We start from the raw sequence: 112,761 nt of genomic DNA, 5'->3' as shown, positions 1-112,761 counted from the left end.
GCGGCAATCGGAATGCGGCAGCCGGCCATCAAGCCGGCAAATTCATCAAGTCAGGAGGCGGACGGAAGCGTCCGCATATCACCATGGCACGGCAAGAAGCCAACGAGCAGTTTCAGGTCACCTCGTTTCTGGATGGCGCCAACGCTGCCTATATCGAGCAGCTCTACGCGCGGTACGAAGAGGATCCGGCATCGGTCGACGACCAGTGGCGTGCCTTCTTCAAGGCGCTGGAGGAGGATCCCAGCGATGTGAAGAGGGCGGCCAAGGGGGCTTCCTGGCGCAAGAAGAACTGGCCGCTTCAGGCAAGCGGCGATCTGGTGTCGGCTCTCGATGGCGACTGGGGCATCGTCGAGAAGGTGATCGAGACCAAAGTCAAAGCCAAGGCCGAAGCTCAGGGCAAGCCTGCCGACAGCACCGAGGTCCTGCAGGCGACGCGCGATTCCGTGCGCGCCATCATGATGATCCGCGCCTACCGCATGCGCGGCCACCTGCACGCCAAGCTCGACCCGCTCGGCATTGCCGCACCCGTCGACGACTATCGCGAGCTGTCGGCGGAGAATTACGGCTTCACTGCCGCCGATTACGACCGCAAGATCTTCATCGACAACGTGCTCGGCCTGGAATACGCGACCATCCGCGAGATGATCGAAATCCTCGAGCGCACCTATTGCTCGACGCTCGGCGTCGAATTCATGCATATCTCCAATCCTGAAGAGAAGGCCTGGATCCAGGAGCGCATCGAGGGACCGGACAAGGGTGTCGCCTTCACGCCGGAAGGCAAGAAGGCGATCCTTGCCAAGCTCGTCGAAGCCGAAGGCTACGAGCAGTTCCTCGACGTCAAGTTCAAGGGCACGAAGCGTTTCGGCCTCGACGGCGGCGAATCGCTGATCCCGGCGCTGGAACAGATTCTCAAGCGCGGCGGCCATCTCGGCCTCAAGGAAGCCGTGTTCGGCATGGCCCATCGCGGCCGTCTGAACGTGCTCTCCCAGGTCATGGGCAAGCCGCACCGGGCGATCTTCCACGAGTTCAAGGGCGGCTCGGCCGCTCCCGACGAGGTCGAGGGCTCGGGCGACGTCAAGTATCATCTCGGTGCCTCCTCCGACCGCGAATTCGACGGCAACAAGATCCACGTTTCGCTGACGGCGAATCCCTCGCATCTCGAAATCGTCGATCCCGTCGTCATGGGCAAGGCCCGCGCCAAGCAGGATATGAACGCCACCGTCTGGGACGGCGATATCATCCCGCTTTCCGAACGCGCCAAGGTTCTACCGCTGCTGATCCATGGCGATGCGGCTTTTGCCGGCCAGGGTGTCATTGCCGAAATCCTCGGCCTTTCCGGTCTGCGCGGCCACCGCGTCGCCGGCACCATGCATGTGATCATCAATAACCAGATCGGGTTCACCACGAACCCGGCCTTCTCGCGCTCGTCGCCCTATCCGTCCGACGTCGCCAAGATGATCGAGGCGCCGATCCTGCACGTCAACGGCGACGATCCGGAAGCGGTCGTTTATGGCGCCAAGATCGCCACCGAATTCCGCATGAAGTTCCACAAGCCTGTTGTGCTCGACCTGTTCTGCTACCGCCGCTACGGCCACAATGAAGGCGACGAACCGTCCTTCACGCAGCCGAAGATGTACAAGGTGATCCGCGCCCACAAGACCGTGCTGCAGCTCTATGCGGCCCGGCTCGTCGCCGAAGGACTGCTCACCGACGGCGAAGTCGAGAAGATGAAGGCCGATTGGCGCGCCCATCTCGAACAGGAGTTCGAGGCCGGCCAGCACTACAAGCCGAACAAGGCCGACTGGCTGGATGGCGAGTGGTCGGGCCTGCGCACGGCCGACAATGCCGACGAGCAGCGCCGCGGCAAGACCGCCGTGCCGATGAAGACGCTGAAGGATATCGGCCGCAAGCTCTCGGAGATCCCGGCGGGCTTCAATGCGCACCGGACAATCCAGCGCTTCATGGAAAACCGCGCCAACATGATCGCCACCGGCGAGGGTATCGACTGGGCGATGGCCGAAGCGCTCTCCTTCGGTGCGCTCTGCGTCGAAGGCAGCAAGATCCGCCTGTCCGGCCAGGATTGCGAACGCGGTACCTTCTCGCAGCGCCACTCGGTTCTCTATGATCAGGAAACCGAAGAGCGCTACATCCCGCTCGCCAATCTTTCGCCGACGCAGGGGCGCTACGAAGTCATCAATTCGATGCTTTCGGAAGAGGCCGTGCTCGGTTTCGAATACGGCTATTCGCTCGCCCGTCCGAATGCGCTGACGCTCTGGGAAGCGCAGTTCGGCGATTTCGCCAACGGCGCGCAGGTGGTTTTCGACCAGTTCATCTCGTCGGGCGAACGCAAGTGGCTGCGCATGTCGGGCCTCGTCTGCCTGCTGCCGCACGGCTATGAAGGTCAGGGTCCGGAACATTCCTCGGCCCGCCTCGAGCGTTTCCTGCAGCTTTGCGCGGAAGACAACATGCAGGTCGCCAACGTCACGACGCCGGCGAACTACTTCCACATCCTGCGCCGGCAGGTGAAGCGCGACTTCCGCAAGCCGCTGATCCTGATGACGCCGAAGTCGCTGCTGCGCCACAAGCGGGCGGTCTCCACGCTTGCCGAAATGGCCGGTGAATCCGCCTTCCATCGCCTGCTCTGGGACGATGCCGAGGTGATCAAGGACGGCCCGATCAAGCTGCAGAAGGACAACAAGATCCGCCGCGTCGTCATGTGCTCCGGCAAGGTCTATTACGATCTTCTCGAAGAGCGTGAAAAGCGCGGCATCGACGACATCTATCTCTTACGCGTCGAGCAGCTCTATCCGTTCCCGGCAAAGGCGCTCATCAACGAGCTGTCGCGCTTCCGCAATGCCGAGATGGTCTGGTGCCAGGAAGAGCCGAAGAACATGGGCGCCTGGTCGTTCATCGACCCCTTCCTCGAATGGGTGCTCGCCCATATCGATGCGAAATACCAGCGCGTCCGTTATACCGGCCGTCCGGCCGCCGCCTCGCCGGCGACGGGTCTGATGTCCAAGCATCTGTCGCAGCTCGCCGCATTCCTCGAGGATGCATTGGGCGGTTAAAACACGGGGGGGGGGCGCAATGGCTTATTTCTTTCTGAGACTACAGCCGCCGCGCCCCACTTTCCCGCATGACGGGACCGGGGAGGAAATGGCGGCGATGAAACGCCATGTCGAATACTGGCATCGGCACGCCCTTGCGGGATCGGCGATCATCGTCGGCCCCGTCTTCGAGGGTGAAGGCGCCTGGGGCATGGCGATCGTCGAGGTCGAGGATCAGGCGGCGGCGCAGGTTCTTGCCGACGGCGATCCGATCATCGCTTCCAGTTTCGGTTTCCGCTTCGATATCCTGCCGATGCCCTCGATCATCTCGCGGCCGCCCGCCGTCTGAAACGCATTAACGAAAACACACGAAATCAGGATCTGAACAATGGCCACAGAAATCCGCGTTCCAACTCTCGGTGAATCCGTCAGCGAGGCAACCGTCGGCACCTGGTTCAAGAAGGTCGGCGACGCCATCAAGGCCGACGAGCCGATTCTCGAGCTTGAAACCGACAAGGTGACCATCGAAGTTCCAGCACCCGCCTCCGGCACGCTGTCGGAAATCGTCGTCGCCGCCGGCGAGACCGTCGGCCTCGGCGCGCTGCTCGGTCAGATCGCCGAAGGCGCAGCTGCCGCTGCCGCGCCGGCTGCTGCCGCACCGGCCGCCGCACCTGCCCAGCCAGCCCCGGCTGCTGCTGCCCAGCCAGCGCCAGTTGCCGCTGCTGCGTCGTCGTCATCAAGCGCTTCCGTCTCCACCATGCCGCCGGCACCGGCGGCTTCGAAGATGCTTGCCGAAAACAATCTTTCCGCCGACCAGCTCGACGGTAGTGGCAAGCGCGGCCAGGTGCTGAAGGGCGACGTCATCGCCGCCGTCGCCAAGGGCATTTCCGCTCCGGCGGCCGCACCCGCAGCAACGCCTGCCGCCGCGCGTGGCCCGTCGACGGTCGAGGATGCCTCGCGCGAAGAGCGCGTGAAGATGACGCGCCTGCGCCAGACGATCGCCAAGCGCCTCAAGGATGCGCAGAACACCGCCGCCATGCTGACCACCTACAACGAGGTCGACATGAAGGCGGTCATGGACCTGCGCAACAAGTACAAGGACATTTTCGAGAAGAAGCACGGCGTCAAGCTCGGCTTCATGGGCTTCTTCACCAAGGCGGTGACGCATGCGCTGAAGGAATTGCCGGCCGTCAACGCTGAAATCGACGGCACCGACGTCATCTACAAGAACTACTGCCATGTCGGCATGGCCGTCGGCACGGACAAGGGCCTCGTCGTTCCTGTCATCCGCGACGCCGACCAGATGTCGATCGCCGAAATCGAGAAGGAACTCGGCCGTCTTGCCAAGGCAGCCCGTGATGGCTCGCTCTCCATGGCCGACATGCAGGGCGGCACCTTCACCATCACCAATGGCGGCGTCTACGGTTCGCTGATGTCTTCGCCGATCCTCAACGCACCGCAGTCCGGCATTCTCGGCATGCACAAGATCCAGGAACGGCCGGTGGCGATCGGCGGTCAGGTGGTCATCCGTCCGATGATGTATCTGGCGCTGTCCTACGATCACCGCATCGTCGACGGCAAGGAAGCGGTCACCTTCCTCGTGCGCGTCAAGGAAAGCCTGGAAGATCCGGAACGTCTGGTTCTCGATCTCTGAGGGAGCGCTTTCGATGCGGAACCGGATCATGCGAGCGGCGCGCCTTCTTCTTTGCGCTGCCGCCGCGCATATTCCGGTCTCCGCATCGGCTGCCGGCTGGGACATCAGCAAGGCAAGCAGCAATTTCGAGCTGGTGGCGCTGGGCGATGCCGAACTCTCCGGCCGGTCGATCGGTGCGATCCATATGGGCAATGTCGAGCTGACATCGGGGCGCATCGTTGCGGCCGATCCGCTGGCCCAGCCCGATCGTCCGGCGCTCGCAAGAACGGTTGCGCCGGGCGACTATCCGGTGACGCTCTACCAGGCCTTCGGGCGCATCGCCGCCGCCAGCATGCGGTTTGCCGAGGGCAGGCCGGATCATTGGGAGCTTGCGGTCCTGCCCGGGCAGGACACGGCGACGCTGAAGGACGGCGAGATCTTCGGCTATCCCGTCGATGCCGGCCTCGGCTGCTACATGGATGCCGATACGCTTGATCTGATCGGGGAGCGTGAAGGGCAGGTACAGGCACAGAAACCGGATGCCGACGTCAATTATTACGATGACGTGCTGGCGTCGGACCTCGATGCCAACAAGGGCATCTATGCACTGCACCGGCCGGTTGCCGGCAGACGAGGCAATGTCGCCGTGTTCTGGAGCGGCTGGGGCGACGGTTTCTACCCGGTTTTCTGGGGGCTCGACAAGGACGGCCGCGCGCTGGTGCTGCTGACGGATTTCAGCGTTGTCGAAAACGCCGACGGGCGGAAGGAGCCGAAGCTGCAATGAGCGGAAGGATCGGGATCATGGCGGGACGGAAAGGTGTGGCTGCGGTCGCAGCTGCCGCGTTTTTTGCCGTTCCGGCATCCACGTTCGGCGCCGCATGCAAGCAGGAACAAGCCGTTTACGTCGATCGCGACGGTGCCTATGAATTGCGCTTCGCACCGCTGAATTCTCCATCGGCCGCCGCCAGCAACCAGTTCAAGGTCAGCGCGCTCAAGACACCTGTCGTGATGGAAGGTTATGTCATGCCATCGGAAGATCCGGTGCGCGCCATCGGCATCCTGATGTTCAACTGCCCCGAGGGCGATGCGACCGGCGCCGATCTCGATGCCTGCACGGTCTGGCAGGGCGCCGTCTACGGCATGGATGCAAAGGGTGAGATGGACAATCTGCAGCCCGAAGGTGCTGCGGCGGCCGAAAAGCTCGTGCTCCCCGGCCTTGGTCCCGCCATCCGCGAATCCAGTGCCTGGGGCGAGGGCAAGGCTTCGGTAGCGCCTTGGGACGTACTGACATTCGAGGAGTGTGCGACATGAGCGATGCACCTGTTGTTCTCATCACCGGCGGAAGCCGGGGTATCGGCGCCGCGGCCTCAAGGCTCGCCGCGCGCCAGGGCTGGCGTGTTGCGGTGAATTATGCCGCCAACCGCGAAGCCGCGGATGCGGTCGTGGCTTCGATCACAGAAGGCGGCGGCGAGGCCGTGGCGATCCAGGGTGACGTCGGCAAGGCTGCGGATATCGTCTCGATGTTTACGGCGGTCGACCGGCATTTCGGCCGGCTTGACGGGCTCGTCAACAATGCCGGCATCGTCGACTATCCGCAGCGCATCGATGAGATGTCGGCGGAGCGAATCGAACGCATGCTGCGCGTTAATGTGACCGGCTCCATCCTCTGCGCCGCCGAGGCCATACGCCGGATGTCGAGCCGGCATGGCGGGCAGGGCGGGGCGATCGTCAATATCTCGTCGATGGCGGCGATCCTCGGTTCGGCGACGCAGTATGTCGATTATGCCGCTTCGAAGGCGGCGATCGACACCTTCACTGTCGGCTTGGCGCGTGAAGTCGCTGCCGAGGGCATCCGCGTGAATGCGATAAGGCCCGGCATCATCGAGACCGACCTCCATGCTTCGGGCGGGCTGCCTGACCGGGCACGCGAGATGGCGCCGGCGGTTCCGATGCAGCGTGCGGGCACGCCCGAGGAGGTGGCGGATGCGATCCTCTATCTTCTGTCACCTTCGGCTTCCTATATAACCGGCGCGATCCTCAATGTGAGCGGCGGCCGCTAGAACGACAGGGCGAAAAACAGCATGCAATATATTCTCGAATTCCTCGGCCTGATGGCCGTCTTTTCGATCTTCATCGTCGTGCCAGGCGCCGATTTTGCCGTTATCCTGCGCCAGAGCATCGTGCATGGGCGACGCGCCGCCATCATGACCGGGCTCGGCATGGGCTTCTCCCTGCTCTTCCACATCAGTTACACTATCCTCGGCCTCGGCCTGATCGTGTCCAAATCACTGATGCTGTTTGCTGTCATCAAATGGGCAGGCGTCGCCTATCTGGTCTATCTCGGCATCAAGTCGTTCCGCGAACCGGGTTTCAAGGTGAGGGATATCGAGGTGACGGCGGAAGACCGCAAGCCGGTCTCGATGCTGAAATGCCTGGGCATGGGCTTCATCACCAATGCGCTGAACCCGAAGCCGGTGCTGTTCTTCCTGTCGCTGTTTTCGACGCTCGTCCATCACGACACGCCGGCGCTGATCCAGTTCTCCTATGGCATCGGCATGGCGACGGCGCTGGTCGCCTGGTTTGCCGGCGTCTCCTATTTCTTCACGGTCAAGGCGATCCGTGACCGCTTCATTGCCAGCGGCAAATGGTTCAACCGCATCACCGGAGCGGCACTTGTCGGCTTCGGCTTCCGCCTCGCTTTGTCGCGCGCGGCCGATTAAACGAAAAATCCAAAGGGAAAGAAGCAATGTCCTACGATGTGATCATTATCGGAACCGGCCCGGGCGGCTATGTCTGCGCCGTCAAGGCGGCCCAGCTCGGCCTCAAGGTCGCCGTCGTCGAAAAGCGGGCGACCTATGGCGGCACCTGCCTGAACGTCGGCTGCATCCCGTCGAAGGCGCTGTTGCATGCCTCCGAAATGTTCCATCAGGCCGGCCACGGAATGAGCGCGCTCGGTATCGATATTCCGGCGCCGACGCTCAACCTCGGCAATATGATGGCCCACAAGGATGCGACGGTGAAGTCGAATGTCGACGGCGTCGCCTTCCTCTTCAAGAAGAACAAGATCGATACCTTTCAGGGCATCGGCAAGGTCGTCTCGGCCGGCAAGGTTTCCGTCACCGCCGACGACGGCAAGGTGCAGGAGATCGAAGGCAAGAACATCGTCATCGCCACCGGCTCCGACGTCGCCGGCATTCCTGGCGTGCAGGTCGAGATCGATGAAAAGACCATCATCTCGTCGACCGGCGGCATTGCGCTGGAGAAGGTGCCGGAAACGCTGATCGTCGTCGGCGGCGGCGTTATCGGTCTCGAGCTCGGTTCCGTCTGGTCGCGCCTCGGCGCCAATGTCACCGTCGTCGAATATCTCGACACCATCCTTGGTGGTATGGACGGCGAAGTCTCCAAGCAATTCCAGCGCATGCTCGCCAAGCAGGGCATCGATTTCAATCTCAGCGCCAAGGTCACCGGCGTCGAAAAGGGCGACAAGGGCGCCAAGGTCACTTTCGAGCCGGTCAAGGGCGGCGACAAGGTGACGCTCGAGGCCGAAGTCGTGCTGATCGCCACCGGCCGCAAGCCCTATACATCGGGTCTCGGCCTCGAAGAGGCCGGTGTTACGCTCGACAATCGCGGCCGCGTCGAGATCGACGGTCACTTCAAGACCAATGTTGCCGGCATTTATGCGATCGGCGATGTGGTCAAGGGTCCGATGCTGGCGCACAAGGCGGAGGACGAAGGCGTGGCGCTTGCCGAAATCCTTGCCGGGCAGCATGGCCATGTGAATTACGAGGTCATTCCGAGCGTCGTCTACACCCAGCCGGAAATCGCTTCCGTCGGCAAGACCGAGGAAGAACTCAAGGCGGCTGATATCGCCTACAAGGTTGGCAAGTTCCCGTTCACGGCGAACGGCCGGGCGCGTGCGATGCTGGCGACGGACGGCTTCGTCAAGATCCTTGCCGACAAGGAAACCGACCGCGTGCTCGGCGGCCATATCGTTGGCTTCGGCGCCGGCGAGATGATCCACGAGATCGCCGTGCTGATGGAGTTCGGCGGTTCGTCAGAAGATCTCGGCCGTACCTGCCACGCGCATCCCACAATGTCGGAAGCGGTGAAAGAGGCTGCGCTCGCAACCTTCTTCAAGCCGATCCATATGTAATCTTACATATTCGTAACAAAGCATACAGCCGCTTGCCGAAAGGCAGGCGGCTGTTTTAGTTGTTGCCTATCGTTGAGTTCAGCATCCGTGAAGGTCCAGAAATGCAGCAGCCGTCCATCGTGAGTTACAGCCTGAGCCAGCGTTTTCTTCACTGGGCCGTGGCGCTGCTGATCTTCTTCAACCTGCTGTTTCCCGATGGCATGAATATCTGGCATCGGCTGATGCGCAGAGGCCAGGTACCGACGCCGGAGCAGATTTCGTCGGCGAATATCCATGCCTATGTCGGCATCGCCATCCTGATGCTTGCCGTCCTCAGGCTCGGGCTGCGTTTTACCAAGGGCGTCCCGGACGAGGTCGCACAGGAGCCGGCGATCTTCCGTCTTGCAGCGAGGCTTGCCCATGCCGGCCTCTACATCCTGATCTTCGCGATGCCGCTTTCGGGCATCGCCGCCTACTATTTCGGTATCGATCCCGCCGGTTCGTTCCACGCGGGTATCCTGAAGATCATTCTCTGGGCGCTGATCGCGGCGCATGTCGCCGGCGCCCTCGTCCATCAGTTCTATTGGAAAAGCAATGTTCTGCGCCGCATGACGCTCGGCTGACCGACGGCGGGTTCAGTTCACCGCGGTGACGGTGAAGCCCTGCTGGCGTAGCAGTTCGATGACGCCGTCCTTGCCAGGCAGATGCAGGGCGCCGACGGCCATGAAGACGTTGCCGCCGTCGAGGATGGGGGCGGCGCGTTCGGCCATTACCTTGTTGCGGTCGAGGATGACACGCTGCTCGAAGGCGGCATAATCGTTATTTTCGCCCTCTTCTTCAGGCGTCACCGTTTTCAGCATCGGCATGGTCATGCCAATGTCACCGGAGAGGTAGAGGTCGGTCATCGTCTCGACGACATCGCTCATCTTGTCGCCGAGTTCCAGCGTCTCGATCAGCGACTTCAGATGGAATTCGACCGGCAGATCGGCCATGGCCTGGATCTGTTCGGCAAGGGTTTCCAGCCCCTTGACCTGCTTACCCTGAGCAACGGCATCGGTGGCGATCTTCTGGTCGAGGAACTGCACGCCCTTTGCCTTGCGGGCGATTTCGCAGGCCGGCAGGGCGACGGCGCTCGAGATCATCCAGGGCCGCATGCGGGAAACGGCGCTGAGCGGGATACCGCGCTGCTTGAGGCCGGTCTCGAGGCGCTTGTAGTCCTCGGGAGAAAGCAGCTTGTCGATCGTCGTGCCGTCGGTGAACATCGTCAGTTCCGGCTTTGCGAGCAGGGCGGCGGTCGCCTTCCGCTCATCGAGGATCTCGTCGGATTCGATGATGATCGTGTCGGCAGCGTCATGGGCTGCCTGGGCGCGCGGCGGCAGGGCGAGCACGCGCGGATCGGTGACATGCATGCTGCCGAGCAGCCACGAAGGTGCAAGTCCCGGCTTCTCGACCTTCCAGAAGATGCCCTTGCCGTTCGGCGTGGCGTCGGCTTCCTTCAGCGCCTCGGCATAGCGGGCAGGGTCGTTCTGCTGCAACTCGACCATCAGGTTGCGGCCAGTGCAGGCCACATCTTCGGCCGCCGCCGGCCTTGCAGTCAGGAAGGCGACAAAGAGGGCCGCAAGAAGCAGCATATGAAAGGCTGCGATCAGCCAGAGCAACAGATTGGCCGGCACTGCGAGGTAAGACGTCCGGCGGCCGATTGATGTCGTCATGATGGGTGTTCCGATCACATGCCTTGTGCGTTTCATGGTCTACGCCCGGCTTGCGCATATTCCTTTAAGAGAATGCGTTAACGAAAGTTAAAGTGCATCACATCAAATCGGATTCATGACGATGCACTTTAAATCAACGCATCGTGCTTCCAAAAATCAATTCCGATTTCCGGGCCGATGCGCTAGGCGCGCGGATGCGCCCGATCATACACCTCGAGCAGCCGTGACGCATCGACTCCGGTATAGACCTGCGTTGTGGAAAGGCTGGCATGGCCGAGCAATTCCTGAATGGTGCGCAGATCGCCGCCGCCGGCAAGCAGGTGGGTGGCGAAGGAATGGCGCAGGGCATGCGGTGTCGCCGTTTCCGGCAGACCGAAGGCGCTGCGCATCTTCTGCATGGTGCGCTGGATGATTGCCGCCTGCAGCTTGCCGCCGCGGGCGCCGCGAAACAGCGGTTCACCGCTTTCGAGATAGTATGGGCAGAGCGCGCGGTATTTCTCGACCGCGTCGAAAACCACAGACAGCAACGGCACCAGCCGCGTCTTGTTGCCCTTGCCGGTGATGCGCAGCACCGTTGCGCCCTTCTGCAGGTCGGCGGGAGCAAGATCAAGCGCTTCGGAGATGCGCAGGCCGCAGCCGTAGAGCAGCGTCATGACAGCCGCATCGCGCGCCGCAATCCAGGGTTCGTCATGCAGTTGGGCGTCGTCGCTGACGACGGTGATCGCCTGCGTGTCCGACAGCGGCTTGGGCAGCGATTTCGGTTGTTTCGGCGAGCGCACTGCGCCGGCGCCGGCGGCGTTGACCAGGCCCTTCTTTTCGAGATGGCGCAGCAGCGAACGGAGACCGGCGAGATTGCGGCCGAGCGAGCGGGCGCCGGAGCCCTGCTTGCGCCGGGCCGCCAGGAAGGCGCGGAAATCGGCGGGGCGCAACTCCTTGATGTCGCGGAGCGTCACCGGGCCGGCGAGATGGCCGGTCAGGAAGGTCAGGAACTGGCGGGTGTCGCGCTCGTAAGCGTCGAGCGTATGCTCGGAAAGACGGCGCTCACGGGCGAGATTTTCAAGCCATGCGGCACGCTCCGCCATCAGGCGCGGATCGGCGATAACAAGCAGTTCGTTCACATTGCTGGCCTTGATTTTGCCTTCAAGTCCGCCAATTTGGAGCAGGAACAGTTATGGAATTGCTAATGCCGGCCAAGCCTTTGTCATCCTTCGATCATATTGTACTGCGATAGCTTTTACCCCATAGACAGGATCTTTCATGGCACGGCGCGATTCCATGACGGCTTTCGGACAGCTCGCGGAAGCGATCGCTCTCGTTTCACAGGGAAAGCCCGGTCATATCGTCGATACGCTGATTGCCGAACGCGGCCAGAGGATCGTGAAAAATCCACTCTGGCCGCTCATGCGGCCATTCCTCTACACGCTGCTGCGTTACAACAAGGCGCTCGAATTCGCCAATGCGGTTGCCAAGATGCCGGGTTTCCAGTCGTTCGAATATCTGAGTGATGTGCTGAAGCTCGACATCGGCATCACCAATGGCGAACGCATCCCTGATACCGGCGGCTTCATCCTCGTCAGTAACCATCCCACAGGCATCGCCGATGGCGTTGCCGTGTTCGATCTGTTGAAAGCGCGCCGGCCGGACATGATGTTCTTTGCCAATCGCGATGCCATCCGCGTCAATCCGCGCTTTGCCGAGATGATCATTCCTGTCGAATGGCGGGAGGAGCATAAGAGCAAGCTGAAGGCGCGCGAAACGCTGCAACTGACCAACCATGCGGTGAAGGAAGGCAAGGCGACAGTGCTCTTTCCCTCAGGCCGCATTGCCTACTGGGCGAACGGCCGGCTGAACGAACGGCCGTGGAAGACCTCGGCCGTCGGGCTGGCGCGCAAATACAATCTGCCGATCCTTCCGGTGCATGTGACGGCGCGCAATTCGGGGCTGTTCTACTGGCTGGCGAAATGGTCGACGGAGCTTCGCGACATGACCGTGTTCCACGAACTGTTGAACAAACGCGGCGACCGCTTCGATTTCGTGATCGGCAATCTTATTCCCGCCGAACAGCTAGACGGCGACCTCAACGAGGTGACGAAGGCGCTGGAGAAACATACGGTGCAGGATATGGCTGGGGATGGCGACGCGACCTTCGTCCCGGTCGGCCTGCCGGCGGCGATGTACCGCGAGGTTCCGGTTCCTGCAATCTAGAACCCCGGCATTGCCATGACAATCAATATCCGCACGTTCCGCGATCGGTTGCCGCAGGAGATCGCAGATCTCGAAAGCGAGGCCCGGCAAGAAGGCTATCGCCATATCGCCCGTCTTATCGACGAATGGTCGACCGGCGACAACAGGTTCCGGCGTGACGGCGAAAGGCTGCTTGGCGCCTATGCCGGGGAGGTGCTCGCCGGCATCGGCGGCATGACCGTCGAAACGGCCATGTCAGGGGCGCTGCGGATGCGGCGTTTCTACATCAGTCCCGCAATGCGCGGGCGCGGCATCGGCCGGATGCTTGCCATGGCTCTGCTTGATCATGCGTCGTCCTTCTGTACCGTCGTCACCGTTCATGCGGGAAACGATGGTGCGGCAAGGTTCTGGGAGTCGCTCGGGTTTCAGCCTCACGGACGAGATGGACATAGCCATCTGCTCGCGCTGCAGCACCATAACGGTGGTCCAGCGGCTTCGGATTTGCGCCAGTGTGTTACGCCCCGATCTCCTTGAGGCGGATGGCCTGGCGCGCCAGCAGCCGCTCGACATCGGCAATATCCAGTGTCGAGAGCTTGGCGCCCGGCTTGCGCAGGGTGGCCGACTTGATCACGCCGCGCTTGGCAAGCACATATTTGCGCGAGGCAAGGCCAATGCCCTGCTGCTGTTCGTAGCGGGCGAGCGGCAGATAGGCGTCGAAGATCGCATGGGCGCGATCGGGATTTCCGGCTGCATAGGCCTCGACGACGCCAACCATCATCTCCGGATAACAAAAGCCGGTCATTGCGCCATCGGCGCCGCGGCCCATCTCTTCGGGCAGGAAAAGCCCGCCATTGCCGCAGAGGATGGAGATACGCCGCATGGCGCCCTTGTCGCTGGCGGCGCGAAGCGCGGTGATTTTCGATAGACCCGGCCAATCCTCGTGCTTGAGCATGACACAATTCGGCACCTCGTTGACGATGCGCTCGATGACCTTAGGCGCGATGGTCACATTGGTGGTGAGCGGATAATCCTGCAGCACGAAGGGCGTATCGCCCAGGGTCTCGCCAACCGACTGGTAGAAGGCGAAGGCCTGATCGTCAGTCTTGACGGTCCAGGGCGGCGCAACCATGACACCGGCCGCCCCCTCGCCCATAACGGCTTCGGCAAGTTCGCTCATCGGCGCAAGCCCTGGCGCCGAAAGGCCGACAACGACGGGGAGGCGCCCGTCGAGGCGCTTCAGCACCCGTTGGACGACTGTCCGCGATTCCTCGGCGGTCAGCTTCGGGGCCTCGCCGAGCTGGCCAAGCACCGTCAGGCCGGTGACGCCGGCGCCCTCGTAGAAATCGACCATGCTGTCGATACTGGCGAGATCGAGCGCGCCGTCATCGGTGAAGGGGGTTACGGCGATCACATAGACGCCCTTGGCATCTTCGGTCAGTCTGGCCATTCGTACTCTCCAATTCAGCGGCCGAAGAACAGCGCCTCGGCATTTCGAACAAAAATCTTTTCGGCAATCGTGGGATCGTCAATGGCGGCCCGTATGGTCTCGATCAGATCGGCGTCATCGGGCATACCGTCCCACAATTCGGTGTGCGGCCAATCGCTGCCCCAGAGCAGCCTTTCCGCATGGCTGGCGGCAAGGGCGCGGCCGACCTCGGCGAAACCTTGGTCATTCATGTCCTTCGTCAAACGGTAGGGCGCGGTGACTTTGACGAAGGCCTCGGCTCTGTCCATCAGTCTTTTCAGGGCATCGACATGCAACGATCTCGTCTCTCTGGCAAGTGGAATGAAGCCGAGATGGTCGATGACGAGGGGCAGGCGGATGCCGGACAGCGTTGCCGCAATATCGGGAAGTTGTTCGGGATTGATCTGCAATTGCAGCGACCAGCCGAGAGGGGCAATGCTTTCCGCCAGTGTCTTGGCGGCGGCGAGCGGGAGGCCACCCTTGTTGCGCGTATTGATCCGCACGCCGCGCACGCCGAGCCGATCCAGACGCTCCATCTCGGTCGCCGTGGTGTCAGGATCGATGACGACGATGCCGCGCAGACGATCTGGATAGGCGGCAAGCGCCTCCAGCAGCACCCTATTGTCGAAGCCATAGACGCTTGGTTGCACCAATACGCCCCTGGCGATGCCAAGACTGCCGGAGAATTCGATCCAGTCGGCAATCGTCGCGATGTCAGGTGTGTAGCTGCGTGGAGTGTTGAGCGGAGCGCCGGCGCGAAAGACGTGGAAATGCGTATCGACCGTGCCTTGCGGCAGCGCCGGCTGCGGCAGCCGCGTCAGCTGCCGGCGGGGCAGGCAAAGCGGCGCCTCCCGATCAGCGGCACTCATCGCGCGTCGAGCTCCTCGCTTTGCAGGAAGTCAAAGTCGGCGCCTTCGTCAGCCTGGAGCACGCGCTCCTGATAGAGCTTGGCATAGCCGCGCGCCGGGGCCGGGGAGGGCCGGTTGACGACATCAAGCATGCGGCGATCGAATTCCGCCTGCTCGATGTCGAGGTCGATGCGCCGGCCCTCGACGTCGAGGCGAATGCGATCGCCGGTGCGAACGATCGCCAGAGGACCGCCATCAGCCGCCTCGGGCGCGATATGGAGGATGATCGTGCCGAAGGCCGTGCCGCTCATGCGGGCGTCGGAAATCCGCACCATGTCCTTCACGCCCTGCCGCGCCAGCTTGCGGGGGATGGGTAGATAGCCGGCTTCCGGCATGCCGGGCGCACCTTTCGGCCCGGCATTGCGCAGAACCAGAACGTCGTCGGGATGGACGTCGAGATCGTCGCTGTCGATGCGCAGCGTCATATCCTCGACGGAATCGAAGACCACAGCGCGTCCGATATGCTGGAGCAGATCCTTGGAGGCAGCGGATTGCTTGATGACGGCGCCGCGCGGCGCAAGATTGCCGTGCAGGACGGCGATCGTTCCGATCGGCTTCAACGGTTTCTCGACGGTGCGGATGATGGTCTGGCCCGGCCCATCGATGACAGCGTCGATGATTTCGCCGATCGTTCTGCCGTGGACCGTCGGGGCGCTGCCGTCGATTTCATGGCGCACCGCCTTCAACAGAGCCGGGACGCCGCCCGCCTCGTGGAATTGCTCCATATAGTGCTGGCCGGAGGGCTGCAGGTCGACGAGCAGGGGAATGCTCCGGCCCAGCCGGTCGAGCTCGGCCATGTCGAGGCGCAGGCCGAGGCGGCCGGTAATTGCGGCAAGATGGACGACGGCATTGGTCGAGCCGCCCATCGCCTGCAGCGCGACGAGGCCGTTGCGTATTGCCTGCGGCGTCAGGATATCGCGCACCGTCGGTGCAGCCTCATCCATGGCGAGACGCGCGGCGACACGGCCGGTCTCCTCGGCAAGGCGGACTCGTTCGGATTCGACGGCCGGTGCCGAAGCCGCGCGGGGAAGGCAGAGACCCATGACTTCGGTGAGGTTCGCCATGGTGCTCGCCGTGCCCATCACCGTGCAGGTACCGATCGAGCTGGCCAGCTTGTTGTTGACGTCGGCGATCTCGGCCTCGTCGATCTCTCCGGCGCGGAAGCGCCCCCAGAAACGGCGGCAATCCGTGCAGGCGCCAAGCCGTTCGCCCTTGTGGTGGCCGACGGCCATCGGGCCGGTCGGCAGGAAGATCGCCGGTATCTCGCTGCTGGCGGCCGCCATGATCTGGGCCGGCAGGGTCTTGTCGCAGCCGCCGATCAGGACGACGGCATCCATCGGCTGGGCGCGGATCATCTCTTCCGTTTCCATCGCCATCAGATTGCGCAGATACATCGAGGTCGGCGAGGCAAAGCTCTCGTGGATCGAGATTGTCGGAAACACCATGGGCATCGCACCGGTCAGCATGACGCCGCGCTTGGTTGCCTCGATGAGTTGCGGCACATTGCCGTGACAGGGATTGAAATCACTGTAGGTGTTGGCGATGCCGACGATCGGACGGTCGAGCGCATCGTCCGAATAGCCCATGGCCTTGATGAATGCCTTGCGCAGAAAAAGGGAGAATCCCTGATCGCCGTAACTCGTCAGCTTGCGACGAAGACCGTTCGACAAAGCTGTTCCTCCCTCGCCAAATTGATCCATGGCCGTGGTGTCAGCGTAGAGGGATACGGATGATTGTCAATAAATAAGATGGCGTCACTGTATCGTATTTTCGGATTTCTTCGGTGATCACCATAAATTACAATGGGAATCAGCGAAATTAGCAATTTTGTTCGACAATCAAACGATTGGCTTTTGCGATGAAGATGGATAGATTATTGATAAAATGAGACTAGATGCAGAGGAAGCGCAATGACGGGAACGAGACGACGGCGTATCGGCATTATCGGTGCCGGCTGGGTCAGCGCCTACCATCTGCCTGCATGGATGCGGCAATCGGCAAGAGCCGAGGTCGTGGCGATTGCCGACCCGTCGCCGAGCGCCGTCGAAGCGCGGCTTGCCGCCTTCGATATCGCGCGCCACTATGCGAGCGCGCAGGCGATGCTGGATGCCGAGCAGCTCGATGCCGTGGATATCTGCGCGCCACGGGGGTTCCATGCCGAACTGGTGCGGCTGGCGGCGGAAAAAGGCCTCGATATCATCTGTCAGAAGCCGCTCGCACCCTCCTACGGCGAGGCGGTCGACCTGCTGGCAGGTCTTTCCGGCAGGGGCAGGTTGATGATCCATGAGAACTGGCGGTTCCGCGCTTATTATCGGCGGCTGAAGGTGTGGCTCGACGAGGGACTTGCCGGCGAGATCCGCCAGGTGCAGTTCGAATTCCTGTCCAGCGGCATGATCGCGGATGCGGAAGGAAAAAGGCCGGCGCTGGTGCGCCAGCCCTTTTTCCGGACGCAGGAGCGATTGCTGGTTATGGAAGTCATGATCCATCATCTCGACACGCTGAGATATCTTCTGGGCGAGATGGAGGTGGTGAGTGCGCGGCTTGAGAGGAGCAATCGCGATATCGTCGCGGAGGATGTCGCAAGCGTCGTCCTGTGCCGGACGAGCGACGGTGTTCTCGTCACCATCAACGCCAATCTCGCCGTGCATGGCGCGCCGCCGGCGCCGCGTGATCACTTACGCATCTTCGGAACACGCGGCACGCTCGAACTTAATGGCAATCTGCTCTCGGCTGAGGGTGCGCGGCAATGCCGGGAGAACTTCGATCCCGACGAGACCTACCAGGGCGCCTATGACGCGACCATTGCGCATTTCCTCGACAGCCTCGATGGAAAGGTGGCGATGGAGACATCGCCGGGCGATAACATCAAGACGCTTGCTCTGGTCGAGGATATCTATCGCTTGAGCCGGTTCGACCCGGAACGCAATCCACTGTAACATGGCTCGCCGTTAGAGCGCCGCGCGTCCAGGACGCTCTATCACTTTAGATTGGCGCATAATCCCTTTCCGAAAATCGAATCCGGTTTTCGGGGTTATGCTTCAGAGGAGATGACATTGCAGACGCTCAACGAAAGCCGCGAAGACGGCATCGAGCATGATGATCTAAGCATTGCCCGCGCGCTGGAGGAGGACATCATTTTCGGGCGGCTGGCGCCTGGAACCCGCCTGACCGAAGACACGCTCCTTGCCCGCTTTCACGTCACGCGCCATTTCGCCCGGCAGGCGATCGTGCAGCTCGAGACGATGGGTATCGTGGTTCGCGAGCGCAACAAGGGCGCGACCGTCCGCTCGCTGACGGCCCGCCAGGTCCAGGAAATCTACGACGTTCGGGAACTGCTGCAACGGCAGGCAGCGCTGTGGATAAAGCTGCCGGCGCCCGAGGCGTTGATCGAGGAACTGCTGGCGCTGCACGAGGAGCATGGCCGCCACATCGAATCCGGCTATCTCAGGGGTGTGCACGAGGCCAACGATAAATTCCACCTGACGCTCTTCGGCGCCTGCGGCAATTCGCATCTGGTGCAATCGATCGAGCTCTATATGCGGCTCAGCCTGCCGGTGCGGGCCAATTCGATGTCGAGCAAGGAATCGCTGCGCATCTCGCACGAACATCACCGGCTGATGATCGAGATGCTGCGCGGTGGGGATAACTGGGTTCTCGCCCAGCTCTGCGTCGACCATCTGCAGCCGAGCAAGAAACGCTATCTCGCCTATGTCAGTGACAACTGACGCGAACCGGCCGCTTGAAAGGGCGCGCAATCTTTCGATTGCGCTCCCTTCGCCTACCGGCTCACCAATCGAGGCGCAGGAGAGACACGCCTTGACGCGGTAGGGAGACTTTGAGGGCGATCTTGCCGTCGTCGACCTTGACCGACGCCTCGCCGTCGATCTCGGCGAGTTTTCCCGAGGCTTCCAGCCTGGCATGGTCTTCGCCGGCCGGATTCTGCGGCTTGCCCATCGCCTTCCAGACGCCGAAGGCGTTGGAATGCTCCTCGTCCATCCTGAAATGCTTGAGCGAGGCGGACTTGTCGCCCCAGCCGTCGAGATTGACCGTGATGTCGGCGGACGGCCCGGCTTCGTCATCGTCGTGGTAGTGCCAGAGGAGAATGGAAACACCCTTGTCGTCGCGGGTCGCCACGACGTTGACATCGGGCTTGCCGCGCACGCCACGGCTCATGATATCCTCGATATCGCGGCGATAATCGCTTTCCGATTCCAGCCATTCGCCGCCGAGCTTGCCGAGCATGCGGAAGCCGTTGAGAACAGCCTTGTCGACGCCGTTGGTGGCAAGATCGCGGAAGCCGTCGAAATAGGGCTGGTCGTCGAAGAGGAAAGCCCAGGTCACCGCGCCTTCGATATGGATGTTGGCGCGTCTCGCCAGTTCGTAAGTGCGAATCATGCTCTCGACGACATAGACGCCGTAGAGTGGGCCGTTGCGATAACCGTTCTGCGGATGGACGCGTGCAGAGCAGGCCGCACAGCCTTCCGGATCGGATTCGCCGATCACCACGGGCAGGTGTCGGAGTTCCGGAAACTCGTTGATGATGGCAAGGTTCGTCTCGATGTCGCGGAGCTGCTTGTGCAGGCCCATCCGGACGTGGCCCTCGTAGATCACCGGATTGCCCTTGGCATGGAAGGCGAGGAAATCGATCGGCGACTTATTGTCGACCGCGTGCTTGAGGAAGGCACGCAGGAAAGTCTGGGCCTTTTCGTTGGCAAAGGCGCCGCAGGTGTGCGGACCGCCGACACGGGCATTCGGCAAGGCACGCTTCAGGGCCTTGGCGCTGACATCATACATTTCGCAGAATTGCGGTATGGTGCCGGTCCAGTAGTGACCGTCCGGCTCGTTCCACACTTCCCATGGCCAGCTTGAAACGACGGCCTCGCCATATCTTTCGGCCAGATGGCGCGCCCATGCTTCGATCAGGTCAGCCCATTTCTTCAGATCCGTCGGCGGCGCCGTCCAACCGGTGGTGATCGTTGCGTATTTGTCGGCCGGCTCCCATTGGTGGCGATAGGGACCGTCGAAATCGGAGAGCGCCTCAGGCGTGAAACCGATCTGGATCAGCGGAATGTTGCCGGCTTCCACATAGGTGTCGAAGATCTTGTCGATGATCGTCCAATCATAGACCGGATTACCGTTCGCATCCTCGGTATAGGCATTGGTCGAACCCCATTTGAGCGCAGGCAGGCCGTCGCCGCTGGTCAGAAGATTGTGCGCACGGATGCGGGGTGGCTCGGGGCTCAGCTCGGTGAGTTCCTTGAGCAGCTTCCTGCCGTGCGGGGAGTAGGTGTAGTTCGGCTCGTCGTAACCGAACCAGTTCCACAAGGGTTCGTATTTGCCGGTTGGCCGGTTGGCGTGAACGGAGATTGTCACGTCATAGGGGCTGCTCATCCTGGTGTCCTCTTGAACGGTCATGCCAAAGCCTCCTCCCGAAAGCAGCCGACCTGTCTGGTGATGAAGTGCGGCCTCTTGGGAGGGCGCCGCGCTCGCTGCAAAAGCTAAGCCAAACGCTCACTTTGTCAATAATATAAAAAATCAGATCGGCGCCGTTCGCCAAAAATGCCTGTAAATGCGCTATTTTTTATGACATACAAAATTATCAGTTGCCGTTTCTCAAAAAATTGTCGATAACTGTGGCGTGAGTTCGCCCGCCGTCGAGGAGTGCATGTGTCCCTGCGGCACGCGCAGGCAGGGGTTCGCTGGACGCCATCGTCAATCGATTACGGGAAGCGCTCGCCGCGGCGAGTTGAGGAGGAGGAACATCCGATGAAGTTCCGTAAATATGCAGCCATTGCCTTATTGTCGCTAATGGCCCTTCCGGCATTTGCGCAGGATTTCATTGCCGGCATACCGCGCAATGAAACGCTGATCATCCAGGGTACGCCGCAGCAGAATGCCGACTGGTTCAACCTCTGGGCTCCGGGCGGCGGGGCGGCTGCAAATCTCAACGGCCTGCAGCAGCTGACCACCGATACGCTATGGTTCATCAATCCCGAAGGCGGCAAGGATGCCTGGCAGAATGCGCTGGCCAGCGAACCGCCGAGCTACAACGCCGATTTCACCGAGATGACGGTGAAGCTGCGCAAGGGCATCTTCTGGAGTGATGGCATCGAATTCACCAGCGACGACGTGGTCTATACCGTGCAGACGCAGATCGACCATCCCGGCATGGCCTGGAGCGCGCCCTTCACCGTCAATGTCGCGAGTATCGAAAATCCGGATCCACAGACGGTCGTCTTCCATCTAAAGAAGGCGAACTCGCGCTTCCATACGCTTTTCACCGTGCGCTGGAATGCCGCCTGGATCATGCCGAAACACGTCTTCGAGAAGGCCGCAGATCCGCTGTCCTTCAACAACAACCCGCCGGTTTCACTCGGGCCCTACCAGCTGCAGAGTTATGACAAGGGCGGCAACTGGACGATCTGGAAGCTGCGCGACGACTGGCAGCGCACGTCGATCGGCCTGGCTGCAGCACAGCCGCCCGAGGTCAAGTACGTCGTCTATCGCACCGCCGGCAATCCGGAGGCCCGCGTCATCGAGCAACGCAACCACAATCTCGACGTCATCAACGACATGGCGCCCGAGGGCATGTTCTCGATCATGCGTGACAGCAAGAGCACGGCCTCCTGGCTGAAGGGCTTCCCTTTCGCGCATCCGGACCCGACGCTGCCTTCCGTTCTCTTCAATACGAAGAAGGCGCCCTTCGACAATAAGGACGTGCGCTGGGCTCTCGCTCTGCTGATCGACATCCGTGAAGTGGCGCTTGGCTCCTATCGCGGCGCGGCCAATATCGCCGCCCTTGCCACGCCGCCGACGGGTTCTGCCCCGGACGATTATTACGCACCGATGCAGGACTGGCTGACGAACTTCGAGCTCGACACCGGGTCCCGCAAGATCAAGCCTTACGATCCCAACATCTCGTCGCAGATCGCCAATATGGTGCGCAGCCAATGGGCCGATCAGATCCCGACCGATCCGGCCAAGCTGCAGCGAACCTTCGGCTTCGGCTGGTGGAAGAAGGACGTTGAGGCTGCGACCGAGCTGCTGCAGAAGGCAGGCTTCAAGAAGAGCGGCCGCCAGTGGATGAAGCCTGACGGCACGCCCTTTACGATCCGCCTGCAGGTGGAAGGCGATGCCATCCCGACGCTTGCCCGCGCCGGCACGGTGATCGCCCAGCAATGGACGCAAGCCGGCATCGCCACCAAGGTCGATGTCGCCGGCCCGACCAATGGCCAGCGCCTCAGCACCGGCGATTTCGAGACGGCGATCTACTGGAGCATCGAGACCTGGGGCGGTCATCCCGATCTCTCCTTCTTCCTCGACAGCTATCATTCGGAGTTCATCAAGCCGGTCGGGCAGATCCAGCCGCCGCGCAATCTGCAGCGCTGGCAGGATCCGCGTCTCGACCAGCTCATCGAGCGCAATCGGTCGATCGCCTTCGATTCGCCCGATGTCGCCAAACTCGGCCAAGACTTTCTGAAGCTTGCCGTCGAGGAAATGCCGATGATCCCGCTGATGGCCTACAACAAGTTCGCGCCGCTCGATACGACCTACTGGACCAACTATCCAAGCGCGGACAATCCGTATTCGGCCTCGGGTCCGAACTGGTCGAACATCCGCTACATGGTGGTCGGTCTGAAGGCCAATCCGGACGCGCCGAAGCCTTGATCGAGGCAATATCGAGGGAGCAGCCGGCCGCCGGCTGTTCCCGTTCTGCTATTGAAAGGTCGATGTCATGAACGGCTTTCTGATCTATGCGGCAAAACGCTTTCTGCAATTTCTCTTCGTGGTCTTCACCGGCATCACGCTGGCCTTCCTGATCGCGCATTTTTCGCCGGTCGATCCGATCGAGCAGACCGTGTCGCTGTTGACGAGCTTTGGCTCCACCGATCCGCAGGCCGTCGAGATCCTCCGCGAATCGCTGCGTGAACTCTACGGCACCGGTGGCCCGCTACTGGAGCAGTATTTCACCTTCTGGGGCCGCGTCCTGACCGGCGATTTCGGCCCATCGCTTTCCTCTTTCCCGACCCCTGTCATGACCGTTATCGGCCGGGCGCTGCCCTGGACGGTCGGGCTTCTGACGCTCGCAACGATCATCTCCTGGATCATCGGCAATTTTCTCGGCGCCCTTGCCGGTTATTTCCACAGCAGCAAGCTGCTGAAGGTCGCCGGTATCGTCATCATGGCGCTGCAGCCGATCCCGACCTACATCATCGGCCTCAGCCTGGTGATCCTCTTCGGTTTCATCTGGCCGATCCTGCCGATCAGCGACGGCGCGCAGGTCAATCTCGCGCCTGCCTTCAACTTGGCCTTCATCAGCTCGGTGATCGAGCACGGCATCCTGCCGGCCCTGACCCTCGTGCTTGTCGGCATCGGCGGCTGGTTCATCTCCATGCGCTCGCTGGTTTCCAACATCGTCACCGACGATCACGTCGTCTATGCCGAACTTGGTGGCGTGCGCTCGCGCAGCATCTTTTCGCAATATGTGGCGCGCAACGCCATGCTGCCGCAGGTCACCGGCCTGGCACTCAGTCTCGGCAATGTCTTTGGCGGCGCCGTCATCGTCGAGTTCGTCTTCAACTATCCCGGGATCGGCAAGCTTCTGATTTCCGGCATTTATTCCGGCGATTACAGCCTCGTGCTCGGTGTCACCACAATCGCCATCATCGCGGTTGCCGCCGCGGTCTTCGTGATCGACATCACCTATCCGCTGATCGATCCACGTGTGAAACTGGGGTAATCCGTGATGTTCAAAGTCCTCAGAGACCTGCTGCGCTACAACAAGGAGTTCCTGCTCGGTACCATCCTGATCTCTATCATCCTGGCGCTGATCGCGGCATCGTTCTTCTCGCCCTATGACGAGAATGCCATCTATGTCGTCGCGCCCGACATGCCGCCTTCGGCCGAATTCTGGCTCGGCACCACCTCGCGTGGCCAGGAGGTTTTCTGGCAGATCGCCGCCTCGATGCGCAATACGCTGTTCTTCGGCATCATCGTCGCCTTCGTCAGCCGCATCATCGCCATCGCCGTCGGACTGATCTCCGGCTATATCGGTGGGCGAACCGACCAGATCATCATGGCGGTCAACGATACGCTCGGCGCCCTGCCGAATATTCCGATCCTGCTGCTTCTGGTCTTCGTGCTTCGCGACCAGATGACGTGGTTCATGCTGGCGATCACCGCGGCGCTGCTCGGATGGACGCATGACAGCCGCCTGATCCGTTCCGTCGCCCTGTCTCTCCGCCACCGGGAATTTACCCGGCACGCGGTCTTCTCGGGCATGCGGACACGACAGATCCTCATCCGCGAGCATCTGCCCTATGTCATGCCGATCGTCTTCTTCACGACCATGAACAATCTGATCTGGGCGATCGGCCTCGAGGTGACGCTCTCGGTGCTTGGATTTTCCGACATCAACCGGCCGACGATCGGCGGCATGATCTACTGGGCCAATGCGCATTCCGCGATGGTATCGGGCGTATGGTGGTGGGTCGCCTTTCCGATGCTCTTCGTCGTCATCCTGTTCCTTGGCCTGTTCATGCTCGCCATGTCGGTGAACGAATATATCGACCCGCGCTCGCGCCTGGCCCGCATGGGAGCTTGAGGAGATGCAGAACCTGATGAGGACGCAGCCTTTGACCCTTGCCGAAAACGCCAAGGATGCACTGACGATCGACGGGCTTAAATGTTATTACGTCAATGATTATTTCGGCGTGCGGCGGGAGATCCGCGCAGTCGACGATATCAGCCTGACCATCCGCAGGAACGAGATCTACGGCATTGCCGGCGAATCCTCGAGCGGCAAGACATCGCTGATCAAGACGCTTGCCGGCGCCATCCGCCCGCCGATGCGCGTCGTCGGCGGAACGGTGAAATTCAATTTTGCCGACGGGCCGATCGATGTCTATGCTGAACCGAGCAAGATGAAGGCGGCACGCTGGCGCCACCTTTCCTACATCATGCAAGGCTCGATGAACGTGCTGAACCCGGTCAGAAGGGTCAAACACGCCTTCACCGATTTCGCTTCCCGCCACATGAACCTCGATCCAGATGCCTTCCGCGCCCGCGTCGAGGCGCATCTTGCCCGCCTGCATCTCGATCCGCATGTGCTCGAGGCCTTTCCGCACCAGCTTTCGGGCGGCATGCGCCAGCGCCTGACGATCGCTCTCGCCACTGTCTGCGAGCCGGAATTCATCATCGCCGACGAGCCGACGACTGCGCTTGACGTGCTCGTCCAGCAGGACGTGCTGGCGCTGATCAAGGAAGTGCAGATGCGCCTGCAGTCCTCGGTCATCTTCGTGACCCACGACATGTCGGTGCATGCGGCCATCACCGACCGGCTGGCCATCATGTATGCGGGACGGCTGGCGGAAGAGGGGCCGACGCAGGCGATCTTCGACAATCCCCAGCATCCCTACACCGTTCACCTGATCGGCAGCCTGCCACGCATCGGTGATGTCTCGACGCGAAAGAGCCTCAGGGGCAAGCCGCCGGCACTCTCGGATCCGCCTTCGGGATGCCGGTTCCATCCGCGCTGTCCGATCGCGATCGACAAATGCGCACGTGAGGTGCCGGCCATGCTGCCGAGCGCGACCGGAGGGCGGGTCGCGTGCTTCCGTGCCGGGGAGTACCAGATTCAATGAGCAGCCATTTCCTTCTCGAACTCGACCACGTCACCAAGCTCTTTCCGATCGGCGGTTTCTTCTCGCGCGAAAAGATGAAAGCGGTCGACGATGTCAGCTTTGCCCTCGCCGCCGACAAGCCCGAGATCTTCACGATCGTCGGCGAATCCGGCTCCGGCAAGTCGACACTGGCAAAGATGATTCTCGGTAACGAAAAGGTCGATCGGGGCAGCATCCGCTTCGACGGCGCCGATGTGAAGGCGGTGCGTTCCCGTAGGGATCGTGAGGCTTTCATGGCCAAGGTTCAGCCGGTCTTTCAAAATCCGTTCGAGGCCTTCAATCCGCTGACCCGGATCGACGAGTATCTGCTGGCCACCGCCCATCGCTTCAAGGGCGCGAAGAGCCGGGCCGAGAAAGAGGCGCTTGCCGACGTTGCCCTTCAACGTGTCGGCCTGTCGATGGCGGAGATAAAAGGTCGTTTCTCGCATGAGCTTTCAGGCGGCCAATTGCAGCGCATCGCCGTCGCCCGCGCCCTGATCCCTGAGCCGAAGCTGATCGTGGCGGACGAGCCGGTCTCGATGGTCGACGCATCGCTGCGGATGTCGATCGTCAATCTCTTTCGGGATCTGCGCGACGCGCTCAACGTTTCGATCGTCTACATCACCCATGATCTTGCGACCGCCTATTATATTTCCGACCGCGTGGTGATCATGCGCAAGGGCGTGGTGGTGGAGAGCGGAGATGCCAGGGATGTGCTGGAACATCCGAAACACGCCTATTCGATCGCGTTGAAGAACGCCGTCCTGCCGCCCAATCCTCGCGAGGCGTCGGCGATCATTCGCCTGCGGCAGCGCAATGGCAAGGCAAATGAAGCCTATTCCGGCGATGGCGACCGCCTTGCCAGGTGAAGCTCAATTTCTGAGCTTCACTCTTTAAATCACCGCGGCGACTCGCAGTACGTGGCTCCGTCTTTGCGGTTCCAATTCCATCGATTTGCGGGCATGGTCTCGCGCGATGAGCACAGATTCGTCCGATCTCTTTGGCGCGCTTTTCGAGGCACCGCCCGCGAACCGAACGGTTCCGGTGCTGGTGCCGATGCCGGCGCCCAAACCCTATTCCTATTCGGTGCCGGATGGCATGGCGGTCGAGCCCGGCTCGGTCGTGCAGGTGCCGCTCGGGCCGCGGCAGGTGATCGGCGTCGTCTGGGACGGCGGCGAAGACGGCGTCGATCCGAAGAAGCTTCGGCCGATCAGCCATGTCTTCGACTGCCCGCCGCTTTCCAGGGAGATGCGGGATTTCATCGATTGGGTGGCGACCTATACGCTCTCGCCGCCTGGGCTCGTTGCTCGCATGGCGCTGAGGGCGCCGAACGCCTTCGAGCCGGAACCGATGGTGGAGGGGTTGAAGCTCGTCGGCGGCGAACCGGAACGGATGACGCCGGCGCGCGCCCGGGTGCTCGATACCGCCTCCGACGGCTTTTCCTGGACACGCAGCGGTCTTGCCCATGCGGCGGGCGTCTCGACGAGCGTCGTCGACGGACTGATCACGCTCGGCATTTTTGAGGCGATATTCCTGCCGCCGCCGCCGGTTGTGGCGATGCCCGATCCGGATTTTGCCGCCGCACGTCTCGAAGGGCCGCAGAAGGAGGCAGCCGAAGAGATCGTTACCGACGTCCGCAAGGGCGAATTTTCGGTGTCGCTGATCGACGGGGTGACCGGCTCCGGCAAGACCGAGGTTTATTTCGAGGCGATTGCCGAGACGCTGAAACGTGGCAAGCAGGTGCTGATCCTGCTGCCGGAGATCGCGCTGACGGCCAGTTTCATGGAGCGCTTCCAGGACCGCTTCGGGGCAAAGCCGGCCGAATGGCATTCCGATCTTGCGCCGCGCATGCGCGAAAAGGTCTGGCGCCAGGCGGTGACCGGCGAAGTGCGGGTGGTGGCGGGCGCGCGCTCGGCACTCTTCCTGCCCTTCGAGGATCTCGGCCTGATCATCGTCGACGAGGAGCACGATCCCGCTTACAAGCAGGAGGATCGCGTCTTTTACAATGCTCGCGATATGGCTGTGGTGCGCGGCCGAATCGGCGATTTCCCCGTCATCCTGGTGTCGGCGACGCCGTCGGTCGAAAGCCAGGTCAACGGGCAGAGCGGACGCTACAGCACCGTCCACCTGCCGACGCGTTTCGGCGATGCGGCGATGCCGGACCTGCATCTGGTCGATATGCGCAGGCATGCGCCGGAGCGTGGCGGCTTCCTGTCGCCGGTGCTGATCCGGGCGATCGGCAAGACGGTGGAGAAGCGCGAACAGGCGTTGCTCTTTCTCAACCGACGCGGTTATGCGCCGTTGACGCTTTGCCGGGTCTGCGGCCATCGGTTCCAATGCCCGCAATGTTCGAGCTGGCTGGTGGAGCATCGTTTCCGCAAGCAGCTGCAATGCCACCAATGCGGCCATGCCGAGCGCACGCCGGAAGCCTGCCCGGAATGCGGCACGCTCGACCATCTCGTTGCCTGCGGGCCAGGAGTCGAGCGCATCGCCGAAGAGGTGGAACGGCATTTCCCGGAGGCGCGAACGATCGTTCTCTCCTCGGATATTATGGGTGGGGTGAAGCGGCTGCGGCTGGAGCTGGAAGCGATCGCCAAGGGCGAGGCGGATATCGTCATCGGCACCCAGCTTGTCGCCAAGGGGCATAATTTTCCGCTGATGACGCTGGTCGGCATCGTCGATGCCGATCTCGGCCTTGCCAATGGCGACCCCCGCGCGGCCGAGCGCACCTTCCAGCTTTTGTCGCAGGTGACCGGCCGGGCCGGGCGCACCGGCCTCAAGAGCCATGGGCTGCTGCAGACCTATCAGCCGCAGCATCCTGTCATGCAGGCGATCGTATCAGGTGATTCCGACGCCTTCTACGAGCGCGAGATCAGCGAACGCGAACGCGCCGTGCTGCCGCCCTTCGGCAGGCTTGCGTCGATCATCGTTTCTGCCGAAACCCGCCATGATGCTGAAAACCATGCGCGCGGCATGCGCAACGCCGCACCGCAGGTGTCGGGTATCTCGGTGCTCGGCCCGGCCGAAGCGCCGCTCGCGCTGGTACGCGGCCGTCATCGCTTCCGCCTCCTGGTGCACGGCCGGCGGAACTCGGACATGCAGGGGTTCCTGCGGGCGATGCTGTCGCAGTCACCCAAGGAGCGCGGATCGGTGCAGGTGCAGCTGGATATCGATCCGCAGAGTTTTCTCTAGACGCCATTTCCTCCTTTTTCGGCCCATGCCATAAAACACTGATTCATCCGGGTGATTTGGGGCTGACGCATGGAGTTTTATTTTCCGACCGAGCTTGGCGAGCAGCTTGCTTTTTGCTCTGCCGCTTTCACGGCGCTTGCCGGCTTCATCATGATGTTCGCGCCGGGGCAGACTTTCCGTCTTCTCGGTCTGCAGGCGCAGGAGGGGCGGCCGGAAGGTTTCGGCGAGGGACGCTCGATGGGCGGTTTCTATCTCGGTTTCGGCCTGTCGGCGATCCTGCTCGCCCAGGACTGGATCTACATGGCGCTCGGCGCCTCTTTCGCGATGGCTGCCTTTGCCCGTATCATCTCGATCCTGTCCGATAAGGGGAGTAATCTCGTCAACTATTTACTCCTGGTTGTGCAGATTGCTTTGGCCGCGCTACCGCTGCTCTACGTTTTCGGCTTCATCCAGACGTGACTCTCTCTGCCGGCAGACGGCATTTCTGGCCTCCTTCCAGGCCATTGCGCAATTTTGCGAACAGAAAATCATATGAAAGGCATATTCGGGCGTTACGCGTGTTGCGAGTCCGTACATCCTATGTTAGACGGACCCCGAATTTCGGAAGAAGCAAGAGGCTTCTCTTGTGATTTCTGGGGGAAATCAAAACGAATTCAAGATCATAGGTTCGGCGCCCGCCGAGAGCCGGATTTTGGGTTGAAATCAGGGAAATTTGTGCCAGTGGCAGACACGTCCCAGCTTACTTCTGGTGTTGCCGAGCGCTATGCCTCGTCGCTTTTCGAACTGGCGCTCGAGCAGGGCGCCGTCGACAGCGTAACCGCCGATCTTGACCATTTCCAGACGATGCTGGATGAGAGCGCCGACCTGAAGCGCTTCGTCGCAAGCCCGGTTTTCTCCGCCGAAGACCAGTTGAAGGCGATCGTCGCCATCAGCGAGAAGGCCGGCATCAGCGGTTTCTTCGCCAATTTCCTGAAGGTCGTGGCGCGCAACCGCCGCCTGTTCGCCCTGCCGGGCATGATCAAGGCCTTCCGCATCATCGCCGCGAAACATCGCGGTGAAATTTCCGCCGAGGTCACCTCGGCGCATGCGCTTTCGAAAGCGCAGGAAACCGAATTGAAGGTGGCACTCAAGAGCGTTACCGGCAAAGACGTGACGATTGCCGTCACGGTTGATCCGTCAATTCTTGGTGGTCTGATCGTGAAGGTCGGGTCCCGTCAGATTGATACGTCTCTTCGTACCAAACTCTCTACCCTTAAGCTCGCATTGAAAGAGGTTGGCTGATGGATATCCGCGCCGCGGAAATTTCCGCAATTCTCAAAGACCAGATCAAAAATTTCGGCAAAGAGGCAGAAGTCTCGGAAGTCGGCCAGGTTCTCTCCGTCGGTGACGGTATCGCTCGTGTCTATGGTCTGGACAATGTCCAGGCCGGTGAAATGGTCGAGTTCCCGGGCGGCATCCGTGGCATGGCGCTGAACCTCGAATCCGACAATGTCGGCGTCGTCATCTTCGGCGCTGACCGTGACATCAAGGAAGGCGACACCGTCAAGCGGACCGGCGCCATCGTCGACGTTCCGGTCGGACCTGAATTGCTCGGCCGCGTCGTCGACGCGCTCGGCAATCCGATCGACGGCAAAGGCCCGATCAATGCGACGCGCCGCTCGCGCGTCGACATCAAGGCTCCCGGCATCATCCCCCGCAAGTCGGTTCATGAACCGATGTCGACTGGCCTTAAGGCCATCGATGCGCTGATCCCGGTCGGCCGCGGCCAGCGCGAACTCGTCATCGGCGACCGCCAGACCGGCAAGACCGCGATCCTTCTCGATGCCTTCCTCAACCAGAAGGCCATTCACGACAACGGTCCGGAAGGTGAGAAGCTTTACTGCGTCTACGTCGCCATCGGCCAGAAGCGTTCGACTGTCGCGCAGTTCGTCAAGGTGCTCGAAGAGCGCGGCGCTCTGAAATATTCGATCATCGTTGCCGCCACCGCTTCCGATCCGGCGCCGATGCAGTTCCTGGCTCCGTTTGCCGGCTGCACCATGGGCGAATATTTCCGTGATAACGGCATGCATGCGCTGATCGGTTACGACGATCTGTCCAAGCAGGCCGTATCCTACCGTCAGATGTCGCTGCTGCTGCGCCGCCCGCCGGGTCGCGAAGCCTATCCGGGCGACGTTTTCTACCTGCATTCGCGCCTGCTCGAGCGCGCTGCGAAGATGAATGACGACATGGGCGCCGGTTCGCTGACCGCTCTGCCGGTTATCGAGACGCAGGGCAACGACGTTTCGGCCTTCATTCCGACCAATGTGATTTCGATCACCGACGGCCAGATCTTCCTTGAAACGGATCTGTTCTATCAGGGTATCCGTCCTGCCGTGAACGTTGGTCTGTCGGTTTCCCGCGTTGGATCGTCGGCGCAGATCAAGGCGATGAAACAGGTTGCCGGCTCGATCAAGGGCGAACTCGCGCAGTATCGCGAAATGGCTGCCTTCGCCCAGTTCGGTTCGGACCTCGACGCTGCGACGCAGCGCCTGCTGAACCGTGGCGCACGCCTGACCGAACTCTTGAAGCAGTCGCAGTTCTCGCCGCTGAAGACGGAGGAACAGGTCGCGGTGATCTTCGCGGGCGTCAACGGCTATCTCGACAAGCTGCCGGTTGCTTCGGTCGGCAAGTTCGAGCAGGGTCTCCTCTCATATCTGCGTTCGGAGGGCACCGCCATCCTCGACGCGATCCGCACGGAAAAGGCAATCAGCGATGATACCAGGGGCAAGCTTACCGCTGCTCTCGATAGCTTCGCAAAGTCTTTCTCGTAATCGGGCCCTAAGTTAGGACGGATCACGGATGCCTTCACTTAAGGATCTGAAAAACCGGATCGCCTCCGTCAAGGCGACGCAGAAGATCACCAAGGCGATGAAAATGGTCGCCGCGGCGAAGCTTCGGCGTGCGCAGGAGGCGGCCGAGGCCGCCCGGCCTTATTCGCAGCGCATGGGTGCGGTTCTGGCGAACATCGCCAAGGCCGTCACCGATGCGGATGGCGCGCCGACGCTGATGACCGGTACAGGCAGGGACCAGGTTCACCTGCTGGTGGTCTGCACAGCCGAACGCGGTCTTTGCGGTGGCTTCAATTCGCAAATCGCACGCTTTGCGCGCGAGCATGTCCGCAAGCTGCTTGCCGAGGGCAAGACGGTGAAGATCTTTACCGTCGGCAAGAAGGGTTATGACATCCTTCGCCGCGAATATGCTTCTCTGATCATCGAGCGCAAGGAATTGCGCGACGTCAAGCGAATCGGTTTCGAGAATGCGGACCAGATCGGCAAGCGCGTCATCCAGATGTACGAGGCCGGTGAATTTGACGTCTGCACGCTGTTCTATTCCGAATTCAAGTCGGTGATCAGCCAGATTCCAACAGCGCAGCAGCTCATCCCGGCTTCGACGGGCGGAGTACAGAGCGAAGATGCCGCGCATGCAGGCGCCGTCTACGAATATGAGCCGGATCCGGCATCGATCCTCGAAGATCTGATCCCGCGCAATATCTCGGTCCAGGTCTTCCGTGCGCTCCTCGAGAACGTTGCCGGCGAGATGGGTGCGAAGATGAGCGCGATGGATAATGCGACGCGTAACGCCGGTGAGATGATCAACAAGCTGACGCTGAGCTACAACCGCCAGCGTCAGGCGCAGATCACCAAGGAACTCATTGAAATCATTTCGGGCGCGGAAGCGCTCTGAGGCTAGGAAAAGAGGGTCAGAAAATGGCTGAGGCAGCTACCCCCAAGACAGGCTCTGTCGGCAGAGTCACACAGGTTATCGGCGCCGTCGTCGACGTTGCTTTCGAAGGCGAACTGCCGAAGATCCTGAACGCGCTGGAAACCAGCAACAACGGCAATCGCCTCGTTCTCGAAATTGCGCAGCACCTTGGCGAAAACGTCGTTCGTACCATCGCGATGGACTCGACCGACGGTCTCGTGCGCGGCCAGGAAGTCACCGACACGGGCTCTCCGATCATGGTTCCCGTCGGCAATGAGACGCTCGGCCGCATCATGAACGTCATCGGTGAGCCGGTCGACGAAGCAGGTCCGCTGGTTACCGCCCACAAGCGCTCCATCCACCAGGATGCGCCGACCTATGTCGAGCAGTCGACGGAGGCGCAGATCCTCGTCACCGGCATCAAGGTCGTCGACCTTCTCGCCCCCTATGCACGCGGCGGCAAGATCGGCCTCTTCGGTGGCGCCGGCGTCGGCAAGACCGTCTTGATCATGGAACTGATCAACAACGTCGCCAAGGCGCATGGTGGTTACTCGGTTTTTGCGGGCGTCGGTGAACGCACCCGCGAAGGCAACGACCTTTACCATGAAATGATCGAATCGAACGTCAACAAGCACGGTGGTGGCGAAGGCTCGAAGGCTGCGCTGGTTTACGGCCAGATGAACGAGCCGCCGGGTGCGCGCGCGCGCGTTGCTCTGACCGGCCTGACGGTCGCTGAACACTTCCGTGACCAGGGCCAGGACGTGTTGTTCTTCGTCGACAACATCTTCCGCTTCACGCAGGCAGGTTCCGAAGTGTCGGCTCTGCTCGGCCGCATCCCGTCGGCCGTCGGCTATCAGCCGACGCTCGCAACCGACATGGGCCAGATGCAGGAGCGCATCACGACGACAACCACCGGCTCGATCACCTCGGTCCAGGCCATTTACGTTCCGGCCGACGACTTGACTGACCCGGCGCCGGCAACTTCGTTCGCTCACTTGGACGCAACGACGGTTCTGTCGCGCTCGATCGCTGAAAAGGGTATCTACCCGGCCGTCGATCCGCTCGACTCCACGTCGCGCATGCTCGACCCGTTGGTCGTCGGCGAAGAGCATTACGAAGTCGCCCGTAAGGTCCAGTCGACGCTGCAGCGTTACAAGGCCCTCCAGGACATCATTGCGATCCTTGGCATGGATGAACTGTCCGAAGAAGACAAGGTTGCCGTCGCCCGCGCCCGCAAGATCGAGCGCTTCCTGTCGCAGCCGTTCTTCGTCGCCGAAGTTTTCACCGGATCGCCGGGCAAACTGGTTGCTCTTGAAGACACGATCAAGGGCTTCAAGGGCCTCGTCAACGGCGAATATGATCACTTGCCGGAGGCCGCCTTCTACATGGTCGGCTCTATGGACGAAGCTGTCGAGAAGGCCAAGAAGCTCGTAGCTGCTTGATGAGCGACGCGCTAGACGAAATATTCTGCTGCGACTCTCTGAGGGGGGTCGTGGCGGATCTTCCGGAACCAGCTGCTCCCACCGTCTATCGCGCCGATAATGGCGTGCTGATGATGGTGGTAGGTCTTGTCCAGAGCGAGGAAGGCCTCGGTTATCTCGATCAAGCGATACTGCACTGCCCGTTCTGCGGGACAAAATTGCAAGATGCAAAAGCCATAGCCGAGAAGGTAAGTCACTGATGGCTGACAATTTCAACTTTGAGCTCGTTTCACCGGAGCGCCTGCTGCTGTCGGAGATGGTGACTGAGGTCGTCATTCCTGCGACCGAAGGCGAAATGACGGTCATGGCAAACCATGCTCCGACGATGACGACGATCAAGCCTGGTGTCGTAAGCGTGCGATTCGCCTCCGGTAAGAAACAGGACTATGTGGTGTTCGGCGGTTTTGCTGATATCCTGCCGACCGGCTGTACATTGCTTGCTGAATCTGCAGTTCCGGTCGAAGAACTCCAAAAGGACGAGCTGACCCGCCGCATCGAGGCCGCCCGTAGGGAACTCGAACATGCCGAGTTGCACGAGCATAAGTCGAAGCTCGAGCACTTCATCATGGAAATGACGCATCTGAGCGGTATCGTTCAACAGGACTGATCGCAATCGACTATGACGATGAAAGGCGGCTGTAACAGCCGCCTTTTTTGTGTCCGTTCCATCTCTTAGGGGGCGGAAGACAGCGCCACTGGTGGCTTGAAATGAACAAGCGGTGGATATCGCCGCTTTTGCAACGCGCAAAGTTCATCTCAGAAGCCTGTACCGCCGCGCAGCTCGATGACGACCGTCCTGAGCAGTATCTTCAGGTCGAGCAGCAGGCTGAAATTCCTGACATAATAGATATCGCAAGCGATGCGGGCGCGGGCTTGCAGCGATCGCGCCGTCGGGCCCCGCCAACCGCGTGTCTGCGCAAGACCGGTGATGCCGGGGCGCATGATGTGGCGTTGATGGTAGTCCGGCACCAGTTCTTCGTAGAGCTTGCCGGCTGCCCGCATGTTGATGGCGTGGCAGCGCGGGCCGACCAGCGACATCTCGCCCCTGAGGACGTTGAAAAGCTGCGGCAGCTCGTCGATATTGGTCTTGCGGAGCACCGCGCCGATGCTTGTCACCCGGCTGTCGCCCTTGACGGTCTGTTGAACGCCGCTCGGATCACAAGCTTCGGCGCGCATCGACCGGAACTTGAAGACCGTGATCTTCCGGCCGTTCAGCCCCCAGCGGATCTGGCGGAAAAACACCGGACCGCCATCGTCGAGTTTGATGAAAAGAGCGATGGCCAGAAAAAGCGGCGCCAGCACGAGGAGGGCGCTGACTGAGGCGACGATGTCGATCAACCGCTTCATGGCCAGCCGCAACGCCATTTTTCTTTCTACAGGGGAAAAGCTATCCGGCTGGCGAATGTTGGAGTTCGCTATAACCAGGGTCTTGGTTTTGTCCTGACGCTGAGACGGATCGAAGCGTGAATTCGTCTTCGAAGTAAAAGCATTCATTACGCAAGGTCCACAAGTTTAGATGCGATACTGAACAGCAGTGAGACAGATACATGGTCACGTATCGTTTGTCATCGGTATAAATATGAATTTGATAACCCTAAAGACGCCAAAAATGGGAGTATTTCGCGTTAACCTTAATGCCTGTAGTTGCACTTATGGGGAATTTATACTTTGAAAGGAGTAGCCCGATTGGGTAGGCGAGATGTCAGCCGGTTGCCGAAATCGATCGCCGGTTTTTCCAGCAGGAAGTAGCTGAGGCTCGCGACCAGAAGGATGAGCGCCGCCGCCAGCCCACAAGATTGCAGCCAGCCGGCGACGACATTTTCCGAGGAAAAGCCAAACGAGCCCGGGTCGAGTCTCTGGATCAATATCAGGATGATCTCCTGCCAGATATAGATGCCGAAGGAGATCTTTGCGATGTAGCGGACAGGAGCGTTGTCGAACAGCCTGCCCAGGAGTTGCGAATGGCTGAGCGAAACGAGCGCCGTTGCGACCGCCAGCGGAAAGACCGGAAAACCGTAGGGGATTTCGAGCCAGCCGTAAGCCTCGTCGGAGCCGCCGGGCGATATGACGAGGCGGTAGCCGGCAACCGCGATCGCCAGGAGCGATACAACATCGAACCAGGAGGCGCGCCTTGTTGGGAGCATGACCTCGACGCTCGCGGCAAGCGCGCCGAGCGCGAAGACGGCAAAGAAGCCGATCGGATTATATCTCGGCATCCACTCCTTCGCGCCGCCCTGCAGGCCGTACTGCCAGCCGCGTCCGATGTCGTCGAGCGGAAATAAGGCCAGAATCAGCACATGGGCGAGAAGTACGGCTGCGATGACGCAAAGCCAGGCGAAGCGGGCAAGCAACGGGCGCCGCCTCAGGAGGGGCAAACGAAATAGCAGGAGAAAGCAGATCGGCAGGAGCACATAGCTGGTGACCTCGAAGGCAATCGACCAGAGCGGCCCGTCGGCTTCGACAGGAAACAAGGTACGCCAATGCCACTGGCTCATGAACAGCAGCCCGGAGACGTAGCGGAGCACAAGCTCCGGCGTCAGCGGCAGGGCAAGCAGCGTCAGGCTGAGAGCGAAGCCGATGGTGGCGGCGAACCAGAAGCCCGGAGCGATGCGCGCCGCCCTGCGGATCGCGTAATGGCGGAGGCTCGGCATGGCGCTACCGGCGTCGAGCGCGCGCCAGAAGGGATGGGCAAGAAGAAAGCCGCTGAGCACGAAGAAGATGGCGACGCCGAAATTGCCGAAGCGGAGGATATGTGCGGTCGGTCCGAGTTCGTCAGGGATTCTGCGCATATCCAGCCGCAGCGCGAAGTGGTGGGCGAGCACCAGCAGACAGGCCGTCGCGCGCAGAAAGTCCGCTCCGGCCAGTCTCTCCTGTTGTCGCATCCTGCCTCTCCACCTTGCCCAGAGCATCATGCCGAAAAGTGTGAGCGGCTTTCGAAGGACATCATGTTCCACTTCTTTGATGTAGATACGGATTCAGCTCTTAGGCCGGATCGGCCCAAGATCTGAATCCGTGTCTGCTATTTTGCAGTGGAAAGCCGCGACGGGCAAGGCAGGGGTGGGCTCAGTCGAGAAGTTCGTTGGTATAATAGGTGGAAAAGTCCGGCTTCTCCTTGAGTGCGGCGCCATTCGCATCGACCAGAATGCCACTCTCCATCAGGAATCCGCCGAGGGCCTCGGCCTTTGCCGGGTCGAGCGCACCAATCACGCCGGCCTCGGATTTCAGGAAGTGCCCCTCGATCAATGCCTTTTGAGAAGCCTTTACCAGTTCCGTGTTCATCAGTGCGCCGTTGCTTCCAGAGATCAGCAGCTCGCAGGCTTCGTCGGGATGGTCGACGGAGTAGGCATAACCCTTTCGTGTCGCTTGGATGAAGGCGCGAGCGTGTTCCCGACTTGCGGAGAGATAGGCGTCGCTGGAGACGATGACCGTCGTCTGCTCGTCGGGAATGCCATAATCGGAATAGTGGAAGCGGCCGATCTTCCGGTTTTCCAGTTCGGCGGCGATGCCTTCCCAGGTGTAGATCTCCAGCGTGAAATCGATCGAGCCATTGTCCAGCGCCTCGTAGGCGGAGGTGCCGAGAGTGACGGTCTTGACGTCGCCCTTGCCGCCGTCATTGCGGATCATCGCGGAGATCAGCGCGCTCTCCCAGGTGCCGCCAAAGCCGCCATAGGTCTTGCCGTCGAGGTCTTTCGGGCTCTTGATGTCGTCGCGTCCGCCCTTGAAGATCAGGCGTGCGGTTTCTGTCTGGACGACGCCGTAGACCATCTTCACGTCACCGCCGCCAGCGCGCTGCGTGAGGGTCTCGATCTCGCTGCTGATGCCGAAATCGGCGACGCCGTTGGACACCAGCGTTCCGGCGCTGGTGTCGGTGAAGGGAAGAATCTCGACATCGAGCCCGGCATCGGCATAGAAGCCCTTCGCCTTGGCGACATAGATGCCGATATGGTTGGTGTTGGGTGTCCAGTCGAGCGCGATGCGAACCTTTGCGGGCGCCGATTGGGCGAGGGCGGTACGGCCGGCGAGGCTTGCCGCGATGGCGGCGAAGATCGTCTGGCGACGGGTGAGAAGCAGCATGGTGACCTCCTCAGGTCTCTAGAGCATGATGCCGAAAAGTGTGAGCGGTTTTCGGACGACATCATGCTCTAACTCTTTAAATCAGAACAGGATTCAGATTTGAGGCCGACCGGCCTAAAATCATCCTGTTCTAGCGGATGAAGCAGGGTTTGCAGGATTTCGGTTTCGATCGCCTGGGCCGCCGGCGAGCCGAGATCGGCAATGCTTCTCGGGCGGGGCAGGGGAACGCGGAATTCGCGGATGATACGCGCCGGACGGGCCGAAAGCACGTAGATCCGGTCGGAGAGGAACACGGCCTCGCGAACATCGTGGGTGATCAGCAGCGCCGTCCAACGGTGTTCGGTCCACATGCCCTGCAGCCATTCCTGGATCTGCGTGCGCGTCAGCGCGTCCAGCGCGCCGAAAGGCTCGTCGAGCAGCAGCATGTCCTGGGTCTGGACGACGGTGCGCAGCAGCGCGGCGCGCTGGCGCATGCCGCCTGACAGTTCGGAGGGATAATGGTGTTCGAAGCCGGCAAGGCCGAAGCTCTCGAACAGCGGCGCGACGGCGGCGCGGGCCGCGCGGCGGCTCATGCCTTTCACCTCGAGACCGAGTGCCGCATTGTCGATGATCCGGCGCCAGGGCATCAGCGCATCGCGTTGCGGCATGAAGGCGAAGGAATGCGGCGCCTGTTCCAGCGGCACGCCCTTAAAAAGCATGGTGCCGGCATCGGGGCGCAGTGCCTGGGTCAGCAGTCGCAGCACCGTCGATTTTCCGGAGCCGGAGGGGCCGACGATCGAAACGAACTCGCCGTCTGCGACGGCGAGCGAAATATCGCCCAGCACCTTCATGCCGTCGAAGGACTTCGAGATACTGTGCAGTTCAACCATTGCATCGCTCATCGGCGCCGCTCCGCGGTTGGCTGCCAGGGCATGACGAGGCGCTGGATCAATAGCGTCGCTCCGAAGAGGCAGAGTGTCAGAACGGCGCTGATGACGACGGCGGCGAGCACGAGATCGGGACGGAAATTGTTCTTGGCGTTGAGGATATAGATGCCGAGGCCGCGGGCGGCGCCGGCATATTCGGCAAAGATCGCGCCGACGACGGCGTAGGTGATCGAGATTCTGAGGCCGGCGAAGAAATAGGGCAACGAGGAGGGAAGCCGTGCCAGGCGGAAAATGCGCCAGCGGCTCGCCTTCATCGAATTCAGCAATTCGGCGATGTCGCGGTCGGTCGATTCATAGCCCTGCAGCAAGGCGACGAGCAGCGGGAAGAAGGTGACGAGCGCCACCAGCAGGATCTTCGGCAACAGGCCGAAGCCGAACCAGAGGACGACGAGGGGCGCGATCGCCACCAGCGGCAGGGTCTGGCTGGCGATGAAGATCGGCAGCAATGCCCGGCGCATAAAGGGCACGAAATCCATGAGGATCGAGGCGGCGAAGGCGAAGGCCAGCGACAGCGCGAAACCTCCGAGTGTCGCGCCGAGCGTCGGCCAGGTGTTTGATATCAGCGCCTCGCGGTTCAGCCAGCCCTGGATGACGATGCGCGAAGGCGCCGGCAGGATGGAAGGTTTGATACCGGAAAGATCGACATAGAGTTCCCATGCCGCCAAAAAGACGCAGCCGGCCAGCAAGGCGGGTATGCCCCGGTAGAGAGCGGCGCGGAGCGCGGCAAGGCGCGAAGCCGATGGTTGTGGCAGTGTCATCAGCGTTCGATTTCAGGCTTTCGTCGGGCTATTGGCAGACGCCGTGATGTCGAGGGTAACATGTCCCTCGGGGTCGCCGAAGCGATAGAAGGCCTCACGAATGGTTGCGAAGACGGCACCGGCATCGCCAGAAAGCCTGGTGCAGAAATTCTTGGCACGGTCGAAGGTGCCGGAGCGCTTCAGGAAGTCGATGCAGCCATAAATCTCGTCCATATGGGTACCGGTTCCCATGACGTAGAGCGAGAATTGCGCAGCGGTCGGCTGGCCGGTCTCGGTGGTGGTTTCAACGGCGGCAAGTGCGGCTGTTATACGCTCGGCAAGCGGCTCCGCCTGACCGAGGGAAGGATTGACGCCGCAGATGACGTCGTCGGGCTCGCCGGGGCAGCCACGTGAAACGGCGGCGGACAGGACGCAATGCTCGCCGGTCTTCGCAGCGGCAACGAATAGATCGTGCATGGGGGCGAAGAGAATGTCAGGCGGGCCGACCAGCAGCGTGGAGATGTCATCGGTCTCGATGCGCAGCCGGTCGCGATAGGGGTCGAGCGCCTTGACGGCATCAAGAATGATGCCGACGAAATTGCCGGACATCGGATAGAGTGACACCTGTGCGCCTGAGAACATCTGAACCTCGCTCCGCTGGCATTACCCAGATCAGCTTTGAAGGGTCCAGAGGCTTGCACCTCACATCTCAGCCCCGGCGATACGGAGCTCCCCTGTTATTTGCGCGGAAACTATCACCGGGGTTTCCTCCCCGCAACAGCAAAATTGCGAACCCGTCCGCGCGGTCGGGATGAGCCTGATGTGACGGGAAACACCCGGACGGAGGTCCTGTCCGGGTGTTCCCAATGGTTCCGTACCTGCCGGGAACGGAACCGGAGCTTTCTGCCTCAGGCGGCTAGCGCGTAACCCCGAAAATCGGAATCGATTTTCGGAAAGGATTATGCGCAGATTCAAAGTGATAGAGCGTCCTTAGCGCGTCTGAAAAGACGCGCGGCGCTCTATGTCGGTATAGGGACGATCGCTGCGGGCAGCGACGAGCGCCTGCGTCCACCATTCCAGCCTCGTCATCATCCGATCGAGCAAACGCATTGCCTCGGCGGGATTGTCGAGCCGCCCGTCTGTGTCGAAGCGGTTCCAAGGTGCGGCAAAGCTGACCGAATCGCGGATCGTCACGGCGTGGAGTTCGGCAAAGACGAGCCGCAGCTGTTCGACGGCGCGCAGGCCGCCAGATATGCCGCCATAGGAAACGAAGGCGACCGGCTTGCCCTGCCAGGGCTCGAAGAAGAAATCGATGATCGACTTCAACGAGGCGGTGAAGCTGTGATTGTATTCCGGCGTGACGATGATGAAGGCGTCGGCCATGCCAAGCCGTCCGGCGAGCCTGTCGATTTCGGGGTGCGTCATGTCACGGTTGGCCGGCAGCGCGAAATCCAGCGGGTCGATGATGTCGATATCAAATTGCGGGAAGCGGACGAGCTCCTGCGTCAGCCATTTGACCACCCGGTCGCAGATGCGGCCCTCTCTCCTGCTCCCATAGATGACAGCCAGCCTGGTGGGTGTTTTCACGCGTCGCTCCTTGTTGCGATTGGACTTTACGATTGCAGGAGCTAAGGTTATAAAACCTCAACTAATATTGAGGTCAAGAGGTGATGGATACAATTCCCGCGGCGCCGCTCGGCAAGCTCCTGACGGTCGGTGAAGTGGCAGAGCGCAGCGGCCTGGCCGTCTCGGCGCTGCATTTTTACGAGACCAAGGGGCTGATCTCGAGCATCCGCTCCCGCGGCAACCAGCGGCGCTATGGCCGCGATGTGCTGCGCCGGCTCGGCATCATCAAGGTGGCGCAGCGTGTCGGCATTCCGCTTTCGGAAATCCAGGCGGCGTTCGAGTCCCTGCCGCAGGGACGCACGCCGACCGTCGCCGACTGGCAGACGCTGTCGGCGCGCTGGAAGGATGATCTCGACGCGCGAATCAGGCGGCTTAGCCTGCTGCGCGACCGTCTGACAGGTTGCATCGGCTGCGGCTGCCTGTCGATCGAAAGCTGTCCGTTGCGCAATCCCTGCGACCGGCTCGGCAGGGAGGGGCCAGGCGCGCGGCTTCTGGAGACCGAAAACTAAAAGGCTGGAACTTCTTGGGAAGAGCAGTTTCCGGGGTGAGACCAAGTCTCTCCCGGGAAAGATCGATGCGCGCCTTTCTTTCGGTCGGCGTGCTCATATGTTAAGGGCGAGTGACGCAACCGGCGGCACTGTCCGCGAGGAGGACGGCTTCGTGTTTCATCCCAGACTGTTCGAAAATCGCAATGTGGTCGTGACCGGCGCCGGTCGCGGCATCGGCCTTGAAGTGGCCCGGCAGTTCCTGGACTGCGGCGCGAAAGTAATCGTCCATACCGGGCGCAAGCCGGGACGCGACCTCCCGGATTTCCTGCTGACGGCTGAATCTGAAAGACGGGCGCTGCTGCTGCATGCCGATTTCTCCGCAGTTGGTGGGGCAGCGCAATTTGCTGAAGATGCTCTCGCCTTCTTCGACAGGGTCGATGTGCTCGTCAACAATGCCGGTACCATGCTTGGCCGTTTTCCCGCTGCCACGCTCACCGACGCAGAATATGAGGCGGTCGTGCGGCTCAACCAGACATCGGTGGTGGCGCTGACACGCGCGCTGCTGCCGGCATTGAAGGCGGCTGAAGGCGCTGCCATCGTCAACACGGTTTCGATTTCGGCGCTGACCGGCGGCAGCCCCGGCTCCTCGATCTATTCGGCTTCGAAAGCCTTCGTTGCGACCTATTCCAAGGCGCTTGCCCGTGAGCTTGCACCGGACGGAATCCGCGTCAATTGCGTGTCACCGGGAACGATCGAGACGGAATTCCATGAGCGCTATTCCTCCCGCGAAAAGCTGGAACAGACGAGAAAATCCATCCCCCTGCAGCGGCTCGGCACGGCGGAGGACTGCGCTCCCGCCTATCTGTTCCTGGCGGCTCCCTCGCTCTCGGGCTACATCACCGGACAGGTGATCGAGATCAACGGCGGTCAGCTTATCTGCTGATTTGTTTGGACCTTTTTTGGCATTTCATCACTTTTGACCAATTCGCTTGTGCGAATATGCTATTGTGCTGATCTACCTCATCGCCTCCCTTCCGAGATAATACCGAATGCCGTTGCCCAAACCCGAGCCGGGGATGACCGGCCAGGAATTGCACAAACTCGCTGGAAAAGCCCACGAAGCGAGCGATCTGCTGAAAGCGCTAGCGCACCAGACCCGACTTCTGATCCTCTGCATACTGGCGAACGAGGAGCGGACGGTGAGTGAAATCGAGAACATCCTCGGCATACAGCAGGCAATGGTCTCGCAGCAGCTGGCGCGTTTAAGGCTCGAAGGCCTGGTCCATACGCGCCGTCAGGGCAGGCTGGTCTATTACAGCATCGGCAATGTCAGCGTGCTTGCTTTCCTCGAATCGCTGTTCGATCTTTTTCCGGCTGCAGAAAACAGTTAGCGATCGCCCTTGCGGAGCACGGCTGCTGCGTCAAAGATGAACTGACCCGGATGATGTCATGCCGGATCGGGAGACCGGATGATCGACAAGCTGGAATTCTTCATCGCCCTTGCCAATGAAAAGCATTTTGGCCGCGCCGCGGAGGAGTGCGGGATCTCGCAGCCGACGCTTTCGGCTGCCATCCGGCAGCTCGAGGATCAGCTTGGCGTCATGCTGGTGCAGCGCGGTTCGCGGTTCCAGGGGCTGACGCCGGAAGGGCAGCGCGTGCTCGAATGGGCGCGACGCATCGTCGGCGATGCCCGCACCATGCGCGAAGAGATGCGCGCCGCGCGCCGCGGCCTTTCCGGCCACATCCGCCTCGCCGCTATTCCGACCGCGCTCGCCATGCTTTCGCGCATTACCACGCCTTTTCAGGAGCGGCATCCCGGCGTGACCTTTTCGATCGTCTCGCGGAATTCGCTGCAGGTGCTGAGCATGCTCGAAAACCTCGAAATCGATGCCGGCATCACCTATCTCGAAAACGAGCCGCTCGGCCGCGTCACGACCGTTCCCCTCTATGCCGAGCGCTATAATCTGATCACGGCTGCAGGCAGTCCGCTATCCGATCGCGACGACGTGACCTGGCGGGAGATCGGCGATCTTCGGCTTTGTCTATTGACTGCCGACATGCAGAACCGTCGGATCATCAACCGCCACTTGACGGAAGCGGGCGCCACAGCGCATCCGACGCTCGAATCCAACTCGATGATCGTGCTGTTCTCGCATGTCAGGACTGGACGCTGGGCGAGCATCATGCCGCGCAACGTGGCCAAATCCTTTGGATTTCCAGTGGAAATCCGCATGATCCCGATCGTCGAGCCGGAGGCGCATCATCTGGTCGGCCTTGTTGCGCCTTATCGCGAGCCCTTTACGCCGCTTGTATCGGCCTTGCTGCACGAGGCGAGGGTGCTCGTGCAAGACGAAGAACTCTGATAGAAAAAACCTATCAAGCAACGAGATAGCTTTATTGATCACCGGCTGCTTCCCTGAAATGGTAGTTGCGGAATAGCACTCGGCCGGGGGAGGCCCGCTATTCCACAACGAGCAAGCCGCCGGGAGGGCTGCCTTATGACCATTCATATCGCCGAAGGCGATATTGCAGCGCGCACCCGAGCCATCGTCGCCGATCTTCGATTTCTCGAAGGGCCGCTGCTTCCCATTCTGCACGAGGTTCAGCAGGAATTCGGCTATGTGCCGCAGGAAGCCATGCCCGTCATCGCGGAGGAATTGAACCTCTCGCGGGCCGAGGTGCATGGCGTGGTGACCTTCTATCACGATTATCGCGACCATCCCGCCGGCCGGCACGTGCTGAAGCTCTGTCGCGCCGAAGCCTGTCAGTCGATGGGTGGCGATGCGCTGGCCGAACGCGTCAAGGCGCTGCTCGGCATTGATTTTCATCAGACGACGCTCGATGGCGGCGTGACGCTGGAGCCGGTCTACTGTCTCGGGCTCTGCGCCTGCGCGCCGGCGGTGATGCTTGACGGCGAGCTCTATGGCCGGGTCGACGATCAGACGGCGGCGGAACTCGTCGCGGAGGTACGTCGATGACGGTGAGGATATATGTTCCGCGCGATGCCGCAGCGCTGGCGCTCGGGGCCGAAAAGGTGGCAAAGGCGATTGCCCAGGAGATCGCCGCCCGCGGCTTCGATGCCGAGATCGTGCGCAACGGCTCGCGCGGAATGTTCTGGCTGGAGCCGCTGGTCGAGATCGAGGTAGCCGGAAAGCGCATCGGCTATGGACCCTTGAAGTCCAAGGATGTGGCTGATCTGTTCGATGCCGGGATGATTGATGGAGGCGAGCATCGACTCTGTCTCGGGGAGGTTGAAGACCTCCCGTTCCTCAAGGAGCAAACTCGCCTGACCTTCGCCCGCTGCGGCGTCACCGATCCGCTTTCGCTGGCGGATTACGAGGCGCATGGCGGTCTTGCCGGCCTTCGCCGCGCCGTTTCGATGACATCAGCCGAAATCGTCAAGGAAGTCACCGATTCCGGCCTGCGCGGACGCGGCGGCGCCGGCTTTCCCACAGGCATCAAGTGGAAGACCGTTCTCGATGCCGCCGGTGAACGCAAATATATCGTCTGCAATGCCGATGAGGGCGACAGCGGCACTTTTGCCGACCGGATGATCATGGAGGGCGATCCCTTCGTGTTGATCGAGGGCATGGCGATATCAGGGCTGGCGACCGGGGCGACCAAGGGTTTCGTCTATACGCGTTCGGAATATCCGCATGCGATCGCTGTCATGACCGAGGCCGTCGGCCTCGCGCGCCAGGCCGGTATCCTCGGACCATCGGTGCTCGGATCCGGCCGCGCCTTCGATATCGAGGTGCGCACCGGCGCCGGCGCCTATGTCTGCGGCGAGGAGACGGCGCTGCTGAACAGCCTCGAGGGCAAGCGCGGCATCGTGCGCGCCAAGCCGCCGCTGCCGGCGCATAAGGGGCTGTTTAATTGTCCGACCGTCATCAACAACGTGATCTCGCTGGCTTCGGTGCCCGTCATCATGGAAAAGGGTGCGGCCTTCTACCGCGATTTCGGCATGGGCCGCTCACGCGGCACCATCCCGCTGCAGATTGCGGGCAATGTCAGATATGGCGGCCTCTTTGAGACGGCCTTTGGTCTTTCGCTCGGAGATATCGTCGACAAGATCGGTGGCGGTACAGTGACGGGACGGCCGGTCAAAGCCGTGCAGGTCGGCGGACCGCTCGGCGCCTATTTTCCGCGGGCGCTGTTCGACACGCCGTTCGATTACGAATCCTTCGCCGCCAAGGACGGGCTTATCGGCCATGCCGGCATCGTCGTCTTCGACGACACGGCCGATATGCTGAAGCAGGCGCGTTTCGCGATGGAATTCTGCGCCGTCGAAAGCTGCGGCAAGTGCACGCCCTGCCGCATCGGCTCGACGCGCGGCGTCGAGACGGCCGACAAGATCGCCCGCGGTATCGAGCCGGAGAAGAACCGGGTGCTGCTTGCCGATCTCTGCAACACGATGAAGTTCGGCTCGCTCTGTGCGCTGGGTGGTTTCACGCCCTATCCCGTCATGAGCGCCATGACGCATTTCCCGGAGGATTTTTCGCCGGCACCTCTGGTGGAGGCGGCGGAATGACGAGTTTTTCATGGAACGCCTGCGCTGACGTCACCATCTCAAGCAAGGAGACCAGTCATGTCTCTCATCCATGAAATCGACTACGGCACCCCGGCTTCGAAATCCGAGGCCATGGTGACGCTCACCATCGACGGACAGCAGATCAGCGTGCCGGAGGGCACCTCCATCATGCGCGCCTCGATGGAGGCCGGCATCAAGGTGCCGAAGCTCTGTGCCACCGATATGGTCGACGCTTTCGGCTCCTGCCGGCTCTGCCTCGTCGAGATCGAGGGTCGCAACGGCACACCCTCCTCCTGCACGACGCCGGTGGCGGCAAACATGGTGGTGCACACGCAGACGGGGCGGCTGAAGGATATCCGCCGCGGCGTGATGGAACTCTATATTTCCGACCATCCGCTCGACTGTCTCACCTGCGCGGCCAACGGCGATTGCGAATTGCAGGACATGGCGGGCGCCGTCGGCCTGCGCGATGTGCGCTACGGCTATGAGGGCGACAACCACGTCAAGGCGCGCAGCAATGGCGACGTCAATCTGAAATGGATGCCGAAGGACGAATCCAATCCCTACTTCACCTATGATCCCTCCAAGTGCATCGTCTGTTCGCGCTGTGTGCGCGCCTGCGAGGAAGTGCAGGGCACCTTCGCGCTGACGATCGAGGGCCGTGGCTTCGGCTCACGCGTTTCGCCCGGCATGCACGAGCATTTCATCGATTCCGAATGCGTGTCCTGCGGCGCCTGCGTCCAGGCCTGCCCGACGGCGACGCTGACGGAGAAATCGGTGATCCAGATCGGCCAGCCGGAGCATTCAGCCGTGACCACCTGCGCCTATTGCGGCGTCGGCTGTTCTTTCAAGGCGGAGATGCGCGGCGAGGAACTGGTGCGCATGGTGCCGTGGAAGGACGGTCAGGCCAATCGCGGCCATTCCTGCGTCAAGGGCCGCTTCGCCTATGGCTATTCCACCCACAAGGACCGCATCCTCAATCCGATGATCCGCGAAAAGGTCAGCGATCCCTGGCGGGAAGTCAGCTGGGACGTAGCCTTCGCGCATGTGGCGATGGAGTTCCGCCGTATCCAGTATCAATACGGCCGCGAGGCGATTGGCGGCATCACCTCGTCGCGCTGCACCAATGAGGAAACTTATCTGGTGCAGAAGCTGATCCGCGCCGGCTTCGGCAACAACAATGTCGATACCTGCGCCCGCGTCTGCCATTCGCCGACCGGCTACGGCCTCGGCCAGACGTTCGGCACGTCGGCGGGCACGCAGGATTTCGACAGCGTCGAGCATTCGGATGTCGTCGTCGTCATTGGCGCCAACCCGACCGACGGGCATCCGGTGTTCGGCTCGCGGCTGAAGAAGCGGCTGCGCCAAGGCGCCAAGCTCATCGTCATCGATCCGCGCCGCACCGATATCGTCCGCTCGCCGCATATCGAGGCCTCGTATCACCTGCCGCTGAAGCCCGGCACCAATGTCGCGGTCATGACGGCGCTGGCGCATGTGATCGTCACCGAAGGCCTCTTTGACGAGGCGTTCATCCGCGAGCGCTGCGACTGGTCGGAGTTCGAGGATTGGGCGGCCTTTGTCGCCGAACCGCAGCACAGTCCCGAGCAGACCGAGATCTTCACCGGCGTGCCGGCGGCGGATCTGCGCGGCGCGGCAAGACTCTATGCCAAGGGCGGCAATGGTGCGATCTACTACGGCCTCGGCGTCACCGAACACAGCCAGGGCTCGACCACGGTCATCGCGATCGCCAACCTGGCGATGGCGACCGGCAATATCGGCCGTCCCGGCGTCGGCGTGAACCCGCTGCGCGGCCAGAACAATGTGCAGGGCTCCTGCGACATGGGTTCCTTCCCGCACGAACTGCCAGGCTACCGGCACATTTCCGACGATGCGACGCGTGACATCTTCGAAAAGCTCTGGGGCGTGAAGCTCAACAACGAGCCGGGCCTGCGTATTCCGAACATGCTGGATGCGGCAGTCGACGGCTCCTTCAAGGGCATTTACATCCAGGGCGAAGACATCCTGCAGTCCGATCCCGATACCAAACATGTCGCGGCGGGGCTTGCGGCGATGGAATGCGTCGTCGTGCAGGATCTGTTCCTCAACGAGACCGCCAACTACGCCCATGTCTTCCTGCCGGGCTCCACCTTCCTCGAGAAGGACGGCACCTTCACCAATGCGGAGCGCCGCATCAACCGCGTGCGCAAGGTGATGTCGCCGCGCAACGGCTATGGCGACTGGGAAGTGACGCAGAAGCTTGCCCAGGCGATGGGGCTCGACTGGCATTATACCCATCCGTCGGAGATCATGGACGAGATCGCTGCGACGACGCCGAGTTTCGCGATGGTCTCCTACGACTATCTCGATAAAATGGGCTCGGTGCAGTGGCCCTGCAACGAGAAGAACCCGCTCGGCTCACCGATCATGCATGTCAATGGCTTCGTGCGCGGCAAGGGCAAGTTCATCCGCACCGAATATGTAGCGACCGACGAGCGTACCGGTCCGCGCTTCCCGCTGCTGCTGACAACCGGCCGCATCCTCAGCCAGTACAATGTCGGGGCGCAGACGCGGCGGACCGAGAATGTCATCTGGCACGCGGAAGACCGGCTGGAAATCCATCCACACGATGCCGAGCAGCGCGGCGTTCGCGATGGCGACTGGGTGAAACTCGGCAGCCGCTCCGGCGACACGACGCTCAGGGCGCTGATCACCGATCGCGTCGCGCCGGGTGTCGTTTATACGACCTTTCATCATCCCAATACGCAGGCGAACGTCATCACCACCGATTTCTCCGACTGGGCGACGAACTGCCCGGAATACAAGGTGACGGCGGTGCAGGTCTCGCCCTCCAACGGGCCGAGTGAATGGCAGCTGGAATATGACGAGCAGGCGCGGCAATCACGCCGCATCGCCGGCAAGCTCGAGGCAGCGGAGTGACGATGCGGGAGCGGCTCGGTAAGCAGGAACGCGCATCATGACCTTCACCGTCACCGCCCGTGCTCTCGAAACCGCCCGCCGCAACGGCATTATGCACACGAGCTCTCGCATCGTGCCGGAAGAGGTGCCGATCGCCTTTTCATACGGCGGCAGTTCGCATGCGGTGATGATGGCAACGCCTGCGGATCTCGAGGATTTCGCCGTCGGATTCAGTCTGACCGAAGGGATCATCGCCGGGCCGGCGGAGATATCGGGCGTCGAGGTTATCGAGGGTGAGCAGGGGATCGATGTGCAGGTGAGCCTGATCGATGACATCGCTGATCGGCTGCGGGCACGGCGCCGCAGCATGGCGGGGCCGGTCGGCTGCGGGCTCTGCGGCATCGAATCGATCGAACAGGCGGTACGGCCGGTGCCTGATGTTTCGACATCCCCGCTGGTGCTGTCGCATGCGAATATCGTCCGCGCCGTTTCGCTTCTGAACGAGGCCCAGCCGCTGCATCGCGAAACACGGGCGGTGCACGGCGCCGGGTTCTATCTTCCCGACAGAGGGCTGATTGCCGTGCGCGAAGATGTCGGCCGGCACAATGCGCTGGACAAGCTCTGCGGCGCCGTCATCCGCGCCGGTGAAAGAGGTGGCGACGGCGCCGTCGTCGTCACCAGCCGGCTTTCCGTCGAGATGGTGCAGAAGGCGGCGATCCTCGGCAGCCCTGTGCTTATCGCCATTTCCGCGCCGACGGCTCTCGCCATCCGCACGGCCGAAGAGGCCGGCATGACGCTCGTCGCGCTGGTGCGCGGCGAGGATTTCGAGATCTTCACTCACCCGCACCGCATCTCGCCCGGAAGCATTGCCGATGTCGCATGATACCAAAACCAAGCTCGTCTATATGGCAAACCAGATCGCCACCTTCTTCAAGAGCCAGCCGGAAAGCGAGGCCGCGCAGGGGGTCGCCACCCATATCAACAAATTCTGGGACCCGCGCATGCGGCGGCAGCTGTTCGAAATTCTGGAGAATGAGGAAAACGGCCTGGATGCACTCGTGCTTCAGGCCGTTCCTCTTATCCGAAAGCCGGAGCCGGTAACACACTAGAGCGCGTCGCATCTTTCAGATTGGCTCCTCGTGCTTTAGGTCGTTATTTCCAACGCATGTCGTTACCGCAAAACCGCTGCACACTTTTGCGCGACATGCTTAGATTCAGTAATCAGGATCGGCCCATGCGGGAGGGGAGGCAGGAAGCAACCTGCCTGCGCATGCGCCGGTGACAGTAAGTCTGAATCAAGCCAAGTCTCAATCAACCCAGGCCTGAATCAAGGAGGAGTCGTTCATGACTGCAGCGGAAACACGGACAGATGGGGCGTTGGAGGGGGTAGGCCTGCTCGATCGTGAAAGGATCGTCGCAATCATGCGTCGCGCTTTTATCTTCGTATACAACGCAGTCTGATCAAAGTGCCGCCTGGCCGCGGCATGGTAAAATGACGATGTGCGGAGACTGGGATCAGAACTCTTCCCAGCTCTGGGCAGTTGCCGCGGCAGTCCCGTGCGCCTTTGCGACACGTGAAACAAGATGCAGCGGCGGTGAGCCCGTCTGTCTTGCCTCATGCCTGCCGGCGGTCTGGGTCTGGCCTGGCAGACGGAACCTCGTCAGCAGAACACGCAGCGTTTCGGCCTCTCTCGCAAGGCTGTGGCTGGCAGCGGTGCTCTCCTCGACCATGGCGGCATTTTGCTGGGTTGCCTGATCCAGTGTATTGACGGCCTGGTTGATTTCCTTGAGGCCGGTTGCCTGCTCCCTGGAGGCTTCGACGATGGCGACGACGTTGCCGTCGATATCGCCGACCTGGGTGACGATCTCCTCGAGCGCTTTACCGGTTTGGCCGACGAGGCCGACGCCGTTCCTGACATGCTCGCCCGACGTGTTGATCAGCGTCTTGATCTCCTTGGCGGCGTTAGCGGAGCGCTGGGCGAGCTCCCTGACCTCCTGGGCCACTACGGCGAAGCCCTTGCCGGCTTCGCCGGCGCGGGCCGCCTCGACGCCGGCATTCAATGCCAGGAGATTGGTCTGGAAGGCGATATCGTCGATGACGCCGATGATGTTGGTGATTTCGCGGGAGGACTGTTCGATCTGGCCCATGGCGGCGACGGCATTGCGGACCACGATACCGGACTGCTCGGCGCCCTGCTTGGTCATGGCGACAAGGCGGCCGGCCTCATCGGCGCGACGGCTGGAATCGTTGACAGTCGTGGTGATCTCTTCCAGCGCGGCTGCGGTTTCTTCGATGGATGCGGCTTGCTGTTCCGTCCGCTTGGAGAAGGAGTCCGCCGATGCGCCAATCTCGCGTGAGCCGGAGGCGATCGCGCTGGCATTCTCGCCGATCGTCTTCATCGTCTCGGCAAGACCTTTGATTGCGGTGTTGAAATCGTGCCGCAACTGTTCCATCGACGGGACGAAGGGCGTGTCCACCGTCCGTGTCAGATCACCTTCGGACAGCTGGCGCAGCGCGCCACCAAGCAGTGAAATCGCGCTCATGCGTTGGGTGACGTCGGTTGCGAACTTCACGACCTTGTAGACCTTGCCGTCGGCATCGACGATCGGGTTATAGGCAGCCTGGATCCAGATTTCGCGGCCGTCCTTGCCGAAGCGGACGAATTCGTTGGCAATGAATTCGCCATTGGCAAGACGGCGCCAGAAGTTGCCGTAATCCTCGGTGCTGACATAGGCCGGATCGCAGAATATGCTGTGATGCTTGCCGGAGATCTCGGCCAGGGAGTATCCCATGGCTTTGCAGAAATTCTCATTCGCGATCAGGATCTCGCCCTTCGGGGTGAATTCGATCGCCGCCTGCGAACGCGAGATCGCCTCCAGCTTGCCGGAATCCTCGACCGCCTGCTTCTTGGCGGCAGTGATGTCGGCCGCGAATTTCACCACCTTGAATGGCTTGCCGCCCTTGAGAACAGGATTGTAGGAAGCCTGGATCCATATCTCTCTGTTGCCCTTGGCGAGACGCTTGTAAGCACCGGCATCATATTCGCCGCGCCCGAGCCGTGCCCAGAAGGCACGATATTCAGGCGTTGCCGTATAGGCCGGCTCGCAGAACATGCTGTGATGCTTGCCGACGATCTCGCTCAGGCGATAACCAAGTGCATTGCAGAAATTCTCGTTCGCCGTGAGGATATTTCCCTTGAGGTCGAATTCGATGATCGCCTGCGATTTGGAAATGGCATTGAGAATATATTTCGAATCGGAAGATAGACCAAACATTCCCGTCCCTCTGAAATGCACAGTTTTCTGCTGCTTCGTCTGGTAAGGCGAAGCCGATCGGACAAGGAATGCCGGTGATGAGAAGACAGACAGTACCGGTTGTCATTCCCAGGTTGGCGGAAAACGTGTCATCCTTGAGTATCCCATGATGACGGAACGTGGTTAATTTCCGGTATAGAAGCTGTTTCTAATCAAAAGCGCCAAGGCGGATGGTGGCGGCCGGGGCTTGCTCGCGATGCGCAACAAAAAACCGCCCGTGTGGGCGGTTTTTATTGAGAATTATATTGGCCGATCAGGCCGCCAGTTCATCCGTCTCGTTTTCCTTGAACATCTTGGCGAGGTTCAGGAAGCAGATCATTCCGTTTTCCGAGGCAATGATACCTTCGCAATAAGCGCGGTCGAAGGAGGCGGTCACCTCGGGCACCGGCTGCACCTGGCTGGAGGAGATGGTGAGGATATCCGAGACGCGGTCGACAAGCATGCCGATGACCATGCTGTGAACTTCGGCGACGACGATGGCGCTGCGCTCATTGGCGACCGTGCTTTTCATGCCGAGTTTGAAAGCAAGATCGATGATCGGGATCACCGAGCCGCGCAGGTTCATGACACCGATGACATCGGCCGGCGCATGCGGGATCGGCGTCGACGGCGCCCAGCCGCGGATTTCGCGGATGGTCGTGGTCTTGACGCAGAATTCCTGGTCATGCAGGCGGAAGGCAATAATTTCGAGCGTATCGCCGCTGAAGTTAGTCGAATTGATCGTGGCCATTAGAATTCTTCCCAACTATCGTAAGCCAGGGCAGAAGCGGATGCGCCACCATTGGCGCGGCCAAGCTTTGCCTTCATACCACGCGATGGCTTTGCGCTCGGCGAAGCATCGTTACGGTTATCGACGACATTAGCGAAAGAGTGTTGCCCAAATCTAAATCGGGAGACGCGATTGCGAAGGTTTTTAATCTCGGATGAAAACCAGGCGGTTTTGCTGTCGATCTCTTCCAGCCGAACTCTGGCATTCGGGATCTTCCATGCATGTTCGAGATCGTGAAGAAGAATTGCGCCGATTTACTCAGCCTATCGTCTTCTCAATCTGCGAGACTGCCCAATCTACCTGCTCTTTGGTGATGACCAGCGGCGGAGCGAGGCGAATTGTGTGGTCGTGGGTATCCTTGGCGAGAAGGCCGCGCTCTTTCAGCGCATGGCAATATTGCCGTGCGCCGCCGGCTTCGGGTTCCAGTTCGATGGCCATCATTAGGCCACGGCCGCGCACGTCCCTGACGATGTTCGAGCGGATCGACCCGAGGCCTTCGAGGAAGTAGTCGCCCATGACGGCGGCGTTCTCGATCATGCCCTCTTCCGTCAGCACCTTGAGCGCGGCACGCGCCACTGCGCAGGCGAGTGGATTGCCGCCGAAGGTCGAGCCGTGTTGGCCGGGCTGCAGCACGCCCAGAACTTCGGAATTCGAAAGCACGGCCGACACGGGATAGAAGCCGCCGGACAGCGCCTTGCCGATCAGCGTCACGTCGGCCTCGATGCCTTCGTGCTCCTCCGCCAGCAGCTTGCCGGTACGGCCGAGGCCGGTCTGAATCTCGTCGAGGATGAGGGTGACGTTGTTTGCCGTGCAGAGTTCGCGGATGCGGGTGAAATAACCTGCCGGCGGAATGATGACGCCGGCTTCGCCCTGGATCGGCTCGATCAGGGCAGCCACCGTATTGGCATTGATTGCGGCGGCGAAAGCCTCGGCATCGCCGAAGGGAATGATGCGGAAGCCTGGCGTATAGGGACCGAAGCCGGCGCGGGCTTCGGGATCGGTGGAGAAACTGATGATGCTCAGCGTCCGGCCATGGAAATTATCAGCGCAGACGATGATCTCCGCCTTGCCATCCGGCACGCCCTTGACCTCGTATCCCCATTTGCGCACCGCCTTGATGGCGGTCTCCACCGCTTCGGCGCCGGAATTCATCGGCAGGATCTTGTGGGAGCCGGTGAGAGCCGCGAGCTCTTCGTAGAGATAGGCGAGCTGGTCGTTGCGGAAGGCGCGGGAGGTGAGCGTCAGCCTGCCCGCCTGCTCGACCATGGCGGCGAGGATCTTCGGATGACAATGGCCCTGGTTGACGGCGGAATAGGCCGAGAGGCAATCGAGATAGCGGTTGCCGTCGGTATCCCAGACATAAACACCTTCGCCACGCGTCAGCACCACGTCGAGCGGCTTGTAGTTATGGGCGCCGAGCCGTTGTTCCGTGGCGATCAGTTTTTCCGAAGTGTTCATGGCCGTTCTCCCTCTAGTTTTATTTCAACGCATGTTCGCAAAACCGCTGCACACTTTTGTTCGACATGCTCTTATGCGGCGCGTGTCGGACGATCGAAGATGCGGCGGCCGAAGAGGCTTGCCGTCAGCTCCACCAGGATGCGGGCGCTCTTGCCGCGATCGTCGAGAAACGGATTGAGTTCGACGAGATCGAGCGACGAGACGAGGCCACTGTCCGAGAGCATTTCCATCACCAGATGCGCCTCGCGAAAAGTCGCGCCACCCGGGACCGTCGTGCCGACACCGGGAGCGATCTCGGGATCGAGGAAATCGAGGTCGAGGCTGACGTGCAGCAGGCCGTTTGCCCTGGTCACGACATCGAGGATCTCACGCATGATGGCGCCGATGCCCTGCTCGTCGATCGCGCGCATGTCGAAGACATTGACACCGTGTTCGTGGATTTCCTCGCGCTCGCGCGCATCGACCGAACGGATGCCGACCTGGAAGACATTCTTTGGATCGACGAACGGACGTCCCTTCGGCAGGATCTCGGCGAACTCCGCCTCGCCACAGAAGAAGGCGACAGGCATGCCGTGAATATTGCCGGACGGCGACGTGGCCGGAGAATTGAAATCGGCATGGGCATCAAGCCAGAGGACGAAGAGCGGGCGGTCTTTGCTGGCGGCATAGCGGGCCATGCCGGAAACACTGCCCATGGAAAGGCTGTGGTCGCCGCCGAGAATCAGCGGAAAACGGCCGGAGGCGGCCACGTCGTGGACGCTACTTTCAAGGGCGCGCGTGAAGGCGCCGATGATCCTCAGATTATGGGCCTTCGGGTGGTTCGGCAGATCCATCGCCGGCACGATCCTGAGATCGCCGATATCGGCGACGTCATGGCCAAGCTCGATCAGCGTCTGGTCGACGCCGGCAATGCGCAGGGCCGCAGGGCCCATGGCAGCCCCTCTGCGGCCGGAGCCTTCTTCCAGCGGCGCGCCGATGAGGGTGACAGATCGCGATTGGGTATTCATTTTGGAGGGCTCCGTGTTGAGGCCTGTTTCGGCCGATAGTGGGATAAAGGGCTGGCGGCAAAAAGATGGAAAAGTGTCAGAAATGGACTATGATTGCGCAGATTGATAAACCTATTTTGACAAAGTGATCAGCGTGGATGATCTCGACACTGAACTTCTGAGTGCACTTCGCCATAACGCCCGGATTTCCGTCTCTTCGCTTGCGGCAATGACGGGTGCATCACGGGCAACGGTTGCCGCCCGGATCGAGCGGCTGGTCGCCAGCGGCACCATCGTCGGCTTCACCATCCGCACCGGTCATGAGACGCGGTCCGCCGGCGTGCGCGCCATCGTCATGATCGAGGTGCTCGGCAAGCTCGCCGACAGGGTGGCCGATCAGTTGAGGGGCCTACCGCAGGTGCGGGCGCTTCACAGCACCAACGGCAAATGGGATTTCGTCGCCGAACTCGAGGATCGCGACCTTGCTGCCTTCGACGAGACGCTGCACCGGATCCGGCTGATCAATGGCATCAATTCGACCGAGACCAACATCCTTCTCAAGACAAGCAAAACGGGTTTCTAGAGCAATTTCGAGGAAAAGTGCGAAGCGGTTTTCCGTCCGGAATAGCGTAAAAATAATAGGTTAAGCTGGCTCAGTATTCCCGTTCATAGACAATGCCAGCTTCGCCCGCGCCATTACCCCCGGCCGCTCCCCGCAGCTTGACGCCGCGGCCGACATCGAGGTTGATCACCGCCTTGGCGCCGGCCGAACCGCCCTGCTGCAATTCGAAATAGGTGCGGTCGTTGAGATAACGGCCGACGCTGACGCTCGTCTGTCCCTTGGAATCGGTGCTGACGTCGAAATCGTCGACGCCGAGCTGGTTGCGCAGGCCTTCGAAAAGCGAGGTCGAGCGGTTGCCGGCCAGCTGACTGACGGCGTCGGCGAGCTGGGCGATCTGCACCGGCGAGAGCTTCGACATCGATTGGCCGAAGATCAGCTGCGCCAGCACCTCGTCCTGCGGCAGCTGGGGCGAGGAGGAAAAGGTGATCGCGGGGTCGGTGGCGAGACCCGCGACGTCGACGGTCAGCGTCGTCGAGCCGGAGGCCGAGGTCGCTTCCATATCGAGCGCCGGCGTCAGGTCGCCGGCGAAGGTGATCCTGCTCTTGTCGGAGAAATCCAGGCGGCGGTTGAGAATGGTCATGCGACCGCGGCGCATGACGAAACCGCCGGTCACGATGGGTGCAGCCGCTGTTCCGCGGATGGTCACCCGGCCGCCAAGCTCGGCATCGATGCCGCGGCCGCGTACGAAGATATGCGAGGGCGCATCGATTTCGAGATCCAGCGTGATCACGGAGGATTTCTCGCCGGGTTTCCGCTCACCGTCATCGCGCAGCTGCGCAAGAACCGCCCGCGGCGCATTCTTATGCCGGATGTCGACTTCTCTCAGCGAGGTCGGCAATTTTTCCGGGACCGTGATCGAGGTTTTGTCCAGCCGAAGCTTGCCGCTCAACGTCGCATTCATGATCGGCCCGCGCAGGCCGACCGTGCCATTGACGGTCGAGACGACAAGCGTTCCATCGACATAGACCGCCTTGTCGAGCTTGATCGAAATGTCAGCGGGAAAGCCGCCGGCCGGCTGGATGCCGATGGTGCCGCTGGCCGAAATCGTGCCGCCGCCGCCAAGGTTGCCGCTGAGGCGCGATATCACCGCCTGGCTGCCATTGAAGGTCACGGTCGCCGCAAGATTGTTGACGGCAAGATTGCGTCGGACGTCGACGAGCTTCGCGCCTGATGTCGAGACAGTGCCGTTGATAACGGGCGCTGCGGCCGTTCCGCCAATCTGGAGGTTGACGGTGGCGACCCCGTCCGCAACGAGGCCCTGCTGCGCAAGCGGGGCGCCGAGCACGGCGAAAGGAAGATTGCCGTTGAATCGCATGTCGAGGGCGCGATTGCCTGTGATCACGACACTGCCGCCGCCTTTCAGCGACATGCCGGCGTCACCGGCAAGGCTGGTGTCGACCGTCAGCCTGTTTCCGGCAAGTTTGCCTGATGCACCGATGCTGAACGGCGAAAGGCCGGCACCTTTGGTCTGGCTCGTCGCCGCGTTCTTCCAGTCGACCTTGAAGTCGACGGAGGGCGCCGATAGCGCGCCGGTGGCCTTTGCGGTTGCTGAGACCGCGCCCTCGGCTGCAAGGCCGGGAACGAAGCCGTTGGCGATGCTGGCCGGAAGATTGGTGGTATTCGCCGTAACATCGAGAGACTTGATCGACGTGCCTGCGATGGCGAGATTGCCGGTGGCTTTCAGCGCAATGCCGCCGCTGCCGTTGAGCGCGGCATCAAAATCCAGCCTGTCACCGGCGTATTTTCCGGTCGCCGCCAGCGCAAGGCGGGAAAGGCCGGCAGCCTTGGTGTGGCTGGTCGCGGCATCTTTCCAGTTGAGCTTGAAATCGACGATCGGATTTGCCGGCGTTCCCGACGTTATGGCGCTTGCCGAAAGCGTGCCCTCGGCACCGAGACCGGGAACGAAAGCATTTGCGATATTTGCCGGCAGCGCCGGGATATCGGCATTGATCGAAAGGTCCCGGATGGCCGTTCCCGCGATCGTGACGCCGCCCGTCGCCTTGGCCAACACGCCGTCCTTGCCGGCGATGTTGGCATCGAAATCGACCCGGTCGTTGGCGAACTTGCCGGACGCCGCAGCACTCAGGCCCGAAAGGCCGCTGCTCTTGGTCTGGGCGGTCGCAGCGTTCTTCCAGTCGAGTTTGAAATCGACGGCCGGTTTCGGAAGCGCTCCGGAGGCAGATGCCGTTCCCGACACGGTGCCCTCTGCGCCAAGACCCGGGACGAAGCCGTTGGCGAGGCCTGCCGGCAGGTTGGCGAGATCGGCCTTGACGTCGAGGGTTTTAACGGAGGTGCCTGATATCGCGACGTTGCCGGCGGCCTTCAGCGAGAGGCCGTCCTGGCCGGCGAGATTGGCATCGAAATCGAGCCGGTCGTCGGCGAAGCGTCCGGATGTGGTGAGCGCGAGGCCCGAGAGATGAGCGCTTCTGGTCTGGCTGGTCGCAGCATCCGTCCAGTCGAGCTTGAAGTCGGCTTTCGGTGCGGCGAGTGTCCCTGAGGCGGACGCAGTGCCGGATATCGTGCCGCCGGCCGCCAGATCGGGAACGAAGGCATTTGCGAGACTGGCCGGAAGCTTGGCGATCTCGGCATCGACCTTGATGCTGTCGATCGCCGTGCCGGCGAGTGTGACATTGCCCATGGCCTTCAGTGAGAGGTCTTTATCGCCGCTGACTGCAGCGTTGAAATCAAGCTTGTTCTCAGCAAATTTTCCCGATGCGGTCACGCCGAGCGCTGCAAGGCCGGCACGCTTCGTGTGGCTCGTCGCCGCATCTTTCCAAGTGAGATCGAAATCTCCATTCGGAACCGGGAGGGATCCCGTGGCCGAGATCCTTCCTGAGATCGCACCTTCGGCGGCGAGATCGGCGACGAAGCTGTTTGCGATATTTGCCGGAACATTCGCCAGTGTGGCGTCGACCGTGAGGTTGTCGATCGTCGTGCCTTTGATGGCAAGATTGCCGTTTGCCTTTAAGGACAGGCTGTTGGCGCCGCCAACCACCGCGTTGAAATCAAGCTTGTTGTCGGCAAATTTTCCCGATGCGGTCACGCCGAGCGCAGTAAGGCCGGCGCGCTTTGTGTGGCTCGTTGCCGCGTCTTTCCAAGTGAGATCGAAATCGGCACTCGGAGCGGAAAGCGACCCGCTGGCCGAGATCTTTCCTGAGATCGCGCCTTCGGCGGCGAGGTCGGCGGCGAAACTATTTGCGATATTCGCCGGGACATTTGCCAGCGCAGCGTCGACCTTGACGTTGCCGATCGTCGTGCCCGTGATGGCGACATTGCCGGTTGCTTTCAGCGAGAGGCTGTTGGCGCCGTCGACCACTGTATTGAAATCGAGCTTGCTATCGGCGAATTTTCCGGATGCCTTCACGCCGAGATCCGCAAGGCCGGCACGCTTCGTCTGGCTCGTCGCCGCGTCTTTCCAGTTGAGATCGAAATTGGCGGTCGGCGCAGCGAGGGAGCCGGAGGCCGTCACTTTTCCTGTAATCGTGCCTGCGGCGGCGAGATCGGGAACGAAACCGTTGGCGATGCGGGCAGGCAGGTTGAGGATATCGGCGTTGACATCAAGCACCGGTGCCTTCGGGTCGGCGAGCGCGACATTGCCGGCGGCCTTGAGCGAGAGGCCGTCATCACTGCCGACGGTCGTGTCGAAATCGAGCTTGTTGTCGGCGAATTTGCCGCCGGCGGTGATGTCGAGCGGCGCCAGGCCGGCGCCCTTGGTCTGGCCCGTCGTCGCATCCTTCCAGCCGAGCTTGAAGTCGGCGACCGGTGCTGCCGGCGTTCCCGTCACGGCAATCGTTCCGGAGATCGTGCCGCCGGCTGAAAGGTTGGGCACGAAACCGTTGGCGAGCGCTGCCGGCAGCTCGCGGATGTCTGCATCAAGCTTCAGTGTTTCGCCGGCGGAACCGGTAACGGTTACCGAGCCGGTGCCGGTTTTCAGCGTCAGTCCGTTCAGATTGGCGGCGCCGCCGCCGATGGCGACCTGCGTCGGTGCGGCCAGTTCGATCGGGATATTGCGGGGGCTTGCCGAGAAGCGATCAAGGTTCAGGTGGATCGTGCCGTCCTGAGCCTCGATATTGCCCGCGGCCAGCACGGGATTGCCGTCATAGGCAGCATCGAGATCGAAGTCGGTATGGTTCTGCTGCTTGGTAAAACCCAGCGAAAGGCCGGCAAGCTTGTTCGTTCCGGCGCTTACCCCCTCGGCCTTGATAGTGCCGTTTGCGGCAAGGGCATTGAGATCGCTGATCGTGACATCGATATCCGGCTTGACGATCGCAAGCGTATCACGGTGGATCGAGCCGCCCGTTGCAAGCAGCTTGAGCGCAATCTTGCCACTGTCGCTGCTGACGCCGAGCGAACCCTTGAGATCGCCTTCGGCCTTCTGTCCGCCGAGTGCGGCGAGCAGGCCGACATTGGGGAAATCGAAGGTCAGTGCGGCTGTTGGCTCCAGGGTAGGCGAGAATTCTGCATGGCCGGTCAGCCGGTTGCCGCCGATATCGGCGGTCAGCGCCGGAATGCTTATCTTGCCGTCCTGCGAGGTGATGTCGCCGTTGATGCCGATCGGTTGGCCATCGATCGTGCCGGTGGCGGCGATCCTGCCCTGCGGCGCCTTGGGATCGGCGAGACCCGACAGGTCGATATTGAGGTTGCCGACCACGCGGTCGGCCATTTCAAGGCTGGCGGCCTTGAGATTGGCCGTCACGGAGATTGCCGGGAGCTCACCTCCCACTCTCAACGCATAACCCGCCCCACCACTGGCGCCGGGGATGAGCTTGCCGACGTCAGGCAGCCGGCCGGAAAGATCGGCATTCAACATCCCGCCGTCGAGCGCGACGTTGCCGGCGGCTTCGAGCGTGCCGGATTTCAGGACGAGATTGGACAGTGCGAATTTTGACGGGATGGTGCCGACCACCTGGCTTTCGAGCGAGATCGGTCCGTCGAACCTGCTTGTCACCGCAGCCGGCAGAGCTGCCGGGTTGATGGTGAGCTTGAGGTTGCCGGTCAGCGCTTTGTCTGCCAGCCGGTAGGAGCCATTGAGGCCGCCGTTGATATTGGCGCTTTCGACGGTGGTGCCGTTGAAGCCGATGCCGGAGGGCGAGATCTGCAGCGGCGAGGCGATCGTGACCGGGCCTTGGACGGCGCGATTGAGGTTCGGGTCGGTGAAGGTCGTATCGCCGGCGACGAGGCGCAACTGGACGCTGCCGGAACGGGCGGCGAGATTGAAGGCGTCGCTCTTTGCGGTCAGCTTGATGTTGCCGATATTGGCCTGCGGAAGGGTTGCGGTGTCGAGCGAGCCGCTGACGTTCAGTCGGGCGGCCTGGGCATCGCCGGTTAGCGCCAGGTTGAGGCCAGAAATGAGGAAGCGCGCTTCGCCTTCAGCGAGCGGCCAGCGGAAATCGACAGGCCCCGACGTGCCGAGCAGATTGGCGTTCAGGCTGTTGTTGCCGGCTGGATCGAGGGTGCCCGAGGCGGCGATCACGACGCTGCCGGTGGCGATATTGCCGGTCTGGATATCGATCTTGCCGCGGTCGTCGAAGGTGGTGGCAAGATCGATATTGGTCTGGCCGGCAAAAAGCGGCCGGAATGCCGATGGAAGCAGCGAGCTCAAGTCACCGCCGCCCTTGAGGTCGAGGTGGTGCAATCCGTCTGCCGTGATCTGATGCCGGGCTTCGATTGCGGCGCGCTGCTGTCCGTCGAGGGCGGCCTGCACTTTGCCTTTCCAATCGGATATCGGCCCCTGGCCGTCGAGATCGATATTGACGGCCGGGCTATCCGGCAAGCCGAGAAAGCCCGCCAGCAGCCCGCCCTTCGGCTCGGAAAGCTGCGCCTTCAGCCGCAGCCGGTTTTCGGCTGGCGCAAAAGCGATGTCGGCGGCAAGCCGCGCATCCGGAACCGCGTGACGGCTGACATTGACGACGGCCTCGCCGCCATCGCCGTTCGCCGAAAGGCTGCCCTCGGCGGCGAGCGCAAAGGCGCGGCCGGCAACGGGTGCGGCAAGTTTGATATCGGGCAGCGCGACGCGGTCTATATCGACCTTGATCGGAAGAGCGAATCCGCCGGAATTTTCAGCTCCGGGCCGCGAGGGCAGGGTGCGCACCGGCTTGCGCAGCACGTTGATCGCTTCGATCTCGAAGCGTTTGGCGTGGAAGGTTCCGGTCAGCAGCGCCAGCGGATTCCAGTCGATCGCGATGCCATGAATTTCCGCAAAGACGCCCCTGGTGTCGGAGAAGGAGATCTCGGCGGCGCGAAGCCCGCCGGTCAGAAGACCTTGCGGTTCACGAACCTGGATCGTCATGTCGCGGTTGGAAAGCGTGGAGGCTATCTTTTCGGTGACGATGCGGGCGCCAAAACTGGTGAAGCCGAAGATCGCAAGGGCCGCGACAGCGAGAATCAAAGTGACGCCGACGGCATAGCCGGTCAGCCGTACGATCCAGTTGACGATTTTTGCCAGCATTTGCATCGGCGCGGACACTACCCCGTTTTCATGACGGCTCACAGATCGGAAAACACGGGGGAATCGGCAATTCTAGAAAGATTGGCCGATGCCGGCGTAGATTCCGTAATCTGTGCCATCTTCGTACTTGTTCAGCGGCATGGCAAAATCAAGCCGCAGCGGGCCGAAAGGCGTTGCATATCGTATTCCGGCGCCGGCACCGGCGCGAATATCGGAAAAACCCGGAAAGGTGCTGTCCGATACGGTGCCGACATCGATGAAGGGCACGATGCCGATCGTATCGGTGATCTTGATGCGAGCCTCCAGCGAACCGGTCACATAGGAGCGGCCGCCGGTGGCATCGCCATTGTCGTTATAGGGCGAGATTTCCTGATAGCTGTATCCGCGCACGGAGCCGCCGCCGCCGGCAAAGAAGCGCTGCGTGGCGGGAATATCCCCAATGCTATCGCCGCCGATCAGGACGCCGGCGGCAACCTTGCCAGCAAGCACCACGCCGTCCTCCTGGCCGAACGGCAGGTAGCCGGAGATCGAGCCCTCGAATGCCGCATAGGGCGTGGCGTTGAAGATTTCGTAGCCGGGCTTTGCCGAGAATGTCGCGCGATAACCCTCCGTCGGGTTGAACTTGTCGTCGCGTGCGTCGCGATCATATTGGATCGGCAGGGTGAAGGTCAGATAGTCGTTCTCGCCGAAGGCGTCATCGTCGCGCTCCCAGCTGACCTCGCCGCTGGCCGAGACCGTGTCCCGGTCGGTCAGCTCGTAGGAAAGGCCGAGCGAGGCGGTGACGAGCGTCGCGTTATAGGCATCCGGATTTTCGGTCTTGGCGACGATGCCCGCCTTCAGGGTGGCGGCGGGAAAGAAGGCGCCGGGCTTGGTGAAGAGGATGCCGGCGGAATAGTCGAGGCTGCCGACATCCGTCGTTTCGCCAAGCCGCGAGACCGCTCCCTCGATCCTCAGCGTTTCGGCTTCGCCGAACAGGTTGCGGTGGCCCCAATAGCCCTGAATGCCGAAGCCGTCGGTGGTGGAATATTGCGCGCCGACGCCGAAGTAGCGCCTCTTGCCTTCCGAAACCTCGATCGTCATCGGCAAGGTGCCATCAGGCGCCAGCGCATCCCCTTCGTGAATGGTGACGCTCGAAAAGACGCCGAGGGCGCGAAGCCGCTCGCCGGCTTTCTTCAGCGCTTCCGGGGAGTAGGCTTCGCCCTTGTTCAGCCGGGAATAGCGCTGGATGAAACCTGGCCTGACGGTCTTCTCGCCGGTGACGCCGACATCGCCGATCGGGGCGATGGGACCGCCCTCGGCAGCAAGGACGATATCGACGGTGTCGCTGTTATGATCGGCGACGACCTTGCGTTCGGTCAATTTGGCGAAGGGCCGGCCTTCGCTCTTCAATTGTTCGACGATCTTGTCGCCGGCCTTGATGATCGCCAGCGAGCCGGCTTGCGCGCCCGGGGCGAGGTCGTAATCGGCGGGATTATGGTTTGCGGCATCGCCGCCGAACTGTACCTCCCTGACCTTGAAAACAGGGCCGGGAGCAATGTCGACGGTGACGGGGATCGGCCCTGACCGGTCGAATGTCGGATTGGGCGGCAGGTCGTCGATATTCTTGCCGTCGATGGTGATCGTCACCAGGCCGCCATAACGGGCCTTTTCATACAGGGCGGCGATCAGCCGCTCACGGTCGTCGCGCGCCTTGACGACGATTCCGAGATCGCCGGAAACCGGCTGCTTCTGGTCACTGAGGAGACGAGAACTGTTTTCCAGCGCTTCTTTCAGATCGGGATCGGCGGTATCGGCCTTGAGGTCGACGTGGTAGCGCACCGGATCGGGCACCTGTTCGCCTTCGTCTTCTTCCTTGCCGAAAATGGTGATGCCGAAAAGCTTGAAGGCATAAGCGTCGCCGATCAGGACCGGTGAGAACGCAGCTGCCGCTGCGACTACCATCATGGTGCCTGTTCGCCGATACGCAGTACCTGTTTTCGGGCCTGTCCCTCTGATCCGCATCCGCCGCTTTTGGTTGTGTCTACATTGAAGCTTCGTTGCCCAGCCATGAACAGCTTAGCGACAAAATCGCGCGGGGTGTACCATTTTAAATTGCCAACGCGCTAATTTAGCACAAAAAATCCCGGACGTGTGTCCGGGATTTCCTGAATTTGCCGATTTCCAAGCGCTCTCAGCGCGGGCAACTATCGATGTAGCGGCGGCCGTAGCGGTCGCGATAGTAGCACTGGCCAGGCTGTTCGGCGACGCTGCCGATGAGGGCGCCGGACACGCCGCCGATAGCGGCGCCGACTGCCGCGCCACGGACGTTGCCGGTGACTGCGCCGCCGATGACGGCACCTGATGCAGCGCCGATGCCGGCGCCTTGCTGCGTCGGCGTGCAGCTTGCGATCGACAGGCCGATCAATGCGAGTATGACAACTTTCTTCATCTTTTTTCTCCGAGGTTGTTGCCCAGCGGGCAAAGGCCGTCCCTTCTTATTTTTTGTCAGGCTAGACCGAAAACTATGTCGGAAGAAAGGGTTGTCCATCCGATGTGCTGATTTTTTTGCGATCAGGCTGGGTCGCCTTTTGCGCGGTCCGCAAACTCGGCTGCGTTCTGCGGCATCAATTTCGTTGATCGCGGCTCGCATATTTTTTATCTGGAATCATTCAAAAATCTGGGCCTTTTGCCGCAGTTGATGTTAAAGCAAAGGGTAAGCATTGACGCGCGGACGTCCAGTCATCAAGAACATCCGCGTGATACTGGAGCATATGATGGATTTCGAAGCGTTTTTCAAAAACGAGCTGGACGGGCTTCGTACCGAGGGCCGTTACCGCGTTTTTGCCGATCTCGAACGTCACCGCGGCAATTTTCCCCGCGCGAGGCGTTACACCGTGGATGGCGAGAAGGAAGTCACGGTCTGGTGCTCCAACGACTATCTCGGCATGGGCCAGCATCCGAAGGTGATCGAGGCGATGAAGAACGCCATCGACCACTGTGGCGCCGGTGCGGGAGGCACCCGGAATATTTCTGGCACCAACCACCATCACGTCATGCTCGAGCGTGAGCTTGCCGACCTGCATGGCAAGGAAGCGGCGCTGATCTTTACGTCTGGCTATGTTTCCAACTGGGCAGCCCTCGGCACGCTCGGCGCGAAGATTCCCGGCCTCATCATCTTCTCCGACGCGCTGAACCATGCCTCGATGATCGAGGGCATCCGCTATGCCAAGTGCGACAAGGTGATCTGGAAGCACAATGATGTGGCCGATCTCGAAGCCAAGCTTAAGGCCGCCGATCCGAAGGCGCCGAAGCTGATCGCCTTCGAGAGCGTCTATTCGATGGATGGCGATATCGCCCCGATCAAGGAGATCTGCGATCTCGCCGACAAATATGGGGCGATGACCTATCTCGACGAAGTGCATGGCGTCGGCATGTACGGCCCGCGCGGCGGCGGTATTGCCGAGCGCGAGGGGCTGATGGATCGGCTGACGGTCATCGAGGGTACGCTCGGCAAGGCTTTCGGGGTGATGGGCGGCTATATCGCCGCTTCGACGGCGCTTTGCGATTTCATCCGCTCGTTTGCCTCCGGCTTCATCTTCACCACGGCGCTGCCGCCAGCACTTGCCGCCGGCGCCGTCGCCTCGATCCAGCATTTGAAGGTCAGCCAGTTCGAACGTGCCCGCCATCAGGACCGTGTCCGCAAGCTGAGAGCGCTGCTCGACCAGCGCGGCATCCCGCATATGCCCAATCCGAGCCATATCGTGCCGGTGCTGGTCGGCGATGCGGCCAAGTGCAAGTGGATCTCCGACCTGCTGCTCGACAATTGCGGCGTCTACGTCCAGCCGATCAACTATCCCACCGTGCCGAAGAAGACCGAGCGCCTGCGCATCACGCCGACGCCGCTACATTCCGACGCCGATATCGCCCATCTGGTCGAGGCGCTGCATTCGCTGTGGTCGCGCTGCGCGCTCGCAAGGCACGTCGCCTGATTTTTCGATGATCGCTCGGTTCGAACCGTAATTCAGGGCCTCCGCTGGAGGTTCTGACAGCGATCGGTCTTGCTCCCGCAAGACGCTGCAACAAGCCTCCCTTGCCCGTTCAAGATCATCCGCTCTGCGCCTGGTCTTAACACCGATGACACATCGCAATCGGCCCGACCGATGCGCATGGATCTTTCCCTGTGCTTGCGTCCTCCCGCAAACTGCGTCGCCTTGAGCTCGCGTGAGAAAACCTTTTCTCACTTGACATAGAGATTGGTAAAAGCTTTTCTCAGCTCACTTCAGAAGGAGGACGTTCTGAACATATCGGGAGGAAAAAGAGGCAGGATCACCATCCACGAGGTGGCGGCGGCTGCCGCGGTGAGCATCTCGACGGCGTCGAAAGCTCTCAATGATACCGGCCGGATGGGGTCGGAAACGCGCGAGCGGGTGAAACGGATCGCCGCCGAAATCGGATATCGGCCGAATGCGCTGGCGAGAGGTCTTCTCAGCAAACGCAGCTTCACTATCGGGCTGCTGACGAACGACACCTATGGCCGGTTCACGCTGCCTGTCATGGCGGGTATTTCCGACGCGCTCGTCGATCACGGCGTTTCGGTCTTCCTGTGCGCCATCGAAGACGATCCGGCGCTCGCTCAGATCCATGTCGACGCGATGCTCGACAAACAGGTCGACGGCATCATCGCGACAGGAAAACGTCTGGACAGACGTCTGCCTGTCGATCTGTCGAATTTGCATGTGCCTGTCGTCTACGCATTCACGGAGGGGACGCAGAACAGCGTTACCTTCCGGTCTGACGACGAACAGGGTGCGCGGCTGGCGGTGGAATGGCTCGTGAAGATCGGGCGGCGGCGGATTGCGCACATCACCGGGCCGGAGGACTTCTTCTCGGTGCGGGAGCGTGCCGGCGCCTATCACGAGGTCGCAGGTCACCGCGAGCCGGTGCTCTACGGCGTCTGGTCGGAAAACTGGGGCCATGAGGCGGTCGAACAGCTTTGGAAGAGACCGGGAGAAAAACCGGACGCGCTCTTCTGCGGCAACGATCAGATCGCCCGCGGTGCTGTGGATGCGTTGCGCGAACGCGGCGTCAAGGTGCCGCAGGACGTCTCGGTGATCGGCTTCGACAATTGGGAGATTGTCGCTGCCCAGACGCGGCCGCCGCTGACAACGGTGGACATGGAACTGAAGGAGCTCGGGCGACAAGCCGGATTGACGGTGCTCGCGCTTGCGGAAGGACGGCCTGTCGAGCCGGGAGTGAGGAAATTGCCGTGCCGGCTGATCGTCCGGCAGTCATGCGGGGGGAAAGCCCCCACGGAATGAGAACACGTGAATGAGCAAAGGCGCGAGGAGATGCGCCATATCGGGAGGAGTGTCATGATCAAGCGTCTATTGGCGGCGACCAGCATCGCTACCCTATGTCTGGTGTCGGCCGCGTCGGCTGCCGAAAATGTCGAAATGTGGGTTCGCTCGGGGATCGGCGACGCCTTTAAGAAGGTTGTCGAAGCGTATAATTCCGGTCACGAGAGCAAGGTCGTGATGACCGAAGTGCCGTTCTCCGAGTTGGTGCAGAAATATGCGACGGCGATCGGCGGCGGACAGGCGCCAGACGCGCTGTCGATGGATCTCATCTATAACCCTGCCTTTGCTGCGGCCGGGCAGCTGGAAGACCTGACGGACTGGGCAAAATCCCTGCCCTATTTCAACTCGCTTTCGCCATCGCATGTTCGCCTCGGCACCTATCAGGACCGGATTTACGGCCTGCCGCTCTCGGTCGAAACCTCCGTCTTTGCCTGGAACAAGGATCTCTACAAGAAGGCCGGCCTCGACCCGGAAAAGGCACCGGCGAATTGGGACGAAATTACCGCCAATGCCGAGAAAATCCGGGCGCTGGGTGACGATACCTACGGCTTCTATTTCTCCGGCGGCGGCTGCGGCGGCTGCATGATCTTCACGTTCACGCCGCTCGTCTGGGGTGCGGGCGCCGATATCCTGTCGGCCGACAGCAAGACGGCGACGCTCGATACGCCGCAGATGCGCAAGGCCGTCGATATTTACCGCAACATGGTCAAGAAGGACCTCGTGCCGGCGGGAGCCGCCAGCGACAACGGCGCGAACTTCCTGACCTTCACCAACGGCAAGATCGGCCAGCAAAGCCTCGGCGCCTTTGCCATCGGCACGCTGGTGACCGAGCATCCCGATATCAACTTCGGCGTAACCCTCATTCCCGGCGTCGACGGGAAGCCTTCGTCCTTTGCCGGCGGTGACAACTTCGTGATCACCAAGGGCACGAAGAAGATCGACGCGGTGAAGGAGTTCCTCGAATATGTGTATTCGATGGACGGCCAGAAGATCATGGCGAAATATGGCAGCCTGCCGACGCGCGGCGATATCGCCGATAAGGTGTTGGAAGGTCTCGATCCGCGCATGCAGGTCGGCCTGAAGGCGATCGGTGTCGCCAAGACACCCTATACGCTGCAGTTCAACGACTTGATCAACAGCGCCAACGGGCCCTGGGCCAGCTTCACCAACGCCTCGATCTTCGGCGACGATGTCGACGGCGCGTTTTCGAGCGCCCAGTCGGAAATGCAATCGATCATCGATAGCGGCCAATAACTCTCTCCCGGCCGCGGCCGGGGAGCGGTGGCAGCTTCCCGGCCAATTCCACTCGACAGATGCGGAGCGTTTTGATGACCGGTTCCGGTTCAGAGATTCTATTGCCTCGGCGCAGGCGACGGCGCCGATCGAACTGGCGCGGTCTCGCCTACATCGCGCCGGCCATGGCACTGGTCATCGTCTTCTTCATCATGCCGGTTCTCTTCACCGGATGGATGAGCCTTCACAACTGGCCGCTGATGGGGGCTTCGCGCTGGATCGGCTTCAATAATTATTTTCGGATGGCCAACGACACCCGTTTCATGACGGCGCTGAGTTTCACGGCCTATTACACCGTGATCGTCACCATCGCGATCTTCGCCATCGCCTTTCCGCTGGCAATCTTCGTCGAAAAGGAACGGCAGTTCGTCGGCGCCTACCGCACGATTATCTTCCTGCCCGTCGTGGTCGGCCTTGCCACAGCCTCCCTGCTTTGGGTCTGGCTCGCCAATGTCGATAGCGGCTTCATCGGCCCGGCCTTGAAGGCGCTCGGCCTTGTCGAAAAGAGCCCCAATCTTCTTGCGACCTTCGACACCGCCTTTCTGACGATCGTGGTGATGGTCGTCTGGAAGATCGCAGGCTTCACCATGATCATTCTTTTGACCGGGCTTCAGGCCATTCCGTCCGAGCTGACGGAGGCCGCCCGCATCGACGGCGCCGGCCGCTGGCAGCGGTTCCGGCATCTGACGCTGCCGCTGATGCGCAAGACGATTGCGCTGGCGCTGATCGTCTCAGTCACCGGTTCGATCCTTGCCTTCGACCAGTTCTACATCATGACCGCGGGCGGTCCGCAGAACAAGATGATCTCGGTGGTCTATTACATCTTCAATCAGTCCTTCGTGTCGTTCAATCTCGGCTATGGCGCAGCACTCTCGATCGTGCTTCTCGCCATCCTGGTCGCCATCAGCATCGTGCAGCTCTGGCTGCTTCGCGTCGGGGAGGAGCGTCCATGACCACCTCAAAGGAACGCCGCGCGCGCAAGGCCATCCGGACAAAGTCGGCCTATCATCTGACCGGCATCGCCATATCGATCTTCTTTCTCGCCCCCTTCGTGATCACGCTGTTGTCGTCCTTCCGGCATGGCACGGAGGCCAGCCTGCCGCCCTTGCCGCCATGGCCGACCTCCGGCGTCAGCATCGATTCCTACGCGCTGCTCGATACGTTCGGCGCCGGCATCTGGCGGCACATGATCAATTCGCTGTTCGTTTCGGTCGCCACCGTGGTGCTGACCGTCGCCGTCAGCCTGCTCGCCGGTTACGGCTTCTCGCGCTATCGATTTCCGCTGAAGAATGCGCTCTTCGTGTTGATCATCGCGACGCTGATGATCCCGTTCCAGTCGATCCTGACGCCGCTCTTCATTATCCTGGCAAAGCTCGGTCTCAACAATTCGCTGCTTGGGCTGACGCTCGTCTATGTGACGCTGCAGCTGCCCTTCTCGGTCTTCATGATGCGCAACGCCTTCGACGCCGTGCCGAAGGAGATCGAAGAGGCCGCACGCATCGACGGCGCGCGCGACCTCAGGCTTCTGGTCCGGGTTCTTCTGCCGCTGGTGCTTCCCGGCGTCGCGACGGTTGCGATCTTTGCCTTCCTCAATGCCTGGAACGAGTTTCTCGCCGCGCTCGTGCTGCTCTCCAGCAATGAGAAATACACCCTGCCGGTGCTGATGACGGCGGTTCGCGCCGGACGGCTCGGCGCCATCAACTGGGGAGCGGTCCAGGCCGGTGTCGTCGTCATGACGATCCCTTGCCTGATCGTCTTCCTGCTCCTGCAACGCTACTACATGCGCGGGCTGATGGCCGGCGCGGTGAAATGATCTGAGAGAAAGTGGAGCCCATGACCAAACCAAGCAACGACCGCCAGTTTCGTCCCGTCGCCGTTCCCGATGTGGAGCTCGGCGGCTTCTGGGGCAAATGGCAGGACGCCGTCTGCAATTCCACCGCCGAGACCCTGCTCGACCGCTGCGTCGAGGCCGGCATGCTCAAGGCGATCGACGTCGGCCAGCCGAGCCCCGGGGTCGTCATTCCCATTCAGCCATGGGGCGGGACGACGCAGATGTTCTGGGATTCCGACCTCGGCAAGTCCATCGAGACCATCGCCTATTCGCTCTATCGCCGGCCGAACCCGAAGCTGGAGGCGCGCGCCGACGAGATCATCGACATGTATGAGAAGCTGCAGGACGAAGACGGCTATCTGAACGCCTGGTTCCAGCGCGTGGAACCGAGCCGCCGCTGGACCAACCTGCGGGACCATCACGAGCTCTATTGCGCCGGCCACCTGATGGAAGCCGCGGTCGCCTATTATCAGGCGACCGGCAAACGCAAACTGCTCGACATCATGTGCCGCTATGCCGATTACATGATCAAGATTTTCGGTCACGGCGAAGGCCAGATATCAGGCTATTGCGGCCACGAGGAAGTCGAGCTCGCGCTGGTCAAGCTCGCCCGCGTGACCGGCGAGAAGAAATATCTCGACCTGTCGAAATACTTCATCGACGAACGCGGCACCGAACCGCATTTCTTCACGGCGGAAGCAAGCCGGGACGGCCGCGATGTCTCCCAGTACCACCAGAAGACCTATGAATATGCGCAGGCGCACCAGCCGGTGCGCGCGCAGACAAAGGTCGTCGGCCACGCGGTACGCGCCATGTACCTCTATTCGGGCATGGCCGACATCGCCACTGAATACAAGGATGACAGCCTGACGGCAGCGCTGGAAACGCTCTGGGACGATCTGACGACCAAGCAGATGTACATCACCGGCGGCATCGGCCCGGCGGCCTCCAACGAAGGCTTTACGGATTACTTCGATCTGCCGAACGATACCGCTTATGCGGAGACCTGCGCCTCGGTCGGGCTGGTGTTCTGGGCGAGCCGCATGCTCGGACGAGGTCCGGATCGGCGCTATGCCGACATCATGGAACAGGCGCTTTACAACGGCGCGCTGCCCGGGCTTTCCACAGACGGCAAGACGTTCTTCTATGACAACCCGCTCGAAAGTGCCGGCAAACATCACCGGTGGAAATGGCACCATTGCCCCTGCTGCCCGCCCAACATCGCCCGACTGGTGACCTCGATCGGCTCCTACATGTACGCCGTTTCGGACAATGAGATCGCCGTGCACCTCTATGGCGAGAGCACCGCAAGGCTGAAGTTGGCCAACGGCGCCGAGGTGGAACTCGAGCAGACCACCAACTATCCGTGGGAGGGCGCGGTCGCCTTTACGACCAGGCTGGAAAAACCGGCGCGGTTTGCGCTGTCGCTGCGCATTCCGGACTGGGCTGAAGGCGCAACCCTCAGCGTTAATGGAGAGATGCTCGATCTCAATGCCAATATGCAGGACGGATATGCCAGGATCGATCGTGAGTGGGCCGCGGGCGATCGTGTCGCCCTCTATCTGCCGCTGGCGCTTCGGCCGCAATATGCCAACCCGAAGGTGCGCCAGGATGCCGGGCGCGTCGCATTGATGCGCGGCCCGCTGGTCTATTGCGTCGAAACCACAGACAATGGCGAAGACCTCAACGCCATCGTTTTGCCCCGCGAGCTTCCGGCCGCCGAAACCGTCGTGCTGAAGGATCTCAATGATGCCATCGCCCTCGATCTCAAGGTCGAGCGCGAGGAAACGTCGAACTGGGGAACAGCGCTCTACCGCAAAGCGCCGGCCGAAAGGCAGGTCGCCACCGCGCGTTTCGTGCCCTATCATCTCTGGGACAACCGCGCGCCCGGAGAGATGCTCGTCTGGGTCCAGTCGGACAGGTAGGTCTTTTTGGGGATGACGAACGGTATGGGTAATAAGAGCGTCGTGCTCCAGGACGTGCGAAAAAGCTATGGCAATCTGCAGGTGGTCCACGGGATCGACCTGACGATCGCGGAGGGCGAATTCGTGGTCTTCGTCGGCCCTTCCGGCTGCGGAAAATCGACGCTTCTTCGCATGATCGCCGGCCTGGAAGACGTGACCGACGGGGAGGTCGAGATCAAGGGGCGTATCGTCACCGATCTCGATCCATCCGAGCGCGGCATCGCCATGGTCTTCCAGTCCTACGCGCTCTATCCGCATATGAGCGTGCGCGACAACCTGGCCTTTGGATTGAAGATGGCGCGCACCAATGCTGCGGAGATAGAGACGCGCGTCAAGGCCGCTTCTGCGATCCTGAAGATCGACCATCTTCTCGACCGGCGGCCGGGACAGCTTTCCGGCGGCCAGCGGCAACGTGTGGCGATCGGCCGGGCGATCGTGCGCAAGCCCGATGTCTTCCTGTTCGACGAACCGCTGTCCAATCTCGATGCCGAACTGCGCGTTTCGATGCGCATCGAGATCGCCCGCCTCCACCGCGAACTCGGCAACACGATGATCTATGTCACGCACGACCAGACCGAGGCGATGACGCTCGCCGACAAGATTGTGGTACTGCGCGACGGCCGCGTCGAACAGGCGGGAACGCCGCGGGAAATCTACGAGAATCCCTCGAATACCTTCGTGGCGGGCTTCATCGGCTCGCCCCGGATGAACCTCCTGAATGCCCGCTGGGGTGAGGGAGGCCTGGTCGAAGTCGCCGGCACGCGCATCGAAAGCGGCCTGCCGCCCGTAAACCGGCCGGTTGGTGCCGCGGTGACGCTCGGTCTGCGGCCGGAGCATCTTAAGGTGGCATCGGGCCTATCGGGCAGCCTGACGGCCAGGGTCGATTTTTCGGAGTATCTCGGGGGAACGCAATATCTCTATTGCCAGCTTGCCGATGGCCAGTCGCTGACCGTCGAGCATCGCTCACCGATCAGCATTGCGGCGGGCGAGCAGGTGAACCTGCTGTTTGAATCGTCGGATTGCCGGTTGTTCGACGAGGGCGGGAACCGGTTGCGCTAATAGCGGTGGTGAGGATCACAGGCGGGCGACCACTCGGCGATCGGCCCGTCTGAACTTCACTCGGCGATCGCCAGTGTCATGAGCTCCGCCGCCCTTTGCCGGGCCTCCCTGTCGGCGGCGAAGACATCGTCCATGCCGGCAGCCGGCGGCAGGCCGGCCAGATCGTCCATGACCCTCTCGGTGACCTCGGCCATGGCGAGGAAGGACAGCCGCCCTTCGATGAAGGCTTCGAGCGCCACTTCCTTGGCGCCGTTCAGCACCGCGCCCTGAACGCCGCCGCGCATCATCGCCAGGCGTGCGAGCCGAAGCGCCGGAAACCGCACCTCATCCGGCGCCTCGAAATCCAGCCTGGCGAGCTTGGCGAAATCCAGCCGCTCGACCGGCAGGTTCGGCCGGCGCGGAAAGGACAGGGCATAACCGATGGCGGTGCGCATATCGGGCGCGCCGAGCTGCGCCAGCACCGACCCATCGGTATAGCCGACCATGGAATGAATGATCGATTGCGGATGGAAGATGACCTCGATCTGTTCGGGTCTGAGACCGAAAAGGTGCCGGGCTTCGATCATCTCCAGCGCCTTGTTGAACATCGAGGCGCTGTCGATCGAGATCTTCAATCCCATCGACCAGTTCGGATGGGCGCGTGCGGTTTCCACCGTCACATCCGCCATGTCACGCAGCGAGGCGGTGCGGAAGGGACCGCCCGACGCCGTCAGGATGACCCGCTCGATGGCGTGACGCTGGTTCTCTTCCAGCACCTGGAAGATGGCGTTGTGCTCGCTATCGACAGGAAGCAGCCTGCCGCCGCCTTCGCGGATCGCTGCGATGAACAGATCGCCGGCCGATACCAGGCATTCCTTATTGGCAAGAGCGATATCGGCGCCGCGGCGCGCGGCGGCAAGGGTCGGCGCCAGGCCCGCGGTGCCGACGATTGCCGCCATCACCCAGTCGACTTCGCGGTCGGCGGCTTCCATCAGGCCGGATTTTCCCGAGGCGACCTCGATGCCGGTGCCGGAAAGTTCGCTCTTCAGTGATTCGTAATGCCGGTCGTTTGCCGTCACCGCCAGCCGCGCACCGGAGGATTTCGCCTGCCGGGCCAGCAATTCGACATTGCCGCTGCCGGTCAGCACGGAGATTTCGAAGTTCTCCCGTCCGCCCAGATGATCGACGACATTGAGTGTATTCTGGCCGATCGAACCCGTCGAACCGAAGATGCTGAGGCGCCGCGGCGCGCTTTTGCCGGTCATCATGTGGAATTTCGCGAAAATTTCTCTCGTAGGCTCAGGCTCTACTAGGCTTTGGAGGGGGCGGCAAGTGTGCGGTGCAGCAGATTTCAACCCTTAAGGGGTTTACAGAACGGCGGTTGGATGTGATCCTTATATGATTGCTTGAGGAATCGCGGTTCCGCTGCGGCTGGTTTCGGTCGCATGGGCAATTCGGGGCGCTAAGGCGTCTATTGAAGAACAGGCACTCAGTGCCGCCGGCTTTCCGAGCCAACCATTGAATCGAGGATGAAACCGGGATGAGCGGCTTGGCCGTGATCCCTCATCGCGTTCGCTGCGAGCGCTTCATGTGTGCTGCTGCTTCGGTTTCGGAGCCGCGGTCCTGTGTCAGGCAAAATGTTCTTACTTCATGACGACATCCAAAATAGCATGCATTCTTTTCGCCATCCTGCCCTCGCTCACCACCGCGACGCGGGCGGACGACCTGCTGATCTGGTCGCCGACCAAGCTTTCGGACCGGTCCTACAAGGCGACGATGGGGTTTCGCCTGCCGGCGGAATGGGAAACGAGCGCTGGCGCCGACATCGCGCTTGCCTCGACCAAGGGCGGGGCGCCACTGCCCGATTCCGAACAGGCAATGCTTTGGGGCAGGATCACCAGGACGAACGTCACCCCGGCAAGCCAGTCACAGCAGGGCGCGAGCGTCAGCGTCGATACGCTGCGCGGCAGCGGCGCGCTGACCCTCAGCCGCTCGCGCAGCTGGATTCTGTCCGATTCGCTCGACATGCAATCGAGCCGGTCCATCAGCGTTCAATTTGATGCGGTCGATGCCCGGCAGGCTTCTGTGACGGCATCCCAAGCGCTGAAACTGATCCATCCCTGGACGGGAACCTCGCTTTCGGCGGGCACAGGCGTCAGCAATGCCACCGGGGACTTCTCAAGTACGGTGGCCGTCAGCCAGGCCATCCTGCCGAACCTCAACCTCGATGCGTCGATGAACAATCCGTTTTCGGGGGATGAGGCCGGCAGTGTCAATCTCCGCTATCGCGTTAACTGGTAGCGGTGCTGAAACCAAACTCTGTCGAAGGGCGTTTCCTCCGCAGGTTTCACGGAGGAATGGATCATGGTTTTCAAGGAGCAGACATTTCACGGGCTCGAACCCGAGATGGAAGCCGAAATCGCCAATCGCGCATCCGTCGAGGCGGCCGTTGCCAATGCGCTGGCGATCGCCGGCGGCATCGATGCGTCTGATGTCGAAGTGACGATGGAGAACGACCAGATCGTGTTGAGCGGCACAGTCGGCACGGTGGGCGAAATCGAACGGGCAACCGCGGTCGCCAAGGCTGTCGAGGGCGTGCATTCGGTGCAGAACCGGATTCTGCTTGGCGGATATTCGCTTGACGGTACGCATTGATCAGACGACGGGCAGCTCCGAAGCCAGACCTGCCGGACGAGGAATATTTCTACGTCTTCGCCTATAAGCCGGCGCTCAGCTGATCAACCGGCGAAGCGTTCGACAAGGAAGGACGAGCCGGCCAGACGATCCGTTTTCTGCATGGCGCCCGAACTCTGCGGCTGGTAGGCGATGGCAAGCAGCACGACGCTGACGGCGACATAAGCGATGGCCAAAAGAATCATCTTGATACGCATGATGAATACTCCCGTTTCACAATAAACGCGGCTGATATTGCGAAGTTCCTCATCGGCGAGATCAGATGAGAAAAGCCCGACTGAAGTATCAGCCGGGCTTTTTCTGCATGGATTTGCCTTATCGGCAGATTCGGGTTTCCTTGACGACCGTATGGCCGTGACGGCGGATTTTTTCCGTCTTGGTGAAGCAGTCCTGGGAGACGTGGCGCGGCCGCATCTGATGGCGATAATAGTGCCGTTCCGCATGACGGTAAGTGGGACTGGCATCATCCGTGGTGATGGTCACACTTGCCGCCTGGGACGGCATTGCGGAAAAGATGGATGCAGCAGCGAGCGTGCAGGCAAGGATAATCTGTTTCATGACAAGCCTCTCTTTCTGAGTTGGTCACGGCATCAACTCGCTGGAAGCGCAGTCGGTTCAATCACATAGAGTTACCGATTGTGACGGAGGCAGAAACCTTTGACGCGCCGGATCGTTAGCGCAGGGGGATAGCCGGAGGCATCATTCATGGGACCGATTGCAAGGATCATCGCCGTCGTCGCCGGGCTTGCCGGCGGCACGGTCTTTTCGCAGGCGCCGGAATTTGCGCAGCAATACCGCCAGCGGATCGGCGGGGCGATCGACGAATTGCGAGTCATCGTCGAGGATTTCAATGTCCAGGCGGCCGAACACCATCTCGATCGCCAGCAGGCGCTGAACGCCTATGCGCAATCATCCGACGATTTCCTGCGCGACCGCGGCGTTTCCATGCGAAGCACGATCACACGTTACGAAACGCTGCTGTCGCAGCAGCTCCACCTTGGCACCGCCGCACCCGTCGCCAAGCCTTTCGTCCTGCTGCAAGACGCGGATGACGTCGTTTTTGCCAATACCTGGCGCGATTTCGTGCCCGGCGTTCCCGTCAGCTTTGCGGGTCTCGTCTGGGGCGCGATCGGCTTTGTCGGCGGCTGGATGGTGGCGGCACTGGTGGGATTGGGGGCAAGGCGGGCCGTGAAGATGCGGCGGGCCCGTCGTCAGGTGTCGTGAACCGATCGGTGGCGAACGCGGGCCTAGCGACGGTCTTCTGCGAGGGGGCTGCCCCCCTGAATGGCCGCGCGCAGCGAATGGCTCCGGAACGTGATGTAAGCTTAGCCAAGCTTTGCGAAGTTACCCCCGCCAAACTCGGCGGGGGTCGTTGATATTGATCGGAACCGGTTCGTCCGATTGCCTGCTTGATAATCGAGCCAGAGAGCCCTGTTACGCGGAAGCTGCGGCTTCCTTGGCGACGCCGCCTGACAGCAAGCGCCAGATACCGAACGCCACCGCGCCCATCGCAAGGAAGATCAAAAAGATCAGGAAGTTGTAGTAGATCATCGCCGCCAGCGCGACGAGCGCAAGCCCAAGGGCAATGGCCGGGACAACGGGATAGCCCCAAGCCTTGAACGGTCGGGCAAGCTCGGGCTCGGTCCTACGAAGTTTGAACAGCGATGCCATGGAGACGATGTACATGATGATCGCGCCAAACACCGACATGGTGACGATATTGGCAGTCAGCGGCAAGCCGCCGATCTGGATCAGGTTGTCGGAGAAGATCGCGGCAATGCCGACAACGCCGCCCGCGAGGATAGCAAGGTATGGTGTGCGGAATTTCGGATGGATCTTCGCGAGAACTTCCGGCAGGTAGCCTGCGCGGCCCAACGCGAAAATCTGCCTGGAATAGCCCATGATGATGCCATGGAACGATGCGATCAGGCCGAACAGACCGATCCAGACCAGCATATGCAGCCAGCCGGAGGATTCTCCGACGACGGCCTTCATCGCCTGCGGCAACGGATCGTTGATGTTGGACAGCGTGCGCCAGTCACCAACGCCTCCTGCGAAGATCATCGTGCCGAAAGCCAGGAATACGAGAGTGAGAATACCTGCGATATAGGCGATCGGCACGGTACGGGTGGGGTTCTTGGTTTCCTCGGCAGCCATTGCCGCGCCTTCGATCGCCAGGAAGAACCAGATGGCAAATGGAATGGCGGCAAAGATGCCTCCAATGGCGCCGAACGAGAATTCAGGGGCGCCAGCCCAGCCATTGGCCGCGAAGTTGGCGACGGAGAAGCCGGGCAGAACGACACCCATAAAGACCAGGAGTTCAATAATGGCGAGGATGGTAATGAAGAGCTCGAATGTCGCAGCGATGGTAACGCCGACAATATTGAGCGCCATGAAGACCATATAGGCGCCGACGGCCGCCATTTTCGGATCAAGCCCCGGGAACTGCACATTGAGATAGGCGCCGATGGCAAGCGCGATGGCCGGAGGGGCGAAGACGAATTCCACCAGTGTTGCAAAACCCGCAACGAAGCCGCCGAGAGGGCCGAAGGCCCTGAGCGCGTACGCAAACGGTCCGCCGGCATGGGGAATAGCTGTCGTCAACTCCGTGAAGGAAAAGATGAAGGTGGTGTACATGACGGCGATCAGGCTCGTGGTGATCAAAAAGCCGAGTGTGCCGGCCGCCGCCCAGCCATAGCTCCAGCCGAAATATTCGCCCGAGATGACGAGGCCGACTGCAAGTCCCCATAAATGCAGCCCGGTCAGGCTCTTGGCGAGCGTCGGTTGAGAATTTGACATGATTGTTCCCCTTTTTTTGTAGATTGAACTTTATGCTTCTTGGTGTGGCAGCGCTTCTATGGCGCCTTCGGCATTTTCCTTGAGATCGACACCGGTCAGCTGCAAGCGAAGCGCCTCCCGGACGATCCAGACGATCTTGTCCGCTGCAACCTCGTAGCTGAGCCCATCGGCATGAATATTTGAAATACAGTTGCGCTCGCTGTCCCGCCGTCCCGATTGCGGTCGGAACGTGATGTAGGCGCCGAGACTGTCAGGCACGCTTAGTCCCGGCCTCTCGCCGATCAGCACAATGGCGACTTCTGCACCAAACGCCGCCGCCGCCTCATCACCAAATGCCACCCGCGCCTGCTCGCCCAATATCACCGGGGCGACGCTGAAGCCTCCGAGGCGCTTCATGCAGGCCTTAAACAACGGCACTGCGTGGTGCTCGACCGCCGAGGCCGAAAGCCCGTCTGCAATGATGAAGGCGATATCATAACGATCGCCTGAGCTCGGGAGATCGGCTGCGTTGGTCTGACGGCCGAGATCCGGGCGCGCCAGATAGATCGTACGGTCTTTGGCGCGAGACCGAATCCGCACCGTCGGCACGGGAGCCAGCTGCTTGGCAAGGGCGACAAAATCCACGTGCCCATGCACGGCATCCCGCGCCCGGGCATGGGCAAGCTGGAAGTCGAGAATTGCCGATGTCGGCAGCGCGTCGCCGGCCCTTCCAAGCCCGATCCGGGCGCGTGTGGCGTTGCGGAACCGTGCAAACGGATCTCGTTCGAAGGGACTCATGCCGATGCCCTGTAGCTCAAGAGATTGCGGGAAAAGGCGCCCGAGGCGCTGGCCGGCGCAAGACGACCCGTGTGATCAAGCATGCCCATGCGATGAAGCCAGGCTTCGAATTCCGGAGCGGGCGGACGATTGAACTGGTGCCTGAGGCCGACAATATCGTGGTAGGAAAGGCTCTGATAATTGAGCATGACGTCGTCGGCGCCGGGCACTGCGATCAGAAAACTGACGCCCGCGACAGTCAGCAATACCATCAGATTGTCCATATCGTCCTGGTCGGCTTCCGCATGGTTCGTGTAGCAAACGTCGACCCCCATCGGCACGCCAAGCAGTTTGCCGCAGAAATGATCTTCGAGCCCGGCGCGGATAATTTGCTTGGCGTCGAAAAGATATTCGGGGCCAATGAAGCCAACCACCGTATTGACGAGCAACGGATTGAGTTCACGTGCAACAGCATAGGCCCGCGCCTCCACCGTCTGTTCGTCGACACCATGATGGGCGTCGGCCGAAAGAGCGCTGCCCTGGCCGGTCTCCAGATACATGACATTGTTTCCGACCGTGCCGCGTTTCATGGAAAGTGCTGCCTGCTGGCCTTCCCTGAGGATGGCGAGATCGACGCCGAAACCCTTGTTGGCGGCTTCCGAGCCGGCGATTGACTGGAACACCAGATCGAGCGGCGCTCCAGCCTCGATCGCCTTGATTGACGTGGTGACATGGGTCAGTACGCAGGATTGGGTCGGGATATCGAACCGTTCGCGCAGCCGGTCGAAAAGAACCATCAATCTTGTGCAGGCTTCAAGATTGTCGGTAGCCGGGTTGATGCCGATCACCGCATCGCCGATCCCATAAAGAAGTCCGTCGAGCGTCGAGCCGGCAACGCCTTCAGGATCATCGGTGGGATGATTGGGCTGAAGGCGGCTCGATAGTCGGCCGGGCAGACCGATCGTGGAGCGAAAGGCCGTGACCACCTTACATTTGCCGGCGACGGTGATCAGATCATGGTTGCGCATGATCTTGGAGACCGCCGCGACCATTTCGGGGGTGAGGCCTGGTGCAATGGCGAGCAGTTTTTCGGAGGTTGCGTCGTAGGAGAGAAGCCAATCGCGAAACTCACCGACCGTCATATGAGATACCGGCGCGAACGCCATCCAATCATGGCGGTCGACGATCAGTCGACTGACCTCGTCGACCTCGTATGGGATGACGAGATCCTCCAGGAAAGTCTTGAGAGGCATATCCGCGAGCAGGTAACGGGCGGCCACGCGCCGCTCATTGCTCGACGCTGCGATCCCGGCAAGCACGTCACCTGATTTCAGCGGCGAAGCGCAAGCCAATACCGATTTCAGATCCTGAAAGACATGGCGTTCGCGTCCTAGAACGATCGAATATGTTGTCATCTGCTCCTGGCCGTCGATCAGCCTATCGATGCCCGAGAACTCGTCCTCTTTGGTGGGCAATCGCGGGCTTCCGCCGAGCATGTTTTTGCTCGGCCCCATAGCCAGCAACGCAAGATGCGTGCCATTTAATGGGCTAACGTACCAAGGCAACCGTGCCAAAGGCTCCGGATGGCGGGCTATGACCACTTACACAGCTCGGCTCTCGCAGAGACTGTTTTCAATTTAGGGTGGTTGTATCCACTTTACGATAACATGCTCCGATATGCGCACATTTGCGCCCGGCTCAACACTGATTGCGCAAATATTCGTTGATCGTCCCGATCCCGTGGTTCTGGCCGGGGTGCTTTTTCGGTGGGGCATTTTGTGCTGAGACGCGATCGTCAATTTTGAGCGAACTGACCGTGGATCGACGCCGATGTCGAAAAACTAGCCAGCTGAGCAAATCAATGAACCGGCAATTCTCTTGCCCCCAAGAGTTGAGGTCGTGCGGTTCCCGCACGACAATCGACCTAGTCATTAGCGGACAAAGACTGGTTTCCCACGACATCGAACGTGCGTTCGGTCAAGGGAGATAACCATCTGATTGACTGGTGATCCCGGCGCGATTCGAACGCGCGACCCCCAGATTAGGAATCTGGTGCTCTATCCTGCTGAGCTACGGGACCACTTGAGTGCCATGCATACAAAAGGCTTGGCGTGAAGCCAAGCCTTAATTGTTGCTAGAGACCGAGGCGCTGTTCGGCGAGGCGGACCCAGTAGGAGATGCCGTGGGCGATGGCTTCGTCATTGAAGTCGTAGGCCGGGTTGTGGAGGCCGGCGCTGTCGCCGTTGCCGATGAAGATGAAGGCGCCGGGGCGGGCGTTCAGCATGTAGGAGAAATCCTCGCCGCCCATCATCGGATCGATCTCGGCGTTGACGTTCGCCTCGCCGGCGATGGCGCTGGCGGTGGCGACCGCATGCTCGGTCTCATCGGGGTGGTTGACGGTGACGGGATAGTTGCGGTGGAAGCTGATTTCGGCCTCGGCGCCGTGGGCAGCAACCAATCCCTCGACGATCTGCCGGAACCGCGTCTCGGCGAGCGTGCGCACCTCGGGGTCGAGGGTACGGACCGTTCCGGCGAAGGTCGCATCGTTCGGAATGACGTTATGGGCGAAACCGGCATTAAACTTGGTCACCGAGACGACGACCGAGCGCAGCGGATCGGCACTGCGCGAGGCGATCATCTGCAGGTTGGCGACGATCTGGGCGCCGATGGCGATCGGGTCGATCGTCCGGTGCGGCTGGGCGGCGTGGCCGCCGCGGCCCTTGATGGTGACGGTGAATTCGTCGGTCGCCGCCATGATCGCGCCCTTGCGGGTGGCGAACTGGCCGACGGGCAGGCCCGGCAGATTGTGCATGCCGTAGACCTCTTCGATAGCGAAGCGCTCCATCATGCCGTCCTTGACCATCAGATTGCCGCCGCCGCCGCCTTCTTCGGCGGGTTGGAAGATGACGGCGACATTGCCGTTGAAGTTGCGGGTTTCGGCCAGGTATTTCGCGGCGCCGAGCAGCATGGCGGTGTGGCCGTCATGGCCGCAGGCATGCATCTTGCCCGGTGTCTTCGAAGCCCAGGGCTTGCCAGTGATCTCCGTGAGCGGCAGGGCGTCCATGTCGGCGCGCAGGCCGACCGTGCGGGAGCCTTCGCCCTTGCCCTTGATCAGGCCGACGACACCGGTGCGGCCGATGCCGGTGGCGATCTCGTCGACGCCGAATTCCTTGAGTTTTTCGGTGACGAAGGCGGCCGTATTTTCCACCGCGAAGAGGAGCTCGGGCCGGGCATGAATATGGCGGCGCCATTCGGCGACCTCGTCCTGCAACTCCGCAGCTCTGTTCAAAATCGGCATATCGGCGTTCCTGTTATGAAATCTCGACAATCTTTCATCGCATCACAAGGGTGTGAGGCTGTGGAAATTACTTAGTCAATGACCTTTGCCATGTCATAGCCATATAGGCTAAATAGGGGAAGATTTCGAGATTTTCCTGATATCTGAAGGACGAACCGTGTCGACGCGCCACTTCCGTTTGTTTGCTGCCTTGCGGCCGCTTTCTTTCGTATCAGCGGCGACTGCCGTTTTTCTGGGCTCCGTTTCGCTTGCCCAGGCCAATCCGCATATTCTCGTCGATGTGCAGACCGGCCGCGTGCTCGAGCATGAAGAAGCCTTCCGCAAATGGTATCCGGCCTCGCTGACCAAGCTGATGACCGTCTATACCGTGTTCGATGCGATCCGCGCCGGGCAGATCAACCTCGATACGCCCATCGTCATGAGCAAGCGCGCCGCCGCGCAGCCGGCCGCCAAGATGTATTTCAAGCCGGGCCAGAAGCTGACGCTCGACAGCGCGCTGAAGATCCTGATGGTGAAATCGGCTAACGACATCGCGGTCGCGGTCGCCGAAGCCATCGGTGGCACGCAGGAAGGCTTCGTGACGCGGATGAACGGCGAGGCGCTGAAGCTCGGCATGACGGATTCGCATTTCGTCAATCCGAACGGCCTGCCCGGCAAGGGTCAGTATACAACGGCGCGTGACCTTGCGGTGCTGACGGTGGCGCTGCGCCGCGACTTTCCGCAATATGCCGGTTATTTCGCGCTGGAGGGCTTCACCAACGGCCAGCAGAACGTGCCGAGCCTCAACATGCTGATCGGCCGCTTCGCCGGCGCCGATGGCATGAAGACCGGCTTCATTTGCGCCTCGGGCTTCAACCAGATCGGTTCGGCGACGCGCAATGGCCGCACGCTGGTCTCCGTCGTGCTTGGCACCGACAGCCTTGCAGCGCGCGCCGATGCGACGGCGAACCTTTTGCAGAAGGGCTTCACCACCCAGCCTGCCAGCAACGACACATTGGGTTCGCTGAGACCCTACGGGTCGGGACAGGACCAGGTGACCGACATCAGCGCCGATATCTGCAGCGCCAAGGGCGCAAAGGTGCGCAGCGAAACGCGCGACGAGGTCGGCCGCATGAGGGTGCAGTCACCCTATATCCAGCCGATGGACCACGATCCGCAATTCGTCTTTGCCGGCCTCATTCCGGGCCAGGATCCGCAGCCGGCTGCGCAGCCGGAAAAAATGGCACGGGGCGATACCGCGGGAACCCTCGCCAACGTGCCGGTGCCGATGCCGCGCCCGACATCCTTTTAAGCTTTTAAGGTAGATGACATGAGCGCGCTCAACGACAGGATTCCGGTCACCATCCTGACCGGCTTTCTCGGCGCCGGCAAATCGACGCTGCTCAACCGCATCCTCAAAGACCCCGTGATGAAGGATGCGGCCGTTATCATCAACGAATTCGGCGATGTCGGCATCGACCACCTCCTGGTCGAAAGTTCCGGCGATTCGATCATCGAGCTGTCCGACGGCTGCCTTTGCTGCACCGTGCGTGGCGAACTTGTGGATACGCTGGCGAACCTGATGGACGCCGTGCAGACGGGCCGCGTCAAGCCGGTCAAGCGCGTCGTCATCGAGACGACAGGCCTTGCCGATCCTTCGCCGGTTATGCAGGCGATCATGGGCAATCCCGTCATCGCCACAAATTTCGAGCTCGACGGCGTCGTTACCGTCGTGGACGCGGTGAATGGGCTGCAGACGCTCGATAATCACGAGGAAGCGCGCAAGCAGACAGCGGTCGCCGACCGGTTGATCGTCTCGAAAAAGTCGATGGCCGAGGCAACGGACGGGCTGGAAAAGCGCCTGCGGGCGCTCAATCCGCGTGCCGTGATGATGGATGCCGACAGCACTGATGCGGGCAGTGCCGCAGTATTGGTCAACGGGCTCTACGATCCGGCGTCGAAGATTGCCGATGTCGGCCGCTGGCTGCAGGACGAGGATGCACACGAGGCGCATCACAAACACGACCACGGTCGTGATGGACATCACAATCACGATGATAATCGTGGCGATCATGGCCATGATCATGATGGTCACCACCACCATCATCACGCTCATGCGGATCAGGATCCGCATGACGTCAATCGTCACGATGCCTCGATTCGTTCTTTCTCGATCATTGAGGAGAAGCCGATCGATCCGATGGCGCTCGAGATGTTCATCGATCTCCTGCGTTCGGCCCATGGCGAGAAGCTGTTGAGGATGAAGGCGATCGTGTCGGTCTCCGACCGGCCGGATCGGCCGCTGGTGCTGCATGGGGTGCAGAGCATTTTCCATCCGCCGGTGCGGCTTCCCGCCTGGCCGGGGGAAGACCGGCGCACACGCATGGTGCTGATCACCAGGGATCTGCCGGAAGCCTTCGTGAAGGATCTCTTCGACGCCTTCCTCGGCAAGCCGCGCATCGATATGCCGGATCGTGCGGCGCTCTCCGACAATCCGCTCGCCATCCCCGGCCTCAGAATTTAGCGCATGTCGCGCAAAAGTGTGCAGCGGTTTTGCGATAACGACATGCGTAAAACAAAGAGCTAAAGCGCGGGAAGCGAATCTGAAAGATCGCGACGCGCTTTATCGCTTGCGGATCAGGAAGCGGTGGCCGTTTTCGGTCTTTTCCGTTTCGACCAGTTCGTGGCCGTCCTCATTGCAGAAATGCGGCATGTCGATCACAGCAAGCGGATCGGTGGTGTCGACGCGAATGAGAGTGCCGCTCGCCATGGCGGCAAGCTTCTTGCGTGTCTTGATCACGGGGAAGGGGCATTTCAGGCCGCGAAGGTCGTAGAGAACGGGGGTCAAGCCGTTCAGTTCCGCGCCCAGAACTTCCAGAACGGCTTCTTTGCCGCGGCCTCTGCCGTTTCCTGCGGTTCGGGAGCCGTGTAGGCGAGCGGATTCTGCATCGGGTTCTGCATCGGCACCGGCACGACCGCAGGTGTCGCGTCAGCGACGGCCATTGGCTGCGGCTGGGCAGGTGCTGCAGGCGTGGCGCCAGGCGCGCTTTTGGCGGCGAGGCCCTGCGCGGTGCGCTTGGCCATCAGGTCTTCGAGTTCGGCGACTTTGACCATGCGGCCGGCTTCCAGCGAGGTGCCGGTCGGGGCGTAAGCAAGTTCGCGGCCCTTGCGCGTCTTGGCGACCACGGCCTTGCGCTCGGCTTCGGTGGGATCGTACCAGGCCATGCCGTCAAATTTGCTCATCGCCTTGGCATAATCGGCATCGTAGGTCTTGCCGTAGGAGGCGAGAGCTGCGGTCAGCGCCGGCGGCGTCGACATAGCCGGGCACTTGCCGGCGGCGTTGAAGGCGCCGCCGTCGGTTGCCTGCTGATTGAAGACGTATTTCTTCTCGCAGACATTCACCTCGGGCGGGCGCTTCGTCACTTCAAAATTGTCGTAGCCGACCTTCAGCATCTTCCAGAAGTCGTAGCTGCTGTCGAGGCGATGCTTGACCATGTTTTCCGCGGTCATGCGGAAGGGGAAGGCCTGCAGCTGCACCGTCGCCTGGCCGCCCTTGAAAGCGTCGCGGGCGAAGGCGTAGATCTCCAGCACCTGCTGGTCGGTCATCGAATAGCAGCCGGAGGAGGAGCAGGCGCCATGGATCATCAGATCGGAACCGGTGCGGCCGTTCGCCGCGTCGTAGCGGTTCGGGAAGCCGGTATTGATCGCCAGATAATATTTGGAATTGGGGTTCAGGTTGGCGCGCGTCAGGTCGTAGAAACCTTCCGGCGCCTGCCGGTCGCCGGTCTTTACCTTCGGGCCGAGACGGCCGGACCAGGCGCAGATCTTGTAATCGGCGATCTTGTCAAAACGGTTGTCGGTCTTCGCCTTCCAGATCTCCATGGCACCTTCTTCCTTGAAGATGCGGATCATGATCGGCGAATTGCGGTCCATGCCCTTGGCGGACATCTGAGCGAGGATGTGGCCGGGAAGCGGCTGCTCGACCTTGTTCTTGACCTTGGAAAGATCGACCTGCGCGGTTTCCAACGCGTCATTGCAGCCGGACAGAGCCAGCGCCATGAGGGAAATATAGGCAAAATGACGTATGCGCATCCAAACTAGCCCATAAAGATAGTGCCACCCGGTCCGCCTATGGAGTCCGGGCATCAGAAGGAATCATAGGCGGCTTATACTTTATAAACCCTTACCAGCCTATGACTTTGCCACGAACGTCCCCGCAAGCGCGAGTGTTACAGATAACATCAATGTGGCCAAGATTTGGCCCCAATCGGCGAAGAGCCGAATGTCTGTTAGAGATTGCGGCCCATTGCGAGGAATTTCTGCCGGCGGTCGTTGCGCAACTGCTCGCCGGAACGGGACGCCATTTCGGCCAGGGCATTGGCGATCATATCGCCGGTCGCGGCAATGACGCTGTCCGGATCGCGATGCGCGCCGCCGAGCGGCTCGGAAATGATGCCGTCGATGATGCCGAGCGATTTCAGGTCTTCAGCGGTGATCTTCATGTTGGTCGCCGCTTCCCGGGCGCGGGTGGAATCGCGCCAAAGGATGGAGGCTGCCCCTTCGGGCGAGATGACGCTGTAGATGGAATGCTCGAGCATATAGACCCTGTTGCCGGTGGCAATGGCGATGGCGCCGCCCGAGCCGCCTTCGCCGATGACGACGGAGACGAGAGGAACCTTGACGCCGAGACACATTTCCGTCGAGCGGGCAATCGCCTCGGCCTGGCCGCGCTCTTCGGCGCCGACGCCGGGATAGGCGCCTGCCGTATCCACCAGCGAAATCACCGGCAGGCCAAAACGATCGGCCATTTCAAGAATGCGGATCGCCTTGCGGTAGCCTTCCGGACGGGGGCTGCCGAAATTGTGCTTGATGCGGCTCTTGGTGTCGTTGCCCTTTTCCTGGCCAATGACGGCGACCGGCTGGCCGCGAAAGCGGGCAAGGCCTGCCTGGATCGCGGCATCCTCGGAAAACTTGCGGTCGCCGGCGAGCGGCGTGAATTCCTGGAACAGCGTCTTGGCGTAATCGACGAAATGCGGGCGCTGCGGATGGCGGGCGACCTGCGTCTTCTGCCAGGGATTGAGCTTGGAGTAAATTTCGACGATCGCCTCACGGACGCGAACCTCCAGCCGGCCGATCTCATCGGTGGTGTCGATGCTCTCGTCTTCCGTTGCGAGCTTCTTCAGCTCGATGATCTTGCCTTCGAGGTCGGAGATCGGCTTTTCGAAGTCGAGATAATTGTGCATGAGGTGCGTTTCCGTTCCTTGTGCCCGGGGCGTTTTCCTGGCTCCGCCCCATGTCGCCGGTCCTATTCGTGCTTTTTCGCCTGTTTGGCAAGGGGGTGATGCGTCTGGACAAGCTGCTGCAGCCTCTCTTCGAGGACATGTGTGTAGATCTGCGTGGTCGAAATGTCCGAATGGCCGAGGAGTTCTTGTACGACGCGCAGATCGGCGCCGTTGGCCAGCAGGTGGCTGGCAAAGGCGTGGCGCATGACATGCGGCGAGATCAGCGACGGCGTGAGGCCGGCGCGGATCGCCAGGTTCTTGAGGTCGCGGGCAAAAACCTGGCGCGGCAGATATCCCTCCTTCGAGGCGGAGGGAAACAGCCAGGCGCTTTCCGGCGGTTCCTTCATTGCTGCATTTTCGGTCGCCAGCAGGCGCCCGTAGGATTTGAGGGCTGATATCGCCGATTGCGACAGCGGCACCAGCCGTTCCTTGTTGCCCTTGCCGCGGATCATCAGAAAGCGGCCTTCCTGATCGAGCACGCGGGCAGGAAGCGAAACGAGTTCGCTGACACGCATTCCGGTGGCGTAGAGCAGCTCCAGCAGTGCCAGCATGCGCAGGCGGTGCAACTGGCCCGGAGCCGCATCCTCCGCCTCGGCCTCTGCCTGCGAAAGTAACCTGCCGACCTCCTCGACACCCATCGTCTTCGGCAGCGGACGGCCCTTCTTCGGCGCATCGAGAATGCCTGTAGGGTCGTCGGTCCTTAGGCCCTCGGCATAGAGGAACTTGTAGAACTGCCGCATGGCCGCAAGCCGGCGCGCCTGCGAGGAGGGTTTGAAGCCCTTTCCCGCGAGTGAGGAGAGATAGGCGGCAAGATCCGCGGAGGCGGCTTCGGTTAGCCGTATGCTGCGCTCCTTCAGGAAGGATCTGACATCGTCGAGATCGCGTTCATAGGATTGCAGCGTGTTGGCGGCAGCACCCCGCTCGGCGCTCATCATCTCCAGGAAGGATTCCACATGGACGCGACCGAGATCCACCATGCCGGTCACTTCCTGGTCGTGTCGATCGCACCCGTGGCGGGCGGATTGACCCGCTCGGACGGAATGCGGATCGTCACGTCGCGCTGCTGCGGCTCCACGAAGGTCACAAGCGCCAGCATCGCTCCGTAGACCGTCCCGGCGAGGATCGCGCAGACGAACAGGAAACGGAACAGGGTCGGCATTCAGCAACTCCTTCATGCTCTGCTTCTGTTATAAGAAGCCTATCTGCAAGTGCAAGAAGCGGTATTCAAGCCATGATTCCCTTGTCCGCGACTTGACGCTCCACCTGCATTTGTCGATACCGTTTGCAAACAAAGTGTGAATGGACCGATGAGTGAACAACTGCTGACCGTTGCTGACAGCTTGAAAGACAGAGCTCGCGCCGCGCTCGGTTCACGCAATCTGATCCTTGTCGGCCTGATGGGCGCCGGCAAATCCTCCGTCGGCCGCATCGTCGCCAGCCAGCTCGCCATTCCTTTCATCGACAGCGATCTGGAGATCGAGCGGGTGTCGCGCATGACGATCGCCGAGCTTTTCGCCGCCTATGGCGAGCAAGAGTTCCGGGCGTTGGAAGCGCGGGTGGTGAAGCGGCTGCTAAAGAGCGGGCCGCGTGTCGTCTCCACCGGCGGCGGCGCCTTCATCAACGACCGGACGCGCAAGCATATCAAGAAGGGCGGCCTTTCCGTCTGGCTGAAGGCCGATCTCGACGTGTTGTGGGAGCGAGTCAACAAACGCGACACGCGGCCGCTGCTGAAGACCGAAAATCCGAAGCAGACGCTCGAGGGCCTGATGAACGCGCGCTATCCGATCTATGCGCAGGCCGATCTCACCGTGCTTTCGCGCGACGTGCGCAAGGAAATCATGGCCGACGAGGTCTTAAAGGCCGTGATCGAAGCTCAGAAGGAAAGTGCAGCGTCATGAATGCGATAACCTCCGCCTCCGCCATCCGAACGGTGCATGTGCCGCTCGGCGAGCGCGCCTACGACATCCTGATCGGGCCGGGGTTGATTGCGCGAGCCGGCGCCGAGATCGCCACCCGGCTCAAGGGCCGCAAGGCGGCTGTTGTCACCGACGCAAATGTCGCGCCGCTCTATCTCAAGGCCCTCGTCGCAAGTCTGGATGAAGCGGGTATCGCCTCGGCTGAGGTCGTCCTGCCGGCCGGCGAGAAGACCAAGAGCTTCGAACATCTGATCACAGCCTGCGACAAGGTGCTCGAAGCCCGCGTCGAGCGTAACGATTACGTCATCGCGCTCGGCGGCGGCGTCATCGGCGATCTTTCGGGATTTGCGGCCGGCATCGTCCGCCGCGGCGTGCGCTTCGTCCAGGTGCCGACTTCGCTGTTGTCGCAGGTCGATTCCTCCGTCGGCGGCAAGACCGGCATCAATTCCCGCCATGGCAAGAATCTGATCGGTGTCTTCCATCAGCCAGACCTGGTTCTGGCCGATACAGATGTGCTGAATTCGCTGAGCGCGCGCGAATTCCGCGCAGGTTACGCCGAGGTCGCGAAATACGGGCTGATCGACAAGCCGGATTTCTTTGCCTGGCTGGAAGCGAACTGGAAGGCGGTTTTTACCGGCGGCTCCGCGCGCATCGAGGCGATTGCCGCGAGCTGCCAGGCGAAGGCCGATGTCGTCGTCGCCGACGAGCGCGAGAACGGTCAGCGGGCGCTGCTCAATCTCGGCCATACTTTCGGTCATGCGCTGGAAGCGGCGACCGCCTATGACAGCTCCCGCCTCGTGCATGGCGAGGGCGTTTCGATCGGCATGGTGCTGGCGCATGAATTCTCCGCGCGGATGAACCTTGCAAGCCCCGACGATGCGCGGCGCGTCGAGCGGCATCTGAAGGAGGTCGGCCTGCCGACCCGCATGTCCGATATTCCAGGCGACCTGCCGCCGGCCGAAACGCTGATGGACGCGATCGCCCAGGACAAGAAGGTCAAGAGCGGCAAGCTCACCTTCATCCTGACGCGCGGCGTCGGTCAGTCCTTCGTCGCCGACGATGTTCCGGCGTCCGAAGTGATCAGCTTTCTCCGGGAAAAACACGCCTGATGTCGATCGAAGGCGCTCTGGCATTTCTCGAGACATACTGGCCGGAGATCCTTTCGATCACGGCGCTCGTGCTCATGTCCGCCTTCTTTTCCGGGTCCGAGACCGCGCTGACCGCCGTTTCGCGCAGCCGTATCCATACACTCGAAGTCAACGGCGACGAACGCGCCGGCCTCGTCCGGCAGTTGATCGAGCGGCGCGACCGGCTGATCGGCGCGCTGCTCATCGGCAACAATCTCGCCAACATCCTGTCCTCCTCGATCGCCACCAGCCTCTTTCTCGGGCTGTTCGGCAGTTCCGGCGTGGCGTTGGCGACACTCGCGATGACCGTCATCCTGGTTATCTTCGCGGAAGTGCTGCCGAAGAGCTGGGCGATTTCGGCGCCTGAGCGCTTCGCTCTCGCCATCGCGCTGCCGGCCAAGCTCTTCGTCACCGTCGTCGGCCCGGTTTCCTCCTTCGTCAATGCGATCGTGCGGCAGATTCTTTCGCTGTTCGGCATCAATCTGTCACGAGAGACATCGATGCTGACGGCGCATGAGGAGCTGCGTGGCGCCGTCGACCTGCTGCACCGCGAGGGATCGGTGGTGAAGGCCGACCGCGACCGCCTCGGCGGCGTGCTCGATCTCAGCGAACTCGAACTGTCCGACATCATGGTCCACCGCACCGCCATGCGGGCGATCAACGCCGACGATCCGCCGGAAGCGGTGGTGCGCGTCATCCTCGAAAGTCCCTATACGCGCATGCCGCTGTGGCGCGGCACGATCGACAACATCATCGGTGTCGTCCACGCCAAGGATCTGCTGCGGGCGCTTGCCGAGCCGAACATGGAGCCGCAGAACCTCGATATCGTGAAGATCGCGCAGAAGCCGTGGTTCGTGCCCGACAGCACCAACCTCGAGGATCAGCTCAACGCCTTCCTGCGCCGAAAGCAGCATTTCGCCGTCGTCGTCGATGAATATGGCGAAGTGCAGGGCATCGTCACGCTGGAGGATATTCTCGAGGAAATCGTCGGCGACATTTCCGACGAGCACGATATCGAGATACAGGGCGTGCGTCAGGAGGCCGATGGTTCCGTCGTCGTCGACGGCGGCGTGCCGATCCGCGACCTGAACCGCGCGCTCGACTGGAGCCTGCCCGACGAGGAGGCGACGACGATTGCCGGCCTCGTCATCCATGAATCGATGACCATCCCGGAAGAGCGCCAAGCCTTCACCTTCTACGGCAAGCGTTTTATCGTCATGAAACGGGAGAAGAACCGCATCACCAAGCTGCGCATCCGTCCCGCCGGGGAAGACGGCACAAAGCCCACCTGATCCCAGTCATCAAATTGCTACAGCGTGTAGCGCGTCTGAAAAGGCGCGCGGCACTGTAGGATTGCGGGCCGCCAATGCCTATATAGGCTTTGGCGCCGCTACCAGCGGGTCGGTTCGCCGGGTGCTGCCGGTTCGACGGCCAGCGCGTGCAGGCCGGCATCGAGCTCCGGTTTCAACAGGTCCGTGATTGCCCGGTGGCGCGCCAGCCGCGACATGCCGGCGAATTTTCCGGAAACGATCCTCACCCGCATATGGGTTTCGCCGGTGCCGGTGATATCAGGCTGGTGGCCGGCATGCAGATGGCTTTCGTCGATGACGCTTACGCGTTCGGGCGCGAAGGCTTCGACAAGTTTTTCTTCGATGCGGGTTCGCAGGGTCATCATCCGGTCTTGCTGGTTCGCGAAAAGGGTACCTACCAAGCCAGCAACATTCCCGTTTGTCAATTCTTGTTGTCGCTTCGCGACAGCCCCATAATTAGCGCCGTCATGAGACTTGATTCCAAATATTTCGATCGCATCCGAACACGCCGCAAACGCGAGCAGGAGACAGAGCAGGCGCCGCCTACCTGTCAGTGGGACGGCTGCGACAAGAAGGGGGCGCATCGCGCTCCCGTCGGCCGCAATGCCGAAGGCCAGTTCTTTTTGTTCTGCTTCGAGCACGTCAAGGAATACAACAAGGGCTACAATTATTTCTCCGGTCTTTCGGACGGCGAGATCGCGCGTTACCAGAAAGAGGCGATCACCGGCCACCGGCCGACATGGACGGTCGGCGTCAACAAGGCGGCGAAGGACAGTCCGCTGCATTCGGAGGTGCGCTCCGGCGCCTATACGCGTGTTCGCGATCCCTTCGGCTTCGTCAAGGAAGGCGGCAAGGGCAGCGGGCCGCGTTTCCCCCAGGCGCGCAAGCTGAAATCGCTCGAAACCAAGGCCTTCGAAACGATGGGCCTCGACGCCAATGCGACATCGGCGGAGATCAAGAGCCGCTACAAGGAACTGGTGAAGAAACACCATCCGGATGCCAATGGCGGCGACCGCGGCTCGGAGGAGCGTTTCCGCGCCGTCATCCAGGCCTATCAATTGTTGAAGCAGAACGGTTTTTGTTAATTCCCGTCCTTGCTCTTGGGCTTCAATCGGGTATGGTCCAAATCGGCTGAGGCTGCAGGCAAACGCGGCTCATATTTGTGCGTTTTCCCGACATCGCCTCCGCCGACCTTCCGGACGCGGCGTTTCTTGTCCGGGACTCTTTCAAGAATGCTCGCACGCGGTCATTATCCCGCCGAGGTTTCGTTTCAGTCCCGGAGAAGCATCGCCGACGTTCCGACCTGGACGGGCGCGGAATAAAAAAACGCGGCGTCACGGTTGCGACATGGCCTGAGATAGTATGGCCGGGTGGCATCACCCGCCTTGGAGACATGATGAGCAAGATCGACCTTGATATATCCGAACTGCCCGATACCACCGTTTCGGTCCGCGAGACCTTCGGCATCGATTCCGATATCCGAGTTCCCGCCTACAGCAAGGGCGACGCCTATGTGCCGGACCTCGATACCGACTACCTGTTCGACCGCGACACGACGCTCGCCATTCTCGCCGGCTTCGCCCATAACCGCCGCGTGATGATCTCCGGCTATCACGGCACGGGCAAGTCCTCGCATATCGAGCAGGTGGCGGCTCGGCTCAACTGGCCTTGCGTGCGCATCAACCTCGACAGCCATGTCAGCCGTATCGATCTCGTCGGTAAGGATGCAATCGTCGTCAAGGACGGGCTGCAGATCACCGAGTTCAAGGATGGCATCCTGCCCTGGGCCTACCAGCACAATGTGGCGCTCGTTTTCGACGAATATGATGCCGGCCGCCCCGATGTGATGTTCGTCATCCAGCGCGTGCTCGAATCCTCCGGCCGCCTGACGCTGCTCGACCAGAGCCGCGTCATTCGGCCGCATCCGGCCTTCCGTCTGTTTGCGACTGCGAACACGATCGGCCTCGGCGACACGACCGGCCTCTATCACGGCACGCAGCAGATCAACCAGGCGCAGATGGACCGCTGGTCGATCGTCACCACGCTGAACTACCTGCCGCATGATCACGAAGTGAATATCGTCGCCGCCAAGGTGAAGAGCTTCGGCAGTGACAAGAACGGCCGCGAGACGGTTTCGAAGATGGTGCGCGTCGCCGACTTGACGCGCGCGGCCTTCATGAACGGTGATCTGTCCACAGTCATGAGCCCGCGCACGGTCATCACCTGGGCGGAAAACGCCGAGATCTTCGGCGATCTTGCCTTCGCCTTCCGCGTCACCTTCCTCAACAAGTGCGACGAGCTGGAACGCCCGTTGGTCGCCGAGCACTATCAGCGCGCCTTCGGCGTCGAGCTGAAGGAAAGTGCCGCCAACATCGTTCTCGGGGCTTGAGACCGACCGATCATGGCAGCTCGCGGTGACAATTCGAAAGCAAAACCCGGAGCGCCTGTCGACGTCGAGCCATTGCGCCGGGCGATAACCGGTTGCGTGCGCTCGATCGCCGGCGACGGCGATGTCGAGGTGACCTTCGCCAATGAACGGCCGGGGATGACCGGCGAGCGCATTCGGCTGCCGGAACTTTCCAAGCGGCCGACGGCGCATGAGCTGGCGGTCACCCGCGGGCTCGGCGATTCGATGGCGCTGCGCCTTGCCTGCCATGACGAGAAGGTGCATGCGACGATGGCGCCGCAGGGCTCGGACGCCCGGGCGATCTTCGATGTGGTCGAGCAGGCGCGCGTCGAATCGATCGGCGCGCTGCGCATGGAGGGCATGGCGTCGAACCTGCGCTCCATGACGGAAGAGAAATATTCCAAGGCGAATTTCACCGGCATCGAGCGCCAGGAAGACGCACCGGTCGGCGAAGCCGTTGCGATGATGGTGCGCGAGAAGCTGACCGGCCAGCGCCCGCCCGGCTCCGCCGGCAAGGTGCTGGACCTCTGGCGTGACTTTATCGAGGACAAGGCAGGGCCTGAACTCGACAATCTGTCGAGCGCGATCAACGACCAGCAGGCCTTCGCCAAGGTCATCCGCAATATGCTGTCGGCCATGGAAATGGCCGAGGAATACGGCGACGACGACAGCGATGCCGACAATGACGATCAGTCGGAGCAGGAAGACCAGTCGAGCGGCGACGAGCAGGACCAGGACGAGGTCGACGAGGATGCCGGCACGGATGCCGCCCCTGTCGAGAACAGCGAGGTCGCCGACGAGCAGATGGAGGACGGCGAGACCGAAGGCGCCGAAATCTCCGACGACGACATGATGGAAGAAGGCGAGGACGATTCGGAAACGCCGGGCGAGACCCGCCGTCCAAACACGCCTTTCGCCGATTTCAACGAAAAGGTCGATTATCACGTCTTTACCGAAGAGTTCGACGAGATCATCACCGCCGAGGAACTCTGCGACGCCGCCGAGCTGGAGCGCCTGCGCGCCTTTCTCGACAAGCAGCTGGCGCATCTGCAAGGTGCGGTCGGCCGTCTCGCCAACCGGCTGCAGCGCCGCCTGATGGCGCAGCAGAACCGCTCCTGGGATTTCGACCTGGAAGAGGGTTATCTCGATCCGGCCCGGCTGCAGCGCATCATCATCGATCCGATGCAGGCGCTTTCCTTCAAGATGGAGCGCGACACCCAGTTCCGCGATACCGTCGTCACCCTGCTCATCGACAATTCCGGCTCGATGCGCGGCCGGCCGATCACGGTTGCCGCCACCTGCGCCGACATTCTCGCCCGTACGTTGGAGCGCTGCGGCGTCAAGGTCGAGATCCTGGGCTTTACGACCAAAGCCTGGAAGGGCGGGCAGGCGCGTGAAAACTGGCTTGCCGGCGGCAAGCCGCAGACGCCGGGCCGCCTCAACGACCTGCGCCACATCATCTACAAGTCGGCCGATGCGCCGTGGCGGCGCGCGCGCGCCAATCTCGGGCTGATGATGCGCGAGGGCCTACTCAAGGAAAATATCGACGGCGAGGCGCTGATCTGGGCGCATAATCGCCTGCTCGCGCGCCGCGAGCAGCGCCGCATCCTGATGATGATCTCGGACGGGGCACCGGTCGACGATTCGACGCTGTCGGTCAATCCGGGCAATTATCTGGAGCGGCACCTGCGTGCCGTCATCGAACAGATCGAGACGCGCTCGCCTGTCGAGTTGCTGGCGATCGGCATCGGTCACGATGTGACGCGCTATTATCGCCGCGCCGTGACGATCGTCGATGCGGACGAGCTTGCCGGTGCGATGACCGAGCAGCTTGCCTCGCTGTTCGAAGACCAATCCGTTCAGCCGCGCGGCGGCCGGCTACGCCGTGCCGGCTGACGCCGCTCAAAGGAAATGCGTGGCATGACGCTCAAGCGTCTCTGCCGTACGGCGTCGATTGCTCTCTATATCGCGTCAGGCGCTTCCCCGTCATGGGCCGGTGACGACGTGCCGGTCATTAGCCGGCAAATCTCCGATTTCAGGATCGGCTCTTCGGAGACGAAATTCGGATCGCTGGAATTTGTCGGCGGGCTGGAGATGGTCTCCAGCAAAGCGCTGTTCGGCTCGCTCTCCTCCATCCGTTTCCGGCAGGACCAAAAACATTTCGTCGTCGTGCTCGATACCGGCCAGTGGCTGACCGGCAGCATCGAACGTGACGTCAAGGGCAAGCTTTCCGGCCTTTCGGATGTCGAGATCACGCCGATGAAGAACAGCGCCGGGCGCACCTTCGAGGGCAAGGGGCATATGGATGCCGAGGGCCTGACGCTCGATGGCGACCGGATACTGGTTTCCTTCGAACAGGATCATCGCGTCGATGTCTATCCCGATCCCGGCTTTGCCGATTCGGGCGCGATCGCCACTTTGCCGATCCTCATCCCGCGGAAGATGCTGAGCGACAATCGCGGCATCGAGACCATCACCGTGGCGCCGGCATCGAGCCCGCTTAGGGGCGGCGTGGTGGTCGTCTCCGAACGTGGTCTCGACAATGACGGCAACCGGTTGGCGGCCATTCTCAGCGGGCCGCTGAAAGGGCGTTTCGCGGTTAAGCGGGACGGCAGCTTCGACATCACTGACGGCGCCTTCCTGCCGAACGGCGACCTGCTGTTGCTGGAGCGTCGCTTCAACATGGCCGAAGGCATCGGCATGCGTCTTCGGCGCATCAGGGGCGCCGATATCAGGCCTGGCGCCGTCGTTGAGGGCGAATTGCTGCTGGAAGGCAATTTCAACTCGCAGATCGACAATATGGAAGGGCTCGATGCTTTCCAGGCTGCGGACGGCACGACTCATATCATTCTGGTCTCGGACGACAATCATTCGATCCTGCAGCGCAATCTGATGCTGGAATTCCGGCTTTCGGAAGAGGCCGCGTGGGCAGCGCCGAGTTCCCAGAAGCGGAATTGATCCAAGCCATCGGCCCGAAAATCGGAATCGATTTTCGGAAAGCACGATGCCTAGATTCACGTCAGACCGATGTCCTATGCCTCGGCTATCCCGCCGCAATCGGCCGGCTGCCGTATCGGGAAGCAGTCTTTGGAGGGAGATTCATGGTGCATATCCACGTCATGGGCGCGTCCGGTTCCGGCACGACATCGCTTGGCCGCGCGCTTGCCGAAAGGCTCGATATCGCCCATCTCGACACCGACGATTTCTTCTGGATGCCGACCGATCCGCCGTTCACGACGCCGAGGAATGCCGACGAGCGCATCCGGCTGCTGCTCGAGGAAGCGGCGCGGCATGACGGCTGGGTCCTCTCCGGATCGGCGCTGAAATGGGGAAGGCCGATTGAGCCGCTCTACGATCTGATCGTGTTCCTCAGGATAGATCCTGAGCTTAGAATGGCGCGCATTCTTGCGCGGGAGCTTGCCCGCTACGGCAGCAGAATCGGGCCCGGCGGCGACATGGCCGCAAAAAGCGGGGAATTCCTGGAATGGGCGGCCAGCTATGACACGGCCGGTACCGAGCGCCGCAGCCTTGCGGCACATGAACAATGGCTGGAAACACAGACAGCGCCGGTGCTGCGGCTCGATTCATCGCTTGGTATCGACGATCTGGCGGCGGAGGTGCTGCTGCATCCTGCCATCGCCGCCGGTGCAGTCCGGCGGCGTCCGTAATCTCATTAGCTGGCGCGAGCGGCCTGCATCGGCCGCAGCACGTTCATCAGCGCACCATAGGGCAGCAGCATGACGAGGCCGACGATCATCTTTACGGCGAAATCGCCGATCGCCCAGGAAATCCAGCGTGGTGCCTCCGTGGCGAAGACGCCGAGGATAGGGGCTGCTTCCAGCGCGAAGGGATCGTTCGGGCCGAGGAGGACGAAAAACGCGGCGAAGGACAACGAGAAGAACATCACCGTATCGAGCGCCGAGCCGATCAGCGAGCCGACCAGCGGGGCGCGCCACCAGGCCTGGCGGCGGAGGCGGTTGAAGACGGCGATATCGAGCAGCTGGCCGGCGAGATAGGCCGAGCCGGAAGCGATGGCGATGCGTGGCACCGAAGTAAAGAAGGACAGCGTCACGCCGACGACGAAGCCGGCAAAGACGACCTTGCGGGCTGCCTGCGGGCCGAACTGGCGGTTGGTCAGATCGGTGATCAGGAAGGCGATCGGATAGGAGAAGGCGCCCCAGGTCAGGATGTCGGCAAGGTTGATGCCGGCGACTTCGGCGTTCAGCGGAAACTGGACGAGGAAGTTGGAGGCGACGACGACGAGCGTCATCAGCGCGACATAGGCGATGGTATAGCGGGTCTTCAGCATTTTTTTATCCTGGGTGATGCCACCAGTTGGAGGAGCAAACCGGCAAAGCAAAAGGCTTGTCCGGTATTATCCGTTCAAGCCTTTTGAAGCCGTATGAAAGAAGGGCAGAAGCTTACGCAGCAGCGGCTTCGGCGGTCTTCTTGGCGATCTGACGGCGCAGCAGGCGCGCGCGCATCGACAATTCGTTCTCGCTAGCCTTCAGCAGGAAGGCATCGAGGCCGCCACGATGCTCGACGGAGCGAAGAGCGGCAGCCGAAACGCGAAGACGATAACGCTGGTTGAGAGCGTCGGAAATCAGCGTTACCTGGCACAGGTTCGGCAGGAACCGGCGCTTGGTCTTGTTGTTGGCATGGCTGACATTGTTACCAGTCAGGACGGCCTTGCCGGTCAATTCGCACACGCGGGACATGGAACACCTATTCTTGTTTTTCTCGGGCCATCGAATTGCCATTCCCGGCAAAGCCAGGCGCGCAATCCAACGGGCATGATTGGAAAGTTGCGGTTCTATAGTCAGACAGGCCGCGCGCGTCAAGCCAAACCTTGGCCTTTCCCGCAATTCTGTCAAAAAGCTGCTGTTTTCTTCCCTTCACGGCAGGAGTATAGAGCGCTCAGCAATGGCCTGCCAGCGCGCAGCAAGACAAGGCTTTTTTCCATGGCTCATTCGGGCAGACGGATTTTCATTTCGGCCATCGCCGCACTTCTTGCCATACCGGCATCTGCGGCCGAAATCCAGCATCGGACGGAATACCGTGTGGCGCTCGCCGGCCTGCCGATCGCGCGCGCCGCCTTCCTGACGCAGATCGAGGACGATCACAGCTACAAGATCGCCGGCGACATCAATTCCTCCGGTCTTGCCGATCTCATCACGACGATTTCGGCGAAGACCAGCGTCACCGGGGTCGTGCGCAATGACAGGCTGCAGGCGCTGAAGTACTCACTCTACTACAAGAGCGGCAAGAGGAAGGCCCGCGTCTACGAGGTCAGCTACCGCAACGGCAACATCATCTCGGCGACGACGACACCGATGCCGAAGCGTCCGAAGAACTGGATCGACGTCACGCCACGCGACATGCGCTCGGTGCTCGATCCGATCTCCGGTCTGGTCTTCACCGGCGATACCAAGGTCTGCTCGCAGACGCTGCCGATCTTCGACGGCGAGACACGCATGGATCTGGTGCTGTCGCCGAAGGGCGACGAGGATTTTTCCACCAATGGCTTCAAGGGCAAGGCTGTTGTCTGCGGCGTGCGCTTCGTGCCGCGCTCGGGCTACAAGAAGGGCCGCAAGGACATCGACTATCTGAGCAAGAGCGACCGCATGGAAATCTGGTTTGCCAAGTCGGACGCGGCAAATGTATACGCTCCTGTCTATGTGCGCATTCCAACCGAATATGGAATGGTGACGATCACTGCCGTCAAATACGGCAGCAACAGCTGACGGGGCTTCTGTCTCCGTGAAGGGGGACAGGTGAAGCTTCGCGCGACGTTGATCGGTTTTACGGCCATCCTGATGTGGTCGTTCCTGGCGCTGTTGACGGCTGCCTCCGGCAAGATGCCGCCGTTCCAACTTTCAACCATCTGCTTTGCGATCGGCAGCATGCCCGGCCTCGTCGTGCTTATCCTCAACCCCGCGCGGCTGGCGCTGCTGAAGCAGCCGGCCAAGGTCTGGGTGACAGGTATTTCAGGGCTTTTCGGGTATCATTTCCTCTACTTCACTGCGCTCCGGAACGCTCCGGCGGTGGAGGCGGGGCTGGTCGCCTATCTCTGGCCGCTGTTGATCGTCGTCGGTTCGGCGCTGCTGCCGGGCGAACGGCTGCGCTGGTATCACCTGGCGGGTGCGCTTGCCGGGCTTTGCGGCACCTTCCTGATCGTCGGCCGCAACGGTATCGATTTCGACGGCGCCTATGCCGTCGGTTACGGCGCGGCCTTTCTCAGCGCTTTCACGTGGTCCGGCTATTCGCTGCTGACGCGCCGTTTCGACGCCGTCTCCACGGATGTCGTCACCGGCTTCTGCCTTGCGACCTCCATCCTGTCGCTCTTCTGCCATCTCGGCCTGGAGACGACCGTCTGGCCGGAAACCGGCTTCGAATGGGTCGCCGTCATCGGGCTCGGGCTCTTTCCGGTCGGGGCTGCCTTCTACGCCTGGGACTACGGCGTCAAGAACGGCGACATCCAGATCCTCGGCGCGGCAAGTTACGCAGCACCGCTGCTTTCGACGCTTATTCTGGTGCTGTTTGGATTTGCCGAGCCGAGCTGGCGCATTGCCTTGGCTTGCCTGCTGGTGACCGGCGGGGCGGTGCTGGCTGCCCAGGAGATGTTTCGCCGTAAAATTCCGGCACAGTCCGCGGCCGCGGAATAGGCTTCAGCTGCCGGGCTTCCAATCGGGCGGCGCCATCTCGAAGCTTGAAAATTCGAAGCCGGGCGAGACGGTGCAGCCGACCAGGGTGAAATCGCCGAGAGTTTCGGCCGATTGCCACCAATTGGCGGGAATGATCGCCTGCGGCCGCTCGCCGGCTGGAAGATTCGTTCCGAGCGTCAGGGTCTCGCTTGCCGTTCCGTCTTCCGAGCGGTGCAGCGAGAGCGGCGCGCCGGCGTAATAATGCCAGACCTCGGCCGCATCGTGGACGCGATGCCAGTGCGAACGCTGTCCCCTAGTCAGCAGATAATAGATCGCCGTCGAGTGGCCGCGTTCTCCGCCCGCCGTATCGCGGAATGTCTGCACGTACCAGCCACCTTCGGGATGCGGCTGCATGCCGAGTTCGCGGATGATGTCCTCGGGCGACATCAGAAATTGTCCTTGCGCTTGCGGATCTCGGCAAAGACTTCCTCGTTCGTCTTGCCTTCCATCAGCAGATTGCGGCGGATCGCCGGGTCGGCGGCGCGCAAAAACGGGTTGGTTTCCTTTTCCAGCCCCAATGTCGTCGGGATGGTGAATTTGCCGTCGGCGCGCAAAGCTTCGATCTCGGCGGCGCGGCTCTTGAGGCGCTCATTGTCGGGATCAACAGTCAGCGCGAAACGGGCATTAGACAATGTGTATTCATGTCCGAAATAGACGGCGGTCTCATCGGGCAGCACGGCAAGCTTCTGCAGAGAATGCCACATGTCGGCAGCCGGGCGTTCGAACAGCCGGCCGCAGCCCAGCGCAAACAGCGTGTCGGCGGCAAACAGCAGCTTATCGTCGACAAAGTGATAGCAGATGTGGCCGGCGGTGTGGCCGGGCGTCTCGATGACGTTGACCGTGTGATCGCCGAAATGGAAGCTGTCGCCATCGGCCATCGTCCGATCGAGGCCGGGAATGGCGATGGCCTCGTTGATCGGGCCGATGATCTCGCAGCCGAATTGCTCCTTCAGCGCCAGATTGGCGGTGACATGATCGGTGTGATGATGAGTGGTGAAGATATGGGTGATTTTCCAGCCGCGACGTGTCGCCGCTTCCAGGATCGGCGCCTCCTCCGGCGCATCGATCGCCGCGGTAAAACCTGTCTCCGGATCGTGCACGAGAACGCCGAAATTGTCGGTGCGGCACAGAAAAACGTCTAATTCCAAAGGTTTCATCGTCCAATAATCCCTTATCCCAGGAGTCTCGCGGAAATGTAGAGGTTCCGGCCTTGAAGTCCAACCGCCCGCTGATAACATTTGTCGCAATGCACGCCGATATCGTCGACCTACGCCAATTCTATCACTCCGAGCTTGGACGTCTTGCCGAGCAGTCGATCGCCATGGCGCTGTCATCGCTCTGGGTGCGGCTGCCGCAGGAGCGCCTGGTGGGACTCGGTTATGCCGTGCCCTTCCTCGACCGTTTCCAGGCCGATACCGAGCGCACCTTCGCTTTCATGCCGGCCGGGCAGGGCGCGGTGAACTGGCCGATGGGCTCGCTCTCGACGACGGCGCTGATTTTCGACGAGGAACTGCCGCTGCCGGATTCCTCGATCGACCGGGTGCTGATGGTGCATTCGCTGGAATTCGCCGAAAGCCCGCGCGAGACGCTGAAGGAGCTCTGGCGGGTGCTGGCGCCGGGCGGACGGCTGGTCATCGTCGTGCCGAACCGGCGCGGCGTCTGGGCGCGCATGGAGCATACGCCCTTCGGTTCGGGCCGGCCCTATTCCCGTGGTCAGTTAACAAATCTGCTGCGCGAGACGAACTTCACACCGGGCGCAACGGCTGAAGCGCTGTTCTTCCCGCCCTCTAAGCTCAGGACCATCCTGCGGCTTCGCCGCGCCTTCGAGCGGATCGGCCGAACATTGTGGCCGGCCTTCTCGGGCGTCATCATCGTCGAAGCGCAGAAGCGGCTCTATCAGGGATTGCCGGTGGCGGCGCGGGCCTCCCGCCGCGTCTTCGTGCCGGTTCTCGCACCGCATGGCGTGCCGACCACACGCACTACAGCGCCGCGCGTCTTTTGAGACGCGCAAAGGACGCTGTAGCACTTTGAATTGCTGCATAATTTTATCCTTAAATCGATTCCGATTTTAAGGAATTATGCAGTAGATGACGTCGCTATCGGCGGTCTCCAACTGCTTGTGTCACGCCCATACCTCTCGACAACAATCGCATTCCGCTTTAATGCCACTTGGTGTTTTTCAGCCCGGATTTCCGGCAATTCCAAGGTCGAACCCATGAGCGTTGAGATGAGCAAGCCCGTTCCGCGTCCCGGTATTCTCGATATCGCAGCCTATGTGCCGGGCAAGGAACATGCGCCGGGTGTTGCCCGCGTCTACAAGCTTTCGTCCAACGAAACGCCGCTCGGCGCCAGCCCGAAGGCAATCGAGGCCTTCAAGACGGTTGCCGACAATCTGGGGCGTTATCCTGACGGGCAGGCGATCGAACTGCGCGAGGCGATCGCCGCCGTGCACGGTCTCAATCCGGCAAACATCCTCTGCGGCAACGGTTCCGACGAGCTGCTCGGCCTGCTCTGCCATGTCTACCTCGGTGCTGGCGACGAGGGCATCATCACCGAGCACGGTTTCCTCGTCTACAAGATCCAGATCCTGGGCGCGGGCGCCACGCCTGTCGTCGTCAAGGAGAAGGACTATACCGTCGATGTCGATGCGATCCTTGCCGCGGTGACCGAGAAGACGAAAATCGTCTTCATCGCCAATCCCGGCAATCCCACAGGCACCTATGTTTCCGTCAGCGAGATCCGCCGCCTGCAGGCCGGACTGCCGAAACATGTCGTCCTCGTGCTCGATGCCGCCTATGCCGAATATGTGCGCCGCAACGATTATGAAGCCGGCATCGAGGTCGTATCCTCCAATGCCAACGTGGTGATGACCCGCACCTTCTCGAAGGCCTATGGTCTCGCGGCGCTGCGCGTCGGCTGGATGTATGCGCCCGTTGAGATCGTCGATGCGTTGAACCGTGTGCGTGCGCCGTTCAACTTGAACGCGCCGGCAATTGCCGCCGCTGCCGCTGCCATCCGCGACCAGGCCTTCATCCAGCAGGCCGTCTCCTTCAACCAGATGTGGGTGGAGACGCTGACCCAGGCGCTCGAAGCGATCGGGCTGAAGGTGACGCCGTCCGTCGCCAATTTCGTCCTCATCCATTTCCCCGAGATCGACGGCAAGCGGGCCGCGGATGCCGACGATTTGCTGACCAGCCGCGGCTACATCCTGCGCGCCGTGCGCGGCTATGGCTTCGCCAATGCGCTGCGCATGAGCATCGGTCCTGAGGAGGCAAATCGCGGCGTGATTGCCGCGCTCACCGAATTCATGGGACATCAGGCATGAGCGTGCAGTTCGATCGGATTGCGCTGATCGGCATCGGCCTGATCGGCTCTTCGCTTGCCTACGACATCAGGCGGCTTGGTCTTGCAAGGGAGATCGTTGTCGCCACACGCAGCCCCGATACGCTGAAGCGCGCGGAAGAACTCGGCCTCGGCGACCGCTACACGACGTCTTCGCAGGATGCCGTCAAGGATGCCGATCTGGTGATCGTCTCGGTGCCGGTCGGCGCCTCGGAAAGTGTGGCGAAGGAGATCTCGGGAAGCCTGAAGCCCGGGGCTGTTGTCACCGATGTTGGCTCCACCAAGGCTTCTGTCATTGCGCAGATGCTGCCGCATATGCCTGATAATGTGCATTTCATCCCCGGCCATCCGCTGGCCGGCACCGAAAAATCCGGCCCGGATGCCGGCTTTCCCGGCCTCTTCGAAGGCCGCTGGTGCATCTTCACGCCGGTCGCCGGCACCGACGAGACGGCGCTGAAGCGGCTGCGCAGCTTCTGGGAAGCGCTGGGCTCGAAGGTCGACGAGATGGATGCGGAGCATCACGACAAGGTGCTCGCCATCGTCTCGCACCTGCCGCATATCATCGCCTACAATATCGTCGGCACAGCCGACGATCTGGAGACGGTGACGGAGTCTGAGGTCATCAAATATTCCGCCTCTGGCTTTCGTGATTTCACTCGCCTCGCTGCCTCCGACCCGACCATGTGGCGCGACGTCTGCCTGCACAACCGCGATGCGATCCTCGAAATGCTGGCGCGCTTCTCGGAGGATCTCGCCTATCTGCAGCGCGCCATCCGCTGGGGCGAGGGCGACAAGATCTTCGAACTCTTCACCCGCACGCGCGCCATCCGCCGTTCGATCGTCCAGGCCGGCCAGGATGTCGACGCGCCTGATTTCGGTCGTCATGCGCTGGACAAGAAGTAGCCGCCGCGATGGTGGAGGTGGCACGTGCCGGCCGGGCGGATATTGACTGGCTGGTTCGCGAGGATGCCAGCTCCGGTGAGGCATGGGTATCGCGCTGCGTCGCGCTCGGCGAATATCTCCTTGCCTGGCAGGCCGGCGAGATCGTCGGCTTCCTGCGCTTCTCCCGCTTCTGGGGCAGGGTTCCCTATATGGAAATGATCCGCGTCCTGCCCGAGCATCGGCGGTCGGGCGTTGGAACGGCGCTGTTTCTCGCCTGGGAAGAAGCCATGCGCGGCGACGGCGCCCGCCTGCTGATGACGTCGAGTGAATGCGACGAAAGCCGACCTCAGGACTGGCATTGCCGCAACGGATTTTGCGAAACTGGCGCCATCGAGCTGCCCGGCCTGCAATCGGTGCCGGAAGTCTTCTTCGTCAAGCGAATAGCCTGAAGCGCATCGCGTCGAACCGGAATCATGCGACGCGCGTCAGGCTTTTTCCTATTTCCTATGCATCCCGTTATCCCAAAACCGCTGGACACTTTTGGGCGAGATGCATCAGATCGGCGGAATCCGGCCGAGCGGGATGAAACCACTGACGGTGGCATTGCCACGATCGACGACGAGATCGACGGAGACCTTGTCGCCGCCGCCGGCGAGCGCCTTCAAGAGCTTCGTTGCTGTGTTGACGGTCGAGGTGATATCCGGAAAGGCCTGTTTCAGGCTGTCGCCCCAGGGGCCGAGCTGTTCGATCTCCAGCTTGAATTTTCCCGAGAGGAAGCCCTGTTCGTCGAAGGAGAAGGGGCCGGTGAGCGTCATCACCTTGCCATCGCCGATGTCGGCGACGATGCGGCGCAGTTCACCGGTGGTGCCATTGAGGCCGCTTCGGTCGCTGCCGTCGATCAGGCCGGCCTTGCCGGCGACGGTCAGATCGATGCTGGCAGACATTTTCGGAAAGATCTGCGGCCAGTCCTTGATCGCCGCGTTGGCATCCTGCACGGAGATCGCGCCATCGAGATCGGCGCCGTTCTGGCGCAGATGGATTTCGGTGCGGGCGGCATCGAAGCTGATGGTCTGGCCGGTGTAGGAGGAGACGGCCATCGCCTTCAGACCCTCGATGACGGTCGAGCTGCGGTCGACGCCCTGCAGCCTGGTTGCAAGACTCGCCTGCAGGTTCGTCCATTGGGCCGAGATCGAAAGCCCGTTGGTGGTGCGGATTTCGGCCGGCGAATCGAGTTCCCAGACGATATTGCCGGGCGCATAGACCTGTGCTGCCGAGCGCAACGCGCCGAAGGTGGCGGAGACGCCGTTGACATTGTCGTCGACGTCGATCTTGGAGCAGAACAGGCCGATGCGGAAGGGATAGCCGCGGAATTCGATATCGGAGCATTCGCCGCTGACGCCTCCCTGATCGCGCGGCGCGATCGCCTTCAGCACCGTGGTCTTCAATGCTGACGCCGCATAGAACCAGCCGCCGGTATAAAGCGCGATCACCAGGAGGACGCCTCCACCCAGCAACCAGAATTTCTTACCGCTGCCGGATTGGCTGCTGCCGGATTGGCTTGACGCTGCCATGATGTTCTCCAATGGTGAATCGCAAATGTGATTCCCGGTCTGGCGTGCGATATGGACGAATTTTGGGTGTTTGGCTACGGTTCGCTGATGTGGAATCCGGGCTTCGAGTTCATGGAGCGGGCAGAGGCCCTGGTCTACGGCTACAGGCGTTCGCTTTGTGTCCGCTCCTTTGTCCATCGCGGCACCCGCGACAATCCGGGCCTGGTTCTCGGCCTCGACAGGGGGGGCGCCTGCCGTGGCATGGCTTTCCGCATTTCGCCTGAAAAATGGGATGAGGTGATCGATTATCTTCGCGCCCGCGAGCTGGTCACCAATGTCTACATGGAACGCCGGGTCCGGCTGCAGCTTGCCGGCCGGCGCCGAGTGGAAGCGGTCGCCTACATCATCGATCGTGATCATGAGCAATATGCCGGCGCGCTGGATGCGGTTGCGGCGGCACGGGTGGTGAACGAAGCAGAAGGCCAGTCAGGTCCGAATGATGCCTATGTCTTCAATACGCTGACGCATCTGAAAGAGATGGGCATTCGCGACCATTGGCTGGAGCAGGTCGTCAACGAAGTGGAGCGGCTGCGCGCCGTCTGCATAACTCCTTAAATCGGTATCGATTTAAGGAGTTATGCAGCCATTCAAAGTGCTGCAGGATCCCTTGCGGCTCTCGAAGAGACGCGTGGCGCTGCAATCTCAGGCCGTCGCAGCGTTCAATTTTCGCAGCTCCGCCAGCCTTTCTATCGCCGTCGGCGGGAGCGGCAGATGCGGATTTCGTTCGACGGTTTCGAGCAGAAGCTCGTCGCTTGCTCGCTCCGATATCTCGATCAGATGGGCGAAGAAGGCGTCCGGATCCATTCCCGGCATGATCGGCGGCAGGATTCTCACTTTGAAATGACCGGGATAACGACGAATGCTCCGCCGCGGCCAGAAGAGACCGGGATGCATGGCGACCGGCACGACGGGGAGGTTAAGGTCGCGGTACATGCGGGCGATGCCGTATTTATAGACCGGCTCCGCGCCCGGCGGGCGGCGGGTGCCCTCGGGATAGATGATGAGCTGGCGGCCGGTCGAAAGCTCCTGCTTCGTGCGTTTCAGCACCTCCACCATCACCTTGCCGCGGGCGCCGCGATCGACCGGGATCATGCGCTGTTTCTTCGCATACCAGCCGAAGAGCGGAATCCACATCAGTTCGCGCTTCAGGATGTAGACGGGATCCTTCAACCAGGGCAGCAGCGCGTAGGTATCCCAGAAAGACTGGTGCTTCGGCGCCAGGATATAACTGCCTTCAGGCAGGTTCTCCAGGCCCTCGATCTCGAAGGTGGTGCCGACGATCACTCGCATCAGCCAGTGGTTGGAGCGCGCCCAGTTCTTCGGGATCGCATAGGCGATCTTGCGCGGCACCGCGAAATAGTAGGGTGAGAGCACGATCATCCGGATGATTAGGTTGGCATAGAAGATCGTGTTGAAGAGAACGGAACGCAGGGCGATCATGAAACTTTCCCGAGGCATGCTCACGCGACCGGCCTACACGATATTGCCGGTCATAAAAAGCATTTGATGACGCCCTGATGTAAAAGCCTAGAGCAATTCCAGCAAAAGTGCGCAGCGGTTTGCGTCCGGAATTGCGCAAACGCAAAAGATTGCGCATGTCCTATCGGACGCGCGGCTCTATTGCTGACCGGACGCATTTGCCGAGCGCAGCCCGGTGTGGCGGCCGAAGCCGGTGATGTTGCGGGCGCCGGCCAGCAGCACTTTCGCATATTCGGCAAGCATGACGCGCATCGCATTCGGGTCGGTGAACCAGTTGCTGCTCTTCAAATCCGAATTGACCACGGGATAAGCGATGAACTCGATGTCGGGATCGACATAGGAGAGTTCGGCGAGGCTTCGCGGCATGTGGTAATTGTTGGTGACGATCAGAACGCTCCGGTATCCCTTGGCGTGGATCCAGTTCGAAGCCTCCTCGGCATTGCCGATCGTGTCGATCGCATCGTAGCCGATATCGACACAGCAGGAGAAGAGATCGGCCGAGCCTTGCGTCATCTTGCGGATCTGTGCCGGTGTCGTCGTCGGGTGGACGCCGGAAATGAGCAAGCGTTTGCCGGCACCCTTCTGCAACAGCTCCACGGCCTGGTCGATGCGCTGGTAGCCACCCGTCAGGACGACGATCGCATCCGCCTTCGGCTCGGCCGGCGGCCGGAGCGTCGTCACCGAATCGGCAAAACGCAGAAAACCGCCGAACACCAGGGCGATTGCCAGCAGGCAGGCAAAGCCGCCCCAGCGCAGCAGGCGGCGGATCGGCCCGCGCCGCGGCGGCAGACCCACCGGGCGATCAAGCTCCGGGCCCTGATGAATCGGGTTGGGTGTCGTATGTCCCATGGTCATGAATCGTGATTATACGCTGATTGCGGCGCAGAACAGACGCTTTCATGGCAAAACGGCCCGGTCACGATCAACTTCCGATGCCGTCGGTGCGTGTCGGGTCCGAGCGCAGTGTATCGATTTCGTAGATCGTCCGCATGACGGTCAGCCGCGCGGTGAAGGTGGTGAGGAGCGCGATGACAATCATCGTTGCGAAGATGCCGGCATAACCGAGCACGCCGACGGAGAAGGTGCCGAAAAGCGCGGTCGCCTGGTCCGTTTCCGGGGTGGCGAGGGTGCGGCTCTGCCAGAAACCGGCGGTGGCGAAGAAGAGAGCGGCAAGCGCGCTGCCGATCGCCGAGCCCTTCAGGCTGATCTTCAGGAAATGCTTCTGGAATTCGGTGGCGACGAAGGAGCTTTCGGCGCCGACGAAATGCAGCACTTCAACGACGTGACGATTGCCCGACAACGCGCCGCGCGTAGCGAAGACGACGGTAAGCACCATCGCCGTGAAAACCAGGAGCAGGATGCCGGTGCCGATCATCACAGTCGTGTGCGCCATGGACACCAGCCGGTCGACCCAGGTGCGGTGATCGTCGAGGCTGGCCTGCGGGATACTGTCCTTGAGCAGCGCTCGCATCGAATCGAAATCCGGCGGATTGCTCTCGTCGATGGTAATGATGACGAGACGGGGAACGGGCAGATCCTTGAGATCGAGACCGGGGCCGAGCCAGGGTTCGAGCAGGCGAGCGGTCGCCGCCTCGTCGACGATCTGGCCGCTCTTGGTGCCGACAAAGGTCAGCGCCAGGTCGCGCGCCTGGGTCAGCGCCTTCTCCATGTCGAGATTGTCGTCCGGCTTGATCTGAATGGTGATCTCGCGGGAGATCTGGCTCTCCCAACTTGCCGCCGTCGAGCGCACCATGCTGACGCCGCCGAGCGTCAGGCAGGCGAGAAAGGCCATGATTGATATCACCACCATCAATGCACTGCCCTGGATGTTGGAAGGCGGCAGGATCGGCGCGGTCGGACGCACGCGCAGTTCCGGCCGCTTCTGCTGGATCTTGGCCGACGCCTTCTCGGGGTTTCTGGACGGGGGCTCAGTCATAGATATCGAGATGCCCCTCTGAGAGGATCATGCGGCGGGCTTCCACCTGTTCCATCAGCGCCAGGTCATGGGTGGCGATCACGACCGCCGTGCCGAGGCGGTTCAGCTCGAGGAAAAGATTGAGCAGGCGCTTGGCCATCGGCGGATCGACATTGCCTGTGGGTTCGTCGGCCAGCAGCACTTCCGGCCGGTCCATCAGCGCCCGGGCGATTGCGGCGCGCTGCTTCTCGCCGCCGGAGAGCACGGGCGGCAACACATTGATGCGTTCGCCAAGGCCGACCCATTTCAACAGTTCCAGGACATCGGTCTTGTAGGAGCTCTCATCCTTGCCACGTACCCGTAAGGGCAAAGCGACATTCTCATAGGTTGTGAGATGGTCGAGGAGGCGGAAATCCTGGAAGACGATGCCGACGCGGCGGCGCAGAAGCGGCAGTTCGGGGCGGGGGATTTCGGAAATATCGCGCCCGAACATGCGGATCAGGCCGCGTGTCGGCTGCAGCGACATGAAAAGCATCCGCAGTAGCGACGTCTTGCCGGCGCCCGATGGGCCGGTCAGGAACTGAAAGGATTTCTTCGGAATGTCGAAGGTCAGGTCCCGGAGGATTTCCGGGCCCATGCCATAGCGCAAACCGACATTCTCGAAGTGGATCAACGGGCAGCTCAGTCTGTTGTGGGTTTCACCGCACGACTTGTTAACCAACACCGTTAACAGCCGGTAAATTTTGC

105 protein-coding genes, 1 tRNA gene and 1 riboswitch are annotated in these 112,761 nt (G+C 61.4%); of the genes, 63 read left to right on the top strand and 43 right to left on the bottom strand.

The genetic code is table 11. From position 1 onward, the window contains the following. Positions 1 to 83 precede the first annotated feature (83 nt). The 9 genes from U5G49_RS20450 to U5G49_RS20410 all read left to right on the top strand — a co-directional run bounded on the left by U5G49_RS20450 (position 84) and on the right by U5G49_RS20410 (position 9,435). Positions 84 to 3,068 (top strand): 2-oxoglutarate dehydrogenase E1 component, encoded by a 2,985-nt coding sequence (locus U5G49_RS20450; RefSeq protein ID WP_026188546.1) that lies wholly within the window; start codon positions 84 to 86, stop codon positions 3,066 to 3,068. 19 nt (positions 3,069 to 3,087) lie between these two features. Continuing rightward, positions 3,088 to 3,396: a YciI family protein gene (locus U5G49_RS20445; RefSeq protein WP_193444622.1), complete on the top strand. Its 309-nt coding sequence runs from the start codon at positions 3,088 to 3,090 to the stop codon at positions 3,394 to 3,396. A gap of 39 nt (positions 3,397 to 3,435) precedes the next feature. Then, the gene (gene odhB / locus U5G49_RS20440) at positions 3,436 to 4,701 is read left to right on the top strand and encodes a 2-oxoglutarate dehydrogenase complex dihydrolipoyllysine-residue succinyltransferase (protein WP_112905437.1); all 1,266 of its coding nucleotides are present in this window, start codon (positions 3,436 to 3,438) and stop codon (positions 4,699 to 4,701) included. 13 nt (positions 4,702 to 4,714) lie between these two features. Then, entirely contained in the window at positions 4,715 to 5,464 is a 750-nt protein-coding gene (locus tag U5G49_RS20435; RefSeq protein ID WP_193444623.1) for a DUF4241 domain-containing protein, read from the top strand. Then, positions 5,461 to 5,991: a hypothetical protein gene (locus tag U5G49_RS20430; RefSeq protein WP_065276357.1), complete on the top strand. Its 531-nt coding sequence runs from the start codon at positions 5,461 to 5,463 to the stop codon at positions 5,989 to 5,991. Before U5G49_RS20435 ends, U5G49_RS20430 begins: the two co-directional genes overlap by 4 nt. Then, positions 5,988 to 6,740 carry an SDR family oxidoreductase gene (locus tag U5G49_RS20425; RefSeq protein WP_115157134.1) on the top strand — a complete coding sequence of 251 codons (753 nt, stop codon included), beginning with the start codon at positions 5,988 to 5,990 and terminating at the stop codon, positions 6,738 to 6,740. The genes U5G49_RS20430 and U5G49_RS20425 overlap by 4 nt, the downstream gene beginning before the upstream one ends. A 21-nt stretch (positions 6,741 to 6,761) precedes the next feature. Further along, positions 6,762 to 7,400: a LysE family translocator gene (locus tag U5G49_RS20420; protein WP_018243878.1), complete on the top strand. Its 639-nt coding sequence runs from the start codon at positions 6,762 to 6,764 to the stop codon at positions 7,398 to 7,400. A gap of 26 nt (positions 7,401 to 7,426) precedes the next feature. Beyond that, positions 7,427 to 8,833, top strand: a complete 1,407-nt coding sequence (gene lpdA / locus U5G49_RS20415) for a dihydrolipoyl dehydrogenase (RefSeq protein WP_065276359.1) — start codon at positions 7,427 to 7,429, stop codon at positions 8,831 to 8,833. A gap of 101 nt (positions 8,834 to 8,934) precedes the next feature. After that, complete coding sequence (locus U5G49_RS20410) at positions 8,935 to 9,435, top strand: cytochrome b (RefSeq protein WP_193444624.1); 501 nt, start codon at positions 8,935 to 8,937, stop codon at positions 9,433 to 9,435. A 12-nt stretch (positions 9,436 to 9,447) separates the two neighbouring features. On the opposite strand, the gene U5G49_RS20405 is transcribed toward U5G49_RS20410, so the two are convergent. Next, positions 9,448 to 10,524 carry a TraB/GumN family protein gene (locus U5G49_RS20405; protein ID WP_193444625.1) on the bottom strand — a complete coding sequence of 359 codons (1,077 nt, stop codon included), beginning with the start codon at positions 10,522 to 10,524 and terminating at the stop codon, positions 9,448 to 9,450. A gap of 182 nt (positions 10,525 to 10,706) precedes the next feature. Then, positions 10,707 to 11,642 carry a tyrosine recombinase XerC gene (locus tag U5G49_RS20400; RefSeq protein WP_193444626.1) on the bottom strand — a complete coding sequence of 312 codons (936 nt, stop codon included), beginning with the start codon at positions 11,640 to 11,642 and terminating at the stop codon, positions 10,707 to 10,709. Positions 11,643 to 11,781: 139 nt separating this feature from the next. Here U5G49_RS20400 and U5G49_RS20395 point away from each other — a divergent pair, with 139 nt between their 5' ends. Both U5G49_RS20395 and U5G49_RS20390 read left to right on the top strand, forming a co-directional pair. After that, complete coding sequence (locus tag U5G49_RS20395; RefSeq protein WP_182564533.1) at positions 11,782 to 12,729, top strand: GNAT family N-acetyltransferase; 948 nt, start codon at positions 11,782 to 11,784, stop codon at positions 12,727 to 12,729. A gap of 15 nt (positions 12,730 to 12,744) precedes the next feature. Then, positions 12,745 to 13,242 carry a GNAT family N-acetyltransferase gene (locus U5G49_RS20390; RefSeq protein ID WP_182564534.1) on the top strand — a complete coding sequence of 166 codons (498 nt, stop codon included), beginning with the start codon at positions 12,745 to 12,747 and terminating at the stop codon, positions 13,240 to 13,242. Here U5G49_RS20390 and U5G49_RS20385 read toward each other — a convergent pair. The 3 genes from U5G49_RS20385 to U5G49_RS20375 are packed head-to-tail and all read right to left on the bottom strand — an operon-like array spanning position 13,223 to position 16,751. Then, the gene (locus U5G49_RS20385) at positions 13,223 to 14,155 is read right to left on the bottom strand and encodes a dihydrodipicolinate synthase family protein (protein ID WP_193444627.1); all 933 of its coding nucleotides are present in this window, start codon (positions 14,153 to 14,155) and stop codon (positions 13,223 to 13,225) included. The genes U5G49_RS20390 and U5G49_RS20385 overlap by 20 nt on opposite strands. Before the next feature lie 14 nt (positions 14,156 to 14,169). After that, complete coding sequence (locus U5G49_RS20380; protein ID WP_193444628.1) at positions 14,170 to 15,042, bottom strand: amidohydrolase family protein; 873 nt, start codon at positions 15,040 to 15,042, stop codon at positions 14,170 to 14,172. Next, entirely contained in the window at positions 15,039 to 16,751 is a 1,713-nt protein-coding gene (locus U5G49_RS20375; protein ID WP_193444629.1) for an IlvD/Edd family dehydratase, read from the bottom strand. Before U5G49_RS20375 ends, U5G49_RS20380 begins: the two co-directional genes overlap by 4 nt. Before the next feature lie 240 nt (positions 16,752 to 16,991). On the opposite strand from U5G49_RS20375, the gene U5G49_RS20370 reads away from it, so the two are divergent. Both U5G49_RS20370 and U5G49_RS20365 read left to right on the top strand, forming a co-directional pair. Next, a complete protein-coding gene (locus U5G49_RS20370; RefSeq protein ID WP_193444630.1) occupies positions 16,992 to 18,017 on the top strand; it encodes a Gfo/Idh/MocA family protein in 1,026 nt (341 codons plus the stop codon). A 117-nt stretch (positions 18,018 to 18,134) separates the two neighbouring features. Then, positions 18,135 to 18,806, top strand: a complete 672-nt coding sequence (locus U5G49_RS20365; RefSeq protein WP_018243866.1) for a GntR family transcriptional regulator — start codon at positions 18,135 to 18,137, stop codon at positions 18,804 to 18,806. Between the two features lie 61 nt (positions 18,807 to 18,867). Here the strand turns inward: U5G49_RS20365 and U5G49_RS20360 are convergent, their stop codons facing one another. Continuing rightward, entirely contained in the window at positions 18,868 to 20,496 is a 1,629-nt protein-coding gene (locus tag U5G49_RS20360; RefSeq protein WP_193444631.1) for a GH39 family glycosyl hydrolase, read from the bottom strand. A gap of 351 nt (positions 20,497 to 20,847) precedes the next feature. Here U5G49_RS20360 and U5G49_RS20355 point away from each other — a divergent pair, with 351 nt between their 5' ends. The 13 genes from U5G49_RS20355 to U5G49_RS20295 all read left to right on the top strand — a co-directional run bounded on the left by U5G49_RS20355 (position 20,848) and on the right by U5G49_RS20295 (position 34,763). Beyond that, complete coding sequence (locus U5G49_RS20355; protein WP_193444632.1) at positions 20,848 to 22,749, top strand: ABC transporter substrate-binding protein; 1,902 nt, start codon at positions 20,848 to 20,850, stop codon at positions 22,747 to 22,749. Positions 22,750 to 22,816: 67 nt separating this feature from the next. Next, positions 22,817 to 23,821: an ABC transporter permease gene (locus U5G49_RS20350; protein ID WP_193444633.1), complete on the top strand. Its 1,005-nt coding sequence runs from the start codon at positions 22,817 to 22,819 to the stop codon at positions 23,819 to 23,821. Between the two features lie 6 nt (positions 23,822 to 23,827). Then, a complete protein-coding gene (locus U5G49_RS20345) occupies positions 23,828 to 24,685 on the top strand; it encodes an ABC transporter permease (RefSeq protein ID WP_028734232.1) in 858 nt (285 codons plus the stop codon). A 4-nt stretch (positions 24,686 to 24,689) separates the two neighbouring features. After that, a complete protein-coding gene (locus U5G49_RS20340) occupies positions 24,690 to 25,724 on the top strand; it encodes an ABC transporter ATP-binding protein (RefSeq protein ID WP_032998539.1) in 1,035 nt (344 codons plus the stop codon). Beyond that, on the top strand, positions 25,721 to 26,611 hold the full coding sequence (locus U5G49_RS20335; protein ID WP_018448167.1) for an ABC transporter ATP-binding protein: 891 nt from the start codon (positions 25,721 to 25,723) through the stop codon (positions 26,609 to 26,611). The genes U5G49_RS20340 and U5G49_RS20335 overlap by 4 nt, the downstream gene beginning before the upstream one ends. Before the next feature lie 106 nt (positions 26,612 to 26,717). After that, positions 26,718 to 28,934 carry a primosomal protein N' gene (locus U5G49_RS20330; protein WP_065276372.1) on the top strand — a complete coding sequence of 739 codons (2,217 nt, stop codon included), beginning with the start codon at positions 26,718 to 26,720 and terminating at the stop codon, positions 28,932 to 28,934. Between the two features lie 69 nt (positions 28,935 to 29,003). Next, entirely contained in the window at positions 29,004 to 29,393 is a 390-nt protein-coding gene (locus tag U5G49_RS20325) for an AGROH133_08824 family phage infection protein (RefSeq protein WP_018243858.1), read from the top strand. Positions 29,394 to 29,648: 255 nt separating this feature from the next. Next, on the top strand, positions 29,649 to 30,215 hold the full coding sequence (locus tag U5G49_RS20320) for a F0F1 ATP synthase subunit delta (RefSeq protein WP_028734235.1): 567 nt from the start codon (positions 29,649 to 29,651) through the stop codon (positions 30,213 to 30,215). Beyond that, entirely contained in the window at positions 30,215 to 31,744 is a 1,530-nt protein-coding gene (gene atpA / locus U5G49_RS20315) for a F0F1 ATP synthase subunit alpha (protein WP_028734236.1), read from the top strand. The genes U5G49_RS20320 and atpA overlap by 1 nt, the downstream gene beginning before the upstream one ends. 28 nt (positions 31,745 to 31,772) lie before the next feature. After that, positions 31,773 to 32,657, top strand: a complete 885-nt coding sequence (locus U5G49_RS20310) for a F0F1 ATP synthase subunit gamma (RefSeq protein WP_113543708.1) — start codon at positions 31,773 to 31,775, stop codon at positions 32,655 to 32,657. Between the two features lie 23 nt (positions 32,658 to 32,680). Beyond that, the gene (gene atpD, locus U5G49_RS20305) at positions 32,681 to 34,117 is read left to right on the top strand and encodes a F0F1 ATP synthase subunit beta (RefSeq protein ID WP_018243854.1); all 1,437 of its coding nucleotides are present in this window, start codon (positions 32,681 to 32,683) and stop codon (positions 34,115 to 34,117) included. After that, positions 34,117 to 34,356 (top strand): hypothetical protein, encoded by a 240-nt coding sequence (locus U5G49_RS20300; RefSeq protein ID WP_018243853.1) that lies wholly within the window; start codon positions 34,117 to 34,119, stop codon positions 34,354 to 34,356. The genes atpD and U5G49_RS20300 overlap by 1 nt, the downstream gene beginning before the upstream one ends. Further along, the gene (locus U5G49_RS20295) at positions 34,356 to 34,763 is read left to right on the top strand and encodes a F0F1 ATP synthase subunit epsilon (RefSeq protein ID WP_018243852.1); all 408 of its coding nucleotides are present in this window, start codon (positions 34,356 to 34,358) and stop codon (positions 34,761 to 34,763) included. The genes U5G49_RS20300 and U5G49_RS20295 overlap by 1 nt, the downstream gene beginning before the upstream one ends. Before the next feature lie 149 nt (positions 34,764 to 34,912). On the opposite strand, the gene U5G49_RS20290 is transcribed toward U5G49_RS20295, so the two are convergent. From U5G49_RS20290 to U5G49_RS20260, 7 genes are all read right to left on the bottom strand, one after another. Beyond that, positions 34,913 to 35,650: a sugar transferase gene (locus U5G49_RS20290; RefSeq protein ID WP_018243851.1), complete on the bottom strand. Its 738-nt coding sequence runs from the start codon at positions 35,648 to 35,650 to the stop codon at positions 34,913 to 34,915. Between the two features lie 167 nt (positions 35,651 to 35,817). Further along, positions 35,818 to 37,038, bottom strand: coding sequence for an acyltransferase family protein (locus tag U5G49_RS20285; RefSeq protein WP_193444634.1), 1,221 nt, complete (start codon positions 37,036 to 37,038; stop codon positions 35,818 to 35,820). 181 nt (positions 37,039 to 37,219) lie between these two features. After that, complete coding sequence (locus U5G49_RS20280; protein ID WP_193444635.1) at positions 37,220 to 38,230, bottom strand: ABC transporter substrate-binding protein; 1,011 nt, start codon at positions 38,228 to 38,230, stop codon at positions 37,220 to 37,222. 68 nt (positions 38,231 to 38,298) lie between these two features. After that, a complete protein-coding gene (locus U5G49_RS20275; protein ID WP_018243848.1) occupies positions 38,299 to 39,111 on the bottom strand; it encodes an ABC transporter ATP-binding protein in 813 nt (270 codons plus the stop codon). Continuing rightward, positions 39,108 to 39,914, bottom strand: a complete 807-nt coding sequence (locus tag U5G49_RS20270) for an ABC transporter permease (protein WP_018243847.1) — start codon at positions 39,912 to 39,914, stop codon at positions 39,108 to 39,110. Before U5G49_RS20270 ends, U5G49_RS20275 begins: the two co-directional genes overlap by 4 nt. Positions 39,915 to 39,926: 12 nt before the next feature. Beyond that, positions 39,927 to 40,535, bottom strand: coding sequence for a YkoF family thiamine/hydroxymethylpyrimidine-binding protein (locus U5G49_RS20265; protein WP_193444636.1), 609 nt, complete (start codon positions 40,533 to 40,535; stop codon positions 39,927 to 39,929). Next, positions 40,526 to 40,639: riboswitch (TPP riboswitch) on the bottom strand. Its footprint overlaps the gene before it by 10 nt. A 244-nt stretch (positions 40,640 to 40,883) precedes the next feature. Beyond that, a complete protein-coding gene (locus U5G49_RS20260; RefSeq protein WP_193444637.1) occupies positions 40,884 to 41,480 on the bottom strand; it encodes an NADPH-dependent FMN reductase in 597 nt (198 codons plus the stop codon). Positions 41,481 to 41,563: 83 nt separating this feature from the next. Here U5G49_RS20260 and soxR point away from each other — a divergent pair, with 83 nt between their 5' ends. The 9 genes from soxR to U5G49_RS20215 all read left to right on the top strand — a co-directional run bounded on the left by soxR (position 41,564) and on the right by U5G49_RS20215 (position 50,563). Continuing rightward, on the top strand, positions 41,564 to 42,028 hold the full coding sequence (soxR, locus tag U5G49_RS20255; RefSeq protein ID WP_028734245.1) for a redox-sensitive transcriptional activator SoxR: 465 nt from the start codon (positions 41,564 to 41,566) through the stop codon (positions 42,026 to 42,028). Positions 42,029 to 42,179: 151 nt separating this feature from the next. Further along, positions 42,180 to 42,950: an SDR family NAD(P)-dependent oxidoreductase gene (locus tag U5G49_RS20250; protein ID WP_018517248.1), complete on the top strand. Its 771-nt coding sequence runs from the start codon at positions 42,180 to 42,182 to the stop codon at positions 42,948 to 42,950. A gap of 106 nt (positions 42,951 to 43,056) precedes the next feature. Beyond that, positions 43,057 to 43,398, top strand: a complete 342-nt coding sequence (locus U5G49_RS20245) for an ArsR/SmtB family transcription factor (RefSeq protein WP_018069028.1) — start codon at positions 43,057 to 43,059, stop codon at positions 43,396 to 43,398. 78 nt (positions 43,399 to 43,476) lie between these two features. Next, on the top strand, positions 43,477 to 44,370 hold the full coding sequence (locus tag U5G49_RS20240; RefSeq protein WP_193444638.1) for a LysR family transcriptional regulator: 894 nt from the start codon (positions 43,477 to 43,479) through the stop codon (positions 44,368 to 44,370). Between the two features lie 135 nt (positions 44,371 to 44,505). Beyond that, entirely contained in the window at positions 44,506 to 44,985 is a 480-nt protein-coding gene (locus tag U5G49_RS20235; protein WP_064649762.1) for a formate dehydrogenase subunit gamma, read from the top strand. Beyond that, the gene (locus U5G49_RS20230; protein WP_193444639.1) at positions 44,982 to 46,538 is read left to right on the top strand and encodes a formate dehydrogenase beta subunit; all 1,557 of its coding nucleotides are present in this window, start codon (positions 44,982 to 44,984) and stop codon (positions 46,536 to 46,538) included. Before U5G49_RS20235 ends, U5G49_RS20230 begins: the two co-directional genes overlap by 4 nt. Positions 46,539 to 46,595: 57 nt before the next feature. Then, the gene (fdhF, locus tag U5G49_RS20225) at positions 46,596 to 49,475 is read left to right on the top strand and encodes a formate dehydrogenase subunit alpha (RefSeq protein ID WP_193444640.1); all 2,880 of its coding nucleotides are present in this window, start codon (positions 46,596 to 46,598) and stop codon (positions 49,473 to 49,475) included. A 37-nt stretch (positions 49,476 to 49,512) separates the two neighbouring features. Beyond that, positions 49,513 to 50,337: a formate dehydrogenase accessory sulfurtransferase FdhD gene (gene fdhD / locus U5G49_RS20220; RefSeq protein ID WP_193444641.1), complete on the top strand. Its 825-nt coding sequence runs from the start codon at positions 49,513 to 49,515 to the stop codon at positions 50,335 to 50,337. Continuing rightward, positions 50,327 to 50,563, top strand: a complete 237-nt coding sequence (locus U5G49_RS20215) for a formate dehydrogenase subunit delta (protein ID WP_018448151.1) — start codon at positions 50,327 to 50,329, stop codon at positions 50,561 to 50,563. The genes fdhD and U5G49_RS20215 overlap by 11 nt, the downstream gene beginning before the upstream one ends. Before the next feature lie 406 nt (positions 50,564 to 50,969). Here the strand turns inward: U5G49_RS20215 and U5G49_RS20210 are convergent, their stop codons facing one another. The 4 genes from U5G49_RS20210 to rocF all read right to left on the bottom strand — a co-directional run bounded on the left by U5G49_RS20210 (position 50,970) and on the right by rocF (position 56,003). Next, on the bottom strand, positions 50,970 to 52,730 hold the full coding sequence (locus U5G49_RS20210) for a methyl-accepting chemotaxis protein (RefSeq protein ID WP_193444642.1): 1,761 nt from the start codon (positions 52,728 to 52,730) through the stop codon (positions 50,970 to 50,972). A 292-nt stretch (positions 52,731 to 53,022) separates the two neighbouring features. Continuing rightward, the gene (locus U5G49_RS20205) at positions 53,023 to 53,499 is read right to left on the bottom strand and encodes a chemotaxis protein CheW (RefSeq protein ID WP_003543427.1); all 477 of its coding nucleotides are present in this window, start codon (positions 53,497 to 53,499) and stop codon (positions 53,023 to 53,025) included. A gap of 297 nt (positions 53,500 to 53,796) precedes the next feature. Continuing rightward, a complete protein-coding gene (rocD, locus tag U5G49_RS20200; protein WP_193444643.1) occupies positions 53,797 to 54,996 on the bottom strand; it encodes an ornithine--oxo-acid transaminase in 1,200 nt (399 codons plus the stop codon). A gap of 71 nt (positions 54,997 to 55,067) precedes the next feature. Next, positions 55,068 to 56,003 (bottom strand): arginase, encoded by a 936-nt coding sequence (gene rocF, locus U5G49_RS20195; protein ID WP_193444644.1) that lies wholly within the window; start codon positions 56,001 to 56,003, stop codon positions 55,068 to 55,070. Between the two features lie 124 nt (positions 56,004 to 56,127). Here rocF and U5G49_RS20190 point away from each other — a divergent pair, with 124 nt between their 5' ends. Next, positions 56,128 to 56,565 carry an Lrp/AsnC family transcriptional regulator gene (locus U5G49_RS20190; protein ID WP_193444645.1) on the top strand — a complete coding sequence of 146 codons (438 nt, stop codon included), beginning with the start codon at positions 56,128 to 56,130 and terminating at the stop codon, positions 56,563 to 56,565. A gap of 70 nt (positions 56,566 to 56,635) precedes the next feature. Here the strand turns inward: U5G49_RS20190 and U5G49_RS20185 are convergent, their stop codons facing one another. The 3 genes from U5G49_RS20185 to U5G49_RS20175 all read right to left on the bottom strand — a co-directional run bounded on the left by U5G49_RS20185 (position 56,636) and on the right by U5G49_RS20175 (position 65,480). After that, positions 56,636 to 63,058 carry a translocation/assembly module TamB domain-containing protein gene (locus U5G49_RS20185; RefSeq protein ID WP_193444685.1) on the bottom strand — a complete coding sequence of 2,141 codons (6,423 nt, stop codon included), beginning with the start codon at positions 63,056 to 63,058 and terminating at the stop codon, positions 56,636 to 56,638. A gap of 66 nt (positions 63,059 to 63,124) precedes the next feature. Beyond that, positions 63,125 to 65,053 carry an autotransporter assembly complex protein TamA gene (locus U5G49_RS20180; RefSeq protein WP_193444646.1) on the bottom strand — a complete coding sequence of 643 codons (1,929 nt, stop codon included), beginning with the start codon at positions 65,051 to 65,053 and terminating at the stop codon, positions 63,125 to 63,127. 169 nt (positions 65,054 to 65,222) lie between these two features. Then, on the bottom strand, positions 65,223 to 65,480 hold the full coding sequence (locus tag U5G49_RS20175; RefSeq protein WP_018243832.1) for a YMGG-like glycine zipper-containing protein: 258 nt from the start codon (positions 65,478 to 65,480) through the stop codon (positions 65,223 to 65,225). 325 nt (positions 65,481 to 65,805) lie between these two features. On the opposite strand from U5G49_RS20175, the gene hemA reads away from it, so the two are divergent. The 7 genes from hemA to U5G49_RS20140 all read left to right on the top strand — a co-directional run bounded on the left by hemA (position 65,806) and on the right by U5G49_RS20140 (position 74,535). Beyond that, positions 65,806 to 67,020, top strand: a complete 1,215-nt coding sequence (gene hemA, locus U5G49_RS20170; protein ID WP_193444686.1) for a 5-aminolevulinate synthase — start codon at positions 65,806 to 65,808, stop codon at positions 67,018 to 67,020. Between the two features lie 351 nt (positions 67,021 to 67,371). Then, positions 67,372 to 68,349 (top strand): LacI family DNA-binding transcriptional regulator, encoded by a 978-nt coding sequence (locus tag U5G49_RS20165; protein WP_028734255.1) that lies wholly within the window; start codon positions 67,372 to 67,374, stop codon positions 68,347 to 68,349. A 54-nt stretch (positions 68,350 to 68,403) separates the two neighbouring features. Then, a complete protein-coding gene (locus tag U5G49_RS20160) occupies positions 68,404 to 69,642 on the top strand; it encodes an ABC transporter substrate-binding protein (RefSeq protein WP_193444647.1) in 1,239 nt (412 codons plus the stop codon). A gap of 74 nt (positions 69,643 to 69,716) precedes the next feature. Then, positions 69,717 to 70,634 carry a carbohydrate ABC transporter permease gene (locus tag U5G49_RS20155; RefSeq protein WP_020493410.1) on the top strand — a complete coding sequence of 306 codons (918 nt, stop codon included), beginning with the start codon at positions 69,717 to 69,719 and terminating at the stop codon, positions 70,632 to 70,634. Next, on the top strand, positions 70,631 to 71,494 hold the full coding sequence (locus U5G49_RS20150; RefSeq protein ID WP_027682619.1) for a carbohydrate ABC transporter permease: 864 nt from the start codon (positions 70,631 to 70,633) through the stop codon (positions 71,492 to 71,494). The genes U5G49_RS20155 and U5G49_RS20150 overlap by 4 nt, the downstream gene beginning before the upstream one ends. A gap of 20 nt (positions 71,495 to 71,514) precedes the next feature. Next, a complete protein-coding gene (locus tag U5G49_RS20145; protein ID WP_193444648.1) occupies positions 71,515 to 73,437 on the top strand; it encodes a glycoside hydrolase family 127 protein in 1,923 nt (640 codons plus the stop codon). 12 nt (positions 73,438 to 73,449) lie between these two features. Beyond that, positions 73,450 to 74,535 (top strand): ABC transporter ATP-binding protein, encoded by a 1,086-nt coding sequence (locus tag U5G49_RS20140; RefSeq protein WP_193444649.1) that lies wholly within the window; start codon positions 73,450 to 73,452, stop codon positions 74,533 to 74,535. A 56-nt stretch (positions 74,536 to 74,591) separates the two neighbouring features. Here U5G49_RS20140 and dxr read toward each other — a convergent pair whose 3' ends face one another. Beyond that, positions 74,592 to 75,782, bottom strand: a complete 1,191-nt coding sequence (dxr, locus tag U5G49_RS20135; RefSeq protein WP_130718087.1) for a 1-deoxy-D-xylulose-5-phosphate reductoisomerase — start codon at positions 75,780 to 75,782, stop codon at positions 74,592 to 74,594. A gap of 382 nt (positions 75,783 to 76,164) precedes the next feature. Between dxr and U5G49_RS20130 the strand changes: the two genes are divergently transcribed. Both U5G49_RS20130 and U5G49_RS20125 read left to right on the top strand, forming a co-directional pair. Continuing rightward, on the top strand, positions 76,165 to 76,815 hold the full coding sequence (locus U5G49_RS20130; protein WP_032980561.1) for a hypothetical protein: 651 nt from the start codon (positions 76,165 to 76,167) through the stop codon (positions 76,813 to 76,815). A 63-nt stretch (positions 76,816 to 76,878) separates the two neighbouring features. Beyond that, positions 76,879 to 77,169, top strand: a complete 291-nt coding sequence (locus U5G49_RS20125; protein WP_112905409.1) for a BON domain-containing protein — start codon at positions 76,879 to 76,881, stop codon at positions 77,167 to 77,169. Between the two features lie 83 nt (positions 77,170 to 77,252). Here the strand turns inward: U5G49_RS20125 and U5G49_RS20120 are convergent, their stop codons facing one another. Together U5G49_RS20120 and U5G49_RS20115 are read right to left on the bottom strand one after the other, a co-directional pair. Next, entirely contained in the window at positions 77,253 to 77,405 is a 153-nt protein-coding gene (locus U5G49_RS20120; protein WP_018243821.1) for a hypothetical protein, read from the bottom strand. Positions 77,406 to 77,523: 118 nt separating this feature from the next. Continuing rightward, positions 77,524 to 77,766: a hypothetical protein gene (locus tag U5G49_RS20115; RefSeq protein ID WP_193444650.1), complete on the bottom strand. Its 243-nt coding sequence runs from the start codon at positions 77,764 to 77,766 to the stop codon at positions 77,524 to 77,526. A gap of 147 nt (positions 77,767 to 77,913) precedes the next feature. Between U5G49_RS20115 and U5G49_RS20110 the strand changes: the two genes are divergently transcribed. Then, a complete protein-coding gene (locus U5G49_RS20110; protein WP_018448133.1) occupies positions 77,914 to 78,432 on the top strand; it encodes a DUF2937 family protein in 519 nt (172 codons plus the stop codon). Positions 78,433 to 78,642: 210 nt separating this feature from the next. On the opposite strand, the gene eat is transcribed toward U5G49_RS20110, so the two are convergent. From eat to U5G49_RS20085, 5 genes are all read right to left on the bottom strand, one after another. Beyond that, positions 78,643 to 80,007, bottom strand: coding sequence for an ethanolamine permease (gene eat / locus U5G49_RS20105; RefSeq protein ID WP_322790897.1), 1,365 nt, complete (start codon positions 80,005 to 80,007; stop codon positions 78,643 to 78,645). 30 nt (positions 80,008 to 80,037) lie between these two features. Continuing rightward, positions 80,038 to 80,784, bottom strand: coding sequence for an ethanolamine ammonia-lyase subunit EutC (gene eutC, locus U5G49_RS20100; protein ID WP_193444652.1), 747 nt, complete (start codon positions 80,782 to 80,784; stop codon positions 80,038 to 80,040). Beyond that, entirely contained in the window at positions 80,781 to 82,178 is a 1,398-nt protein-coding gene (locus tag U5G49_RS20095) for an ethanolamine ammonia-lyase subunit EutB (protein WP_193444687.1), read from the bottom strand. The genes eutC and U5G49_RS20095 overlap by 4 nt, the downstream gene beginning before the upstream one ends. Positions 82,179 to 82,766: 588 nt before the next feature. Next, positions 82,767 to 82,843 (bottom strand) — tRNA-Arg (locus U5G49_RS20090). A 54-nt stretch (positions 82,844 to 82,897) separates the two neighbouring features. After that, positions 82,898 to 84,061 (bottom strand): M20 aminoacylase family protein, encoded by a 1,164-nt coding sequence (locus U5G49_RS20085; protein ID WP_193444653.1) that lies wholly within the window; start codon positions 84,059 to 84,061, stop codon positions 82,898 to 82,900. A 157-nt stretch (positions 84,062 to 84,218) separates the two neighbouring features. On the opposite strand from U5G49_RS20085, the gene U5G49_RS20080 reads away from it, so the two are divergent. Both U5G49_RS20080 and U5G49_RS20075 read left to right on the top strand, forming a co-directional pair. After that, positions 84,219 to 85,352, top strand: a complete 1,134-nt coding sequence (locus U5G49_RS20080; protein ID WP_193444654.1) for a D-alanyl-D-alanine carboxypeptidase family protein — start codon at positions 84,219 to 84,221, stop codon at positions 85,350 to 85,352. Between the two features lie 18 nt (positions 85,353 to 85,370). Next, complete coding sequence (locus U5G49_RS20075) at positions 85,371 to 86,564, top strand: CobW family GTP-binding protein (RefSeq protein WP_193444655.1); 1,194 nt, start codon at positions 85,371 to 85,373, stop codon at positions 86,562 to 86,564. Between the two features lie 99 nt (positions 86,565 to 86,663). Here U5G49_RS20075 and U5G49_RS20070 read toward each other — a convergent pair whose 3' ends face one another. From U5G49_RS20070 to U5G49_RS20050, 5 genes are all read right to left on the bottom strand, one after another. Then, complete coding sequence (locus U5G49_RS20070; RefSeq protein ID WP_018243812.1) at positions 86,664 to 86,888, bottom strand: sulfurtransferase TusA family protein; 225 nt, start codon at positions 86,886 to 86,888, stop codon at positions 86,664 to 86,666. A gap of 5 nt (positions 86,889 to 86,893) precedes the next feature. Next, the gene (locus U5G49_RS20065; protein WP_131647595.1) at positions 86,894 to 88,132 is read right to left on the bottom strand and encodes a L,D-transpeptidase family protein; all 1,239 of its coding nucleotides are present in this window, start codon (positions 88,130 to 88,132) and stop codon (positions 86,894 to 86,896) included. Positions 88,133 to 88,329: 197 nt separating this feature from the next. Next, complete coding sequence (locus U5G49_RS20060; protein ID WP_018448126.1) at positions 88,330 to 89,283, bottom strand: acetyl-CoA carboxylase carboxyltransferase subunit alpha; 954 nt, start codon at positions 89,281 to 89,283, stop codon at positions 88,330 to 88,332. A gap of 62 nt (positions 89,284 to 89,345) precedes the next feature. Then, the gene (xerD, locus tag U5G49_RS20055) at positions 89,346 to 90,299 is read right to left on the bottom strand and encodes a site-specific tyrosine recombinase XerD (RefSeq protein WP_028734273.1); all 954 of its coding nucleotides are present in this window, start codon (positions 90,297 to 90,299) and stop codon (positions 89,346 to 89,348) included. Positions 90,300 to 90,304: 5 nt separating this feature from the next. After that, positions 90,305 to 90,481, bottom strand: coding sequence for a hypothetical protein (locus U5G49_RS20050; RefSeq protein WP_012759201.1), 177 nt, complete (start codon positions 90,479 to 90,481; stop codon positions 90,305 to 90,307). Between the two features lie 148 nt (positions 90,482 to 90,629). On the opposite strand from U5G49_RS20050, the gene U5G49_RS20045 reads away from it, so the two are divergent. The 3 genes from U5G49_RS20045 to U5G49_RS20035 are packed head-to-tail and all read left to right on the top strand — an operon-like array spanning position 90,630 to position 93,657. Beyond that, positions 90,630 to 91,220 (top strand): shikimate kinase, encoded by a 591-nt coding sequence (locus U5G49_RS20045; protein ID WP_193444656.1) that lies wholly within the window; start codon positions 90,630 to 90,632, stop codon positions 91,218 to 91,220. Then, a complete protein-coding gene (aroB, locus tag U5G49_RS20040) occupies positions 91,217 to 92,347 on the top strand; it encodes a 3-dehydroquinate synthase (RefSeq protein ID WP_193444657.1) in 1,131 nt (376 codons plus the stop codon). Before U5G49_RS20045 ends, aroB begins: the two co-directional genes overlap by 4 nt. After that, positions 92,347 to 93,657 (top strand): HlyC/CorC family transporter, encoded by a 1,311-nt coding sequence (locus U5G49_RS20035; RefSeq protein WP_047620352.1) that lies wholly within the window; start codon positions 92,347 to 92,349, stop codon positions 93,655 to 93,657. Before aroB ends, U5G49_RS20035 begins: the two co-directional genes overlap by 1 nt. 98 nt (positions 93,658 to 93,755) lie before the next feature. On the opposite strand, the gene U5G49_RS20030 is transcribed toward U5G49_RS20035, so the two are convergent. Further along, on the bottom strand, positions 93,756 to 94,040 hold the full coding sequence (locus tag U5G49_RS20030) for a BolA family protein (RefSeq protein WP_018243805.1): 285 nt from the start codon (positions 94,038 to 94,040) through the stop codon (positions 93,756 to 93,758). Positions 94,041 to 94,142: 102 nt separating this feature from the next. On the opposite strand from U5G49_RS20030, the gene U5G49_RS20025 reads away from it, so the two are divergent. The 5 genes from U5G49_RS20025 to U5G49_RS20005 all read left to right on the top strand — a co-directional run bounded on the left by U5G49_RS20025 (position 94,143) and on the right by U5G49_RS20005 (position 99,750). After that, a complete protein-coding gene (locus U5G49_RS20025) occupies positions 94,143 to 94,760 on the top strand; it encodes a J domain-containing protein (RefSeq protein WP_018243804.1) in 618 nt (205 codons plus the stop codon). Between the two features lie 311 nt (positions 94,761 to 95,071). Beyond that, complete coding sequence (gene cobS, locus U5G49_RS20020) at positions 95,072 to 96,064, top strand: cobaltochelatase subunit CobS (RefSeq protein WP_018243803.1); 993 nt, start codon at positions 95,072 to 95,074, stop codon at positions 96,062 to 96,064. Between the two features lie 12 nt (positions 96,065 to 96,076). After that, complete coding sequence (cobT, locus tag U5G49_RS20015; RefSeq protein WP_193444658.1) at positions 96,077 to 97,978, top strand: cobaltochelatase subunit CobT; 1,902 nt, start codon at positions 96,077 to 96,079, stop codon at positions 97,976 to 97,978. A gap of 24 nt (positions 97,979 to 98,002) precedes the next feature. Continuing rightward, a complete protein-coding gene (locus U5G49_RS20010) occupies positions 98,003 to 99,040 on the top strand; it encodes an esterase-like activity of phytase family protein (protein ID WP_193444659.1) in 1,038 nt (345 codons plus the stop codon). A 143-nt stretch (positions 99,041 to 99,183) separates the two neighbouring features. Then, complete coding sequence (locus tag U5G49_RS20005) at positions 99,184 to 99,750, top strand: ATP-binding protein (RefSeq protein ID WP_130769058.1); 567 nt, start codon at positions 99,184 to 99,186, stop codon at positions 99,748 to 99,750. 5 nt (positions 99,751 to 99,755) lie between these two features. Here U5G49_RS20005 and U5G49_RS20000 read toward each other — a convergent pair whose 3' ends face one another. After that, positions 99,756 to 100,391 (bottom strand): VUT family protein, encoded by a 636-nt coding sequence (locus tag U5G49_RS20000; protein WP_047620355.1) that lies wholly within the window; start codon positions 100,389 to 100,391, stop codon positions 99,756 to 99,758. Positions 100,392 to 100,503: 112 nt separating this feature from the next. Next, a complete protein-coding gene (gene rpmB / locus U5G49_RS19995; RefSeq protein ID WP_018243798.1) occupies positions 100,504 to 100,800 on the bottom strand; it encodes a 50S ribosomal protein L28 in 297 nt (98 codons plus the stop codon). Between the two features lie 243 nt (positions 100,801 to 101,043). On the opposite strand from rpmB, the gene U5G49_RS19990 reads away from it, so the two are divergent. Together U5G49_RS19990 and yddG are read left to right on the top strand one after the other, a co-directional pair. Continuing rightward, positions 101,044 to 101,826: a DUF3108 domain-containing protein gene (locus U5G49_RS19990; protein WP_018448115.1), complete on the top strand. Its 783-nt coding sequence runs from the start codon at positions 101,044 to 101,046 to the stop codon at positions 101,824 to 101,826. A gap of 30 nt (positions 101,827 to 101,856) precedes the next feature. Continuing rightward, positions 101,857 to 102,747, top strand: a complete 891-nt coding sequence (gene yddG, locus U5G49_RS19985) for an aromatic amino acid exporter YddG (RefSeq protein WP_193444660.1) — start codon at positions 101,857 to 101,859, stop codon at positions 102,745 to 102,747. Between the two features lie 3 nt (positions 102,748 to 102,750). Here yddG and U5G49_RS19980 read toward each other — a convergent pair whose 3' ends face one another. Further along, complete coding sequence (locus tag U5G49_RS19980) at positions 102,751 to 103,173, bottom strand: cupin domain-containing protein (RefSeq protein ID WP_112905395.1); 423 nt, start codon at positions 103,171 to 103,173, stop codon at positions 102,751 to 102,753. Continuing rightward, positions 103,173 to 103,943 (bottom strand): hydroxyacylglutathione hydrolase, encoded by a 771-nt coding sequence (gene gloB / locus U5G49_RS19975; protein WP_018243794.1) that lies wholly within the window; start codon positions 103,941 to 103,943, stop codon positions 103,173 to 103,175. The genes U5G49_RS19980 and gloB overlap by 1 nt, the downstream gene beginning before the upstream one ends. Before the next feature lie 53 nt (positions 103,944 to 103,996). On the opposite strand from gloB, the gene U5G49_RS19970 reads away from it, so the two are divergent. The 4 genes from U5G49_RS19970 to U5G49_RS19955 all read left to right on the top strand — a co-directional run bounded on the left by U5G49_RS19970 (position 103,997) and on the right by U5G49_RS19955 (position 107,459). Beyond that, entirely contained in the window at positions 103,997 to 104,788 is a 792-nt protein-coding gene (locus tag U5G49_RS19970) for a class I SAM-dependent methyltransferase (protein ID WP_018448111.1), read from the top strand. Positions 104,789 to 105,013: 225 nt separating this feature from the next. Continuing rightward, positions 105,014 to 106,111 (top strand): histidinol-phosphate transaminase, encoded by a 1,098-nt coding sequence (hisC, locus tag U5G49_RS19965; protein WP_018243793.1) that lies wholly within the window; start codon positions 105,014 to 105,016, stop codon positions 106,109 to 106,111. Continuing rightward, complete coding sequence (locus U5G49_RS19960) at positions 106,108 to 107,031, top strand: prephenate/arogenate dehydrogenase family protein (RefSeq protein ID WP_018243792.1); 924 nt, start codon at positions 106,108 to 106,110, stop codon at positions 107,029 to 107,031. The genes hisC and U5G49_RS19960 overlap by 4 nt, the downstream gene beginning before the upstream one ends. 8 nt (positions 107,032 to 107,039) lie before the next feature. Continuing rightward, on the top strand, positions 107,040 to 107,459 hold the full coding sequence (locus U5G49_RS19955) for a GNAT family N-acetyltransferase (RefSeq protein WP_130718070.1): 420 nt from the start codon (positions 107,040 to 107,042) through the stop codon (positions 107,457 to 107,459). A gap of 105 nt (positions 107,460 to 107,564) precedes the next feature. Here the strand turns inward: U5G49_RS19955 and U5G49_RS19950 are convergent, their stop codons facing one another. After that, the gene (locus U5G49_RS19950) at positions 107,565 to 108,581 is read right to left on the bottom strand and encodes a DUF2125 domain-containing protein (protein WP_193444661.1); all 1,017 of its coding nucleotides are present in this window, start codon (positions 108,579 to 108,581) and stop codon (positions 107,565 to 107,567) included. Between the two features lie 51 nt (positions 108,582 to 108,632). Between U5G49_RS19950 and U5G49_RS19945 the strand changes: the two genes are divergently transcribed. Beyond that, a complete protein-coding gene (locus U5G49_RS19945) occupies positions 108,633 to 109,175 on the top strand; it encodes a gamma-glutamylcyclotransferase (RefSeq protein ID WP_193444662.1) in 543 nt (180 codons plus the stop codon). A gap of 87 nt (positions 109,176 to 109,262) precedes the next feature. Here U5G49_RS19945 and U5G49_RS19940 read toward each other — a convergent pair whose 3' ends face one another. From U5G49_RS19940 to ftsE, 4 genes are all read right to left on the bottom strand, one after another. After that, positions 109,263 to 110,060, bottom strand: a complete 798-nt coding sequence (locus tag U5G49_RS19940; protein WP_193444663.1) for a lysophospholipid acyltransferase family protein — start codon at positions 110,058 to 110,060, stop codon at positions 109,263 to 109,265. Between the two features lie 177 nt (positions 110,061 to 110,237). Next, on the bottom strand, positions 110,238 to 110,948 hold the full coding sequence (locus tag U5G49_RS19935; protein WP_018243787.1) for a YdcF family protein: 711 nt from the start codon (positions 110,946 to 110,948) through the stop codon (positions 110,238 to 110,240). 73 nt (positions 110,949 to 111,021) lie between these two features. Continuing rightward, positions 111,022 to 112,035 carry a cell division protein FtsX gene (locus U5G49_RS19930; RefSeq protein WP_018243786.1) on the bottom strand — a complete coding sequence of 338 codons (1,014 nt, stop codon included), beginning with the start codon at positions 112,033 to 112,035 and terminating at the stop codon, positions 111,022 to 111,024. Further along, positions 112,028 to 112,687 (bottom strand): cell division ATP-binding protein FtsE, encoded by a 660-nt coding sequence (gene ftsE, locus U5G49_RS19925; RefSeq protein ID WP_003543317.1) that lies wholly within the window; start codon positions 112,685 to 112,687, stop codon positions 112,028 to 112,030. Before ftsE ends, U5G49_RS19930 begins: the two co-directional genes overlap by 8 nt. Positions 112,688 to 112,761: the final 74 nt, after the last annotated feature.

This window comes from Rhizobium indigoferae, assembly GCF_034554815.1.
Classification (GTDB): domain Bacteria; phylum Pseudomonadota; class Alphaproteobacteria; order Rhizobiales; family Rhizobiaceae; genus Rhizobium; species Rhizobium leguminosarum.
Note: the sequence above shows the minus strand (reverse complement) of the source record. Positions and strands in the feature narration are given on the sequence as shown.

Excerpts from the sequence above, each read along its gene's own strand:
- U5G49_RS20450 (WP_026188546.1), top strand. The coding sequence starts at position 84 with ATGGCACGGCAAGAAGCCAACGAGCAGTTTCAGGTCACCTCGTTTCTG.
- U5G49_RS20445 (WP_193444622.1), top strand. The coding sequence starts at position 3,088 with ATGGCTTATTTCTTTCTGAGACTACAGCCGCCGCGCCCCACTTTCCCG.
- odhB (WP_112905437.1), top strand. The coding sequence starts at position 3,436 with ATGGCCACAGAAATCCGCGTTCCAACTCTCGGTGAATCCGTCAGCGAG.
- U5G49_RS20435 (WP_193444623.1), top strand. The coding sequence starts at position 4,715 with ATGCGGAACCGGATCATGCGAGCGGCGCGCCTTCTTCTTTGCGCTGCC.
- U5G49_RS20430 (WP_065276357.1), top strand. The coding sequence starts at position 5,461 with ATGAGCGGAAGGATCGGGATCATGGCGGGACGGAAAGGTGTGGCTGCG.
- U5G49_RS20425 (WP_115157134.1), top strand. The coding sequence starts at position 5,988 with ATGAGCGATGCACCTGTTGTTCTCATCACCGGCGGAAGCCGGGGTATC.
- U5G49_RS20420 (WP_018243878.1), top strand. The coding sequence starts at position 6,762 with ATGCAATATATTCTCGAATTCCTCGGCCTGATGGCCGTCTTTTCGATC.
- lpdA (WP_065276359.1), top strand. The coding sequence starts at position 7,427 with ATGTCCTACGATGTGATCATTATCGGAACCGGCCCGGGCGGCTATGTC.
- U5G49_RS20410 (WP_193444624.1), top strand. The coding sequence starts at position 8,935 with ATGCAGCAGCCGTCCATCGTGAGTTACAGCCTGAGCCAGCGTTTTCTT.
- U5G49_RS20405 (WP_193444625.1), bottom strand. The coding sequence starts at position 10,524 with ATGACGACATCAATCGGCCGCCGGACGTCTTACCTCGCAGTGCCGGCC.
- U5G49_RS20395 (WP_182564533.1), top strand. The coding sequence starts at position 11,782 with ATGGCACGGCGCGATTCCATGACGGCTTTCGGACAGCTCGCGGAAGCG.
- U5G49_RS20390 (WP_182564534.1), top strand. The coding sequence starts at position 12,745 with ATGACAATCAATATCCGCACGTTCCGCGATCGGTTGCCGCAGGAGATC.
- U5G49_RS20385 (WP_193444627.1), bottom strand. The coding sequence starts at position 14,155 with ATGGCCAGACTGACCGAAGATGCCAAGGGCGTCTATGTGATCGCCGTA.
- U5G49_RS20380 (WP_193444628.1), bottom strand. The coding sequence starts at position 15,042 with ATGAGTGCCGCTGATCGGGAGGCGCCGCTTTGCCTGCCCCGCCGGCAG.
- U5G49_RS20370 (WP_193444630.1), top strand. The coding sequence starts at position 16,992 with ATGACGGGAACGAGACGACGGCGTATCGGCATTATCGGTGCCGGCTGG.
- U5G49_RS20360 (WP_193444631.1), bottom strand. The coding sequence starts at position 20,496 with ATGACCGTTCAAGAGGACACCAGGATGAGCAGCCCCTATGACGTGACA.
- U5G49_RS20355 (WP_193444632.1), top strand. The coding sequence starts at position 20,848 with ATGAAGTTCCGTAAATATGCAGCCATTGCCTTATTGTCGCTAATGGCC.
- U5G49_RS20350 (WP_193444633.1), top strand. The coding sequence starts at position 22,817 with ATGAACGGCTTTCTGATCTATGCGGCAAAACGCTTTCTGCAATTTCTC.
- U5G49_RS20345 (WP_028734232.1), top strand. The coding sequence starts at position 23,828 with ATGTTCAAAGTCCTCAGAGACCTGCTGCGCTACAACAAGGAGTTCCTG.
- U5G49_RS20340 (WP_032998539.1), top strand. The coding sequence starts at position 24,690 with ATGCAGAACCTGATGAGGACGCAGCCTTTGACCCTTGCCGAAAACGCC.
- U5G49_RS20335 (WP_018448167.1), top strand. The coding sequence starts at position 25,721 with ATGAGCAGCCATTTCCTTCTCGAACTCGACCACGTCACCAAGCTCTTT.
- U5G49_RS20330 (WP_065276372.1), top strand. The coding sequence starts at position 26,718 with ATGAGCACAGATTCGTCCGATCTCTTTGGCGCGCTTTTCGAGGCACCG.
- U5G49_RS20325 (WP_018243858.1), top strand. The coding sequence starts at position 29,004 with ATGGAGTTTTATTTTCCGACCGAGCTTGGCGAGCAGCTTGCTTTTTGC.
- atpA (WP_028734236.1), top strand. The coding sequence starts at position 30,215 with ATGGATATCCGCGCCGCGGAAATTTCCGCAATTCTCAAAGACCAGATC.
- U5G49_RS20310 (WP_113543708.1), top strand. The coding sequence starts at position 31,773 with ATGCCTTCACTTAAGGATCTGAAAAACCGGATCGCCTCCGTCAAGGCG.
- atpD (WP_018243854.1), top strand. The coding sequence starts at position 32,681 with ATGGCTGAGGCAGCTACCCCCAAGACAGGCTCTGTCGGCAGAGTCACA.
- U5G49_RS20300 (WP_018243853.1), top strand. The coding sequence starts at position 34,117 with ATGAGCGACGCGCTAGACGAAATATTCTGCTGCGACTCTCTGAGGGGG.
- U5G49_RS20295 (WP_018243852.1), top strand. The coding sequence starts at position 34,356 with ATGGCTGACAATTTCAACTTTGAGCTCGTTTCACCGGAGCGCCTGCTG.
- U5G49_RS20290 (WP_018243851.1), bottom strand. The coding sequence starts at position 35,650 with ATGAATGCTTTTACTTCGAAGACGAATTCACGCTTCGATCCGTCTCAG.
- U5G49_RS20285 (WP_193444634.1), bottom strand. The coding sequence starts at position 37,038 with ATGCGACAACAGGAGAGACTGGCCGGAGCGGACTTTCTGCGCGCGACG.
- U5G49_RS20280 (WP_193444635.1), bottom strand. The coding sequence starts at position 38,230 with ATGCTGCTTCTCACCCGTCGCCAGACGATCTTCGCCGCCATCGCGGCA.
- U5G49_RS20275 (WP_018243848.1), bottom strand. The coding sequence starts at position 39,111 with ATGAGCGATGCAATGGTTGAACTGCACAGTATCTCGAAGTCCTTCGAC.
- U5G49_RS20270 (WP_018243847.1), bottom strand. The coding sequence starts at position 39,914 with ATGACACTGCCACAACCATCGGCTTCGCGCCTTGCCGCGCTCCGCGCC.
- U5G49_RS20265 (WP_193444636.1), bottom strand. The coding sequence starts at position 40,535 with ATGTTCTCAGGCGCACAGGTGTCACTCTATCCGATGTCCGGCAATTTC.
- soxR (WP_028734245.1), top strand. The coding sequence starts at position 41,564 with ATGGATACAATTCCCGCGGCGCCGCTCGGCAAGCTCCTGACGGTCGGT.
- U5G49_RS20245 (WP_018069028.1), top strand. The coding sequence starts at position 43,057 with ATGCCGTTGCCCAAACCCGAGCCGGGGATGACCGGCCAGGAATTGCAC.
- U5G49_RS20240 (WP_193444638.1), top strand. The coding sequence starts at position 43,477 with ATGATCGACAAGCTGGAATTCTTCATCGCCCTTGCCAATGAAAAGCAT.
- U5G49_RS20235 (WP_064649762.1), top strand. The coding sequence starts at position 44,506 with ATGACCATTCATATCGCCGAAGGCGATATTGCAGCGCGCACCCGAGCC.
- U5G49_RS20230 (WP_193444639.1), top strand. The coding sequence starts at position 44,982 with ATGACGGTGAGGATATATGTTCCGCGCGATGCCGCAGCGCTGGCGCTC.
- fdhF (WP_193444640.1), top strand. The coding sequence starts at position 46,596 with ATGTCTCTCATCCATGAAATCGACTACGGCACCCCGGCTTCGAAATCC.
- fdhD (WP_193444641.1), top strand. The coding sequence starts at position 49,513 with ATGACCTTCACCGTCACCGCCCGTGCTCTCGAAACCGCCCGCCGCAAC.
- U5G49_RS20215 (WP_018448151.1), top strand. The coding sequence starts at position 50,327 with ATGTCGCATGATACCAAAACCAAGCTCGTCTATATGGCAAACCAGATC.
- U5G49_RS20210 (WP_193444642.1), bottom strand. The coding sequence starts at position 52,730 with ATGTTTGGTCTATCTTCCGATTCGAAATATATTCTCAATGCCATTTCC.
- U5G49_RS20205 (WP_003543427.1), bottom strand. The coding sequence starts at position 53,499 with ATGGCCACGATCAATTCGACTAACTTCAGCGGCGATACGCTCGAAATT.
- rocD (WP_193444643.1), bottom strand. The coding sequence starts at position 54,996 with ATGAACACTTCGGAAAAACTGATCGCCACGGAACAACGGCTCGGCGCC.
- rocF (WP_193444644.1), bottom strand. The coding sequence starts at position 56,003 with ATGAATACCCAATCGCGATCTGTCACCCTCATCGGCGCGCCGCTGGAA.
- U5G49_RS20185 (WP_193444685.1), bottom strand. The coding sequence starts at position 63,058 with ATGCAAATGCTGGCAAAAATCGTCAACTGGATCGTACGGCTGACCGGC.
- U5G49_RS20180 (WP_193444646.1), bottom strand. The coding sequence starts at position 65,053 with ATGCGGATCAGAGGGACAGGCCCGAAAACAGGTACTGCGTATCGGCGA.
- U5G49_RS20175 (WP_018243832.1), bottom strand. The coding sequence starts at position 65,480 with ATGAAGAAAGTTGTCATACTCGCATTGATCGGCCTGTCGATCGCAAGC.
- hemA (WP_193444686.1), top strand. The coding sequence starts at position 65,806 with ATGGATTTCGAAGCGTTTTTCAAAAACGAGCTGGACGGGCTTCGTACC.
- U5G49_RS20160 (WP_193444647.1), top strand. The coding sequence starts at position 68,404 with ATGATCAAGCGTCTATTGGCGGCGACCAGCATCGCTACCCTATGTCTG.
- U5G49_RS20155 (WP_020493410.1), top strand. The coding sequence starts at position 69,717 with ATGACCGGTTCCGGTTCAGAGATTCTATTGCCTCGGCGCAGGCGACGG.
- U5G49_RS20150 (WP_027682619.1), top strand. The coding sequence starts at position 70,631 with ATGACCACCTCAAAGGAACGCCGCGCGCGCAAGGCCATCCGGACAAAG.
- U5G49_RS20145 (WP_193444648.1), top strand. The coding sequence starts at position 71,515 with ATGACCAAACCAAGCAACGACCGCCAGTTTCGTCCCGTCGCCGTTCCC.
- U5G49_RS20140 (WP_193444649.1), top strand. The coding sequence starts at position 73,450 with ATGACGAACGGTATGGGTAATAAGAGCGTCGTGCTCCAGGACGTGCGA.
- dxr (WP_130718087.1), bottom strand. The coding sequence starts at position 75,782 with ATGATGACCGGCAAAAGCGCGCCGCGGCGCCTCAGCATCTTCGGTTCG.
- U5G49_RS20130 (WP_032980561.1), top strand. The coding sequence starts at position 76,165 with ATGACGACATCCAAAATAGCATGCATTCTTTTCGCCATCCTGCCCTCG.
- U5G49_RS20125 (WP_112905409.1), top strand. The coding sequence starts at position 76,879 with ATGGTTTTCAAGGAGCAGACATTTCACGGGCTCGAACCCGAGATGGAA.
- U5G49_RS20120 (WP_018243821.1), bottom strand. The coding sequence starts at position 77,405 with ATGCGTATCAAGATGATTCTTTTGGCCATCGCTTATGTCGCCGTCAGC.
- U5G49_RS20115 (WP_193444650.1), bottom strand. The coding sequence starts at position 77,766 with ATGAAACAGATTATCCTTGCCTGCACGCTCGCTGCTGCATCCATCTTT.
- U5G49_RS20110 (WP_018448133.1), top strand. The coding sequence starts at position 77,914 with ATGGGACCGATTGCAAGGATCATCGCCGTCGTCGCCGGGCTTGCCGGC.
- eat (WP_322790897.1), bottom strand. The coding sequence starts at position 80,007 with ATGTCAAATTCTCAACCGACGCTCGCCAAGAGCCTGACCGGGCTGCAT.
- eutC (WP_193444652.1), bottom strand. The coding sequence starts at position 80,784 with ATGAGTCCCTTCGAACGAGATCCGTTTGCACGGTTCCGCAACGCCACA.
- U5G49_RS20095 (WP_193444687.1), bottom strand. The coding sequence starts at position 82,178 with ATGACAACATATTCGATCGTTCTAGGACGCGAACGCCATGTCTTTCAG.
- U5G49_RS20085 (WP_193444653.1), bottom strand. The coding sequence starts at position 84,061 with ATGCCGATTTTGAACAGAGCTGCGGAGTTGCAGGACGAGGTCGCCGAA.
- U5G49_RS20075 (WP_193444655.1), top strand. The coding sequence starts at position 85,371 with ATGAGCGCGCTCAACGACAGGATTCCGGTCACCATCCTGACCGGCTTT.
- U5G49_RS20065 (WP_131647595.1), bottom strand. The coding sequence starts at position 88,132 with ATGCGCATACGTCATTTTGCCTATATTTCCCTCATGGCGCTGGCTCTG.
- U5G49_RS20060 (WP_018448126.1), bottom strand. The coding sequence starts at position 89,283 with ATGCACAATTATCTCGACTTCGAAAAGCCGATCTCCGACCTCGAAGGC.
- xerD (WP_028734273.1), bottom strand. The coding sequence starts at position 90,299 with ATGGTGGATCTCGGTCGCGTCCATGTGGAATCCTTCCTGGAGATGATG.
- U5G49_RS20050 (WP_012759201.1), bottom strand. The coding sequence starts at position 90,481 with ATGCCGACCCTGTTCCGTTTCCTGTTCGTCTGCGCGATCCTCGCCGGG.
- U5G49_RS20045 (WP_193444656.1), top strand. The coding sequence starts at position 90,630 with ATGAGTGAACAACTGCTGACCGTTGCTGACAGCTTGAAAGACAGAGCT.
- aroB (WP_193444657.1), top strand. The coding sequence starts at position 91,217 with ATGAATGCGATAACCTCCGCCTCCGCCATCCGAACGGTGCATGTGCCG.
- U5G49_RS20035 (WP_047620352.1), top strand. The coding sequence starts at position 92,347 with ATGTCGATCGAAGGCGCTCTGGCATTTCTCGAGACATACTGGCCGGAG.
- U5G49_RS20030 (WP_018243805.1), bottom strand. The coding sequence starts at position 94,040 with ATGATGACCCTGCGAACCCGCATCGAAGAAAAACTTGTCGAAGCCTTC.
- U5G49_RS20025 (WP_018243804.1), top strand. The coding sequence starts at position 94,143 with ATGAGACTTGATTCCAAATATTTCGATCGCATCCGAACACGCCGCAAA.
- cobS (WP_018243803.1), top strand. The coding sequence starts at position 95,072 with ATGAGCAAGATCGACCTTGATATATCCGAACTGCCCGATACCACCGTT.
- cobT (WP_193444658.1), top strand. The coding sequence starts at position 96,077 with ATGGCAGCTCGCGGTGACAATTCGAAAGCAAAACCCGGAGCGCCTGTC.
- U5G49_RS20010 (WP_193444659.1), top strand. The coding sequence starts at position 98,003 with ATGACGCTCAAGCGTCTCTGCCGTACGGCGTCGATTGCTCTCTATATC.
- U5G49_RS20005 (WP_130769058.1), top strand. The coding sequence starts at position 99,184 with ATGGTGCATATCCACGTCATGGGCGCGTCCGGTTCCGGCACGACATCG.
- U5G49_RS20000 (WP_047620355.1), bottom strand. The coding sequence starts at position 100,391 with ATGCTGAAGACCCGCTATACCATCGCCTATGTCGCGCTGATGACGCTC.
- rpmB (WP_018243798.1), bottom strand. The coding sequence starts at position 100,800 with ATGTCCCGCGTGTGCGAATTGACCGGCAAGGCCGTCCTGACTGGTAAC.
- U5G49_RS19990 (WP_018448115.1), top strand. The coding sequence starts at position 101,044 with ATGGCTCATTCGGGCAGACGGATTTTCATTTCGGCCATCGCCGCACTT.
- U5G49_RS19980 (WP_112905395.1), bottom strand. The coding sequence starts at position 103,173 with ATGTCGCCCGAGGACATCATCCGCGAACTCGGCATGCAGCCGCATCCC.
- gloB (WP_018243794.1), bottom strand. The coding sequence starts at position 103,943 with ATGAAACCTTTGGAATTAGACGTTTTTCTGTGCCGCACCGACAATTTC.
- hisC (WP_018243793.1), top strand. The coding sequence starts at position 105,014 with ATGAGCAAGCCCGTTCCGCGTCCCGGTATTCTCGATATCGCAGCCTAT.
- U5G49_RS19960 (WP_018243792.1), top strand. The coding sequence starts at position 106,108 with ATGAGCGTGCAGTTCGATCGGATTGCGCTGATCGGCATCGGCCTGATC.
- U5G49_RS19955 (WP_130718070.1), top strand. The coding sequence starts at position 107,040 with ATGGTGGAGGTGGCACGTGCCGGCCGGGCGGATATTGACTGGCTGGTT.
- U5G49_RS19950 (WP_193444661.1), bottom strand. The coding sequence starts at position 108,581 with ATGGCAGCGTCAAGCCAATCCGGCAGCAGCCAATCCGGCAGCGGTAAG.
- U5G49_RS19945 (WP_193444662.1), top strand. The coding sequence starts at position 108,633 with ATGGACGAATTTTGGGTGTTTGGCTACGGTTCGCTGATGTGGAATCCG.
- U5G49_RS19940 (WP_193444663.1), bottom strand. The coding sequence starts at position 110,060 with ATGATCGCCCTGCGTTCCGTTCTCTTCAACACGATCTTCTATGCCAAC.
- U5G49_RS19935 (WP_018243787.1), bottom strand. The coding sequence starts at position 110,948 with ATGGGACATACGACACCCAACCCGATTCATCAGGGCCCGGAGCTTGAT.
- U5G49_RS19930 (WP_018243786.1), bottom strand. The coding sequence starts at position 112,035 with ATGACTGAGCCCCCGTCCAGAAACCCCGAGAAGGCGTCGGCCAAGATC.